This window comes from Pseudomonas sp. FG13 (assembly GCF_057809755.1).
The window spans coordinates 1-113024 of record NZ_JBMDKO010000003.1; the positions used below are offsets into that span (position 1 = coordinate 1).

Sequence of the window (113024 nt, forward strand, 5' to 3'; positions counted from 1 at the left end):
GAAAAAAAGTAAGCCGCCGTAAGGGCGGAACCCTAAGTGGCCGTTACCGCAGCAACGGATATGTACCCAATCAACAGGCCGTCATCGCGAGCAGGCTCGCTCCCACCCCGTTACTCGCCCTTCGCCACCCCCCGCCCCGGATCATTGATCCACTCACTCCACGACCCGGCATACAACCTCCCCAACGGATACCCCGCCAGGCACAAAGCAAACAGGTTATGACACGCCGTCACCCCGGAGCCGCAATAAGCCACCAACTCAGTCGGCGAACGCCCCCCCATTTTTTCGGCAAAACGCTGCCTGAGCCGATCAGCCGGCAGAAAACACCCATCAGCGCCAAGGTTGTCGGTAAATGCCGCACATTGCGCTCCCGGGATGTGTCCGGCCACCGGATCGATCGGCTCGACTTCGCCCTTGAAGCGCGGCAACGCACGCGCATCCAGAAGCGTCATCTCCGCTTGGCCAAGGCGCTGTTGCAGCGCCTCGGCGTCGAGCAACAGGGAATCATCCGGCGAACCGCTGAACGTCCCACGGTTACCCGTCGGCGGATCGAGGCTCAAGGGCAAACCATTGGCGTGCCAAGCCTTGAGTCCGCCATCGAGCAGGTACACACCCTCGCGTTTACCCAACCAGGCCAGCAACCACCAGGCCCGAGCCGCATAGGCACCGGGACCATCGTCGTACAACACGATGTCGCTGTCGTTGTCGATGCCCCAGGTCCGCAAGCGCTCCATCAACGCGCCAGGCTCCGGCAGCGGATGACGCCCGGTCACCCCCTTGATCACCGGGCCACTCAGGTCGCGCTCAAGGTCCGCGAACGACGCACCGGCGATATGCCCCTCGGCGTAGCTGCGCTGGCCATAATCCGGGTCTTCCAGGGCGAAACGGCAATCGAGGATCACCAGCCCGGGCTGCGTCCTCCTCTGCTCGAGGGCTTGAGGGCTGATGAGTTGCGCGATGGGCATGGCGTGCTCCTGTGGCGGAATGAGTGGCCTGTAGGGTTCAGATCCGATTCCTACTGCCCTTCCTCCAGGGTCTGAGGCAGAGGGACGTAATACTCTTTGAACAGTGCATCCACCGCTTCGCGGGCCTGATCGGTCACGAAACCGGCCTCCAGCACCAACACCTGGTATACCCCGCGCTTGATGGCCTGCTCACTCAAATGATTGGAGTTTTCCCGCGTGGTGCAAAGAAACCGCACCCAGGAGGTCAGGATGATCCAGGCATTGAGGGTCAGGGACTCGATCTGCACCCGATCCATTTTCAGGATGCCGGCCGCGACGAAGCCCTCATAGATGGCAGTCCCGTGGATCAGGCAACGCTGGGAAAACCGGCGATAGCGAGCCGCGAGGTCCGGATCGCTGTCGAGCAGATGCTCCAGGTCCCGGTGCAGGAAGCGATAGCTCCACATCGCCGATAGCAGCTCCTGGAGATAGAAGCGCTTGTCCTCCACCGTGGCCGCCCGGCCCTGGGGTGGGCGCAGAAAACTGTCCACCAGGTTTTCGTATTCGCTGAACAGCACGGCGATGATCGCCTGCTTGTTAGGGAAGTGGTAGTAGAGGTTACCCGGGGACATGTCCATGTGGGCAGCAATGTGGTTGGTGCTGACACTGCGCTCGCCCTGTTGGTTGAACAGCTCGAGGCTGTTTTGCACGATGCGCTCGCTGGTTTTCATTCGTGTGACCATGGCTTGGGCTTTAATTCGACGAAAGCATTGCGGCATCTTACGACCTATCGCCCGGAGGACAAACCCATAGCCATCAAGGATGTCATTTGACTTTCTAGAGCATAAGCTCTAGAAAACACCCACAATTAATAAGAACTGGTGCCTGACGATGCCTGCCGACATTGCTTATCTGCACGACTCCCAACGGCAATTGGATGAGCTGCAGTCACTCTTCGAGGCACAGCGCCAGGCCTATGCCGTTCATCCGATGCCTTCGGCCGATCAGCGCCGGCAATGGCTCAAGTCCCTCCGGGAGACGCTGAGCAATGAACGACAGGTCCTGATCGACGCCATCAGCAAGGATTTCAGCCACCGCAGCGCCGACGAAACGTTGTTGGCCGAGCTGATGCCGAGCCTGCACGGCATCCATTACGCCAGCCGACACCTCAAGCGCTGGATGAAACCCTCCCGACGCAAGGTAGGCATGGCCTTCCAGCCGGCTTCGGCCAAGGTGATCTATCAGCCGCTGGGCGTGGTCGGGATCATCGTGCCTTGGAATTATCCCTTGTTCCTGGCCATCGGGCCGTTGGTCGGCGCGTTGTCGGCGGGCAATCGGGTGATGCTCAAGCTCAGCGAAGCCACACCTGCCACCGGGCAGTTGCTCAAGCAATTGCTGGCGCGGATCTTCCCCCAGGACCTGGTGTGCGTGGTGCTCGGTGAAGCGGACGTCGGCGTAGCCTTTTCCAGATTGCCGTTCGATCACCTGTTGTTTACCGGCGCTACCAGTATCGGCAGGCACGTCATGCGGGCCGCCGCCGAAAACCTGACCCCCGTCACCCTCGAACTGGGTGGAAAGTCGCCCGCCATCGTGTCCACCGATGTGCCCCTGAGCGATGCCGCCGAGCGCATCGCCTTCGGCAAAATGCTGAATGCCGGGCAAACCTGTGTCGCGCCTGATTACGTGTTGGTGCCGCAAAACCGCGTCGGTGAATTCGTCGATGCCTATCGCGAGGCGGTTCGCAGGCTTTATCCGAGCCTGGCTGACAACCCGGACTACACCGCAATCATCAACGAACGACAACTGGCACGGCTAAACGGTTACATCAGCGACGCGACCGGCAAGGGCGGTTTGCTGATCGAGTTGTTCGACCAGGGCCAGGGACGCCGCATGCCCCACAGCCTGCTACTCAACGTCAACGACGACATGACCGTCATGCAGGACGAGATCTTCGGCCCGCTGCTGCCTATCGTGCCCTACAACGACCTGGACCAGGCGTTTGCCTACATCAATCAACGGCCTCGTCCGTTGGCGCTCTACTATTTCGGCTACAACAAGGCCGAACAGAACCGCGTACTCCACGAAACCCATTCCGGCGGCGTCTGCTTGAACGACACCTTGCTGCACGTTGCCCAGGACGACTTGCCGTTCGGTGGCATCGGTCCGTCGGGGATGGGGCATTATCACGGGCACGAAGGTTTCCTGACCTTCAGCAAAGCCAAGGGCGTGCTGAGCAAACAGCGCTTCAATGCCGCCAGACTGATTTATCCGCCCTATGGCAAACCGCTCCAGAAGTTGATTCAGAAGCTGTTTGTCCGTTAACCGGTGCCTGCGCGGGAAATAACAATAATGACCCCAAGCCTGACCAATACACCCGTGCTGTCACGGCGCGGACTGCTGAAATTCAGCCTCGGCGCCAGCGCATTCCTGAGCACCGTTGGGCTGGGGGCCAGCCTGAGCGGCTGTTCGCCAAGCCAAGCGGCCAAGGGCCTTGCCGTCCTGCGAGACAGCGACCTGCCGTTTTTACGCGCGCTCATTCCCGTGATGCTGGAGGGCGCCGTGACCGTTGAACAGCGCACCGCGGCTGCTGACGCCACCCTTGTAAGCCTGGATACCGGCCTGGCGCACCTTTCCCCACCCATGCTCAAGCTCACTCGCCAACTGTTCGACGTCCTTGCCCTGGGTATTACCCGCGGGCCGCTGACCGGCGTCTGGGGCTCGTGGGAAAACGCCAGCGCCGATGACATCCGCCAGTTTCTCGATCGCTGGGAAAACAGCTCGCTGAACCTGTTGCGCCAGGGCCACAGCTCATTGCTGCAAATGGTGATGATGGCGTGGTACAGCCGGGCCGAAGCTTGGACACATTGCGGGTATCCAGGGCCGCCCAACATTTGAAGCCCAGCCGAAATCCCTGTGGGAGCGAGCTTGCTGGCGAAGGCGGAGTGTCAGCCAACCTCAATGTTGCTGGTCCACCGCTTTCGCGAGCAGGCTCGCTCCCACAGGAGGTCCATTGCACATCCATAACAACAAGAGAGCCTGAACATGCCCGTACCCGATCCCTTCCGCGAGGGTCTTGCCCGCGGCTGGACCACCTACAACGCTGCGCGATTGACCCAGGACCTGACCCTGGAGGCTGATGTGGCAATCATCGGCAGCGGCGCGGGTGGCGGTACCACGGCAGAGATCCTCAGCACTGCCGGCTACAACGTCTTGCTGATCGAGGAAGGCCCGCTCAAGACCAGCAGCGACTTCAAGCTGCTCGAGGACCAGGCCTACACCAGCCTGTATCAGGAAGGCCTGGGGCGCATGAGCAAGGATGGCGCCATCACCATCCTCCAGGGCCGGGCCGTGGGTGGCACGACCTTGATCAACTGGACCTCGAGCTTCCGCACACCGGACCAGACCCTGGGTCACTGGGCGGCCGAGCACAACGTCAAAGGGCACAGTCCTGCCGAAATGGCGCCCTGGTTCGAACAGATGGAACAACGCCTGGGTGTGGCACCGTGGCTGATTCCACCGAATGCCAACAACGATGTCATCCGCAAAGGCTGTGAGCGATTGGGCTATAGCTGGCACGTCATCCCACGCAACGTGCGCGGCTGCTGGAACCTGGGCTATTGCGGTATGGGCTGCCCGACCAACGCCAAGCAGTCGATGCTGGTCACCACCATCCCGACCTTGCTCGACAAGGGCGGCGCGCTGCTTTACCTGGCGCGGGCCGAGCGCCTGACCCTCAAGAACGATGCGGTCATCGACCTGCAATGCCTGGCCATGGACGAGCGCTGTGTGGCCCCCACCGGACGGCGCATTACCGTCAAGGCGCGCCACTACGTACTGGCCGGCGGCGGCATCAACAGCCCGGCATTGTTACTGCGCTCCGATGCACCAGACCCGCACGAACGCCTGGGCAAACGGACCTTTCTGCATCTGGTGAACATGTCGGCCGCGCAGTTCGAAGAGGTCATCAACCCGTTCTACGGCGCGCCACAGTCGATCTATTCGGATCACTTCCAATGGCAGGACGGCGCTACCGGCAAAATGTCCTACAAGCTCGAAGTACCACCCTTGCACCCAGCCCTCGCCGCCACGCTGCTGGGCGGCTTCGGCACACAGAACGCCGCTCACATGGCGCAACTGCCCCATACCCATGCCATGCTGGCGTTGCTGCGCGACGGCTTTCACCCGGACAGCCCTGGCGGCAGTGTCGAGTTACGCAGCGATGGCACCCCGGCGCTCGACTACCCTGTTTCACCCTACGCCTGGGACGGCTTGCGCCGCGCATTCCACAGCATGGCCGAGATCCAGTTCGCCGGCGGTGCCAAGGCAGTCATGCCGCTGCACAGCGATGCCCGCTACGTGAAAACCCTGGCCGAAGCGCGAACCCTGATCGACGGGCTGGACCTGGCCTTGTATCGCACACGCCTGGGCAGCGCCCATGTGATGGGCGGTTGCGCGATGGGCGAAACGCCGCAAACCGCCGTCGTCGACAGCCTCGGCCGCCATCATCAACTCAGCAACCTTTCGATCCACGACGGTTCGCTGTTCCCCACGAGCATCGGTGCCAACCCGCAATTGTCGGTGTATGGGCTGACCGCGAAACTGGCGACATTTCTGGCCGAACGTCTGAGAAACTCATGAATATCCAGATCATTCGCAGCGTCTATAGTGCTTTCTTATCCCACAGCCGACTTGGCCGACCGAGAAGGCTGCGATACCATCCGACTCCCCAACGGACTCCCGCCAGGACGACGCGATGAACCGAGTGTTGTACCCAGGTACCTTCGACCCTATTACCAAGGGCCATGGCGATCTGGTCGAACGCGCCGCGCGCCTGTTCGATCATGTGATCATCGCCGTTGCCGCCAGCCCGAAGAAAAACCCGCTGTTCCCGTTGGAACAACGCGTGGAGCTGGCCCGTGAAGTCACCAAGCATCTGCCCAACGTAGAAGTGGTCGGCTTCTCCACGCTGCTGGCGCACTTTGCCAAGGAACAGAACGCCAATGTGTTCCTGCGCGGTCTGCGAGCGGTTTCGGACTTCGAATACGAGTTCCAGCTGGCCAACATGAACCGCCAGTTGGCCCCGGACGTCGAAAGTCTTTTCCTGACGCCGTCGGAGCGCTACTCGTTCATCTCATCGACCCTGGTGCGTGAGATTGCGGCCCTGGGCGGCGACATCACCAAGTTCGTCCACCCGGCCGTGGCCGATGCGCTGACCCTGCGCTTCAAGAAATAATCCCGCTTGCTGCGAGCCACTTCGCGGCAGAGCGAGCGCAGTCCATCGCACCCGCGTGCACTGCGCTCGCCAATGCGGCACAATTGCGCATATTCGTTTTCAGATGCCCGGGCCCAACGCCTCGGCAGGAGCCTGCATGTCCCTGATCATCACCGACGACTGCATCAATTGCGACGTCTGCGAACCCGAATGCCCGAATGAAGCCATTTCACAAGGCGAAGAGATCTACGTCATCGACCCGAACCTGTGCACCCAGTGCGTCGGCCATTACGACGAGCCCCAGTGCCAGCAGGTCTGCCCGGTGGATTGCATTCCGCTGGACGAAGCCCATCCGGAAACCGAAGAACAGTTGATGGCGAAATATCGCAAGATCACTGGCAAGGCTTGAGCCAGAAGGTTTTGTAGCGCCAGCACCGACCTCATCGCGAGCAGGCTCGCTCCCATAGGGGATCTGCCGTGTTCATACCATGTGTGCCTGGTCCAAATCCCTTGTGGGAGCGAGCCTGCTCGCGATGAGGCCATCAGCACCACCACAACTCATTCCTGCTGCTCAAACCCCTCCCCAACACACCCCAGGCACCGCACAAAGGTGGCCTTCGCCGGGTCCACCACCAGCGCCTTCCCGGCATCACCGACCCCACCGCCCAGCGCGGTAAAGGGCAACGACACCACGAATGCCCCCGCACCGATCACGGTGGCGGCGAGCAGCAGCGGCCGGGCGATCAACAAGTCGCCGATCATGGCGAAGGCGGGCGGATTCTGGATGGTGTAGCGCGGATCGCCACTGCCGCTGTTCGCCAGGACGGGCAGCCCCAGGGTCAGCAGCAGCGTTAGAACAACAGGTCGAAGCAGTCTCATGGGATCGATCCTTCGGCTGATCAGTATGACTACTGACTATAGACCGTAGGACGAATCAGCTTTGGCAACGTGGACACCAGACACTCGCACGCTGTCCCAGGCGAATTTCCCGCAAGCCCGTGCCGCAGACCTTACACAACTCCCCACCCCGGCCGTACACGAACAGTTCCTGCTGGAAATACCCGGGCTGGCCATCGCCGCCAATGAAATCCCGCAGCGTGGTACCGCCGCGCTCGATGGCATGGGTAAGGATGCGTTTGATCTCGACGGCCAGTTTCAGGTACCGGGCCCGGGAAATGCCTCCGGCCGGCCGACGCGGGTCGATGCCGGCAGCAAACAGCGCTTCGGTCGCATAGATATTGCCCACGCCCACCACCACCGCGTTGTCCATGATGAACGGTTTGACCGCCATGGAGCGCCCACGGGAGAACTGGAACAGGCGCTCACCGTCAAACAGATCGGTCAATGGCTCCGGTCCGAGGCGAACCAGCAATTCATGGTTGAGCGGGTCGAGGCTCCAGAGCATCGCGCCAAAGCGTCGCGGGTCGGTGTAGCGCAAGGCCAGGCCAGACTCCAGCTCGATGTCCACATGCTCGTGCCTGGCGGCAGGCATGCCCACCTCCACCAGCCGCAGGTTGCCGGACATGCCCAAGTGGCTGATCAAGGTGCCGACCTCGGCATTGATCAGCAGGTACTTGGCTCGCCGTTCCACCTGCACGATGCGCTGGCCCGAAAGCCGCACATCGAGGTCTTCCGGAATCGGCCAGCGCAGACGACGGTCGCGCACGATTACACGGCTGACCCGCTGCCCCTCAAGGTGTGGCGCGATTCCGCGGCGGGTGGTTTCGACTTCCGGCAGTTCTGGCATGAGGCTCTCGAGTCAGGCGAACCGGGCACTCAACGAGAGGCCAGGTCGCGGATTTCCTGTTTCTGGGTCTGGAAGTCGTATTCCGACAAACCGATGTAATCGAGCACCAGGGCACCGACGCAATCCCACTCATGGTCTTCGGCCTGATTGCCCAGCACCCGGTGAGACGCACAGATGTTCTCGGACATTTTCAGGATCGCCAACAGGTTCTTCAGCGGACTGTTGTTGCGTGAAGACTCGTCGCTGAAAACCGCCAGGGCGTTGTGGTGATTGGCGATGGCCTGGCTGACGTGATCCGGCAGGCGCCAGGATTTGGAGGTGTAGTAACCGACGACGGCGTGGTTGGTATTGAACACGCGGTTTTCCGTGTCCACCACCCGGCATTCGGCGCTCGCGTTGGCATAGGCCTCCTCGAGCACGCCCATGTAGTTGGGGAACTGCTTGAGCATCAGCGGCACGCCGCAATCGTGGAACAGCCCCAAGGCATAGGCTTCGTCGCCATTCTCCAGGCCAACCCGCTTGGCCAGGGTCAGACAAGTCATGGCCACGTCCTGGGCCGTATCCCAGAAGCGGTTCAAGGTGACGATGGCATCGTCGTGCAACTCACCCTTGATCGACTGCGCGTTGATCAGGTTGATGATCGAACGGCTGCCCAGCAGGTTCACCGCGCGCTGGATCGAGGTGATCTTGTTGCGCAGGCCGTAATACGGCGAGTTGACGATTTTCAGCAAGGCCCCCGAAAGCCCCGGGTCCTGGGAGATCAACTTGGCGATGGTCTCCAGGTCCGGATCGGGCATGTACTGCTCCATCTGCAGATCCACCATGATCTGCGGCTGGGGCGGCACACTGATGCCTTGCAGGGACTGTTGGATCTGTTCGGTGGAGAGCTCTTTGGACATGGGCACACACTCTGGGGCAGACAGGGATTCTAACCCTGAAAAACGGGTCCGACACACCGCCTGGGTAGATCGGCGAAACTTTCATGGAGACTCAGGCCTGAATCGGCAGCGACTCCATTGAGCTTGAACTGTTTTTTTGTGCCGACGATCCGGTGCCACATATCGACCTCCAGGCCCGCCGACCACCTCAACACGGTATACTCCCGCTCTTTTTTTCGGAGCGACGTCATGTCCCTGCCCAGCCTGCGCCTCAAAGCCAACGCCGACCGTCGCCTGCGCGCCGGCCACCTGTGGGTCTACAGTAACGAAATCGATGTGGGCGCCACGCCGCTGCATGGTTTCAAGGCCGGCGACCAGGCGATCCTCGAAGCCGCTGGTGGCAAGCCGCTGGGCATCGTCGCGATGAGCCCCAACAACCTGATCTGCGCCCGCCTGCTGTCCCGTGACGCGAAGCTGCCGCTGGACAAATCCCTGTTGGTCCATCGCCTCAACGTCGCGTTGTCCCTACGTGAGCGGCTGTTCGACAAGCCGTTCTATCGCCTGGTCTATGGCGACTCCGACCTGTTGCCGGGCCTGGTGGTCGACCGCTTCGGCGACATCCTGGTGGTGCAGATCGCTTCCGCCACCATGGAAGCCCACAAGGATGACGTGATCGCAGCCCTGACCCAGGTGCTCAAGCCCAGCGGCATTCTGTTCAAGAACGATTCCGCGGCCCGCGACGCCGAAGGCCTCGAACGTTACGTCGACACCGTGTTCGGCCTGGTGCCGGAATGGGTTGCCCTGGAAGAGAACGGCGTGAAATTCGAAGCGCCAGTCATGGAAGGCCAGAAGACCGGCTGGTTCTACGATCACCGCATGAACCGCGCACGCCTGGCCCCCTACGCCAAGGGCAAGCGCGTACTGGACCTGTTCAGCTACATCGGCGGCTGGGGCGTACAAGCCGCGGCATTCGGCGCCAGCGAAGTCTTCTGCGTCGACGCCTCGGCCTTCGCCCTCGATGGTGTCGAACGCAACGCAGCGCTGAACGGCTTTGCCGAAAAACTGACCTGCATCGAAGGCGACGTGTTCGAGGCCCTGAAGGAACTCAAGGCCAGCGAAGAGCGTTTCGACGTGATCGTGGCCGACCCACCTGCCTTCATCAAGCGCAAGAAAGACCTCAAGAATGGTGAAGGCGCTTATCGTCGTCTCAATGAACAAGCCATGCGCCTGCTCACCAAGGACGGCATCCTGGTCAGCGCTTCGTGCTCGATGCACTTGCCTGAAGACGACCTGCAGAACATCCTGCTGACCAGTGCCCGTCACCTGGACCGCAATATTCAATTGCTTGAACGCGGCGGCCAGGGCCCGGACCATCCGGTTCACCCGGCCATCCCCGAAACCCGCTACATCAAGAGCATCACCTGCCGGCTGTTGCCTAACAGCTAAAGGATGGCCCCCGCCCCTCTGCGTCCTGCGCATCGGTAGCCAGCCAACACCCCAATCGCAGCTTCGGCTGCGATTGTTTTTTATGTACGAAAAGTTACCGCTCATTGAAGTTAATAGCACCGCCTGCATTATTTGTAAGAAGACTCTCACATTATTACTGGAGCCTTCCTACTCAATCTCCTCTTGCCAAGCACTCATTAAAAACTATGATTGAACTGTCACTGCGCAAGTGACAACTATTAAAAACACAACACTTATTCAACGCAAAGGAGCTGCATCATGAAAGCAATCAATCTGGAAGCTGAAAAAATCGCAAACCTGGCAGGCCTGATTGTTCCAAAGTGCCGCTAAGCCAGTAAACGCTTGAAGTAAACGATGGGCTGAGGAGTGCCGGCACCTCAGCCTCATCTGAACGTTTTGCCCCAGCGGAAACCATTTGCATGCATATAAATCCGTGCCTTTTCATTCTTGCGCGCCCGCCGCACCAAATTGTATGGAACTACGAGCGCCATACCCAGTTCGAACTCGACCAGCATTATTCGACACGACTGGCGCAACTTATCGCCAACCCGCTGCAATTCGACATCAACAACTTTATCGACGCCGACTTCCTGAAGGCGGACATACTTATCGAAACACCAAGAAGATCCATTGAGTGGCGCTGGGATGAGTTGTCCAGGATATTCCACATCGGTACAAAGAATATTCCTTGTGCACAGGTTCCCAGGAATGTGAATGAATGGGCGACCGAGTACCTGCAACATTGCAATGAAGTGCTGTCGTCACCGGCACCTCCCGCCCGGACAAGAACGTATTCCGCCGAACGGATCGTCCTGGCTCCCTGTGCGTTGATCGACATGCCGGACGTTTCACTGTCCCAGACTCTGGTCGGTCGAAGCACTTCCCGCTCATTCGACGAACGAGCCATCTCGATCGAACAGGTCGGCACGCTCCTGTACCTGAGCCTGGGCTACCTGAGCGAACGCCGGGGCGGCCAGGAGGCCACCTGTCCCGATGCGCTGGGGGCAAGACGCAGCAGCCCTTCGGGGGGCGGCCTGAATGCCTGCGAAGGTTACCTGTATGTGCGCAACGTGACGGGCCTGGCACCCGGCATCTACGCCTATCATCCGGACGCACATGCCTTGAGCCCGATCCGCCCCCTGCCCGATGAGCCCCTGGGGAATCTGTTGTGCAGTCAGCACTTCATCAATCCCCTGCCGTTCGGGCTGTTCCTCACGTCACGCTTCGACAAGCTCTGGTGGAAATACCCGCACTCTCGCGCCTACCGGATGGCTTTCGTCGAAACCGGTCATGTGTCCCAGACCTTCCTGATGGTTGCGACTGCGTTGGGCCTGGATACCTGGCTGACCGGCGCATTGGCCGACCGTGAAGTCGAACACCTGCTCGACCTTGAAGGCACTTGCGAGCAACCGTTGTTTTTTGTCGGCTGCGGCCATGGCGACGGGCAGGTGCACTGCAAGGAATTGATGGCGTTGATCGACCGGCAGGAGATCGTGTCATGACCGGCTCAGTCTCCAGCCGGGCGCCTCATTACACATTGGGCGATTGGAATCACAAGGCCGCCGTGCGCACGGGTAAAGGCGACTATCGTCTGCCGGAGAACCTGGAACAGCAGCTCCGTAGTCGAGACTGGTTTCCGTCAGCCTTCATTCCTTATACCGAACATCCGTTGATCCAGGAGGCGGGCCGCTCCATTGCCCAGCGTCTTGCGGCCAACCACCTGGTGCATTTTCTCGACTACACCACACTGCTTGAACACCGGGTCGTCAATCGCGCCGTGGAAACCATCGTCCATGGCGAGTTGGCCTTGCCGATTCCCCAGCCGATGAAAACCGCCGCCCTGCAGCTCTATACCGATGAGGGCTACCACGCACTTTTTTCCAATGACGTGGCCGAACAGGTCGCAGCCCTCTACGGCATCAGCGACCGACCATCCCCCAGGCGTATCCAGCGCCTGCTGGGCCTGATCGATGCCGTCACCCCCGGGGATCGGCCTCTGGCGTGGTTTCTGCTGGGGTTCGTCTCCGAGACGATCATCGCCAAGGAATTACTGGCCATTACTCGCGACACCCTGGTCTGCACCGTATACCAGATGCTCAGGAGCCATCTCGAGGACGAGGCACGCCACAGCCGCTACTTCAGCGAAGTGTTCCAGTACCTGTGGTCCGCCCTGGATCCCACGCAACGCGACCTGGCCGCGAGCATGCTGCTGCAGATCATCGGCCTCTATTTCGAACCGGACCTGCCCTGGCTGAAGCGCAGCCTCGCCAGTGTCGGTTTCAACGAGCGGTCGGCCCTCCAGATCGTTGCCGATGTCCTGCTGCCGGACGCCCATGGCCGACGAGTACGCTCGGGAGCGGTGTCGACCTTCGCGGCCATGCGCAAGGCAGGGTTCTTCGACAACGAACACCACCGGCGGCTTTTCGCCCAGGCAGGGTTTATCGATGGTTGAGCGCAAAGAACTTCCAGCCCCCCGTAAACCCGCCGCCGTCGGCTTATTGCTGACGATGACCTTGCTCGGCGTGTTCCCGATCGACGTTGTGTTGCCCTCGTTCCCGGCTTTGTCCGAACATTTCGGGCGTCCCTCATCCGACATCGCCCTGTCGGTCAGCCTGTTCGCGATAGGTATCGCCCTTTCGCAACTGCTGGTCGGCCCGCTCTCCGACACCATGGGGCGAAAGAGCCTGCTGTTGATCGGGATCACCGTTTCAGCCATCGGCGCCACGGGCTGCGTACTCACCGACGACTACGGGGCCTTCCTGTTCTTCCGTGTCGTGCAGGCGCTGGGATGCGGTTGTTTCGTACTGTCCCAGGCACTGATCCAGGACCTGTTCAGCGGCCTGGAGCAGCAACGGCTGCGGATCTTCCTGGTCACTTGCGGCGGTATTTTCATCTCCGTTTCTCCCCTGGCCGGTACCGGGTTGCAGCACTGGATGGGGTGGCGCGGCAGCTTCGTGGTGTTTGTTGCCCTGGCAGCAGGTGTATTCGTGGGCGCCTGGCGTTTACTGAGCCGTACCGCGGTGAGTAGCCATGCCAGGCCCCTGGATTTCATCGGTGCCTATCGAACGGTATGCGGCGATTTCCGCTTCATGGCTTACTGGCTGACCTCGGCGTTGGCTTTTTCCTGTCACTTTTCATTCATCGTCATTTCGCCGCTGGTGTTCATCGACCAGCTACAGCTCTCGCCCGAGACATTTTCCCTGGCGCTGCTGGGCTACGGACTGGCCTACATCGGCGGCGGCGCGCTGGCGACGGTGCTGAGCAACCGGATCGACCCACAGACGCAGATCATCACCGGCCTGAGCCTGATCCTGCTGGCGGGCGTCTTGATGTTCGGGCTTTCCAGCCAACTCGGGTTGTCGGTCACCACCGTATTGCTGCCCATGATCGTCTGTACCGCCGGAACCACCATTGCCCGTGCGGCGGCCCACACCCGGGCCATGAACCTGTTTCCTGAGCAAGCCGGTACGTCCGCTTCGGCCGGCAGCGTGCTCATCTTCATCGTCGGCGGGCTGACCAGTGCCGCGATCAGCCTCACTCCGCTTGCCCTGCAAACCACCCTGGCGTTATGCCTGGTGCTGCTCAGCCTCCTGGGATTGGCTCTCAATGGCCTGATCCGGCATCGTCACCGGGGGTTGTTGACCGGTTGAGCGCCGCCAGTCGTCATTCCGAGCGCGACATTGGCGTCCGATCAGCGCTTTGCGTCATTTCATCCTGGCGCCAGCGGTGTAGAATCGCGACATTCATCGCCATTCATCCCCCGGCGGGTTTATGAGCTCATGCTGAGGCGCGCAGCGATCCTGCACAGTCATCGGCCACTTCCGGACACACGGCCAACCCCGAGTGCTCCAGACGTCAATAGAAGCTCACTTTCCCCTTGATATCTGATTAGCCGCCCGGAGTGTTCCATGCCTGATTACCGCTCGAAAACATCCACCCACGGCCGCAACATGGCCGGCGCCCGCGCATTGTGGCGCGCCACGGGGATGAAGGATGACGACTTCAAGAAGCCGATCATCGCCGTTGCCAACTCCTTCACCCAGTTCGTACCCGGTCACGTCCACCTCAAGGACCTGGGCCAACTGGTTGCCCGCGAGATCGAACGCGCAGGCGGTGTTGCCAAGGAATTCAACACCATTGCCGTGGATGACGGCATCGCCATGGGCCACGACGGCATGCTTTATTCGCTGCCGAGCCGGGAGATCATCGCCGACTCCGTCGAATACATGGTCAACGCCCACTGCGCCGACGCTATCGTGTGCATCTCCAACTGCGACAAGATCACCCCCGGCATGCTCATGGCGGCCCTGCGCCTCAACATCCCGGTGATCTTCGTATCCGGCGGCCCGATGGAAGCCGGCAAGACCAAGCTCGCCAGCCACGGCCTGGACCTGGTGGATGCCATGGTCATCGCTGCCGACTCCAGCGCCTCTGACGAGAAGGTCGCCGAATACGAGCGCAGTGCTTGCCCGACCTGCGGCTCGTGCTCCGGCATGTTTACCGCCAACTCGATGAACTGCCTGACCGAAGCCCTGGGCCTGGCCCTGCCGGGCAACGGTTCGACCCTGGCCACCCACAGCGATCGCGAACAACTGTTCCTGCAAGCCGGGCGGACCATCGTCGAGCTGTGCAAGCGCTACTACGGCGAGAACGACGAGTCGGTGTTGCCGCGCAACATCGCCAACTTCAAGGCGTTCGAAAATGCCATGACCCTGGACATCGCCATGGGCGGTTCCACCAATACCATCCTGCACCTGCTGGCCGCCGCCCAGGAAGCCGAGATCGATTTCGACCTGCGCGACATCGACCGCCTGTCCCGGAACGTGCCACAACTGTGCAAGGTTGCGCCGAATATCCAGAAGTACCACATGGAAGATGTGCACCGTGCCGGCGGGATCATCAGCATCCTCGGTTCCCTGGCCCGTGGCGGCCTGCTGCACACCGACCTGCCGACCGTGCACAGCAGGACCATGGCCGATGCCATCGCCAAGTGGGACATCACCCAGACCACCGACGAAGCCGTGCATCACTTCTTCAAAGCCGGCCCGGCGGGCATTCCGACGCAAACCGCGTTCAGCCAGTCGACTCGCTGGGAAACCCTGGACGACGACCGTGAAAATGGCTGCATCCGCAGCGTTGAACACGCCTATTCCAAGGAGGGCGGCCTGGCCGTGCTCTACGGCAACATCGCCCTGGACGGCTGCGTGGTGAAAACCGCGGGTGTCGACGAGTCGATCCACGTGTTCGAAGGCAACGCCAAGATCTTCGAAAGCCAGGACAGCGCCGTGCGCGGGATCCTTGCCGATGAAGTGAAGGCCGGCGATATCGTGATCATCCGTTACGAAGGTCCGAAAGGTGGTCCGGGCATGCAGGAAATGCTCTACCCCACCTCCTACCTCAAGTCCAAGGGCCTGGGCAAAGCCTGCGCCCTGCTGACTGACGGCCGTTTCTCCGGCGGCACCTCGGGCCTGTCCATCGGCCACGCTTCGCCTGAAGCGGCCGCTGGCGGCGCCATCGGCCTGGTGCGTGACGGCGACAAAGTGCTGATCGATATTCCGAACCGCTCGATCAACCTGTTGATCAGCGACGAAGAACTGGCCGCGCGTCGCGTCGAACAGGACAAGAAAGGTTGGAAGCCGGTGGAAGTGCGTCCACGTAAAGTGACCACCGCACTCAAGGCCTATGCCCTGCTCGCCACCAGCGCCGACAAGGGCGCGGTGCGCAACAAGGCGATGCTGGACGGGCTGTAAGCGTTTAGCGCCGCAATAAAAAAAGCCCCGCAAGTGCGGGGCTTTTTTATTGCCTGTGGCAAATGGTGATCAACTGTGGGAGCGAGCCTGCTCGCGATGGCGGTGGATCAGCTGCATCGATGTGCCTGACACACCGTTATCGCGAGCAGGCTCGCTCCCACAAGGGTTACTGGGCTTACTGAATGTCCTCAGGCTTCACGATCACCCAGTTCTTGTCCGCCGTAACCGTCAGCCCTTCCTTGGCCTGGGCGGCAGCGTGCTTGGCCATCATGCCGTTGATCTGGGTCATGTACTTGTCCTTGCGGTTGACCCACAGGTGGATGCCGCCCTTGGCCACATCCACATCGTGGAACAGCATGTAGCCGTCGCTGCTCGGCGTATCGCCACCCACCAGGACCGGTTTCTTCCACTCATCGATGTACGTCAGGATCGCCGCATGCTTGCCGGCCATCCAGGTCGCCGGGGTCCACAGGTAAGGTGTGTATTCCAGGTCCAAGTTGGCCTTCTCGTCATACTTGCCGGCGGTGATCTGCTTGCGAGCGGTGGTCAGCTCGCCGGTCTTGCGATCCTTGAGCAGCGTGGTCACGCCGATGACGTTCTGCGGCTTGAGGTTGTAGCCGTATTTCGGATCGGCGGCGACCATGCGCACCAGCTCTTCCGACGCCGCGGTCATGACATAGACCTCGATGCCGTTTTCCATCAGTTTGTTGTACAGCTCGGCCTGGCCAGTGAAGACTTTCGGTGGGTTGACGTTGTAGTTGACCACCTTGTCGCCGTCGTAATACGTGGTCGGTACAGGCTTGCCGGACGCCATCAGCTCGTCGACGTAGCCCTTGAGTTCCTTGAGAGTGAAGCCGGAGAACACCTGGGCTACCCATGGGTAGCAGACCATGTCGTCCACTTCGCAGAGGCGGTAGTAGTAACTGAACAGGCTTTCCTTGTGATCAGCGGTGTCCTTGAACGGAATCAGCTTCAGGGAAGGATCCAGGCTTTCCCGGGTGATGAGGCCCTTGTTCTCCATGAACGGCAGCAACGACTCTTCCAGGTCATAGCGGTAACTGGTGTTGTCCATGTCGAACACCGCAAAGTTACCCTTGTTGGCGTTGGCCGCGATCATCGCCTCCAGCGCCTTGGCCTGTTCCGCAGGCCAGTGCTTGAGTTCGGTGGCAAGTGCCTGGCCGGCGAGACCAAGGCTCAAGGCAACAGCGAGAAAACGAGGTACGAGCTTCATCGGCATTTCTCCCAGGTTCAAAGAACCCGACGCTAACAAATGCTTGTGACAGTCCTCGCCTGTCCACGACCGCTTGCGTCTCGATAACGTCAGCAACGTGTCTGCAAACGCCACGTCCTTATTCCATAAACGACATTCAACATGCTTTTTTAATATTAATTCATTAGTTTTCAGGCTGTTAGGCTTCCCTGCTCGCAGTCGCAGCTTCAGGCGACTGGCAAGTCTTAACGGAGCTCTTTTTGATGAATCTGCCGCTGTTCCTCAATCTGCTGGTGTTCCTCGCCTTGCTGTTCGGCCTGGCGCAAACCCGTCACCGCAACTGGAGCCTGGCGAAAAAGGTGCTGCTGGCGCTGGTGCTCGGGGTGGGGTTCGGGATAGCCCTGCACACGGTCCATGGCGCTGGCAGCCCGGTGCTCAAAGCCTCCATCGGCTGGTTCGACCTGGTGGGCAACGGTTACGTACAGTTGCTGCAAATGATCGTGATCCCGCTGGTCTTCGCCTCGATTCTCAGCGCCGTGGCCCGGCTGCATAACGCCTCGTCCCTGGGCAAGATCAGCTTCCTGACCATCGGCACCCTGCTGTTCACCACCGCCATCGCGGCCCTGATCGGTATCGGTCTGACCAACCTGTTCGGTCTCACTGCCGAAGGCCTTGTGGCTGGCACCCAGGAATTGGCACGACTGCAAGTGATCCAGAGCGATTACGCCGGCAAGGTCGCCGACTTGAACGTCCCGCAATTGCTGCTCTCGTTCATTCCGCAGAATCCCTTCGCCGACCTGACCCGGGCCAAGCCAACCTCGATCATCAGCGTGGTGATCTTCGCGGCATTCCTGGGTATCGCGGCACTGCAACTGCTCAAGGATGATGTCGAGAAAGGTCAGAAAGTGATCAATGCCATCGACACCCTGCAAAGCTGGGTCACGCGCCTGGTGCGTCTGGTGATGAAGCTGACTCCGTATGGTGTGCTGGCGTTGATGACCAAGGTGGTGGCCGGCTCCAACCTGCAGGACATCATCAAGTTGGGCAGTTTCGTGGTGGTATCCTACCTGGGCCTGGGCCTGATGTTCGTGGTCCATGGCCTGCTGGTGTCCGCCGCCGGGATCAACCCCCTGCGCTTCTTCCGCAAGATCTGGCCGGTGCTGACCTTTGCCTTCACCAGCCGCTCCAGCGCCGCGACCATCCCCCTGAGCATCGAAGCCCAGACCCGTCGCCTTGGCATTCCTCGAGCCATTGCCAGCTTCAGCGCATCATTCGGTGCCACCATCGGCCAGAACGGTTGCGCCGGCCTCTACCCCGCCATGCTCGCTGTGATGGTTGCGCCAACGGTGGGCATCAACCCGTTGGATCCGGTGTGGATCGCAACCCTGGTTGCCGTCGTGACCTTGAGCTCGGCCGGTGTGGCCGGCGTCGGTGGTGGTGCGACGTTCGCCGCGTTGATCGTGTTGCCGGCCATGGGCTTACCGGTTTCGCTGGTGGCGTTGCTGATTTCCGTCGAGCCTCTGATCGACATGGGCCGTACGGCATTGAACGTCAGCGGCTCAATCACCGCAGGGGCGATTACCAGCCAGGTGATGCAGCAGACCGACAAGGCGCTGCTGGATGCCGATGAACATGGGGAGTTGGTACACGCTTGATGCCTGATGCCTGATACCTGATACCTGATACCTGTGGGAGCAAAGCTTGCTCGCGATGACGGTTATGCGGTTTGACCAATAGACCGCATCGCCTGACTCGCGGGCAAGCCTTGCTCCCACAACCAGCTCGGCACTTTGCTTGGAGCCTGAACTTTAAAGCTTCTCCCACACCTCAAAACTGTACGCCGGCTTATCCCCCTCTGCCGGGTTCGGCAGGTTCGAAACCAGTTCCCACCGGCTCGAATCAAACTCCGGAAACCACGCATCCCCTTCCGGGCTTAACGCCACGCGGGTCAGGTACAGCCGATCCGCTTGCTCCAAGGCCTGGGCATACAACTGGGCACCGCCGATCAACATCAGCTCATCGACGCCTTGCGCCAGCGCCCACGCCTCGGCCCGCTCCACCGCTGCCTCCAGCGAGGGGAAGACTTCCGCGCCTTCGAGCGTCAGGCCCGGCTGACGACTGACCACGATGTTCAAGCGCCCCGGCAGCGGTCGGCCGAGGGAGTCCCAGGTTTTGCGACCCATGATGATCGGCTTGCCCAGGGTGGTGGCCTTGAAATATTTGAAATCCCCCGGCAAGTGCCAGGGCATGCTGTTGTCGATGCCGATCACACGGTTTTCACCGAGGGCTGCGATCAGGCTTAAGGGGAGAGTTTTTTTCATGGTGCCGAGGATAGCAGAGGCTCAACGTACCCCGACAGGCGCTCCAGCGGTTATCCTCAACCCTCATTTGCGACGGAAGCGCCTGTGACTGCTCCCCTGACTGAACTGCAGACCCTCTGGCTGACCGAGACGGTACGCCTGCGTGAAGAACACGCAGGTCCGCTCCAAGACCAGGAAGCCAATCGCCAGGCCCGCGCGGCAGGCGGCGATCTCTCGACCCGCATTCACCATCGTGCCCACCGGTTGGCCGAGCGCGACGGTCTCACCAAAGCCCTGCGCCACTGGCTACAAGGGGCACGCCTGGCGCTGATCGTCTTGGCAGTCTTCGCCATCATCAGCGGCGCCGGCCTGGGGTTTGCCGCGCTTGGCGACGGTCGAACCCCCGTCAACGTATTCTGGGCCCTTGGCAGCCTGTTGGGGCTGAACCTGATCCTGCTCATCGGCTGGGCCCTGGGCCTGATGTTCGCCGGGGACCAAGGCGCGGCCCTGGGACGCCTGTGGCTGTGGCTCAGCGAAAAACTCGCCCGCGATGCCAAGGCTGCCCAACTGGCGCCGGCCTTGCTGCTCTTGCTGCAACGACACAAGCTCAATCGCTGGGCCCTCGGCATGCTGGTCAACGGCCTGTGGCTGCTGGCGATGCTCAGTGCGCTGGCCATCGTATTGCTGCTGATGGCGACCCGACGCTATGGTTTTGTCTGGGAAACCACCATTCTCGGTGGCGAAACCTTCGTCACCCTGACCCGCACCCTTGGTGCCTTGCCGGCGCTGTTGGGTTTCAGTGTCCCGACCGTCGAGATGATCCGCGCCAGCGGTGATGGCGCCCTGAACATCGAAAGCGCCCGTCAGGCCTGGGCTGCGTGGCTGGTGGGCGTGGTGCTGGTGTATGGCGTGCTGCCGCGCCTGGGCCTGGCACTGCTGTGCCTGTGGCGTTGGCGCCGCGGCCGCGTCTCCCTGCGCCTGGATTTGAACCTGCCGGGCTACGCACAATTGCGCGAACACTTGATGCCCAGCAGTGAACGGCTGGGGATCAACGACGCCGCGCCCGGACAATTGCATCAGATTGAGCGCTCTGTCGGCACGATGGACAGCGCAGGGGCGCTGCTGGTGGCGATTGAACTGGACGAGCGGCCCTGGCCGCCGAAGCTGCCGGATTCAGTGAAAAACGCCGGCGTCCTCGACAGCCGCGAGTCACGTCACAAACTCCTCGAACAGCTGTCGCGTTTTCCTCCGGCGCGCCTGGCGATTGCCTGCGACCCACGGCGCTCTCCCGACCGCGGCAGCCTGGCGTTGATCGCCGAACTGGCCCGCAGCGCCAGTGCGACCCGTGTCTGGCTGTTGCAGGCGCCCCCCGGCGAGGCCCTGGACGCCGAGCGCCTGGGCGACTGGCACAACGCATTGCAACAGTTGCAGTTGCCCTTCGCCGACTGTGCGCCCTTGAACTGGCTGGAGACCGGCCATGACTGAGCCCATGAAACCGCTGAAGCTGGCCGTGGTCGGCCACACCAACGTCGGCAAGACCTCACTGCTGCGCACCCTGACCCGGGATGTCGGCTTTGGCGAAGTGTCCCATCGCCCGAGCACCACCCGGCACGTCGAGGGGGCGCGCCTGTCGGTGGACGGCGAAGCACTGCTGGAGCTGTACGACACGCCGGGCCTGGAGGACGCCATTGCCTTGCTCGATTACCTTGAGCGCCTGGAACGTCCCGGTGAACGCCTCGACGGCCCGGCGCGTCTGGCCCGTTTCCTGGAGGGCAGCGAGGCGCGACAACGTTTCGAGCAGGAAGCCAAGGTGCTGCGGCAACTGCTGGCCAGCGATGCCGGGCTCTATGTGATCGATGCCCGGGAGCCGGTGCTGGCGAAATACCGCGATGAACTGGAAGTCCTCGCCAGCTGCGGAAAACCGCTGCTGCCGGTGCTGAATTTCGTCAGCAGTACCCACCACCGCGAACCCGATTGGCGCGAGGCCCTGGCCCGGCTGGGGCTGCACGCCCTCGTGCGTTTCGACAGCGTGGCCCCGCCCGAAGATGGCGAGCGGCGCCTGTATGAAAGCCTTGCGCTGTTGTTGGAAAACGCTCGCGGCCAGCTGGAACGGTTGATCGCCGACCAGCAAGCCCAACGTCTGGCTCGCCAGCAGAGCGCGGCGCGCTTGATCGCCGAGTTGCTGATCGATTGCGCCGCCTGCCGACGCAGCGTGACCAGCGACACCGAGCTGGAGCGCCAGGCCATCAGCGAGCTGCGTCATGCGGTGCGCCAACGGGAACAGCGCTGCGTCGAGGCCCTGCTCAAGCTCTACGCCTTCCGTCCCCAGGACGCCGCGGCCAGTGACCTACCGCTGCTCGATGGACGCTGGGGCGATGACTTGTTCAACCCGGCCACCCTCAAGCAACTGGGCGTACGGGTCGGCGGCGGAATCGCCGCCGGTGCTGCCGCCGGTGCCGGTGTGGATTTGCTGGTGGGTGGCCTGACCCTCGGCGCTGCCGCCCTGGCCGGCGCCATTGCCGGCGGCGCCCTGCAAACCGCCCGCGGCTATGGCAACCGATTGATAGGCAAGCTGAAGGGGCAGCGGGAACTGACTGTGGACGACAGCGTGCTGCGCCTGCTGGCCCTGCGCCAACGGCAACTGCTGCAAGCGCTGAGCCAACGCGGCCATGCGGCGCTGGACAGCATCAGGATCGACACGTCCCAGGACAAGAGCTGGCGCGAAGGCAAACTGCCCGAAGCCTTGAACAAGGCTCGGGCGTATCCGCAGTGGTCATCGCTCAATGCCCATCCAAGGTTGAGCCAGGCCGAGCGGCAGGAGCAGATCGAGCAGCTTGCCGCGCAGTTATAGGCGATCCGGTCCCTGTGGCGAGGGGATTTATCCCCGCTGGGGTGCGAAGCGCCCCCAAAAGGATTGACGCGGTCTACCTGACGCACCGTGGCGCCTGTTTTTAGGGGCGCTGCGCACCCCAGCGGGGCGGTGCGACGGTTCGCTAAATCCCCTCGCCACAAAAAGCGGTTGTGTCAGGTAGGGATTCTGCCATCGAGCAAGATTTCGAGCGCCGCCGCGGCCTCAGCCAATTCCAACTCGCTGAACACCCGCACCCCGTGACGCTTGAGCAACGCCGCCGTCACGCCTTCACCAGGGACCTTCACGCCGCCGAACGTCCCATCATAAGTCAGCAGATTGCCGCAGGAGGGGCTGTTGGCCTTGAGCACGGCGATCCGGATACCGTGTTCACGCACCAGCTCCAGGGCCTGGTACGCACCCGACAGGAACTGCGCACTCACGTCCTCACCCTCGATGGTCATCACCGCCGCCTGGCCATCGAGCACCTGTGCGCCCTGCCCGCCGGGAATTTCCGCCGCCGCCCGAGGCGTGGGCAAGCCCCCCGCGACTTCCGGGCACAGCGGCACGACACGGCCCTCATCGACCCACGACTGAAGTTGTTCGAACGGCCCGCTCGCACCTGCGTCGTAACGCACGCGGTGTCCGAGCAGGCAACGACTGACCAGGATCTTTTCCATGCTCAGAACAACTCGTTGCCACGACGTCGGAACCAGCCGGTCAAGGACAAGCGATCCCGGGTGGCCGGCAGGACTTCATGGGGGATGTTCCCCGACAGGAATACCACCAGGCAGCCGCCAGTGGGCACCACGTCCTGCTCCCTCCCTTCATCCAGGTACATGCGCAACTGGCCGCCATGCTCCGGCAACCAGGCGTCATTGAGGTAGAGCACCGCGGACACCATACGCCGGTCATCATCGCGAAAGCGATCGACGTGCTTGAGGTAGAACGCGCCGGGCGGGTACAGGGCGAAGTGGCTTTCGAAATCCTCAAGGCCCAGGAAGAGACCACGGTTCAGCGCCTCGCGCAGGCTGTCCATCAGCTTCAGGTAACGGTCGCAGGCCTCGGCCTGGCCGGGTTCGATCCACTGGATGCGATCACCCCTTATGCCTTCGCGGATCTCCGAAGACAAGCCGCGCCCGACCGCAGCCGGGGCCAGTTCGCCTTCGGCGGCACGCTGGCGACACTCGGCCGCCAGGGCACGGGTCAGCGCATCCGGCAGGAAGATGTTCTGCTGCGACCAGCCGCGCTCGGCCAGGTCGTCGACGATACGTAACAGCAACGGGTGATCAGAAGGTATTTGCATGGCGCGCATAGTATGCCTGTACCTGCAAAACCGACAGCGCCACGCAGCGGGTTTGCGGCGCCAGGTGGCACCGCAGTACGAACTTGATACGAATTCTCGACAAGTCCCCACACCCCACGGAGAATAGTCGGCTGCTGACAGGAGTCCCTATGCGCCGTTTGCTTTTCTCACTGTTGATGTTCTGCGTTTTGCCCGCCTGGGCAGACAGCTACGACCAGTTGTACAAGGTCGCCGGCTGGCCGGAACAGCGGGCGCATTTCAACGATGCCTTGAGCGCCGCGCAGCAGCGTTACCAGAACAGCCTGCCGCCGGCGGTGTTCCAGGCCCTGGTGAACAACAGCAATCAGCGTTTCGCCCCCCAGGCCATGGACCAGCGGGCCGAGGCGCAGATGCGCAGGAATCTTCGTGATCCGAACCCGGCCCTGACGTTCTTCCAGTCGCCGCTGGGACGCAAGGTCGTGGCCGCCGAGCTGTTGGCGACCCGTCGCGACCAATTGGCAAAGAACGCCAAGGGCCTGCCCAAGATGCAGGCCAGCGATAACCGCCTGCTGATCATCGGCCACCTGGCCCAGGCCCTGCCCGCCCGCGAGGCTGGCGCCGAAGTCAGCCTGGCCATCGCTGGCGTGGCGGCCGACAGCCTCAGCTCGATGATCCCCGGCCTGCTGGGCGGTGGCCAGGCCCAGGGCATGCTGAACGGCCAGCGCCAGCGGTTGATGGATCAGATCGGCGCCGACCTGAACAACACCCTGCTGTACGTCTACCGTGACCTGACCGATACCGAGCTGGAGGAGTTTTCCACGTTTGCCGAATCGGCCGAGGGCCAAGCCTATTACCAGGCGGCCCTGGCGGCGATCCGAGCGGGGTTGGCGGTGGGGCAGAACCTCGGGCAGTAGACACTGCAGCGCCTGAAATTCCGCCATCGCGAGCAGGCTCGCTCCCACAGGGGATCGGCTGTGTACACGGATTTTGTGACCCGCCGAGATTCATTGTGGGAGCGAGCCTGCTCGCGATAGGGCCCTTGAAGTCACCGCCGGACCCGGCTCATCCGCTTGGTCAGGAACCCAAACATCTCCTGCCGCATCGCCAGCACTTCATTGGCCAGGTGATGCCGGCCCTCGGGCAGCATCAACACTTGGGGCCGGTCGAATTTGCCGCGCAGCACTTGCAGATTGTGTTTCCAATCCACCGTCATGTCCGCCTGCCCCTGCACGATCAGCGGCTGGCGCGGGCTGCTCGGAGCGGCTTCGATACGCTTGATCCAGCGCCCCAGTGCGCCCACCCAGGCGGTAGGCAGGCGTAGCGGTTGCAGCGGATCGGCTTGCAGGAACGGCAGGAACTGCGGATCGGTGGAGTTTTCGCTGAAGCGCCGGGCGATGCCGGTCACGAAGGGCTTGAGCAGGTAATAACTCAGCCGTGACCAGCCCCAGGCCCGAGGGCGCACCAGGGGCGACAACAGGATGACCTGGCCCTGGGCCGGGCTGCTCGCCCCTTGGTTGAGCACATGATCGACCACGATGGCGCCGCCGGTGCTTTGTCCGCAGAGGTGCCAGGGCTGTGGCAGGTCCAGCGTCCCGGCCTCAGCCAGCAGCTTCTGCAGCGTGGTCTGGTACTCGGCGAAATCACCGATGCTGGCGCGTTCGCCGCTGGACAACCCATGGCCCGGAAGGTCGCAGGCGATCACCGCGAACTGCTGCTCCAGCGCCCACTCGATCAGGTGCCGGTAAAGCCCCATGTGATCGTAGTAACCGTGGAACAGGAATAACGTCGCCACGGCTTTTTCCGGCCACCAGACCTGGCCGACCAACTCATACCCCTCGATTTCGAAACGCCCAAGGCCCTTGCGCAAGGTCCGCTGGGGGAAATCCAATCCGTAGAAACGCTGATAGGCCTGCGCCTGCGCAGACAACGGTTGCCACTGGGCCAACGGTTGCAAGCTGGCACGCAGGCGATCGGGGTCGAAAGTGGCAGGCATCGATATTTCCAGGCAAATGCGCAAGGCGCGAAACAGACTTTGTAGACCTGCGATATTCATCTGTCGCGACAGGCATGGCAAGCTAGGCGGCTTCAGAGGATGAATCCATGCGCCCGTCCCACCGCACAACGCTGCTTGCCGGTCTGCTTGCCCTTGGGTGCGCCGCCGTATTGTGGATCGCCTACGACTGGTTCCAGGGACGTTTCCTGCGCGCTTTCAGCCAACACACGGCGGTATTTTCCGGCGACCCTCTGCGCCTGCCGCCCGAGCTGGCAGGGCCCGGCCCGATCCGCCTGGTGCACTTCTGGGATCCGGCCTGTCCGTGCAACGTCGGCAATCAGCAGCACCTGTCCGAACTGGTCGACAAATATGCCCCACAAGGTGTCGAGTTTTATGCGATACAGAAAAGCGGCACTCAAGGCCAGCTACCGGCCACACTGAGCAGCCTCAAGCCGCTTCCGGCATTGCCCGGCTCGGAGCAGATTCCCGCCAGCCCCGCCGTGGCGATCTGGAATCGCACCGGCGAACTGGCTTACTTCGGTCCCTACAGCGAAGGCTTGACCTGTAATTCGAGCAACAGCTTCATCGAACCGATTCTGGAGGCCTTGAACGTCGGACGCGCAGTCAATGCCACCCACACACTGGCGGTAGGCTGTTATTGTCCGTGGGGCAAGGATGCATCATCCAAATAAGGGAACACCATGAAACGCAGCTTCATTGCCTTTCTGTCATTGGTCGTCACCGCCATCATCGTCACCGGCGGTTATCTCTACAGCAAGCAGCCCACCCGCCAGGGCACAGTGCAGTTGCAGGGGCTGCAAGGCTCGGTGACCGTGCGCTACGACGAACGCGGCGTGCCCCATATCCGCGCCGAGAACGAAACCGACCTGTACCGTGCGCTGGGTTATGTCCATGCCCAGGACCGGTTGTTCCAGATGGAGATCATGCGTCGCCTCGCCCGTGGTGAGCTCGCCGAGGTGCTGGGGCCGAAACTGCTCGACACCGATAAACTGATGCGCAGCCTGCGTATCCGCGAGCGCGCCGCCCGCTACGTGGCGGAACAGGACCCACAATCTCCGGCCTGGATCGCGATGCAGGCTTATCTCGACGGCATCAACCGTTACCAGGACAGCCACGCCCGACCAGTGGAATTCGATGTCCTGGGCATCCCCAAGCGTCCGTTCACCGCTGAAGACACGGTGAGCATTACCGGTTACATGGCCTACAGCTTCGCCGCCGCCTTTCGTACCGAACCGCTGCTGACCTACGTGCGCGATCAACTGGGCGCTGATTACTTGAACATATTCGACCTCGACTGGCAGCCCAAGGGTGTGCTGGGCGAGCACCACAAGACCGCCCTGCCCCTGGCCGACGCCGATTGGAAAGGCCTCGACGCCCTGGCCCGTTTGAGCGAACAGGCCCTGGTCGGGAGCGGCCTGCCACAATTCGAAGGCAGCAACGCCTGGGCCGTTGCCGGCAGTCATACCCGCAGCGGCAAACCTTTGTTGGCGGGGGATCCGCACATCCGCTTTTCCGCCCCCTCGGTGTGGTACGAGGCCCACCTTTCGGCACCGGGCTTCGAACTCTACGGGCACTACCAGGCATTGTTGCCGTTTGCGACGCTGGGCATGAACAAGGATTTCGGCTGGAGCATCACCATGTTCCAGAACGACGACCTGGACCTGATTGCCGAGAAGATCAACCCGGACAACCCCGAACAGGTCTGGTATCGCGACCAATGGGTGGACATGACCCGCAGCGAACAGCAGATCGCGGTAAAGGGCCAGGCACCGGTAACGCTGGTACTGCGCCAGTCACCCCATGGCCCGATCGTCAACGATGTGCTCGGCGCCAATGCCGGTCACACGCCGATTGCCATGTGGTGGGGCTTCCTGGAAAGCCGTAATCCGATCCTCGAGGCCTTCTACCAGCTCAACCGTGCCGACACACTGGCCAAGGCGCGCGGAGCGTCAGCCAAGATCCACGCACCGGGGCTGAATATCGTCTGGGCCAATGCCAAGGGTGATATCGGCTGGTGGGCGGCCGCCCAACTGCCCAAGCGGCCGGCGGGAGTGAAGCCCGGCTTCCTGCTCGATGGCAGCAGCTCAGAGGCAGAGAAGGAAGGCTTTTACCCTTTCAGCAACAATCCCCAGGAAGAGAACCCTGCCCGCGGCTATATCGTTTCGGCGAATGTCCAGCCGGTTTCACCCGGTGGTATCGAGATTCCGGGCTACTACAACCTCCCCGACCGTGGGCAGCAACTCAATCTCCAGCTCAGCGACAAACAGGCAAAGTGGGACATCGAAACCGCCCGCAAGCTGCAACTGGGCACCACCACCGCCTATGGCCCGCGCTTGCTGGCACCTTTGCTGCCGGTGTTGAGGAACGTGGTCAGCGACCCGCAGGAACGCAAGTGGGTGGAACAACTGGCGCAGTGGCAGGGTGATTACCCTCTGGATTCCGTCAGCGCCACGCTGTTCAACCAGTTCCTGTTCAACCTGGCGGATGCCGCCCTGCACGATGAACTGGGGGACGGTTTTTTCGACACCGCCCTGTCCACCCGAGTGATCGACGCCGCACTGCCGCGCCTGGCCGCCTCGGCGGATTCGCCCTGGTGGGACGATCGCACAACCCTGAGCAAGGAAACCCGTAGCGACATCGTCAAAACAGCCTGGAACAAGAGCCTGGCGCACCTGAAGACCACCTTCGGTGAGGATGCCACGCAGTGGCAATGGGGCAATGCCCATACCCTCACACACGGGCACCCATTGGGCATGCAAAAACCGTTGGACCGGATCTTCAATGTCGGCCCGTTCGCCGCACCCGGCACCCATGAAGTGCCCAACAATCTTTCCGCCAGGATCGGCCCGGCTCCCTGGCCGGTCACCTACGGCCCGTCCACCCGGCGCATCATCGATTTCGCCGACCCGACCCACAGCGTCACCATCAACCCGGTCGGCCAGAGCGGCGTGCCGTTCGACAAGTATTACGCTGACCAGGCCGAGGCCTACATCGAGGGCTTGTATCACCAGGCGCACCTGGCCGAGGAAGAAGTGACCGCCAACACCCATGACACCCTGAAGCTGTTGCCGGCCAGGGCAGCGCCCTGAGTCGGCCGGCCTTCACTTTTTTTCGTCACCGACAGGCTTGATCGGCATTGTTGGTCAAGACTACAGAGGGTTCCTCTCCGTCCACCCCCAATGGAGTCATCGCGATGTTCAATAACTGGTCCGAACTGCTGCCCACCATCAAGAGCGCCTTTGGTGCCCTGGGCAAGAGCAACCCGAAAATGGTCAAGGCCTACATGGCCCTGGATGAAGCCGCGGCCGAGAACGACGTGCTCGATGCCAAGACTCGGGAGCTGATTTCCATCGCCGTGGCGATCACGACCCGCTGCGACGGTTGCATCGGCGTGCACACCGACGCCGCCATCAAGGCCGGTGCCACCCGCGAAGAAATCGCCGCGACCCTGGCTACCGCAGTGTCCTTGAATGCCGGCGCGGCCTACATCTACTCGCTGCGAGCGCTGGAAGCCCATGACACGCTGAAGAAATGACCTAGGCCATTGCTGCGAAATTGAGTCTGAACTGTTGCGGCGTCACGCCCAGCCTGCGATTAAAGACATTGCGCATGTGTTGAGCATCGCGAAAGCCGCATTGCCAAGCCACGGTCTTGAGCGGGGCCCGGGTGCTTTCCAGTATTACGCGCGCTGCGTCTACCCGGGCCCGCTCGACGAATTCCGCCGGGGTGACCTTGGCCTCCCGAGTGAACACCCGGGAAAAGTTGCGCTGGCTCATGTTCGCGGCATTGGCCAGATCGGCGAGTCCCAAGTCACCGTTCAGGTTCGCCAGCACATAGGCCTGGACCCGGGCCACGGCAGACGTCGGCGCGGCATGGGGCGCAAGAAAAGGACTGAACTGCGATTGCCCGCCTGAACGCTGGGTAAATACCACCAGCCGCTTGGCTACGCTCAACGCCACGTCCGCCCCATGATCCTGCGCCAGCAGGAACAACGACAGATCGATCCCTGCGGTGACACCGGCCGAGGTATAAAGCGCGCCGTCCTGCATGTACAGGCGATCCGCTTCGACCCGGGTCGAAGGACACAATTGCGCCAGCGCCCCGGCATCGCCCCAATGGGTGGTGACGGTCCGCCCCTCCAGCAAACCGGCCCGGGCGAGCATGAACGCGCCGTTGCAGATCGAGCCAAAGCGCCGCGCCCGCCCACAGGCCCCACGTAACCAGGCATCGAACGTCGCGCCGAAATCCATGAACGGCAAATGCGGCCCGCCCGCCACCAACAGCAGGTCATACGCCTGTGTAGCTTCACTGAATTGACGATGGGCATTGAGGGACAGACCGTTGGAACAGGGAACCGCCCCCGGCTCGATCCCGATGACCTCAAGCCGATAGTGATCCTCCGGCGCCAGGAACCGATTGGCCTCACAGAACACGTCCATGGGACCGCTCACGTCCAGCGACTGGACGCCAGCGAATACCACGACCGCAACTGTTTTTTCCATGGGTGCCTGCTTGCCTTCGAGTTGAACGGGATCACAGCCTACGCTAGCCAATCCATCAGCAGGACGCCACCTGGCACGAAACCGAGGTTCATTGGCATGGATCGCAGCCAGGGGGAGATTGTTGCCGTGTATCCCGGCGACCAGACTTGTACCCTCGGCGCCGCCCTGGCGCATCGTCAAGAGGAGAGCAGCATGAACAGCATCGCCGGCGTCAAGATCCCCGACAGCACCCTTGCCCGCGCCACTACCGAATACATCCGCGACGTTGAGTCCGATCTGCTGTACCACCATTCCCGGCGGGTATTTCTGTTCGGCGCCTTGAGCGGCCAGCGTCGGCAATTGGCCTACGAGCCGGAGTTGCTGTACGTCGGTGCGATGTTCCATGACATTGGCTTGGTGGAAGGCCATCGCAGCGACGATGAGCGCTTTGAAGTGGATGGTGCAAATGCTGCCGCAGCGTTTCTCAAACCCTATGGGCTGAGTGATGACGATATCGAACAGGTGTGGCTGTCCATCGCCCTGCATACCACGCCAGGCATACCGAAACACCTGCGTCCTACGGTCGCCCTGGTGACCGCCGGGGTGGAGATGGATGTATTGGGCATGGACTACGCCGCCTTCCCGGCAGCGCATCGCGAAGCCGTGGTGCATGCCCATCCACGTGGGGAGGGGTTCAAGGAGTGCATCATCTGCACATTCGCCAACGGCTTGCGGCATCGCCCGCAGACGACCTTCGGCAATGTGAAGACCGATGTCCTGATGGATCAGGAGCCGGGGTTCAAACCGACGAACTTCGTGGAAATCATCCGCACATCCCCTTGGAACTCATGAGCCCTGTGGGAGCGAGCCTGCTCGCGATGACGGATGGACAATCGACATTTTCGTCGACTGTCACACCGCCTTCGTGAGCAGGCTCGCTCCCATAAGGCCTGCGTGCGGTCAGACTGGCTCAGCCACCGCCCGGCGGACTTCCGGCTGCTTCCAGGAGTCGGCGGCGCTTTCTTCGATAGCTTGCTGGATCGCCCGCTTGCGGTTTTCTTCAGCGCGGCGGCTGAAGTACCAGACCAGGAAGGTGACCAGCGACACCGCCAGCAGGATCAGGCTCGCCACGGCGTTGATCTCCGGCTTCACGCCCAGGCGCACCGCCGAGAACACTTCCATCGGCAAGGTCGTCGACCCGGGGCCCGACACGAAGCTCGCCAGTACCAGGTCATCCAGCGACAGCGCGAACGACATCATGCCCCCCGCCGCCAGCGATGGCGCGATCATCGGGATGGTGATCAGGATGAACACCTTCCACGGCCGTGCACCGAGGTCCATGGCCGCTTCTTCGATGGACAGGTCCAGCTCACGCAAGCGTGACGAGACCACCACCGCCACATAGGCCGCGCAGAACGTGGTGTGGGCAATCCAGATCGTGACGATGCCACGCTCCTGAGGCCAACCGATCATCTGCGCCATGGCCACGAACAGCAGCAACAGCGACAGGCCAGTGATCACTTCCGGCATCACCAGCGGCGCGGTGACCAGGCCACCAAACAGCGTGCGACCCTTGAAGCGGGTGATGCGGGTCAGCACGAAGGCCGCCAGCGTACCCAGGGCCACCGCGGCCACCGCCGTGTAGCAGGCGATTTCCAGCGAACGCACCACCGAGCCCATCAATTGGGTGTTGTCCAACAGGCCGACGTACCACTTGATCGACCAGCCGCCCCACACCGTCACCAGTTTCGAGGCGTTGAACGAATAGATCACCAGGATCACCATCGGCGCATAGATGAACAGCAATCCCAGCACCAGCATCAGGCTTGAAAAACTGAAGCGCTTCATTCCTTGCCCTCCATTTCTTTGGCCTGACTACGGTTGAACAGGATGATCGGCACGATCAGGATCGCCAGCATCACCACCGCCAGGGCGGACGCCACCGGCCAGTCACGGTTATTGAAGAATTCCTGCCACAGCACTTTACCGATCATCAGGGTTTCCGGGCCGCCCAGCAGTTCCGGGATCACGAACTCGCCCACCACCGGGATGAACACCAGCATGCAGCCGGCGATGATGCCGTTCTTGGACAACGGCACGGTGATTTTCCAGAAGCTGTTGAAGGTGCTCGAACCCAGGTCGGAGGCAGCCTCCAGCAGGCTGGGGTCATGTTTGACCAGGTTGGCGTACAGCGGCAGGATCATGAATGGCAGGTACGAATAGACCACGCCGATATAGACCGCCAGGTTGGTGTTGAGGATCTGCAGCGGTTCGCTGATCCAGCCCATGCTCATCAGGAAGCCGTTGAGCAGGCCGTTGTTGCTGAGGATGCCCATCCACGCGTAGACGCGGATCAGGATCGCGGTCCAGGTCGGCATCATGATCAGCAGCACCAGTACCGTCTGCGTCTCTTTGCGCGCATTGGCGATGGCGTAGGCCATCGGGTAGCCGATCAGCAGGCACAAGGCGGTGCTGATCAGGGCCATTTTCAGCGAGCCCAGGTACGCGGCGATGTACAGCTCGTCCTCGCTGAGCATCGCGTAGTTGGCGAGATTGAGCAGGATTTGCAGCTTCTGGTCGACGTAGCTATAGATCTCGGTGTACGGCGGAATGGCCACGTCGGCTTCGGCAAAGCTGATCTTCAGGACGATGAAGAACGGCAGCATGAAGAACAGGAACAGCCAGATGAAGGGCACCCCGATGACCAGTTGACGGCCACCGGGCGTTATTCGATCCAGTCGGCGTTTGAATTTGCGCATGTTCATGAGCGAAGCACCACGCCGCTGTCATCTTCCCACCAGACGAACACCTGGTCGCCCCAGGTCGGACGCTGGCCACGGCGCTCGGCGTTGGCGACGAACGACTGCACCAGCTTGCCGCTCGGCAGTTCGACGTAGAACACCGAGTGTCCACCCAGGTAGGCGATGTCATGGACCTTGCCGCTGGACCAGTTGTGCTCGCAGGTCGGTTGTTCGGCGGTCACCAGCAATTTTTCCGGGCGAATGGCGTAGGTCACCGACTTGTCCTGCACCGAAGTGCTGATGCCGTGGCCCACGTAGATGTTGCGGTCCAGGTCCTTGCAGGTCAGTACCGCGTGGCCCTCGGCGTCGTCCACCACTTCGGTTTCGAAGATGTTGACGTTGCCGATGAACTCGCAGACCAGGCGGCTGGTCGGGGTTTCGTAGATATCGATCGGGCTGCCGATCTGGGCGATCCAGCCCAGGTGCATGATCGCGATACGCTCGGCCATGGTCATGGCCTCTTCCTGGTCGTGGGTCACCATGACGCAGGTCACGCCGACTCGCTCGATGATCTCGACAAGCTCAAGCTGCATCTGCGAGCGCAGCTTCTTGTCCAGAGCACCCATCGGTTCGTCGAGCAGCAACAGCTTCGGACGCTTGGCCAGGGAACGGGCCAGGGCCACGCGCTGACGCTGGCCGCCGGAGAGCTGGTGCGGCTTGCGCTTGGCGTACTGGCTCATCTGTACCAGCTTGAGCATTTCGGCCACACGGGCGTCGATGTCGGCCTTCGGGATCTTGTCCTGTTGCAGGCCGAAGGCGATGTTCTGCGCCACGGTCATGTGCGGGAACAAGGCATAGGACTGGAACATCATGTTGATCGGCCGCTCATAGGGCGGCATGTCGGTGATGTCCTCACCGTCGAGAAAAATCCGCCCCTCCGTGGGCCGCTCGAAGCCGGCAAGCATGCGCAGCAAGGTGGATTTGCCCGAACCCGAACCGCCGAGCAAGGCGAAGATTTCGCCTTTCTTGATTTCCAGGGACACATCGTCCACGGCAATCGTCTCGTCGAACTTCTTCGTGACCCGGTCGATTTTGACCAGCACCTGCTTGGGTGTCTGGTCGCCCTCGAGGGCTTTCTTATAGGCGCCGGAGGCAACAGCCATTTACGAAACTCCCACAGAATTTACAGTTCGCCCCATGCGGGCGAACCTTGGTTAGAGCGGTTATTTACCCGACTTGACCTTGGTCCAGCTGCGGGTCATCAATCGTTGAATCTTGGGCGGCAACTCGGAGTTGACGTAGAGCTTGTCGACGACCGCTTGCGGTGGGTAAACCGCCTCGTCGGTACGGACTTTCTGATCCATCAGCTCGCCAGCCTTTGGGTTCGGGTTGGCATAACCGACGGTGTCGCTGACCTGGGCGATCACCTCAGGCTTGAGCAGATAGTTGATGAATGCATGGGCTTGCTTGACGTTGGTGGCGTCGCGCGGGATCGCCAGCATGTCGAACCAGAGGTTGCCGCCCTCCTTGGGAATCACGTAGGCAATCTCGACACCCTTGCCGGCCTCGCTGGCACGCGAACGGGCCTGGAAGATATCGCCGGAGAAACCGGCTGCCACGCAGATCTCGCCGTTGGCCAGATCGGAGATGTACTTGGAGGAGTTGAAGTAGGTCACGTAAGGCCGGATCTTGAGGAGCTGGGCCTCGGCCTTCTTGTAATCTTCAGGGTCTTCGCTGTTGGGATTCAGGCCCAGGTAATTGAGCATCGCCGGGATCATCTCGTCTCCCGAGTCGAGGAACGAGACGCCGCAACTGGAGAGTTTCTTGATGTTCTCCGGCTCGAACAGCATGGCCCACGAATCGATCTTGTCGACACCCAGGACCGCCTTGATCTTCTCGACGTTGTAGCCGATACCGTTGGTGCCCCACAGGTAGGGCACCGCGTACTGGTTGCCTGGATCGTTACGCTCCAGGCGCTTGAGCAGCGCAGGGTCGAGATTGGCATAGTTGGACAACTGCGCCTTGTCGAGCTTCTGGAAGGCCCCGGCCTTGATCTGCTTGCCCAGGAAGTGGTTGGACGGCACCACTACGTCGTAGCCAGTACGACCGGCCAGCAACTTGCCCTCCAGGGTTTCATTGGAATCGAACACGTCGTAGACCGGCTTGATCCCAGTGGCTTTTTCGAAATCCGCCAGGGTGGTCTCACCGATATAGTCCGACCAGTTATAAATATGCACGGTGGAAGCAGCCTGGACGCTGACCGCGAGCGTCAGGCCTGCACCGACCAGCAAGGCGTTGCGTAACAAAGAAAAGACTGGCACGTGGAGGTCCTCTTAAATAGTCGGGCCCAAGTTGCCCCCGTTACCTGGCCGCGCTGGGCCCTGCAACAAAACCGGCGCGCAACTTACCCTCGATAAACCGATCCAGCAAAACTTTTAGTTATTTAATTGTTCCTGTTGCCGCCGCCGCGATGACCGCGACAACAGGAAGATGCCTCAGGCCGGTTTATTTACCGGATTTGATCTTGGTCCAGCTGCGGGTCAGGAGCCGCTGCGTGGCCGGCGGCAAGTCGCTGATCGCGTAGAGCTTGGCTTTCACGGCGTCCGACGGATAGATGTTCGGGTCACCGGAGATTTCCTTGTCCACCAACGGCGTCGCCGCCTTGTTGCCGTTCGGGAAGCGCACGTTGTCAGTGATCTCAGCCATGATTTCCGGCTGCATCAGGAAGTTCATGTACTTGTAGGCAGCCTCGACGTTCTCGGCATCCTTTGGAATAGCGACCATGTCGTAGAACGAACCGGCGCCTTCTTTTGGAATGGCGTAGGCCACCTTGACCTTGCCACCCGCTTCGGCCGCACGGGACTTCGACTGCTCGATATCACCCGAGTAACCCACGGCCACGCAGATGTTGCCGTTGGCCAGGTCGGAGATGTACTTGGACGAATGGAAATAGCTGATCGAAGGACGGATCTTGAGGAACAGCGCCTCGGCGTCAGCCAATTGTTTCTTGTCCTGGCTGTCGGTCGGGTAGCCCAGGTAATGCAACGCCACCGGGATCATTTCGGTCGGCGAATCGAGGAAGCTCACGCCGCAGCCCTTGAGCTTGGCGATGTTTTCCGGCTTGAGCAGGGTGTCCCACGAGTCGATCTTGTCGACGCCCAATGCCGCCTTGACCTTCTCGGGGTTGTAGCCGATGCCGATGGTGCCCCACATGTAAGGGAAGGCATGCTGGTTACCCTTGTCGCTGGCATCGCCCACGGCCTTGAGCAGGTCGGTGTCGAGGTTTTTCCAGTTCGGCAACTTGGACTTGTCCAGTGGCTGGTAGACGCCGGCCTTGATCTGCTTGGCCAGGAAGTTGTTCGACGGTACCACGATGTCATAGCCCGACTTGCCGGCCAGCAACTTGGCTTCCAGCGTCTCGTTGCTGTCGAACACGTCGTAGACCACTTTGATCCCCGACTCTTTCTCGAACTTGGCGACCGTGTCCGGTGCGATGTAGTCGGACCAGTTATAGACGTGCAGCACTTTATCGTCCGCCTGAACGGCACTCGCCATCACGCCCATCAGGGACATGGCGAGGAGGGTCTTGCCAGCTATCTTCATACCTATTGCCTTCATGGATGATGCTCCAGTTATTCTTTTTAGCCACAGTTCAGCAGCCGGCTCGCGGGCAACTTGAACAACGGTAGTCTGGCAAGTTACAGGGCTGGCTTTCAACACAAGCCCGACCTTTTGTTCAGACTGGGCGAGGCCCTTGGAAGTGCCTCGCACAGAGCCTAGCACTTAGCCTTGCAACGCACTGAGGGTCAGGTCCAGGCACTGCCGTGCCTTGGTCACCAGCTCATCCACCTCGGCCTTGCTGATCACCAGCGGCGGCGCAATGATCATGGTGTCGCCGACGGCACGCATGATCAGCCCGTTATCGAAGCAGAACTGTCGGCAGATCATGCCTACGCCCTTGCCTTCGTAGCGCTGGCGCGTGGCCTTGTCCCGGACCAGCTCGATTGCCCCCAGCAGACCGACACCGCGCACCTCACCCACCAGCGGGTGGTCGTTCAGTTCCCTCAGACGTTTCTGCAAATAGGGTGCCGTTTCGCTGCGGACCCGCTCGATAATCTTTTCTTCCCGCAGGATACGGATGTTTTCCAGGGCCACCGCGGCGGCCACCGGGTGACCGGAATAGGTGAAACCGTGGTTGAAGTCACCGCCTTCGTTGAGCACCTCGACCACGTCATCACGCACGATCAGGCCGCCCATGGGGATGTAGCCAGACGTCAGGCCCTTGGCGATGGTCATCAGGTGCGGCTTCAACCCGTAGAAGTCGGTACCGAACCACTCACCGGTGCGACCGAAGCCGCAGATCACCTCGTCGGCCACGAACAGGATGTCGTACTTGGCGAGGATCTCCTTCATGCGGGGCCAGTAGCTGTCCGGTGGCACGATCACGCCGCCCGCACCCTGGATCGGTTCGGCGATGAAAGCACCGACGTTGTCCACGCCGATCTCCAGGATCTTCTCTTCCAGTTGATTGGCCGCCCACACGCCGAACTCCTCCGGGCTCATGTTGCCGCCTTCGCCGTACCAGTAAGGCTGGGCGATGTGGACGATGCCCGGGATCGGCAGGTCGCCCTGCTCGTGCATATAAGTCATGCCACCCAGGCTCGCGCCGGCCACGGTGGAGCCGTGGTAACCGTTCTTGCGGCTGATGATGACCTTCTTGTTCGGCTGGCCCTTGATCGCCCAGTAGTGGCGGACCATGCGCAGCATGGTGTCGTTGCCTTCAGAGCCGGAACCGGTGAAGAACACATGGTTCATGCCTTCAGGGGCAATGTCGGCGATGGCTTTGGACAACTCCAGCGCCGGCGGGTGGGCGGTCTGGAAGAACAGGTTGTAGTACGGCAACTCACGCATCTGCTTGCTGGCGGCGTCGGCCAGCTCATCGCGGCCGTAGCCGACGGCCACGCACCAGAGGCCGGCCATGCCATCGAGAATCTTGTTGCCTTCACTGTCCCAGAGATAGACGCCCTTGGCGTGGGTGATGATGCGCGGGCCTTTCTCTTTGAGCTGCTTGAAATCGCTGAACGGGGCCAGGTGATGATCGCTGCTCAGGGCCTGCCATTCACGGGTTTGCGGGTTGTTGCCGGTCATGCGAATTCTCCTTTATATCGATGGGGGCGAGGCTGCCGGAGGCAACCCCGCCCGGCGCCTCAGACGGCAAAGAGCAGGAATTCCCGCTCCCATGAACTGATGACGCGCTTGAAGTTTTCATGCTCGGCCCGCTTGACTGCGACGTAGCCCGTGATGAATTTCTTGCCCAGGTACTTCTCGATGGTGCTGCTGTTTTCCATGCGTTCCAGGGCGTCTTCGATGGTCAGCGGCAAGCGCAGGTTGCGACGCTCGTAACCACGCCCTACCACCGGTGCGCTCGGATTGATGCCTTCGACCATGCCGATGAAGCCGCACAACAGGCTGGCGGCAATCGCCAGGTATGGGTTGGCGTCGGCACCCGGCAAGCGGTTTTCCACCCGGCGGTTCTGTGGCCCGGCATCCGGCACCCGCAGGCCCACGGTACGGTTCTCCTCACCCCACTCCACGTTCACCGGCGCCGACGTGTCCGGCAGGAAGCGACGGAACGAGTTGACGTTGGGGGCGAACAGCGGCAGCAGCTCGGGAATGAATTTCTGCAGGCCACCGATGTGATGCAGGAACAGCTCGCTCATGGTCCCGTCTTCATTGGAGAAAACGTTCTTGCCGGTCTCCTTGTCGATGATGCTCTGGTGCAGGTGCATCGCACTGCCGGGCTCGCCGGTCATGGGCTTGGCCATGAAGGTCGCGGCTACGTTGTGCTTGAGCGCCGCCTCGCGCATGGTGCGCTTGAACACCAGGATCTGGTCAGCCAGGGACAGCGCATCACCGTGACGGAAATTGATTTCCATCTGCGCCGTGCCGTCCTCGTGGATCAGGGTGTCGAGGTCGAGCTCCTGCAACTCGCACCAGTCGTAGACGTCTTCGAACAGCGGGTCGAATTCGTTGGCCGCTTCAATAGAGAAAGACTGGCGCCCGGTTTCCGGACGGCCGGAACGGCCTACGGGCGGTTGCAGCGGGAAGTCCGGGTCGTCGCTGCGCTTGGTCAGGTAGAACTCCATTTCCGGCGCGACAATCGGCTGCCAGCCCTTGTCGGCATAGAGCTTGAGCACCTTCTTGAGCACGTTGCGCGGCGACAGCTCGATGGGGTTGCCCTGCTTGTCGTAGGAGTCGTGGATCACCTGGGCGGTGGGCTCGATGGCCCAGGGCACGAGGAACACTGCGTTTTCGTCCGGGCGGCACATCATGTCGATGTCGGCAGGGTCAAGCAGTTCGTAATAGATGTCGTCTTCGACATAGTCGCCCGTAACGGTCTGGAGCAGGACGCTCTCGGGCAGGCGCATGCCTTTTTCGGCAATGAACTTGTTGGTCGGCGAGATCTTGCCCCGGGTAATGCCGGTCAGGTCGCCAATCATGCATTCGACTTCTGTGATCTTATGGTTTTTCAACCAATCGGTGAGCTGGTCGAGGTTGTTACTCATAAATGCCTCTAGGCGTGAGTTTCCTGGCTGCTTTCAGTAGCCAGGCGTTGTTTGACGCATCGGCGTCGCGTTGTGTTGCCCTTGCCCAACCATCGGCCGGAAAAAGGTTCTAAAGTTGAAGGAGAGCCGCTAAAGGGAAATTCGTCCAGGGCGTCCAGAATATTGGACGAAGATGACGACTGATCCGCCGGGAGCGACATCAGCATGGACAGGCACTTGGCGGCCCTCGTCATGGCCGGGGAGCAGATGTCGCCACTGATGCGATGAGCATTGCGACGAGCATGCCAACCGATCTGCCGGAACAGTTGGTGAGGCCGTTGGTACGGCAGGCGAGACATGAAGCACCCCGGTATTATTGCTGTTATGGGTTTGAATCGAGCTTAGCCTTGTTCATTTTTTTACACAACACCCCCGTAAAAAATACAACACGGCCCGCTCAAGCTTGCGGGCGCCAGGTACCTCAAAGGGAAAAAAACGCCCCAAACTGCCTCAAAAAAGCCCCCCAGGTGCTTTTTTAGGGCAAAAAAGGCCCTGCTTGACTTCGGCATGCCGTTCGGGTTGACTGGCTTTCGAAGAGATCAATGATTGATATTTTTAACAACAAAGGTGTTGCATCATGTCGGTACCCCCGCGTGCCGTTCAGCTTAACGAAGCGAACGCGTTCCTTAAGGAACATCCTGAGGTTCTGTACGTTGACCTTCTGATTGCGGATATGAATGGTGTGGTGCGCGGAAAGCGCATCGAACGCACCAGCCTCCACAAGGTTTACGAGAAAGGCATCAACCTGCCGGCCTCCCTGTTTGCCCTGGATATCAACGGTTCGACGGTGGAAAGCACCGGCCTGGGCCTGGACATCGGCGATGCCGATCGGATCTGCTATCCAATCCCGGGCACCCTTTCCAACGAACCCTGGCAGAAGCGCCCTACCGCGCAACTGCTGATGACCATGCACGAACTGGAAGGCGAGCCTTTCTTCGCCGACCCTCGCGAAGTCCTGCGCCAGGTCGTGACCAAGTTCGACGAGCTGGGCCTGACCATCTGCGCGGCATTCGAGCTGGAGTTCTACCTGATCGACCAGGAGAACGTGAATGGGCGTCCACAACCGCCCCGCTCGCCGATCTCCGGTAAACGCCCGCACTCGACTCAGGTCTACCTGATCGACGACCTGGATGAATACGTCGACTGCCTCCAGGACATCCTGGAAGGTGCCAAGGAGCAAGGCATTCCCGCCGACGCCATCGTCAAGGAAAGTGCCCCGGCGCAGTTCGAAGTGAACCTGCACCACGTGGCCGATCCGATCAAGGCTTGCGACTATGCGGTATTGCTCAAGCGCCTGATCAAGAACATCGCCTACGACCATGAAATGGACACCACCTTCATGGCCAAGCCGTATCCGGGCCAGGCAGGCAATGGTCTGCACGTTCACATTTCGATTCTGGACAAGGATGGCAAGAATATCTTTGCCAGCGAGGATCCCGAGCAGAACGCCGCGCTGCGTCACGCGATCGGCGGTGTGCTCGAGACCCTGCCCGCGCAGATGGCGTTCCTCTGCCCGAACGTGAACTCCTACCGTCGTTTCGGCGCACAGTTCTATGTGCCGAACTCGCCGACCTGGGGCCTGGACAACCGCACCGTGGCCCTGCGCGTACCCACCGGCTCCGCCGACGCCGTACGCCTGGAACACCGCGTGGCGGGTGCCGATGCCAACCCATATCTGCTGATGGCCGCCGTACTGGCGGGCGTGCATCATGGCCTGGTCAACAAGATCGAGCCGGGCGCACCGGTGGAAGGCAACAGCTACGAGCAGAACGAGCAAAGCCTGCCGAACAACCTGCGCGATGCCCTGCGCGAGCTGGACGACAGCGAAGTCATGGCCAAGTACATCGATCCGAAGTACATCGATATCTTCGTGGCCTGCAAGGAAAGCGAGCTGGAAGAGTTCGAACACTCCATCTCCGACCTTGAGTACAACTGGTACCTGCATACCGTTTAAGCGGTTGCAGTAAAAAGAAACGCCGCCGCCCTCAGGGCCGCGGCGTTTTTTTATGGCCGCCTCCGGCGGATCGCGAGCAGGCTCGCTCCCACAGGGTATTGAGTGCTTCGCCAAAGATCCCTTGTGGGAGCGAGCCTGCTCGCGATGGCGGCCGGGCAGACAACCCACGTCCCTGCTCGTACAATGCCCGGCAGTCCCGCAGGAGCCACCCATGACACGCACCGCCACCCCTCGCAAACCTCGCGCACGCAGCCAGGCCCGGATCGACTCGATCCTCGATGCCGCCCGCACGCTGCTGGCGACGGAAGGCGTGGCCAGCCTGTCGATCTACAGCGTGGCCGAGCGCGCCGAGATCCCGCCCTCCTCCGTGTATCACTTTTTCGCCAGCGTTCCAGCCCTGCTCGAAGCGCTCACCGCCGATGTCCACGCCGCCTTCCGCGCCTGCCTCCAGGCACCGATCGATCACGACGCGCTGCACCATTGGCACGATCTGTCGCGGTTGGTGGAACAGCGCATGCTGACGATCTACGACCAGGACGCCGCCGCCCGCCAGTTGATCCTGGCCCAGCATGGGCTGACCGAAGTCACCCAGGCCGACCGCCAGCACGACCTCGAACTCAGTGACCTGATGCACAAAGTCTTCTCCCGGCATTTCGAGCTGCCGACACTGCCCAATGACGTCGACGTCTTCGCCCTCGCCATGGAGCTGGGCGACCGGGTCTACGCCCGCTCGGTGCAACAACACGGCCAGATCACCCCGCGCATGGCCGAAGAAGGCATGCGGGTGTTCGATGCGTACCTGGGGTTGTACCTGCCTCCGTATCTGCCCAAGCGCGAAGCGGTCTGATCTTCAGCCTTTAAGGTGAGCCCCAAAAGGCCAATGCCATTCGGGGCATCGGGTGCACACCGTTCACAATTTGGCGATGGACACCTCCGTGGATTTGACGAAGGCGATCACTTCGCTGCCGATCGCCAGTTCCAGCTCCTTGACCGAACGGGTGGTGATGACCGAGGTGACGATGCCGGAGGCGGTCTGGACGTCGATTTCCGAGAGTACGTCGCCTTCGACGATTTCCTTGATGATGCCTTTGAACTGGTTACGCACGTTGATGGCTTTGATGGTCATGGTGTCGATTCCTATCTGGGTGGTGTTATTGCGCCCAACGCAGTTGCGTGGGCAAGGGTGAAACGGGTTCGGGTTCCGGCGGTTGGCCGGGCAGGGACAGCACGCGGTTGAGGACTTCGGTCTCCAGGGTCGCCAGGCGATGGGAGCCGCGAACCCGCGGGCGTGGCAGGTCGATGGGCAAGTCGAGACCGATCCGGCCGTCTTCGATCAGGATCACCCGGTCGGCGATTGCCACCGCTTCGCTGACGTCGTGGGTCACCAGCAGCACGGTAAAGCCGTGTTGCTGCCACAGACGTTCGATCAGTTGCTGCATCTCGATGCGGGTGAGGGCGTCGAGCGCTCCCAGGGGTTCGTCGAGTAGCAACAGGCGCGGCCGATGAATCAACGCGCGGGCCAGGGCCACCCGCTGTTTCTGGCCGCCGGACAACGCCGCCGGCCACTCATCGGCACGGTCGGCCAGACCGACGGCGTCCAGCGCCTGTAACGCCTGGACTCGCCAGTTGCCTTTGAGCCCCAGGCCGACGTTGTCGATGACCTTTTTCCAAGGCAACAGGCGCGCCTCCTGGAACATCAAGCGGGTGTCCTGTTGCGCAGCGCTCAACGGCGCCGAGCCTGCCAGCAGTTGACCATCCGAGGGCTGATCGAGACCGGCCAACAAGCGCAACAAGGTGCTTTTGCCGCAGCCGCTGCGACCGACCACCGCCACGAATTGTCCAGCGGGGATGTGCAAGTCGATGTCCCGCAGCACCTGGCGCGAGCCGAAGGTTCTCTGCAGTTTGCGCACCGCCAGCGGAATGCCTCGCAACAGGCGCGGGGGTTGTTGGGCGGTCATGGGGCATTCCCCTTGTTCACCTGATACGCCGGATGCCAGCGTAGCCAGACTCGCTCAAGCCCGCGGGCCGCAAGGTCGGCCAGCTTGCCGAGTACGGCGTACAACAGAATCGCCAACACCACCACGTCAGTCTGCAGGAACTCCCGGGCGTTCATCGCCAGGTAGCCGATGCCGGAGCTGGCGGAGATGGTTTCCGCAACGATGAGCGTCAACCACATGAAACCCAACGCAAACCGTACCCCCACCAGGATCGAAGGCAACGCGCCGGGCAGGATCACCTGGCGAAACAGACTGAAGCCGGACAAACCGTAGCTGCGGGACATCTCCACCAGCGCCGGATCGACATTGCGGATGCCGTGGTAGGTGTTGAGGTAGATCGGAAATAGCGTGCCAAGCGCCACCAGGAAAATCTTCGCCGACTCATCGATGCCGAACCACAAGATCACTAACGGAATCAACGCCAGGTGCGGCACGTTTCGCACCATCTGCACCGAACTGTCCAGCAGGCGTTCGCCCCATTTCGACAGACCGGTGATAAAGCCCAGCACCAGCCCGATACTCCCGCCGAGCAGGAAACCAACCGTCGCCCGCCAACCGCTGATCGCCAGGTGGGTCCAGATCTCACCGCTGCGCACCAGGCTGACCCCGGCCTCGATCACGGCCACCGGGGCAGGCAGGATTCGCGTGGACAACCATCCCGCCGATACCGACAGTTGCCACACGGCCAGCAATAGCAGCGGCAGTGCCCAGGGTGTCAGGTTGTGGATAAGTTTCTTCATGGCCGCCTCAGCTCTGGGATGCGGCTTTGGGGAGGATGTCATTGGCGACCATTTCCCCGAACGGGCTCACATAGCCCTGGCTTTTCGGCTGCTCCGGGCGCTCCACGTCCAGGTGTGGAAACAACAGCTCCGCCACGCGATACGACTCTTCGAGGTGTGGATAACCGGAGAAAATAAAGGTGTCGATCCCTAGTTCAGCGTATTCCTTGACCCGCGCCGCCACCGTCGGGCCATCGCCCACCAGCGCTGTACCGGCACCGCCACGCACCAGCCCGACGCCGGCCCAGAGGTTGGGGCTGACTTCCAGCTTGTCACGCCGCCCCCCATGCAGCGCGGCCATGCGTTGCTGGCCCACCGAGTCGAAGCGCGCCAAGGAAGCCTGGGCGCGGGCGATGGTGTCGTCGTCCAGATGGGAGATCAACCGATTGGCGGCCTGCCAGGCCTCGGCATTGGTTTCGCGCACGATCACGTGCAGGCGAATGCCGAAGCGCACGGTACGACCGAGCTTCGCGGCCTTGGCACGCACCTGTTGGATTTTCTCTGCCACGGCGGCGGGTGGCTCGCCCCAGGTCAGCACCATTTCCACCTGCTCGGCAGCGAGGTCCTGGGCCGCCTCCGATGAGCCGCCGAAATACAGTGGCGGACGCGGCTGCTGGATGGGCGGATAGAGCAGTTTGGCGCCCTTCACACTGATGTGTTCGCCGTCGTAATCCACGGTCTCGCCTTCCAGCACACGACGCCAGATGCGGGTGAATTCAACCGACGCCTGGTAGCGCGCCTCGTGATCCAGGAACAGGCCATCACCGGCCAGTTCTTCTGGATCACCGCCGGTCACCAGGTTGAACAGCGCCCGTCCGCCGGACAACCGATCCAGGGTCGCGGCCTGACGCGCCGCGACCGTTGGAGAAATAATCCCGGGGCGCAAGGCAACGAGGAACTTCAGGCGTTGGGTCACCGGAATCAACGAAGCGGCCACCAGCCAGGAGTCTTCGCAGGAACGGCCGGTTGGGATCAGCACGCCGCCGAAACCCAGCCGATCCGCCGCCTGGGCGACCTGTTGCAAGTATCCGTGATCGACGGCACGGGCGCCTTCGGCGGTGCCCAGATAATGGCCATCGCCATGGGTGGGCAGGAACCAGAAAATATTGAGGCTCATGGAGTGGTCTCCTAAGGGGTCGGATTACTGCGCGTTCGCAACGGTTGCTGGCGGCGTCCAGATCACGTCCCGGATGCTCAAGGGCTTGGGGATCAGCTTGAGTTGATAGAAGGTGTCGGCAATTTTCTGCTGCGCCGCGACCACCTCAGGCGTGAGGAACGAGGCTCCGAAACCCTGGCGCTTCATTGACGTCAGGGTGACCGGCTCAGGTAGACCGAGCAGCGGCGACACCTGACGGGTCACGTCTTCGGGGTTGGCCTTGGACCACTCCCCCACTGCGCGAACTTCCTCCACCAGCGCGGCGATGACCTGCGGATTTTTTTGCGCATAGGGTCGGGTGGCGAGGTAGAACTGATGGTTGTCGACGATGCCTTTGCCATCGCGCAGGGTGCGCGCCTGCAATTGTTGTTCGGCGGCAGCCTGGTACGGATCCCAGATGACCCAGGCATCGACGCTGCCCCGCTCGAACGCGGCACGGGCATCGGCCGGCGGCAGGAACACGGTGTGGATATCGGTATATGCGAGGCCGGCATCCTCCAGCGCCCGCACCAGCAGGTAATGGACATTGGAGCCTTTGTTCAGCACGACTTTCTTGCCCTTGAGGTCCTGCACCGAGTGGATCGGCGAGTCCTTGGGTACCAGGATGGCCTCACTGTTGGGGGCCGGCGGTTCGTAGGCGACATAGAGCAGATCGGCACCTGCAGCCTGGGCGAACACCGGAGGGGTTTCACCCGTCACGCCAAAATCGATGGAGCCAACGTTCAGGCCCTCAAGCAATTGCGGGCCGCCGGGGAACTCGGTCCATTGCACGTCCACGCCTTGGGCAGCGAGGCGCTTTTCCAGCGTGCCTTTGGCTTTGAGCAACACCAAGGTGCCGTATTTCTGATAACCGATCCGCAAGGTCTCGGCTTGAACCTGGGTAATGACGCCGAAGGACACAGCCGCAGCAAACAGAGCGACCAGCCCGCGACGCAAAATGACAGAGCGCATGGCGCTTCTCCTTTTTGCTGTGGGGTTTGGCTGCACCTGCTGGGCCGTTGGCGGCTGAGTAAGGTGAGTTGAATCAGGGTATGGGGGGTTCAGATGCTCCAGCGAGCACTCAACAGACGTTCGTTCAACACGCTGGGCTCCAACGGCTTGGGTCGACGGGCCATGGCGCTGAAAAACTGCTCCAGCGCCTCATTCAGCCGCTGCTGCAGGGCCGGCACCAACTGCGCCTGGGCGCCACCTTCGCCATAGGCGATCTGGCTGTCTTCGGCAAAAATCCCCTGGAGCATTTCCTGGGCCTTGAGCGCCGACAGCACCGGTTTGAGGGCGTAATCCACCGCCAGCATGTGGGCGATACTGCCGCCAGTCGCCATGGGCAATACGACCTTATGGCTCAGTGCACGCTCGGGCAGCAGGTCCAGCACAGTCTTCAACGCACCGGAAAAAGACGCCTTGTAGACAGGTGTGGCGATCAGCAGGCCATCGGCATTCTCGATCTGCTGGAGCAGGTCGATGACCTTTGGGCTGTCGAAGCGGGCATGGAGCAGATCTTCGGCTGGAAAATCGCGCACCTGATAGCTCACCACTTCCACACCCTGTTGCTGCAACCAGCGTTGCGAGCGTTCCAGCAGTACCCCGGAGCGGGAGCGCTGGCTGGGACTGCCACCGAGTGAGACGACCAACATGCCTGCCATTCCTTTAACGTTCTGTGCGATTCGCAGTAGGCGATCTCGCTGGATGGGTCAAACCATAGCAGGGGCTTTCATATATCCATAAATCATATTTATTCATTTGGTTATTCAATATGGAAATATGCAGACATCTCTTTTTCAAAGCATAAAAAAAGGCCGTCGAAACGGCCAAAACCCTTGGTGCATGGAGAACCTGTGGGAGCGAGCCTGCTCGCGATAGCGGCGTGTCAGTCAGCATGAATATGGCTGATCTATGGCTATCGCGAGCAGGCTCGCTCCCACAAAGGTTTTGCGTCAGCGATTGGGCTGCGGAGTAAGGCGCAAATACGGCTTCACGGCGCGATAACCTTTGGGGAAGCGCTGCTTGAGTTCTTCCTCATCCTTGAGCGACGGCACGATCACCACCTCATCACCGTCCTGCCAGTTGGCCGGCGTGGCAACCTTGTAGTTGTCGGTCAGTTGCAAGGAATCGATCACCCGCAGGATTTCATTGAAGTTGCGCCCGGTACTGGCCGGATAGGTGATAGTCAGGCGAATCTTTTTGTTCGGGTCGATCACGAACAGTGAACGCACGGTCAAGGTATCGCTGGCATTGGGGTGGATCAGGTCGTACAGGTCGGACACCTTGCGATCGGCGTCAGCCAGGATCGGGAAGTTGACGACGGTATTCTGGGTTTCGTTGATGTCGTCGATCCATTTGTGGTGCGAATCCACCGGGTCGACCGAGAGGGCAATAGCCTTGACGCCGCGCTTGGCGAATTCATCCTTGAGCTTGGCGGTGAGGCCCAGCTCAGTGGTGCAGACCGGCGTAAAGTCCGCCGGGTGAGAAAACAGCACGCCCCAGCTGTTGCCAAGCCATTCGTGGAAGCGGATTTTGCCGGCGCTGGACTCCTGTTCGAAGTCGGGGGCGATGTCGCCCAGTCTGAGGCTCATGGTGTGGCTCCTGGATGAGATCTTGTGGAGCCTGACTGTGCCTCGGTTCTGGCGGTTTTAAAAAGAATGAATACTGATCTGTCTAGACTTTTTGTGAATATAAAAAACTGTTCACTGGCCCTGATGTACCTATGGGCTCAACATCCTCGATGAGGTTCGAGAAGGCCTCGAGTTGCTGTAAAGAGGAGAAGCTTCGAGGAGGGCTACAGGGGTGGGCCTGACTCGAAAACGCAAAGCCCCGTCCGATGTGTTGTCGGGCGGGGCTTTTTTTGTTTTGTATCCACATTACGGAAATTATTGACGCGATTTCAGGACGAACAGCTAGGATAGGCAGCATGAACATTCAAGCCTTGCTGACGTATCTGCAAAACCATCTACCTGATTTACTGGCAGTGTACCTGTTCGGCAGCCATGCACAGGGAACCGCTGGACCTGATAGCGATGTCGATATCGCTGTGCTCGTACCCGGTCATGTCGACCCGGTGTTTTTATGGCAGCTTGCGGGAGACCTGGCGGATATCGCCGGGAGCCCGGTCGATCTGATCGATCTGCGCGCGGCAACCACCGTGATGCAATACCAGATCGTAACCCGAGGTCAGCGCTTGTGGGCCAAAGATGTACAGGCGGGGTTGTTCGAGAGTTTCATTCTCAGCGAAAAAACCGCTTTCGACACAGCCCGGGCGGGCCTACTCAAGGATATTCACGAAGAAGGCACCGTGTATGGTCGATGATGTATTGATCAACAAAGCGGCAAGCATCGAGCGTTGCGTCGCCAGGGTACGAGAGGAGTACGAGAAAGATCCCTCCACCTTCGCCACTGATTTCACCCGTCAGGATTCGGCCGTTCTGAATATTCAGCGTGCCTGTGAAGCGGCGCTGGATATGGGACAACATTTGATTCGCCGCGAGCGTCTAGGAGTCCCGCAAAGCGCTCGGGACGTGTTCGAGCTACTTTTTCAAGGTGGCTGGGTGGTGGAAGACCTGGTGAAAAATCTGAAAAACATGGTGGGTTTCAGAAATATCGCCGTGCATGACTATCAAGCTCTGCAACTGCCTATCATGGTCGCAATCATTACCCAGCACCTGGATGATTTTCTGGCGTTCAGCGCATTCATCCTGCGTAAGGACTCTACAGACGCCTGACCCGAAAACGCAAAAGCCCCGCCCGGCGCGTGCCGGACGGGGCTTTTTTACGGCTCTACGTCTTACATGAAGTTGTAAGTGTAGTTGAAGATCAGACGGGTCTGATCCTGGCTGTCGCCCACGCCGCTGCTGCGGTAGGTACCCTGACGCAGGGTAGTGCCGAAGCCTTTCAAAGCGCCTTGCTGGATGACGTAATCCACACGCATGTCGCGTTCCCACTCGGAGTAATCGCTTCCGCCAGCAGTGGCGGATTTGACATCGTCACCACGCAGGTAGGAAATCGACGCTTTCAGACCCGGAACGCCAGCCGAGGCGAAGTCATACGAGTACTGGCCGAACGTGGTGTTTTCACCGGCGCGGACAAAACCGTTGATCATGCTGTCGGTGAACAGGTAGAAGCTCGAGCCGCCGGCGCCTTCAGGACGACCGTTGCTGTTTACCACGTTGCCCTGGTTCAGGTAGACGAAGCCACCGTCATCACCGACTTGCTGGTGACCCAACAGGAAGGCACTGCCACCCAGGGTGTAGGTGAACATGGCGCTCCAGGTCTTGTTATCGACCTCGCCAGGTTTTTTGGCATAGCCACCGTTGTTGTTGAAGCGATAGCCGGCGTCGCCATTACGGCCATCCGAACTGCTGTCGAAGTAACGCAGGTCAGTCTTGAACGATTGGCCTTCGCTGATCGGGAAAACGTGTACCGCACCCAGGAAATGCTGCTTGTAGTAATCCTGCAGGTTGGCGTAGTAGTACTGCAAAGTCAGGTCTTTGGTGACCTTCCAGTCGGCACCGCCAAAGCGGAACTGGTTGCTGTCCTCGGTACCACCTGCGATCGCCAGACCGGTGCTGTTGCTCGATGCACGACCGGTAGCGTGTTCCAGCTGACCGGCGTTGAAGGTCACATTGTCGATTTCCTTGGAGGTGATGGTGCCACCTTCAAAGGTCTGCGGCAGCAGACGGCTGTCGTTGGCGACCAGGATCGGCAGGTTTGGTGCCAGTGCGCCACCTACATGAGCCTCGGTCTTGGAGAACAGCGCCTTGACGTTGCCCGACAAACGGCTCCAATCGTGTACTGCCGAACCATCAGTATCGCTTGGCATATAGGAACCAGCGTTACGGCCCCGGCCCCCATCGAGACGAATACCCACCAGCGCCTGAGCATCGATACCGAAACCAACAACGCCTTGCGTGAAGCCAGACTTATAGTCGAACTTGAGGCCGGTGCCCGTTTCGCGCAGATCCTCATTACCATCATGGTTATCGTTATTGAAGTACAGCGTACGAGAACTGACAGACGCCTTGCTGTCTTCGATAAAACCGGCGGCGCCTGCCTGCTGCGCCAAAACCCCAACGGCCACAGCCAGGGCCAAGGTGGACTTGTTCATGCTTCGCTCCTCTCGTTTTCTAATTCTTGTGTTTCTTTGGTTCTGGATCGAACGTCCGGAATCCGCGGATGCGCGATTAGCGCCAGACCGTGACCGACAAGTCAATCGTAACCATTTGTGACTACGACCAAGGTCTAACCCCACGACACCGGGCGGAAGAATAATGGATTATTTATAATTCCAAAAAGAATTGTTTCATAAGTTTTCAGTCAATTTGGACATATAGATGTCATCAGCGCATCTTCACTCCAGACCTGGCATATCGGCCAGCCTGCGAATTACTGAACGGCTATTTTTGTGCACTTTTTCAGGGCAAAAGACGTGGATATCGAGGCTCGGAGTGCAAGCCTCGCTGTCTGTCTCAATGCGTCCGAAGCAGCATAGACCAGGATTGTGAAGTTTTTGAGACAAAAATCTTATTGTTTGAAATCAAGAAAAGTGCAATCCATCGCCCCAAATGGGGCGCATGGTTGACTGGACCTATAGGGCCTTCTCGAAGATCTTCGAGTTGCGTTGATAGTTGTACAGTGATGCCCGGGCCGCCGGCAGACGCTCAACGCTGCTGGGTTCGAAGCCCCTTTCACGGAACCAGTGAGCGGTACGGGTGGTGAGCACGAACAGGGTCTTGAGCCCTTTGGCACGAGCACGGGTCTCGATCCGCTCCAGCAGTTCGTCGCCCCGGCCACCGTGGCGGTACTCAGGATTTACCGCCAGGCAGGCCAGCTCCCCAGCGTCCGAATCGGCGATCTGGTAGAGCGCCGCGCAAGCGATGATCATGCCTTCGCGCTCGACCACGCTGAACTGCTCGATTTCCCGCTCCAGCACTTCGCGGGAGCGACGCACCAGAATGCCCTGCTCCTCCAGCGGACTGATCAGGTCCAGCAAGCCACCGACGTCTTCGATGGCCGCTTCGCGCACCACTTCGAATTGCTCCTGGGCGACCAACGTACCGCTGCCATCGCGGGTGAACAGCTCGGCCAGCAGCGCACCGTCTTCGGCGTAGCTGACAATGTGACTGCGAGCCACGCCGCCACGGCAGGCCTGGGCTGCAGCATCCAACAGTTCGGCCTGATAGTCGCTGCCCAGGCGCTGCATATGGGACGGGACCTGTTGTGGGCGCAACTCACGCACCAGACGCCCGTCTTCGCCGATCAAGCCCTGCTCGGCACCGAACAGCAACAGCTTGTCGGCCGCCAGGTCAATGGCAGCCCTGGTGGCGACATCTTCACAGGCGAGGTTGAAGATTTCTCCGGTAGGCGAATAGCCCAATGGTGACAGAAGAACTATGGAGCGCTCGTCCAGCAGACGGTTGATACCCTTGCGGTCGACCCGGCGCACTTCGCCGGTGTGGTGATAGTCCACGCCTTCCAGTACGCCGATGGGCCTTGCGGTGACCAGGTTGCCGCTGGCGACCCGCAACCGCGAACCCTGCATCGGCGAAGAAGCCATGTCCATCGACAGGCGTGCCTCGATGGCAATGCGCAACTGGCCAACCGCATCGATCACGCACTCCAGGGTCGCGGCATCGGTGATGCGCATGCCGTGGTGATAATGCGGGGTCAGCCCTCGCGCGGCGAGACGGGTTTCGATCTGCGGGCGCGAACCATGGACCAGCACCAGCCGCACACCGAGACTGTGCAACAGCACCAGGTCATGGACGATGTTGCCGAAATTGGGGTGCTCCACCCCGTCGCCGGGCAGCATGACGATGAAGGTGCAGTCGCGGTGGGCATTGATATAGGGCGAAGCGTGACGAAGCCAATTGACGTATTCGGGCATGAACCTGGACCTGTAATAAATAACAGCCGAAAAAAGACGAAACGGAACGCACAGCAGGCTGCTGGTTATCGTCGGAACAGGCTTGGCGACACGCGCGCTCTCCTTATGAATACGGGCCCGGATAAAGGCAAACTAGTAGCCGGCGGTGGCCGGTGTCAGGCAATAGTGCTCGATCAGCTGCCGCAACAATTGCACGGTAGGTTGCAGACGTGACATTTCAAGGTGCTCGCCCGGCTGGTGGGCACAGGCGATATCGCCAGGGCCCAACACCAGGGTTTCGCAACCGAGGCGCTGAAGATAAGGCGCTTCGGTGCCGAACGCCACTGCTTCGGCACGATGGCCGGTGAGCCGCTCGGCCACGCGCACCAGTTCGGCGTCCTCGGGCTGTTCGAACGGCGGCACTTCAGGGAACAGCGGCGCATAGTCGATCTTGACCTTGTGCCGCTCGGCGATAGGGTTGAGCTTTTGCAGGATGGCCGCCCGCAACACCTGCGGATCCATGCCCGGCAAGGGACGCAAGTCGAACTCCATGGAGCATTGGCCGCAGATCCGGTTGGGGTTGTCTCCGCCGTGGATACACCCGAAGTTCAGGGTCGGTTGCGGCACCGTGAACTGCGGGTTACGGAATTCACGCTGCCATTGCAGGCGCAGGCCGCGCAGCTCGCCCATGGCGTCGTGCATGGCTTCAAGCGCGCTATGCCCCAGGCTCGGATCGGAGGAATGACCGCTGCGCCCGAGAATGTCGATGCGCTCCATCATCACGCCTTTGTGCAGGCGAATCGGTCGCAGGCCGGTCGGCTCGCCGATGACGGCGGCGCGCCCCAAGGGACGTCCGGCCTCGGCCAGCGCACGGGCGCCAGCCATGGAGCTTTCCTCGTCGCAGGTGGCGAGAATCAGCAACGGTTGCTTGAACGGCTGGTCCAGCAATGGCTTGAGCGCTTCGATGGCCAGGGCGAAAAAGCCTTTCATGTCGCAACTGCCCAGTCCGACCCAGCGCCCATCGACTTCGGTGAGCTTCAACGGATCGGTCTGCCACAATGCGCCGTCAAACGGCACCGTATCGCTGTGCCCGGCCAGCACCAGGCCGCCGGGGCCACTGCCGAAACTCGCCAGGAGGTTGAACTTGCCGGGGCTGACCTGTTGGATATCACAGGAGAACCCGAGGTCGCCGAGCCAGCCCGCCAGCAGCTCGATCACCGCGCTGTTGGACTGGTCCAGCCCAGGCTGCGTGCAACTGACCGAAGGCGCGGCGATCAGGGCAGCGAACTGATCTTTCATGGACGGCAAAGGCATCGCTGGCTCCGGACTCACAAATTGACACCCATCATAGAACCATCCGGTGCCAGGAATAAACCGTCGCGGCGCGTAGGACGGAGGACTCCTGTACACTGCACGGCCTTGGCAGCCACACCTTCCCCCGGCTGCGCACCCGATCCCTGGATTTTCCGGCCATGCAGAAAGAAACCGAAATCAAACTCCGCGTCAGCCGCGAGACCCTGGCAGCCTTGCGCGAGCATCCGCTGCTGAAAAAACGCAACAAAGGCGGCTGGGAACGCCGTGAACTGATGAACCAGTATTTCGACACCCCCGAGCGAGACCTGGCCCGGGCCAAGGTCGCCCTGCGCCTGCGCCGCGACGGTGAAGAGGTGATCCAGACCCTCAAGACCCGTGGCCAGAGCATCGCCGGCCTGTCCGAGCGCAATGAATACGACTGGCACCTGCCCAAAGCCAAGTTGGACCTGAAGAAGCTCGACGGCGAATGCTGGCCCGAGGCCTTGGCCGAACTGGACAAGAAAACCCTCAAGGCCATCTTCACCACCGATTTCGTCCGCGAGCGCGCCGAAATCGCCTGGGGTCGCGGCAAAAGCAAAGTGGTCATCGAAGCCGCACTGGACCTGGGTCATGTCGTGGTCGGCAAGCAGAAGGAAGAAATCTGCGAGCTGGAGCTGGAACTGCGCGAAGGCGAGCCCGCCGCGCTGCTGGAGCTGGCCGCCGAACTGGCCGCGACCCTGCCCTTGATGCCCTGCGACATCAGCAAGGCCGAACGTGGCTACCGCCTGTACGATGCAAACAGCTACGCCCTGAGCCTGCCCGCCCCGCAATTGACCGCCGAGATGCCGCTGGACGACGCCTTCGCCGCGCTGAGCTGGCATTTGCTGGGCAGCAGCCAGCGCCTGGCCGAGCAGTACCGCTTCAATGGCCACTGGCGCCTGCTGTTGGATTGGGTAGAGAACCTCGCCGAACTGCGAGCCTTGCTCAGCAGCCTTGGCCAGGCCGCACCGCGTCAATCGACCCACGACTTGCGCGTCGCCCTGGACGCCCTGCTGGAAGACTGGCGTCCACTGGTCCAGGCCGGCCTGGACGACGAAGACGTGCGCAAGGCGGCACCGGAGCAGTTCCTTGAGGAGCTGCAGGACCCGCGTTGGGGCCTGTTCTCCCTGAACGCTTCGCGCTGGCTGCTGGCCCGCGGCTGGACGACCGAGCGCAATACCCGTGGCAATCGCCAGGGCGCGGCGCAACTCAATAGCTGGCTGCCTCGACTGCTGGGCGAGGAAGCCTCGTCCCTGCAACTGCAACGCTACCAGCAGCAACCGGAAGACCTGGCTGAACAACTGCCTCGCATCGAGCGAATCCAGGTCTGGCTGCACCATGCCCGTGCGGTGCTGGAGATACCGGAGATGGACCGCCTCTACGGCGAGCTGAACAAACTGGCGCAACTGGCGAACGAGCCCATTACCGACGAAGCCCTGGATGCACGCAAGCATCAGGCGATTGCGGTGTACCAGAATCGGGCCTGGAAGATGTTGTTGCGTCTGTAATACCGCCATCGCGAGCAGGCTCGCTCCCACACCGGATCTTCAGCGGACACAATTGATGTGTACGAACATGGCATCAATGTGGGAGCGAGCCTGCTCGCGATGGGGCCGGAGCAGACACAGCAGACGTCAGCGCATCACCGGTAAACTCGTCGTGGACTTGATCTCCGAAAGCGCCACGATCGAGTTCACTTCCTGTATCCCCGGCACCAGCGACAGCTTCTCGAAAAAGAATCGCTCATACGCCTCGATGTCCGCCGTGACGATGCGCAGCAGGAAATCCACCGACCCCATCAGCACATAACACTCCAGGACTTCGGGAAAGCCGCGAATCGCCTCGGTGAATTCGGTGAAGTTCGAACGCCCGTGGGCGTTGAGTTTGATTTCGGCGAAGATCTGCGTGTTAAGTCCGATTTTCTTGCGGTCGAGCAGCGTCACCTGACCGCGAATGATCCCCTCCTCCTTCATCCGCTGGATCCGTCGCCAGCACGGCGACTGCGACAGGCCCACCTGTTCGGCGATCTGCGCGCTGGACAGCGAGGCATCCTCTTGCAGAAGCGCCAGTATCCTGCGGTCGTAGCCATCCAGCTCACTGTGCATAAATAAACCCATAAAGAATCAAATATAGAATTGGATAATTCATTGAACCGCCATTTCCATTCATCTTAGATAAGAAATACCCCTTCGCGCATGTAAACATTTCTCTCCAGCCCAGGAGACCGTCCATGCCCGTATTCGAAGCCCTCGCCCCCCGTGCCGATGTCTGGCATACCGCCAACGCCCATTGCCGTGTGCAATACCGGTTGCTGGCCGAAGCCGAAGCCGATTTGCTCTGCCGGGCCCTGAATCTGTTCGCCTTGCAGGGCTTGATGCCAGAGCAGGTCCACGTCGAGCGCCAGGACGAGCTGCTGACAATGGAAATCCTCATCGAAGGGCTGAGCTGGCACCGTGCCCAGGTGCTTGCGGAAAAATTACGCAACCTGATCAGCGTTTGCTCGGTGGACCTGCGCAACACTGACGATGAGTGGTTCGAGCCAGTCCAGGCGACCGCTTGAAAGGCGAAATGCAAGAATTCGAAACGCATTGGTCGGGTAGTGGCCCAACGGTTCATAGGGTCGGGACTATTCTTTTGCAGACCGACTCAGGACGCGCAAGCGTCTGTATCGCGGCTTTGCTGCAATTGTCCAATAGGAACCCGCATGTCCACCAAACACGCCACTCAGGACCGCTGGCTGGACCTCAATGAGCTGCTGCGCCAACTGGTCGCCCAAGGCTTCATCAGCCAGGATTCGGCCGAAACCGCGCTCAATGCCCGGCGACGCCACAACACCAATAGCCAGTTGCACCCGTTGGAGTTCATCGCCAACCAGCATCTTGACGACCTCAGCCGCCCCGGCAAGCGCCTGGACCTGGAGAGCCTGACCCTGTGGCTGTCACAGCAGGCCGGCCAGCCGTACATGCGCATCGACCCGCTGAAGATCAATGTCGCGGCCGTCACACCATTGATGTCCTATGCCTTTGCCCAGCGCCACAAGATCCTCGCGGTGGCCGTCGATCGCGACGCCGTTACCGTCGCCAGCGCCCAACCGTACGTCAGCAGTTGGGAATCGGACCTGACCCATGTACTCAAGCTGCCGATCAAGCGGGTAGTCGCCAACCCCGTGGATATCCAGCGCCTGAGCGTGGAGTTCTATCGCCTCGCCAAATCGGTCAGTGGTGCCACCACCACCGACCAGCAACCGAGCAACCTCAGCAACTTCGAACAACTGCTCAACCTGGGCGCCAGCGACCAGGAGCCGGACGCCAACGACGCGCATATCGTCAACATCGTCGATTGGCTGTTCCAGTACGCCTTCCAGCAGCGCGCCAGCGATATCCACATCGAGCCGCGTCGCGAACAGGGCACGGTGCGGTTTCGCATCGACGGGGTGCTGCATACCGTCTATCAGTTTCCGCCCCAGGTGACGATGGCGATCATCAGTCGCCTGAAGAACCTGGGACGGATGAACGTCGCAGAAAAACGCAAACCCCAGGACGGCCGGGTCAAGACCAAGACTCCGGACGGAAACGAAGTGGAGTTGCGCCTGTCGACATTGCCCACGGCGTTCGGCGAAAAAATGGTCATGCGGATCTTCGACCCCGAAGTCCTGCTCAAGGACTTCGACCAACTCGGCTTCTCCGCCGACGACCTGCGCCGCTGGCAGGACATGACGCGCCAGCCCAACGGCATCATCCTGGTGACCGGTCCTACCGGCTCCGGCAAGACCACCACCCTCTACACCACCCTGAAGAAACTGGCGACGCCGGAGGTGAACCTCTGCACCATCGAGGACCCGATCGAGATGGTCGAGTCGTCCTTCAACCAGATGCAGGTGCAACATAACATCGACCTGAGTTTCGCCGCCGGCGTACGCGCACTCATGCGGCAAGACCCGGACATCATCATGATCGGCGAAATCCGTGACCTGGAAACCGCCGAGATGGCGATCCAGGCGGCACTCACCGGACACCTTGTGCTCTCGACATTGCATACCAACGATGCACCGAGCGCCATCAGTCGCCTGCTTGAACTCGGTGTGCCCCACTATCTGATCAAGGCCACGGTCCTCGGGATCATGGCCCAGCGCCTGGTGCGCACGCTGTGTCCTCATTGCAAGGCGCCCCTGACCCTGGACGAGGACGATTGGCAAACCCTGACCCGGCCCTGGCAGGCCCCGCTGCCGAGCAATGCCCAACAAGCTGTCGGTTGCCTGGAATGCCGTGATACCGGTTATCGCGGACGCGCCGGGGTGTACGAAATACTTCAACTGAGTGACAGCATCAAAGGACTGATCCATGCCGATACCGACCTGCTGGCAGTACGCCGCCAGGCCTTCAAGGAAGGCATGCGCAGCTTGCGGCTGTCCGGTGCGCAGAAAATCGCCGCAGGGCTGACGACCGTAGAGGAGGTGCTGCGGGTGACACCGCAAAGCGAGCACAAGTAGGCCCGATGACGCTTGGGCGGCAGGTCACGGAACTGAATACAGGCGCAGGTAATCCAAATTCATAGTTAACCCAGTGGAGTCACCATCATGCGTCTCAAACTTGCTGTCGCTACCCTAGCCTTGCTGTCTCTTCCTGTTGGCTCGGCAATGGCCGACACGTTTTGGCGTAACGTCATCTCTTCCGGTGCAACCACCGGTTCCACCTATCTGACTTTCAAGGACCACAAACTGATCGTCGCCGCTCAGGACGATGCCGGTAGCTTTGTCGCCAGTGACGGCAACATCCGCGGCCCATACCTGGAAGCCGCGATGCAGAAGGTCCGTGCCGATAACCCAGGCCTGCAGGCTACCGACATGGAACTGGCCAACGCGATCCTGGCGAAAAACGCCGTCGCCCAGGACTGATACAGCCCCATGAAAAATGCCGCTCGATCGAGCGGCATTTTTTTTGCCCTGCAAGTCATCTCTTGTGGGAGCGAGCCTCCTCGCGATAGCGGTAGGTCAGCAATATTCATGCTGACTGACACACCGCCATCGCGAGCAGGCTCGCTCCCACATTAGCGGTTCATCATTCGCCGATGGCAGCCTTGTAGCCAGCCGCATCAAGCAGCTTGCCGAGATCAACAGCCGCATTGGAAGGCTTGAGCTTGAAGATCCAGGCGTCGTACGGCTCGGAGTTCAACAGCTCCGGCGAACCGGCCAGCTCTTCGTTGACAGCGATCACTTCGCCGCCGACCGGGGCATAGATGTCCGAAGCAGCCTTGACCGACTCCACCACGCCCGCCGCTTCAGAGGCCTCAAAAACCTTACCGATTTCCGGCAGTTCGACGAACACCACGTCACCCAGCGCTTCCTGTGCATGGTCGGAAATGCCCACGATGACGTTACCGTCAGTGTCCAGACGCGCCCACTCATGACTTTCGGCAAAACGCAGTTCGGCAGGGATATCACTCATATTCTGTGTCCTCAAGAGAAAGTGTCAGCGGCCAGCGGCCCGCCGTGAAAGGTTAAATCAGGGTCTTGCCATGGCGGACGAAGGTCGGCTTGACCACCCGTACCGGGTACCACTTACCACGAATTTCCACCTCGGCACGGTCGGCGGTAACCATCGGAACGCGTGCCAGGGCGATTGACTTGCTAAGCGTAGGAGAAAAACTGCCACTGGTGATCTCACCTTCGCCCACATCGGCAATGCGAACCACCTGATGGGCGCGCAAGACGCCGCGCTCTTCCAGCACCAGGCCAACCAGTTTGTGCTGCACGCCCCCCGCCAATTCGGCTTCCAGCGCACGGCGCCCGATGAACTGGCGGCTCGCCGGCTCCCAGGCAATGGTCCAGGCCATGTTCGAGGCCAATGGGGAAATGTCCTGGTGGATGTCCTGGCCGTAGAGGTTCATGCCAGCCTCCAGACGCAAGGTATCGCGAGCACCGAGACCAATGGGCGAAATGCCCGCCCCCACCAGATCATTGAAAAAGCTTGGTGCTTCGTGGGCAGGCAGGACAATCTCCAGGCCGTCTTCACCGGTGTAGCCCGTGCGCGCGATGAACCAGTCACCGTCGGCGCGGCCTTCGAAGGGCTTGAGTTGCTGGATCAATTGACCGCGCGATTGGGAGACCAGTTCGGCAATCTTGTGCCGGGCCTGGGGCCCCTGGATGGCCAGCATCGCCAGTTCGGGACGTTCGCGCAGTTGCACGGAGTATTCCCCGAGCTGCGCCTGCATCCAGGCCAGATCCTGGTCACGGGTCGAGGCGTTGAAAACCAGCCGGTAGCCCTCGTCGACACGGTAGACAATCATGTCGTCGACGATGCCGCCCCGCTCGTTGAGCATGGCGCTGTAGAGAGCACTACCCGTGTCCTGCAAGCGATCGACGTCGTTGGCGAGCAAGCGCTGCAGCCAGGCCTTGGCCTGGGTACCGGCAACATCGATCACCGTCATGTGGGATACATCGAACACACCGCAGTCGCGACGCACCTGGTGGTGCTCCTCGACTTGCGAGCCGTAATGCAGAGGCATATCCCAACCGCCAAAATCGACCATCTTCGCGCCAAGGGCGAGATGAAGGTCATACAGAGGCGTACGCTGTCCCATGGGTTTCTCCTTCCGGGCTTGGCGAAGGTGCGGACTGTCCGACAGACGGAGCACACCGAATGCCGCGCATTGTAGCCGCATGATCCGGTGTCCTGTATCACCAATCCTGTTCTTTTTTGATGGTGGCCGTTGCCGTCAGAAAAGGAACGTATTGGCGAAACAGGACACTCGTACTGACACCTGGGGACTCGCTCTATCAGCTCCGATGAGCCGAACGTCGTATCAATCCGATGACCGGCAACAATCCCACCAGTACCAGGGTCAGCGCCGGCAGCGCGGCCCTGGCCCACTCCCCTTCGCTGGTCATTTCGAAGATCCGCACCGCCAGGGTGTCCCAACCGAACGGACGCATGAGCAGGGTCGCGGGCATTTCCTTGAGCACATCCACGAACACCAGCAACGCGGCACTCAGGGTGCCGGGCAACAGCAGCGGCAGATACACGTTGAAAAACAATCGCGGCCCGCTGACACCGAGACTGCGTGCGGCTTCTGGCAACGACGAATGGATTCGTCCAAGACTGCTTTCCAGAGGCCCGTACGCCACGGCCAGGAAACGCACCAGATAGGCCAGCAACAGGGCTGACAGGCTACCCAGCAGCAGGGGCTTGCCCGCGCCGCCGAGCAAGGTCGACAGCGGGATAACCAGTTCACGGTCCAGGTAGCTGAATGCAAGCATGATCGAGACTGCCAGCACCGAACCCGGCAAGGCGTACCCCAGGTTCGCCAGCCCCACGCCGGCGCGAATAGCCCGGGTCGGGGCCAGGCGCCTGGCGAAGGCCAGCAACAAGGCCACGCAAACGGTGACCAACGCCGCCAGCCCCCCCAGGTAAAGGGTATGGATAATCAACCCGGCATAGCGCTCGTCCAGATCGAAACGGCCCCGCTGCCAGAACCACACCACCAGTTGCAGGACCGGGACGACAAATGCGCAGGCGAATACCAGCAGGCACCAACCGCTGGCTGCCGCGGCCTTGAGGCCATGCAAGGTGTACAAGGCCTTGACCCTGGGCCGTTCGTTACTCGCCCGCTGGGCGCCCCGGGCCCGGCGTTCGCCGTAGAGCACCAGCATCACCGCCAGCAACAACAGGCTGGCCAGTTGGGCAGCACTGGATAGGCTGAAGAAGCCGTACCAGGTCTTGTAGATGGCCGTGGTGAAGGTGTCGAAGTTGAACACCGACACCGCTCCGAAATCCGCCAGGGTTTCCATCAACGCCAGCGCTACGCCCGCCCCGATGGCCGGCCGGGCCATCGGCAATGCCACGCGCCAGAAAGCCTGCCACGGCGACTGCCCGAGCACCCGCGCCGCCTCCATCAAACCCTTGCCCTGGGCCAGGAATGCACTGCGCGCCAGCAGGTACACGTAAGGGTAAAAGACCAGGACCAGCACCAGGATGACCCCGCCGGTGGAGCGGACCCGGGGCATGCGCAGGCCGCTGCCGAACCAGTCACGCAACAGGGTTTGCACCGGACCGGCAAAGTCCAGCAGGCCCACGAAGACAAACGCCAGCACGTAGGCAGGAATCGCGAACGGCAGCATCAATGCCCAGTCGAGCCAACGTCGGCCCGGGAACTCACACAGACTGGTGAGCCAGGCAAGGCTGACGCCCAGCACAGTCACACCGACCCCCACGCCCACTATCAGCATCAGGGTGTTGCCCAACAAGCGCGGCATCTGGGTTTCCCATAGGTGGGACCAGATCTGCGGGTCGATGCTTTGCCAGGACAGCAGCAGCACACTCAAGGGCAACAGGACCAGCGCGGCGATGACGAAGACCAGGAGATACCAGCGGCGTTGGGCGGGGTGGGTCAAGGAAGGTGCTCGTTCAAATGATGCATGGGCAGGCTCACACAGAACCTGTGGCGAGGGGAATTATCCCCGCTGGCTTGCGAAGCAAGCCCATGGAAAACGACTCAGTCCGCCTGACACACAGCATGGCTTCCATCAGGGTCGCTCCGCGACCCTGCGGGGATGAATCCCCTCGCCACAGGGGACCTCGTCCCGTATATCAGTTCCAGCCCGCCCGATCCATCATGCGAATGGCTTCGGCCTGGCGCTTGCCCGCGACCTCCACCGGCAGCGTGTCGGCCTTGAACTTGCCCCAGGCCGCGACTTCCTTGGACGGCTGCACTTGCGGATTGGCTGGAAACTCCTGGTTCACGTCGGCAAAGATACTTTGGGCCTCTGGCGTAGTCATCCACTCCACCAGTTTCTTGGCCGCCTCGGGGTGCGGTGCGTGCCGGGTCAGACCGATGCCCGACAGGTTGATGTGCACACCCCGGTCGGCCTGGTTCGGCCAGAACAGTTTCACTTTCAGATCCGGCTTCTGCTGGTGCAGGCGACCGTAATAATAGGTGTTGACGATGCCGACGTCGCACTGCCCGGCGTTGATTGCCTCAAGCAATGCGGTGTCGTCGGAAAACACATCGGTGGACAGGTTCCTGACCCAGCCCTTGAGGATCTGTTCGGTTTTTTCGGCACCGTGGGTTTCGATCAGGGTGGCGGTCAGGGACTGGTTGTAGACCTTCTTCGAAGTGCGCAGGCACAGGCGACCTTCCCATTGATCGTCCGCCAGGGCTTCGTAGGTGGTCAGCTCGTCGGGTTTGACCCGCTCGGTGGAGTAGGCAATGGTCCGTGCCCGCAGGCTCAAGCCGGTCCAGGCATGGGAAGAAGCACGATATTGAGATGGGATGTTGGCGTCGATCACCGGGGAGGTGAATGGCTGGAGAATGCCCATCTGCTCGGCCTGCCAGAGATTGCCGGCGTCGACGGTGAGCAGCAGGTCTGCGGTGGCATTTTCACCTTCAGCCTTGATGCGCTGCATCAACGGCGCTTCCTTGTCGGTGATGAACTTCACCGATACACCGGTCTTTTTGGTGTAGGCATCGAAGACCGGCTTGATCAGCTCATCGATGCGTGAGGAGTAGACCACCACCTCATCGGCGGCCTGCACGGCAGTGGAGCCGATCAGGGTCAGGGCGAGGGCGGACAGCAGGCGCTTGGGTGCCAACATGGAAGCGGTCTCTCGGTGGGTGAACGAGCGCAAATGATAAAGACTCACATTTGGCAGCTCAATCAAACAGTGGGTGGAGACATTTCCAAATGTTGCCGTACTGGTAGGCTAGCCATGCAACCGTCATCGCGGGCAAGCCTTGCTCCCACAAGGACAGCTCACTTTCACAGATCCAGGCCAACCTGCTCTGTGGGAGCAAGGCTTGCCCGCGATAGGGCCATCTGCCCCACCATAACGCTCAGGCCTTGGCCAGATCCGGCAGATCCCCGATCAACCCCAGTGCTTCGCGCACGAACAGCGCTTTGGCCTCGGGCAGGCGGTCCACCAGCTTCAACCCGGTATTGCGCAACCAGCGTACCGGCAATGGATCGGCCTGGAACAGCCGCTCAAAACCTTCCATCGCCGCCATCAGCGCCAGGTTATGGGGCATGCGCCGGCGCTCGTAGCGGCTCAACACCTTGACGTCGGCCAGCCGCTCGCCTCGTGCGGCGGCCTGCAGCAGCACTTCGGCCAGCACAGCCGCGTCGAGGAAACCCAGGTTCACGCCCTGCCCGGCCAGCGGGTGAATGGTGTGGGCCGCATCACCGATCAAGGCCAGGCCTTCGGCCACATAGCGCTTGGCGTGACGCTGGCGCAGCGGTACGCACAGGCGCGGGTCGGCGCCGAGTACCTGGCCGAGTCGACCTTCGAAGGCCCGCTCCAGCTCGTTGCAGAAACCGGCGTCATCCAGTGCCATCAGGCGCTGTGCCTCGCCAGGGGTCGTGGACCAGACAATCGAACACCAATCGTGTCGGCCGTCGCGTTCCAAGGGCAGGAAAGCCAGCGGGCCGTTGTCGGTGAAGCGCTGCCATGCCGTCATTCGATGAGGCCGGGCGCTGCGAACGCTGGTGACGATGGCATGGTGCAGGTAATCCCACTCCCGGGTGGCAACCCCCGTCAGGCGGCGCACGGCGGAATTCGCGCCGTCGGCGGCGATGACCAGCGGTGCCCGCAGGGTGCGGCCATCAGCCAGGGTCAGCAGCCAGTCATCGCCGGAGCGACGCATCTGTTCGAGTCGCGCATTGGCGAGCAAGCCCAGATCGCAATCATGCAGCCGGTCCAGCAATGCGTCCTGTACCACACGGTTTTCAACGATATGCCCCAGGGTGTCGGCATGCAGGCTCTCAGCGGAAAAATGAATCTGCCCGGTGCCACTGCCGTCCCATACGTGCATGTCGGTGTAGGGACTGGCGCGGCGCGCAACGATGCCGTCCCAGACGCCAAGGCGCTCGAGGATGCGCTGGCTGGCCGTCGACAGCGCACTGACCCGGGGCTCGAATGCCGCCTGTGGATCGAAGGGTTTGACGCTCATCGGGCTGCCGTCGAGCAACAACACCTGCAAGCCGCTACCCTGCAACGCCAGCGCCAGGGCGCTACCCACCATACCGGCGCCGACAATCAGCAGATCTGCACGCAATTCCATGCTTTAAGCCTGTTTTGCGGGCGACAAGAGCCGCCCATGAAAAGAATGTTCAACCCCATGCCTATACATCGGGCCGGGTCCCAAGGCCCATGGCCTGACGGGCGAACCAGCGCTTGGCGGGGGGCAACGCGTCGAGACCGAGCAGGCCGAGGTTACGGGCCACCGACACCAGTGGCAGGCGACTGCTGAACAGCCGCGTGACCTGGTCAGAGAAACCCACCGTCAAGGCCTGATCCATCCGCTGGCGCTCGCGATAGGCCTGCAGCACGGCAAAATCCCCCGGTGCGCTTTCACTGTCCAGCAAGGCGTCCGCCAAGGCCTGGGCGTCGCGCAGCGACAGGTTGAAGCCCTGCCCGGCAATCGGATGCAAGCTGTGGGCGGCGTTGCCGAGGATCGCCAGATGCGGGCGCACCTGCTCTTCGGCCTCCACCAGCGCCAATGGGTACAGATGTCGCACGCCCACCTGCTTCAACGTCCCCAGGCGATAACCGAACACGCTCTGCAATTCACTGAGGAAACTGCGCTCGTCGAGGTCCGCCAGCCGTTGCGCATCCATGCCCTGGCGGGTCCAGACCAGGGCACAGCGATTCTCCGGCAGCGGCAACAAGGCCATCGGACCGTCATCGGTGAAGCGCTCGAAGGCCATGCCATCGTGGGCTTCGCTGGGGGTGATGTTGGCGATCAACGCGCTCTGGTCATACGGGCGCTTGCGTACACCGACGCCCAGCTGCTCCCGAAGACCGGAACGACCGCCGTCGGCCAACACCGCGAGGTCGCATTCCAGGAGCGTTTCGTCATCCAGGGTCAGGCGATAACCGTCAACCAGTGGCTCCATTCGAGTGACTTGCGCCGGGCAACGCCAACTGACCACGTCCTTGTCCAGGCCTTGCCACAGGCACTGGCCAAGCCAGGCGTTTTCCACCACGTAGCCCAAGGCCGGGACGCCTTCCTCGGCGGCCGACAGCCGAGCCGTGGAAAACCGTCCGCGATCGGACACATGGATCTGTTTGATGGGCTCGGCACGCTGGGAAATCTCCTGCCATAGCCCCAGGCGCTGATAGATCTGCCGGGAGCCGAAGGACAATGCCGAGGAGCGGGCATCGTAGCTCGGTTGCCAGGCATGACCGGGGGCGAAGGGCTCGATCAGGACGATCTTCCAGCCCCGGGCCTTGGCCCCCGCCTGCAGGGCCAGGGCCAGGCTCGCACCGACCAGGCCACCGCCGATGATCGCCAGATTGACCCGACTCATGCCACTTGATCCCGAGCGTTGGCCATCAGGGCCTCGATTTCGGCAACGGTCTTGGGTACGCCTCGGGTCAGGATTTCACAACCGCTTCTGGTCACCACTACGTCATCCTCGATGCGCACGCCAATGCCGCGCCATTTTTTCGCTACGCTGCGGTTGCCCGGCGCAATGTAGATGCCCGGTTCCACGGTCAGCGTCATGCCGACTTCCAATACCCGCCATTCACCGCCGACCCGGTATTCACCCACATCATGCACATCCATGCCCAGCCAGTGACCGGCGCGGTGCATGTAGAACGCACGGTAGGCTTCGCTGGCGATCAACTCGTCAACCTCCCCCTCCAGCAGCCCCAGGCGCACCAGCCCCTCGGTAATGACCTGGACCGTCGCCTCATGGGCCTGGTTCCAGTGTTTGTCCGGCGCGATCTCGGCAAACGCCGCTTCCTGGGCCGCCAACACCAACTCGTAGATCGCCTTCTGTTCGGGGGAAAACCTACCGTTGACCGGCCACGTACGCGTGATATCGCTGGCGTAGCAGTCGATTTCACAACCGGCGTCGATCAGCACCAGGTCGCCATCCTTGAGCAGCGCGTCGTTCTGCTGGTAATGCAGGATGCAGCTATTGCGGCCCGCCGCGACAATCGAGCCATAGGCCGGCATTTTCGCCCCACCCTTGCGGAACTCGTAATCCAGCTCGGCTTCCAGGCTGTATTCGTAGAGCCCGGGACGCGCCGCCTGCATCGCCCGGATATGCGCCTGGGCGGAGATCCGCGCCGCTTCACGCATGACCTTCACTTCCGCCGCCGATTTATACAGGCGCATGTCGTGCAGCAAGTGATCCAGGGCAACGAATTCGTTCGGCGGCTGGGCGCCGAGGTTGGCCTTGGAGCGAATCACGTTGATCCACTCCATCAGGTGCCGGTCGAATTCCGGGTTGCTGCCCATGGCCGAATACACCCGGTCGCGGCCTTCGATCAGGCCCGGCAGGATGTCGTCGATGTCGGTGATGGGGAATGCATCGTCGGCACCATAATCACGGATCGCGCCTTCCTGACCGGCGCGCAGGCCATCCCACAACTCACGCTCGGCGTTGCGCTCGCGGCAGAACAGGATGTATTCGCCATGGGCCCGGCCGGGCATCAGCACGATCACCGCCTGCGGCTCGGGGAAGCCGCTGAGGTATTGGAAGTCGCTGTCCTGGCGGTAGACATGCTCGACGTCGCGGTTGCGGATCGCAACGGCGGCGGCGGGCAGGATTGCGATGCTGTTGGGTTCCATCTGCGCCATCAGGGCCTTGCGGCGACGGCTGTATTCCGATTTCGGGATATGAATCATGGGCAGACGGTGTTCCCTTTCAAGCAATCAGTGCAAGGACGGTTTGGCGGCCGGCTCAGCGGTTTTCTTCGTCTCGGTGAACAGCAGCAGTGGCGCGACTCGCAGGTATTCCATCACTTCCATATAGTCGCTTTCGCCGTCATCGGACTCTTCCAGGGCATCCTGGACCTGCGAGATCGCGGCCAGATCCTGCAACACCTCATTGGCCTCGGCGCTCAGCGCATAGGCACGGCGGGTCAGGCCAAAGCCGGCGAGGAAGCCCTGACACCACTGGCCCAGGGCCGCGGCACGCTCGGCCAGCGGCGCATCGTCGGTGGGTAGCAGCAGGACGACGGTCATGTCATCGCTGGTCAGCTCGCCCTTGACCATTTCCTGCAGGCCAATGAGAGCATTGCGGACATTGTCCGCCGGCTCGCCTTCGAGCAGCTCGGCGGCATCGGCCAGCCAGCCTTCGGCGTCGAAGCCGGCACCCGCGCAGCTACGGCCGAGCAACAGGCCGTGCAGTTCGGCAGGCGATACGGGGTGGCCGCTGGTGCTCAGCAGGGTGGCGAACGCTTGATACGGGGAATTCTGAATGGGCATGGGCAGCTAGGCGCCAGACGGCGCTATGTCTAGAATGGAGGCCTTGTATCCTACATCGACAGACTCGCCAAGACTATCAGAGGCTGTGCGACACACCTCCCCATCAGACACAATCTTCAGTGGACACAATGGAAGACACCGACCTGCAAGCGCTGATGGCCAGACTCGAATTGCTAATTGACCGGGTCGAGCAACTAAAGAGCCAAAACGGACTCTTATTAGCTCAGGAAAAAACCTGGCGCGAGGAACGCGCTCACCTCATTGAAAAAAACGAAATCGCCCGGCGTAAGGTCGAATCGATGATTTCGCGCCTCAAGGCCCTGGAGCAAGACTCATGAGTTCAAGCAATAGCGTTACCGTGCAGATCCTCGACAAAGAATATTCGATCATCTGCCCCCAGGAAGAGCGCAGCAACCTGGTGAGCGCTGCCCGTTACCTGGATGGCAAGATGCGCGAGATCCGCAGCAGCGGCAAAGTCATCGGCGCCGACCGCATCGCCGTAATGGCCGCCTTGAACATCACCCACGACCTGCTGCATCGCCAGGATACACCTGATGTGCAGGTCAGCGGATCGACCCGTGAACAGGTGCGCGACCTGCTGGAACGGGTGGATCTGGTACTGGCCACCGATCCAGACGTCAGCAAGGGCTGATTCGCGAAGCTGCCTGGGGTATACTTGCGTCACTCCCTGGGGTGCTTGCCAGTTGGTGATGTCCCTGAGCCGATACGCACAACCACGGGGGTTGCACGTTGGGGCCGGTGTGCATGTCCGCTTGACGGAAAGCCTTAACGCCTCCTGCAACTTCCACCTTGAACTCTCGGGTTCAAGGGCTAAGCCGGCAGCGGTTCATCCGGGGAGCCTGATTTTCCAGACAATGCCAGTCTTCAAGACTGGCATTGTCGTGTCTGGCGCAGGCATTTCTGGGCGGTTACGCTGTGTCATCCAAGCCAGACTCGAAGCATCGACCATGTCCGAACCCGCGTTGCTGCCCCGCCCCCAACTTCGACGCCTGCTGCGCCAGGCACGTCGCGCCCTGACGCCCGCCCAACAACGACAAGCCGCCCAAGGGCTCTACCGGCAACTGGCCCAGCATCCAATGTTTCGCCGCGCCAGGCACGTCGCCCTGTACCTGCCCAACGATGGCGAGATTGACCCGCGCCTGCTGCTGCGCGCCGCCCAGCGCCGGGGCAAGGCCACTTACCTGCCGGTGCTCAGCCCATGGCCGCGGACCAAGATGGTTTTCCAGCGCATCCGCCCCGGTGAGCAACTGCACCCCAATCGTTTTCGTATTCTCGAACCACGGATCGATGTCGCCCGGCAACGCAAGGTCTGGACACTGGACCTGGTATTGCTGCCACTGGTGGGGTTCGACGATGTAGGCGGCCGACTGGGCATGGGGGGCGGGTTTTATGACCGCAGCCTGGCGTACCTGGCGCGACGCAAGTCATGGCGCAAGCCAACGTTGCTGGGACTGGCCCATGAATGCCAGAAAGTCGAAAGACTCGCGCAGGCGAGCTGGGATGTACCGCTGCAAGGAACGGTCAGTGACAGGCATTGGTATATCGCAGGATAGGCGCCGCGCAACTCAGCGGCGCCTGGGAAACAGACTCAGCGTTTAAGCGGTGGCGCAGGTTGGGTGATGTCCATCGGCGCCTCGGTCTTGTTCGCCCACAGGCTTTGAGCATAACCCGTGGTCACGACACCCAGGCCGAACAGAATGACCAGAATCCACAACAAATCCGGTTTGCGTTTCATCGATTGCCCCCCTCAAGGCATATCACACACGATGACAGCAGCGGTTTTCTTATTTGGCCGTGCAGCAGCGTCAAGCTTGGAAGGCCGGCATTTTGCGACAACCTCGACCGCCACGCAAACTCTGGCGTCAACCGACTGTCGGTTTGTCATAAAATCGCTGAACTATTTTTAGCACACCGCCCAGGAGTAGACGTCATGGCCTATTGGCTGATGAAATCCGAGCCCGACGAATTGTCCATCCAGGACCTGGAAAAGCTCGGCCAGGCCCGCTGGGACGGGGTTCGCAACTACCAGGCACGCAATTTCCTGCGGGCCATGGCGCAAGGCGATTCCTTCTTTTTCTACCACTCCAGCTGCCCGGAGCCAGGCATTGCCGGAATCGGGCAGATCGTCCGGACGGCCTACCCGGACCCCACGGCGCTCGAGCCCGACAGCCACTACTTTGATCCGAAAGCCAGTCCGGATAAAAACCCCTGGACCGCGATCGACGTCGCCCATGTCGAAACCTTTTCCCGCGTGCTGAAACTCGACTACCTCAAGCAGCAAACCGCCCTGGCCGAAATGCCGCTGGTACAGAAGGGCTCACGCCTGTCGGTGATGCCGGTGACGGCAGAGCAGTGGGCAGCGGTGATGGCGTTGAACCCCTAGCGCTACGGCGCCCTTGGTCCGCCATCGCGAGCAGGCTCGCTCCCACAGGGGATCTTCATCGATTCAATGTGGGAGCTAGCCTGCTCGCGATGAGGCACGCTCGGACAGCAGGCGACTTACTGAATGATCAGGTTGTTGAACAACAAATCATCCACCATCGGCTTGCCGGTCTCGTCGTTCATCACTTGCTGGGTCTGCTTCAACGCTTCCTGGCGCAACTTTTCCTTGGCTTCAAGGCTGTTCATGGTCTCGCTGGTCTGCTGGGCGAACAGCGCAACCAATTGGTTACGAATCAGTGGTTCATTGGCCTTCACCGCGGCTACAGCGGCATCGCCGGTGACGCGCAGGGCCACGTCGGCCTTGTAGACCTTCAGTTTCGCCGTGCCATCCAGACCGTAGTTGCCCACGAAGGGCGGGCTCAGGGTGATGTAGCTGACCTTCGGCGCCTCACCTTCTTTTGCTTCCTTGGCCTCTTCGGCCATGACTGCCGCAGGCAACGACAGGGCTAGCATCAACACGATCCACGCTTTCACATTCGACTCCTCATCCGGTTTGCGGCCCAGCATACCGACCCGCCGTTCAAGCACAAGCTTATGGCCGGCTATCAGGGCGGGGCATGCTCGTTGACCCGTTGTCTCTCACACCTACACTTATCGGCCATCACTCCCAAAGGAATAGCCCTGATGAAAGCCGTGCTGTGCAAAGAATTCGGCCCTGCCGAATCGCTGGTGCTGGAAGAGGTCGCCAGCCCCGTCGCGAAGAAGAACGAAGTGCTGCTGGACGTGCACGCCGCCGGGGTGAACTTCCCTGACACGCTGATCATCGAGGGCAAATATCAATTCAAACCGCCCTTCCCGTTTTCTCCCGGCGGCGAAGCGGCGGGGGTCGTCAGGGAAGTGGGTGAAAAGGTCAGTCACCTCAAGATCGGTGACCGAGTGATGGCGCTGACCGGCTGGGGCAGCTTTGCCGAACAGGTCGCGGTGCCGGGCTACAACGTATTGCCGATCCCGGCGTCCATGGACTTCAACACCGCGGCAGCCTTCAGCATGACCTACGGCACCTCGATGCATGCCCTCAAGCAGCGGGCCAACCTGCAGCCCGGTGAAACCCTGCTGGTGCTCGGTGCCTCCGGCGGCGTAGGCCTGGCGGCGGTGGAGATCGGCAAGGCCATGGGGGCCCGGGTGATCGCCGCCGCCAGCAACGCGGAAAAACTCGCCGTAGCCAAGGCCGCCGGCGCCGACGAATTGATCAATTACAGCGAAACCAGCCTCAAGGACGAGATCAAACGCCTCACCGACGGCCAGGGCGCCGATGTCATCTACGATCCGGTGGGCGGCGATCTGTTCGACCAGGCCATCCGCTCCATTGCCTGGAATGGCCGGCTACTGGTGGTCGGCTTCGCCAGTGGACGCATTCCCGAATTGCCAGTGAACCTGGCCCTGCTCAAAGGCGCTGCCGTGGTGGGTGTATTCTGGGGCTCCTTTGCCCAGCGCCAGCCCCAGGACAACGCCACCAACTTCCAACAATTGTTCGGCTGGTTCGCCGAGGGCAGGCTCAAGCCGCTGGTCTCGCAGCTGTATCCACTGGACAACGCCGCCCAGGCGATCAACGACCTCGCCCAGCGCAAGGCTGTGGGAAAGGTGGTTGTGCAGGTGCGTTGACTGCATCGATGCGGCCCCGAAGCCTACGGCATCGGGCCGCGACTCCGTAATATCCAAGCGCTTGCAGCACCAAGGCCCACAACGTCGCCCGCTTGTGCCTGGGCGACGCGTTCGTTTATGAACATCCCTCCGGCAATATTTCCACTGTGCAGTGCAAAACAAGCGATGCTATTTTCGGTAATGAAACTGTAACATTCGCATTCGCAGTCATAACAAGAATCCGGAGTCCTTGAATGTTTGCTTTCTTTCGCCCTGCCGCACACCAGGCACCCCTGCCTGAAGAAAAAATAGACAGCACCTACCGACGCCTTCGTTGGCAGATTTTTGCCGGGATTTTCATTGGGTATGCGGGTTACTACCTGCTGCGCAAGAACTTCACCCTGGCATTTCCTGACCTGATCGCCCAAGGCTATACAAAAGGCCAGCTTGGCGTGGCGGTGTCGGCGATTGCGATCGCCTACGGTCTTTCCAAGTTTCTGATGGGCATCGTGTCCGACCGTTCCAACCCTCGCTACTTCCTGCCGTTTGGCCTGGTGATGTCCGCCGCGGTGATGTTCGTGTTCGGTTTCGCACCGTGGGCGACGTCCAGCGTGACCATGATGTTCATCCTGTTGTTCATCAACGGCTGGGCGCAAGGCATGGGTTGGCCACCAAGCGGGCGAACCATGGTGCACTGGTGGTCACAGAAAGAACGTGGCGGTGTGGTTTCGGTATGGAACACCGCACATAACGTCGGTGGCGGCCTGATTGGCCCGTTGGCGATCCTTGGCATGGGATGGTTCAACGACTGGCACAGCAAGTTCTACGTACCGGCTGCCGTGGCCCTGCTGGTGGCTGCATTTGCCTTCATTGTCATGCGCGACACCCCGCAGTCAACTGGCTTGCCGCCCATCGAGAAGTACAAGAACGATTACCCGGAAGGGTACGACGCCAGCCACGAGAACGAATTCAGCGCCAAGGACATCTTCGTCAAATACGTGCTGCGCAACAAAATGCTCTGGTTCATCGCACTGGCCAACGTCTTCGTCTATTTGCTGCGCTACGGCATCCTGGACTGGGCGCCGACTTATCTTAAAGAGGTCAAGCACTTCGACTTCGACAAGACGTCCTGGGCTTACTTCCTGTACGAATGGGCAGGGATTCCCGGCACGCTGCTGTGCGGCTGGATGTCGGACAAGATCTTCCGGGGCAACCGTGGCCTGACGGGCATGGTGTTCATGGCGCTGGTGACCGTAGCGACCCTGGTGTATTGGCTCAATCCACCGGGCAACCCGATGATCGACATGATCTCGTTGTTCGCGATCGGCTTCCTGATCTATGGCCCGGTGATGCTGGTGGGTCTGCAGGCGCTGGAATTGGTACCCAAGAAAGCGGCCGGTACGGCTGCCGGTTTTACCGGCCTGTTCGGTTACCTGGGCGGCTCAGTCGCGGCCAGTGCCCTGATGGGTTACACGGTGGACTATTTCGGCTGGAACGGCGGTTTCATCCTGCTGATCGCCGCGTGCCTGCTGGCCATGGCGTTCCTCGCGCCAACCCTTGGGCACAAGCAAGTCAGCAGTCAGAGCCGCGAGGCGGTGGCCTGATCGAGGGTTGATCTGCAACGCTTGAGCCGCGCCTCCAGATTCCGATCCGGCATGGCGTGGCTACGCAGGGCGTGGATGGTCTGCTCGACATAATCGCGAGTCGTGCCGAAACGCCCGCAGGCACTTTCGAACACCTGGCTCAGCACATGGTCCGGCAGGTTGCCGGCATAGCTGGGCAGGTGTCGCTCCAGCACAAAGCCCAGGGCCTGCACACGGTCGCCGTTCTCGAGGCGGCAACTGAGCCAGTGCGGGCGATAGGACGGAACCGGCATTTCCCGCTGCCACAAGGCAAACAACGAGTCCTCGAGATTCTCCTCCGGCAATCTGTAGGCGAAACCGCTGCATGAGCCGCCGCGATCCAGCCCGAACACCAGCCCCGGCAATTCCGGCGTACCGCGATGCTCGTGGGACCACAGGTACAAGCCGCGATGATAACCGTGGATCCGTCCGCGCATCCGCTCCACTGCCGTGCATTCAGGCCGCCAGATCAATGAACCGTAAGCGAACAACCAGACCGGGCCACCCTGGTGAAGGCTCATGGTCGATTGCATCGAAGCGAGCAATTGTTCTCGGGTCAGTTGCGCGCCCAAGTCGAGCCGTGGCGGGTAGAGGGCGCAGGTAATGGCGGTTTCGATAGCGGTCATGGCCGGTAGCGGAAGGCTCCTCGCAAGGATGAGAAATGGATGGCGCGCGCGTCATGGGGCTGACGCTTGTCAGAACCCACGCAAGTTGGATGCCACTGACACCCATGGCACTGGAAAATACCTGTGGCGAGGGGATTTATCCCCGTTGGGCTGCGTAGCAGCCCTAAAACCTGAGCGCTCGGTGGGTCAGATAAATTGATGGGGGCTGCTACGCAGCCCAGCGGGGATAAATCCCCTCGCCACAAAAAAGCATCATCTAGAATCGTTCAAGATCAAGGCTCAGGCGCGTGGTGCGTAGGCAAACACGTCGGCGCGCATCTGGTGGGCATCCATCCCGGCTTCCACCAGCGCGTCGAGGGTGGCATAGATCATGGCCGGCGAGCCGCTGGCATAGACGTGCACGCCCGACAGGTCGCTGATGTCCTCGCACACCGCTTCGTGGAGCATGCCACAGCGCCCTTCCCAACCACACAGGTCGCTGACGACCTTGTGCAGGAACAGGTTTGGTAGCTTCTTCCATTCGTCCCAATGTTCGATTTCATAGAAATCGTCCGGGCGCCGCACGCCCCAATAGAGATGCACTGGATGCTTGAAGCCTTCTGCCCGACAGTGCTCGATCAGGCTGTGCATCTGCGCCATGCCGGTGCCGGCGGCGATCAATACCAAGGGGCCGTTCGGCAACTCGGACAAGTGAGTGTCGCCAAAAGGCATTTCGACATGAACGTTGGGGTTGCGCTGTAGCTGCTCCAGCAGAGCCTTTGCACTGTTTTCGCGCACCAGCACGTGCAATTGCAGATCGCGCCCCGAATGCGGTGCCGAGGCCAGGGAGAAAGCCGACTTGTCGCCATTTTCCCGCTCGATCATCAGATACTGTCCCGCGTGATAGCGCGGCGGCTTCCCCGCCGGCGCGCGCAGGCTGACCCGCCAGACATCGCCGCCCACATCGACGCACCCGGTGACCTGGCATGCCAAGCGACGCACCGGCAACTCGCCCGGCGCCAACACCCCGTCCCACAACACCACGCAGTCCTCCAGGGGCTCGGCGATGCAGGTGAAGATCTCTCCGTGATCACGCACGTCGCCAGCCTGCTGGACGCGCCCCTCCACCAGCAACGCGCCACAGACATGGCAGTTGCCGTTGCGGCAGCTTTGCGGGCACTCATAGCCCAGGCGCCGCGCACCATCGAGAATCCGCTCGGCGGGCCGTATCTCCAGCACCGCGCCGGACGGCTGCAAGGTCACACGCATCAATCTATTCCTAACTGATTCCAAATGGCATCGATCCGTTGGGTAACGGCTTCATCCTTGACGATAACCCGGCCCCACTCACGGGTGGTTTCACCGGGCCATTTATGCGTGGCATCGAGCCCCATCTTCGACCCCAGGCCGGATACCGGCGAAGCGAAGTCGAGGTAGTCGATGGGCGTGTTCTCGATCATCACCGTGTCGCGCTTGGGGTCCATGCGCGTGGTGATGGCCCAGATCACGTCGTTCCAGTCCCGTGCATTGATATCGTCGTCAGTGACGATAACGAACTTGGTGTACATGAACTGTCGCAGAAACGACCAGACACCCAGCATCACCCGCTTGGCATGCCCTGGATACGACTTCTTCATGGTCACCACGGCCATGCGGTACGAGCAGCCTTCCGGCGGCAGGTAGAAGTCAGTGATCTCCGGGAATTGCTTTTGCAGGATCGGCACGAATACTTCGTTCAGCGCAACACCGAGGATGGCCGGCTCATCGGGCGGACGACCGGTGTAGGTGCTGTGGTAGATCGGTTTGATCCGATGGGTGATGCGCTCGACGGTGAACACCGGGAAGCTGTCGACTTCGTTGTAGTAGCCGGTGTGATCGCCGTACGGACCTTCATCGGCCATTTCGCCGGGATGGATCACGCCTTCGAGGATGATCTCGGCGGTGGCCGGGACCTGCAGGTCGTTGCCGCGGCATTTCACCAGTTCGGTACGGTTGCCGCGCAGCAGGCCGGCGAAGGCGTATTCAGAGAGGCTGTCCGGCACTGGCGTGACGGCCCCGAGAATGGTCGCCGGGTCCGCGCCCAGCGCCACGGACACCGGGAAGGGCTGGCCGGGGTGTTTTTCGCACCACTCGCGATAGTCCAGCGCACCGCCACGATGGCTCAGCCAACGCATGATGACCTTGTTACGACCAATCACCTGCTGGCGATAGATACCCAGGTTCTGGCGATCCTTGTTCGGGCCTTTGGTGACGGTCAGGCCCCAGGTGATCAGCGGCCCTACATCGCCCGGCCAGCAGGTCTGTACCGGCAGCATCGCCAGGTCGACGTCATCCCCCTCGATCACCACTTCCTGGCAGATCGCGTCCTTGACGACTTTCGGCGCCATGGAAATGATCTTGCGGAAAATCGGCAGCTTGGACCAGACGTCCTTCAGGCCCTTGGGTGGCTCGGGCTCCTTGAGAAACGCCAGCAGCTTGCCGATCTCGCGCAGCTCGTCGACCGACTCGGCGCCCATGCCCATGGCCACGCGCTCAGGCGTGCCGAACAGGTTGCCCAGTACCGGTATGTCGTAGCCTGTTGGGTTCTCGAACATCAACGCCGGGCCTTTGGCCCGCAGCGTGCGGTCGCAGACTTCCGTCATCTCCAGCACCGGAGAGATGGGAACCTGGATGCGTTTCAACTCGCCGCGCTGCTCAAGCTGCTGCACGAAATCCCGAAGATCCTTGAATTTCATTGAGATGCCACCCCGAAAATAGGCGTACATCCTACCTTCTCCAGCGCCCGAACAGCAGCCCGCACGTGCGCAGAGCGGTCAATTATCGGCAGTACCCAGCAGCAGTGGAGCAAACAACGGTCCCAGGCGAGCACTACCGACGTCCGACAAATGATCCTCATCCCGGTATTGCGAGTAACCATTGGCCTCGATTGGGCAGACACGATCCGAGCACATCAACGGCGTAGGGTCGATGACATGTACCCCAGGGTCGGCAGCCTTCATCGAGTCGAACAAGGCGCTCAGGAAGCGCTGGCGCGCCATGTGCTCCGAGAGTGGGCGGCCCAGCCCCTCGGCTGAACGCCCTATCCGCGCCAGACTCGTCAGTCGACCAATGGCACCCTTACGCTGCAATGGCACCTCCTTGAACAACCAGACCTGCGCACCCGTCGCCCTGATCGCTGCGACCCGTGCCTTGAGCCCTGCGGCCATGCGCGCCTCGGCTTCGGCGGTATTGTCACGAGGATCGAGCAGCACCTTCTTGTCGCCGTCCTCACGACCGTAGACATAAAGGCTCCAGTTGGATGCCAGTACTACGTCCCTGATCTTCAGGCGACGAACCTGATCCATGGTCCGCTCGTTGAAATCCTTGCAACGCGGCCTCGGGTCATCGCTGAGAATTGGCGGGCAGGCGCTCATGCTGTAAAGCCAGACCGGGCCACCACCGTGCGCGGCGCTACTTTCAATTGCCGGCAACAGCGCCGCAGCGTGACTGTCGCCCCAGAACAGCCGGGTCACCGGGGCATCCTTTTGCCCGCCCAGCAGGCATGCCTTGTCCGGACGTTTGTCTGAAGTCACCAGCATGCATTTCATCTGCCCCGCTCGCCATTCCCGCGCCTGCGCGTACTCCATGGCTTTCCCGGTAAGGCGTTGGGGAAAGCCGTCCGCCGACCGCACCACCGACCCGGTTACAGCCAGGACAGCCATGGCCAGCAGCCCTCCCACCAACACGGGTTTACGTCCAGCCAGCAGGCGCTTTTCACGGAACGGAAGCTCAACGAAACGCCAGCTCAGCCAGGCAAAAACCAGCGCCAGCAGAATCCAGCCCGCGGCCTCCCAGGGCTGGACTCCGTCGATGGAGATGGCGTTGGCATAGACGTAGACCGGCCAATGCCACAGGTAAAAGGAATAGGAAAGCAAACCAACCCAGACCAGAGCCCTGGTACTTAACACCTGAGCGACCCAGGTTGAACACCGGGCGCCTGACCAGATCAACGCCGTGGTACCGAGCACCGGGAATAAAGCGGACCAGCCCGGAAACACCGTTGTTTCGTCGAAAGTGAAAACCGCCGCCAGCACCGCCACCAATCCAGCCACGGCGGCGAACTGGCAGACCCACGGCCGAACTGCGTGCCTGGGCGCAGGCAAGACCGCCAGCATCGCCCCGCACAAAAGCTCCCAGGCACGGGTCGGCAGCGAGAAGAAAGCGACGTCAGGCTTGCGGTCGATGTAAGCGATATTCAGCCCGAAAGAAATCAGCAGCAGGGCAAACAGCATCCAACGCCAATGGCGAACGTGGCGCATCAACAGCACCATCAGCAGAGGAAAGAAGATGTAGTACTGCTCTTCAACAGCCAGGGACCAAGTGTGAAGCAGCGGCTTCAAATCCGAGGCAGGCGCGAAATAGCCATCTTCACGCATGAACAGGATGTTTGAGATAAACAGCGACTGATAACGAACCGTCCTGCCAAGCTCTGAAAAGTCCTTGGCCGTCAGTAGCAACCAGCCCACGGCCAACGTTGCCAGCAGCACCATGCTCAAGGCCGGGAGGATACGTCGCGCCCGACGCGCCCAGAAATCAGCGAAGCTGAAACGCTGCGCACTGATCTCGCGGAACAGGATACTGGTGATCAGGAACCCGGAAATAACGAAAAAGACGTCGACGCCGACAAAACCACCGCTGAATGTGCCGAAACCGAAGTGAAACAAAACAACCGGAATAACGGCCAGCGCCCTCAAGCCATCAATGTCACGGCGGTTGCCAAACGTATGCATAACGCTCCTTGTCGCTTTGAAGACCCATAATGAACACGGACACCAGCCGGCCCACGGAAGTTGTCCATTTTGATACAAAACTTTGCAAAAAAAAGAGCGCCTCATCTGAGGCGCCCTTTTTTCTACAACCTGACTTCGTGTTACTTGCGCTTCATCGACAGGAAGAACTCATCGTTGGTCTTGGTCGTCTTCAACTTGTCGACCAGGAACTCGATGGCAGCCACTTCGTCCATCGGGTGCAGCAGCTTGCGCAGGATCCACATGCGCTGCAACTCGTCATCGGCGGTCAGCAACTCTTCGCGGCGAGTGCCGGAGCGGTTGATGTTGATGGCCGGGAACACGCGCTTCTCGGCGATGCGACGATCCAGGGGCAGCTCCATGTTGCCGGTGCCCTTGAATTCCTCGTAGATCACTTCGTCCATCTTCGAACCGGTTTCAACCAGTGCGGTGGCGATGATGGTCAGCGAGCCGCCTTCTTCGATGTTGCGCGCGGCGCCGAAGAAACGCTTCGGTTTTTCCAGGGCGTGGGCATCGACACCACCGGTCAGCACCTTGCCGGAGCTCGGGATCACGGTGTTGTAGGCACGGGCCAGACGGGTGATGGAGTCCAGCAGGATGACCACGTCCTTCTTGTGCTCGACCAGGCGCTTGGCCTTCTCGATCACCATTTCGGCGACTTGCACGTGACGGGTCGGCGGCTCGTCGAACGTCGAGGCAACCACTTCGCCGCGCACGGTACGCTGCATCTCGGTCACTTCTTCCGGACGCTCGTCGATCAGCAGCACGATCAGATGAACTTCAGGGTTGTTACGGGCGATGTTGGCCGCGATGTTCTGCAGCATGATCGTCTTGCCCGCTTTCGGCGGCGCCACGATCAGACCACGCTGACCTTTGCCGATGGGTGCGCACAGGTCGATGACACGACCGGTGAGGTCTTCGGTGGAGCCGTTGCCAGCTTCCATCTTCATGCGCACAGTCGGGAACAGCGGGGTCAGGTTTTCGAAAAGAATCTTGTTCTTCGCGTTTTCCGGACGGTCGAAGTTGATCGTGTCGACCTTGAGCAGCGCGAAGTAACGCTCGCCTTCCTTCGGAGGGCGGATCTTGCCAACGATGGTGTCACCGGTGCGCAAGTTGAAGCGACGGATCTGGCTCGGCGAGACGTAGATATCGTCCGGGCCGGCGAGGTAGGAAGCGTCCGCGGAACGGAGGAAGCCGAAGCCGTCCTGGAGAATCTCCAGCACGCCATCACCGGAGATTTCCTCGCCGCTCTTCGCGTGCTTCTTGAGCAGGGAGAAAATCACGTCCTGCTTGCGCGAACGGGCCATATTTTCTATGCCCATCTGTTCGGCCAATTCGAGCAGTTCGGTAATCGGCTTTTGCTTGAGTTCAGTCAGATTCATATAGGAATGACGTAATCATTTATGGAGGGGAAATTAAGCTTTTGGCTTAATGAGGCCGCGCCGCGGAGAAGGCGACAGGATCGCGTACTTATTCGAAAGGAGTGCGTCGGCGACGGCTTGCAGGGGGCAATGGAGAAACCAGTGCGGGGCCGAATGTACCACCTGGATTTGCGAGCGTCTAGCCCCGAATAACGAAAAAGCCCCGCGATTGGCGGGGCTTTTTCAATGGCATTCGGCGCTTAGATGTTGGCGTCGAGGAAAGCAGCCAGTTGCGATTTCGACAGCGCACCGACCTTGGTGGCTTCGACGTTGCCGTTCTTGAACAGCATCAGCGTCGGGATACCACGCACGCCGTGCTTGGCCGGGGTTTCCTGGTTTTCGTCGATGTTCAGCTTGGCGACGGTCAGCTTGCCCTTGTAGGTCTCGGCAATCTCGTCCAGAACCGGAGCGATCATCTTGCAGGGACCGCACCACTCAGCCCAATAGTCGACCAGTACCGCGCCTTCGGACTTGAGTACTTCGTCGTCGAAGCTAGCGTCGGTAACGTGTTTGATCAGATCGCTGCTCATGGAAATCTCCGGGGTTGTCAGCAAAAAAACGTGGCCCATCATAGCTGCCCTTCCCGGGTTCAGGAAGTCACTGTTGATTGAGTCTCGCTATGGCGCCAGACGCATTTTGACATGAGCCAGGTCATCAGGCGGCCGGGGCGACGAAGCAGATTCCGGTGCGTAGCGCAGCGTTGCGGACATGCTCCTGCATGGCTTTCTGGGCAGAGCCCGAGGAGCGCCGGGACAGTGCCCGCAGGATTTTTCGGTGCTCCTGCCAGGTTTCCATGGCCCGTTCCGCCCTGATGAACGGCAACTTCTGGCTCTCCAGGAAGATCTCGGCGCTGGCGGTGAGGATGTTCAGCATCGCCTGGTTGCCGCCGGCCTGCAGGATTCGCCGATGAAATTCGAAATCCAGCCGCGCCGCCGCGTCGAAATCCCCTGATTTCAGCTCCCGGCGCATGGCCTCGACGTTGTCACCCAGCACGTCGAGCTCATCGGGGCTCAGCGTCGCCGCCGCCATTCCGGCTGCGAAACCCTCCAGGGCATAGCGCAACTGGAAGATATCCAGTGGCGAGACCTGGGCCGCGAATGGCCAACCCGCTGTCGACTCACCGTGAGAAACCTCCACCGACGATTGTACGAACACCCCTTTGCCGGGCTGCACGCTGATCATCCCCAGCGCACTCAACGACGACAGGGCCTCGCGCAAGGACGCCCGACTCACGCCCAGTTGCAGTGCCAGATCCCGTTGCGACGGCAACGCATCCCCCGGACCGAAGCCTTCATCGGCGATCAGTTTGCGGATGCCTTGCAAGGCCACTTCGGGAACTGCACGGGAGATGGAATTCATGTTTTTTCGGGTATATCCGGCCAGTGAGCGACTAGTTGTAAAGCTATTCGCCGCGCCCGGCAAGTCGTGCCCCAGCAGGGTTCGACGGCCGATACCGACGCTCGATAAAGGTGCGAAACGCGGCCCAACTGTTCAGACCAGTCAGACCGAGCCGCGCCAGCAAATCCGCGGCCTTGGCGGGTTTGAAATCGCGTTGGCATGGCCTGTGCTCTGTCCGAACGCAGAAATCACATCACCGACCGCGGAGATTCACCATGATCCAGCGTTGCAGCGCCCTGCTCACCGTCCTGTTTGCCAGCCTGATGCTCTGCCAGTTGCCCGCCCACGCCGACGGACTGGAGGACGTGGTCAAGCGCGGCACCCTCAAAGTCGCGGTGCCCCAGGATTTCCCGCCGTTCGGCTCGGTAGGCCCGGATATGAAACCCCGCGGCCTGGACATCGATACCGCGAAGCTGCTGGCCGACCAGCTCAAGGTCAAGCTTGAGCTTACGCCGGTCAACAGCACCAATCGCATTCCGTTCCTGACCACCGGCAAGGTCGACCTGGTGATCTCCAGCCTGGGCAAGAACCCGGAACGCGAGAAGGTCATCGACTTTTCCAGCGCCTACGCGCCGTTCTATCTCGCCGTATTCGGCCCGCCCGAGGCCGCCATCAATGGCCTGGACGATCTCAAGGGCAAGACCATCAGCGTCACCCGGGGCGCCATCGAAGACATCGAACTGACCAAGGTCGCCCCGGAAGGCACCACCATCAAGCGCTTCGAAGACAATAATTCGACCATCGCAGCCTACCTCGCCGGCCAGGTGGACCTGATCGCCAGCGGCAACGTGGTGATGGTCGCCATCAGTGAGCGCAACCCCAAGCGTGTCCCGGCGCTGAAAGTGAAACTCAAGGACTCGCCGGTGTACGTCGGCGTGAACAAGAACGAGCCCGCGCTGCTGGACAAGGTCAACCAGATCCTCGCCACGGCCAAGACCGATGGCAGCCTGGAGAAAAACGCTCAGACCTGGCTCAAGCAGCCGCTGCCGGCCGATCTCTGATCGTCATTCGAGAGGCTGAGCATGGCTTATCAGTTCGATTTTCTGCCGGTGATGCAAAACACCGAGCTACTGTTGCGCGGTGCACTGTTCACCCTGGAACTGACGGCCATCGGCGCGGTGCTCGGGGTTGGCCTGGGCATCGTCGGTGCCGTGGTGCGGGCCTGGAAGATCCGCCCGTTCGCGGCGATATTCGGGGTGTATGTGGAGCTGATCCGCAATACGCCGTTCCTGGTGCAGCTGTTTTTCATCTTCTTCGGCCTGCCGTCCCTGGGCGTGCAGATTTCCGAATGGCAGGCGGCGGTACTGGCCATGGTGATCAACCTCGGCGCCTACTCCACCGAAATCATTCGTGCCGGCATCCAGGCTGTCCCCCACGGGCAGCTGGAAGCCGCCGCAGCCCTGGCGATGAGTCGCTTCGAGGCCTTTCGCCACGTGGTGCTGCTGCCGGCGCTGGGCAAGGTCTGGCCGGCCCTGAGCAGCCAGATCATCATCGTGATGCTCGGCTCGGCGGTCTGCTCGCAGATTGCCACCGAAGAATTGAGCTTTGCCGCGAACTTCATCCAGTCGCGCAACTTCCGCGCCTTTGAAACCTATGCACTGACCACGCTGATCTATCTGTGCATGGCGCTGTTGATCCGCCAGTTACTGAACTGGGTGGGTCGTCGCTGCCTGTACAAGAGCAGCGCCAGGAGCGACCGATGAGTGACTTCACTTTCTGGGACGTGGTGCGCAACCTGCTCACGGGCCTGCAATGGACCCTGGCACTGTCGCTGGTGGCGTTTATCGGTGGCGGCGTGATCGGCTTGCTGGTCATGGTGATGCGCATCGCCAAAGGCCCCCTGCCCCGCCATGTCGCCCGTACCTACATCGAGCTGTTCCAGGGCACGCCGCTGTTGATGCAGCTTTTCCTGGTGTTCTTTGGGGTGGCCCTGGCCGGGGTGGAGATTTCGCCGTGGATGGCCGCAGCCATCGCCCTGACGCTGTTTACCAGCGCCTATCTGGCGGAGATCTGGCGCGGTTGCGTCGAAGCGATCCCCAATGGCCAATGGGAGGCATCCTCGAGCCTGGCGCTGAACCGGCTGGAGCAGTTGCGCTACGTAATCCTGCCCCAAGCCCTGCGCATCGCCGTGGCACCCACCGTGGGCTTCTCGGTGCAAGTGGTCAAAGGCACCGCCGTCACGTCGATCATCGGCTTTACCGAGCTGACCAAGACCGGCGGCATGCTTGCCAACGCCACGTTCGAACCCTTCATGGTCTATGGCCTGGTTGCCCTGGGCTACTTCCTCCTCTGCTACCCCCTGTCCCTCAGTGCGCGCTACCTGGAAAGGAGACTGCATGCCTCTGCTTAGAATTTCCGCCCTGCATAAATACTACGGCGATCATCACGTGCTCAAAGGCATCGACCTCACCGTCGAAGAAGGCCAGGTGGTCGCGATCATCGGCCGCAGCGGCTCGGGCAAGTCCACCTTGCTGCGCACGCTCAATGGCCTGGAGTCGATCAACGATGGCGTGATCGAAGTGGACGGCGAGTACCTCGATGCCGCTCGCGCCGATCTGCGCAGCCTGCGGCAGAAAGTCGGGATGGTGTTCCAGCAGTTCAACCTCTTCCCACACCTGACCGTTGGCGAAAACGTGATGCTCGCGCCTCAGGTTGTACAAAAAGTATCCAAGGCTAAAGCGATCGAACTGGCGCGACAGATGCTGGAGCGGGTCGGGCTCGGTGAAAAATTCGACGCCTTCCCGGACCGTCTGTCCGGCGGTCAGCAGCAACGTGTGGCGATTGCCCGGGCCCTGGCGATGTCTCCCAAGGTATTGCTCTGCGACGAGATCACCTCGGCCCTGGACCCGGAGCTGGTCAATGAAGTGCTCGGCGTGGTGCGGCAACTGGCCAAGGAAGGCATGACGCTGATCATGGTCACCCACGAAATGCGTTTCGCCCGCGAGGTGGGGGACAAACTGGTGTTCATGCACCAGGGCAAGGTGCATGAGGTGGGGGATCCCAAGGTGTTGTTCGCCGCTCCGAAGACGGCCGAACTGGCGAATTTTATCGGAATGGTCGAGCCTGCCTGATCCACGCTGCCAAGGGCGCTTCCTCGCCACGAGGACCCGCGCGGGCTCAAGGGTTTGGTTCAGGCGCGTTGGCGTAAGCGGTTGATCGTGGCAGGATGGCAGGGTTATCGACCGAGACTTTCCGACATGCCGCCATCCCAAGCCAAGAATCTGTCCCTGATCGCTGCCATTGACCTGGGCTCCAACAGCTTCCACATGGTTGTCGCCAAGGCCCAGAACGGGGAAATCCGCATTCTTGAGCGACTCGGTGAAAAGGTCCAGCTGGCCGCCGGCATCGATGAAGAGCGCAAACTGAGCGAAGAGTCCATCCAACGCGGGCTCGATTGCCTCAAGCGATTCGCCCAACTGATCAACGGCATGCCTCTGGGCGCCGTACGGATTGTCGGCACCAACGCCCTGCGCGAGGCGCGCAACCGTGGCGAGTTCATCCGCCGCGCCGAAGAGATCCTCGGCCATCCGGTGGAAGTCATCTCCGGCCGGGAAGAGGCCCGCCTGATCTATCTCGGCGTCTCCCACACCCTGGCCGATACACCCGGCAAGCGGCTGGTGGCGGACATCGGCGGCGGCAGTACCGAATTCATCATCGGCCAGCGCTTCGAGCCGCTGTTGCGCGAAAGCCTGCAGATGGGCTGCGTCAGCTACACCCAGCGCTATTTCCGCGACGGCAAGATCACGCCGGCCCGTTACGCCCAGGCCTATACCGCGGCGCGGCTGGAAATCATGAGCATCGAGCATGCCTTGCACCGCCTGACCTGGGATGAAGCCATCGGCTCCTCAGGCACCATTCGCGCCATCGGCCTGGCCCTCAAGGCCGGCGGCTATGGCAGTGGCGAGGTCAACGCCGAGGGTCTGGCCTGGCTCAAGCGCAAGGTGTTCAAACTCGGCGAATCGGACAAGATCGATTTCGAAGGCATCAAACCTGACCGTCGGGCGATTTTCCCGGCGGGCCTGGCGATTCTCGAAGCCATTTTCGACGCCCTCGAGCTGCAACGCATGGATCACTGCGAAGGCGCCCTGCGCGAAGGTGTGCTGTACGACCTGCTGGGACGCCATCATCACGAAGACGTTCGCGAACGCACCCTGGGCTCGCTCATGGAGCGCTATCACGTCGATCAGGAACAGGCCGTGCGGGTCGAGCGCAAGGCGCTGCATGCCTTCGACCAGGTGGCCGACGACTGGGACCTCAACGACGGGGTCTGGCGCGAATTGCTCGGCTGGGCCGCCAAGGTCCATGAAGTGGGCCTGGACATCGCCCACTATCACTACCACAAGCACGGCGCCTACCTGATCGAGCATTCGGACCTGGCGGGCTTCTCCCGGGAAGACCAGCAGATGCTCGCGCTGTTGGTGCGCGGCCACCGACGCAACATCCCCAAGGATAAGTTTGCCGAATTCGGCGACGAAGGCATCAAGCTGATTCGCCTGTGCGTGCTGCTACGGTTCGCGATCCTGTTCCACCACATCCGCGGCACCCAGCAAATGCCCCAGGTGGCCTTGCACGCCGACGGCGATCAACTTGACGTGATATTTCCCGACGGCTGGCTGGAAGAAAACCAACTGACCCAGGCCGACTTTGCCCAGGAAGCGGAATGGCTGACCCGGGTCGGGATTGTGCTGAACATCCACTGATCGGACAGCAACAGAGATCTTTTGTGGTGAGGGGATTTATCCCCTCGCCACAAAAAGCTGAGCTCGCCGTTCCTTAATTGACCGCCAACACCGGACTGCTCAGGCGATCCAGCAACGTCGCCTGGGCGCTGCGCGGGTTCTGGTTGCCGGTCGGCGTGTTGCGGATGTAACGGCCGTCCGACTGCAAGCTCCAGCTGTGAGTGTTGTCGGTCAGATAGCTTTCCAACTCCTTCTTCACCCGCAGGATCAGCTTCTTGCCCTCCACCGGGAAGCAGGTCTCGACGCGCTTGTCGAGGTTGCGCTCCATCCAGTCCGCGCTGGACAGGAACATCTGCTCTTCGCCACCGTTGAGGAAGTAGAACACCCGCGTGTGCTCCAGGAAGCGTCCGATGATCGAGCGCACGTGGATGTTATGGGAAACCCCTGGGATACCCGGCCGCAGGCAGCACATGCCCCGGACCACCAGGTCGATGCGCACGCCTGATTGGCTGGCCTTGTACAGCGCGCGGATGATCTTCGGATCGGTCAGCGAGTTGAATTTGGCAATGATGTGCGCCGGCTTGCCATCCAGGGCGAACTGGGTCTCCCGGGCGATCATGTCGAGCATGCCTTTTTTCAGGGTGAACGGTGCATGCAGCAGTTTCTTCATACGCAGCGTCTTGCCCATGCCGATCAACTGGCTGAACAGCTTGCCGACGTCTTCGCACAAGGCATCGTCGGAAGTCAGGAGGCTGTAGTCGGTATACAGGCGGGCGTTGGCAGCGTGGTAGTTGCCCGTGCCCAGATGAGCATAACGTACGATCTCGCCGGCCTCACGCCGCAGGATGAGCATCATCTTGGCGTGGGTCTTGAAGCCGACCACACCATAGATCACCACCGCACCGGCCGCTTGCAGACGGCTTGCCAGTTGCAGGTTGGACTCCTCATCGAAACGCGCGCGCAACTCGATCACCGCCGTGACTTCCTTGCCGTTTCGCGCCGCATCCACCAGGGCGTCGACGATTTCCGAGTTGGCGCCGCTGCGGTACAGGGTCTGGCGCACCGCCAGGACGTGAGGGTCCTTGGCGGCCTGGCGCAGCAGGTCGACCACCGGCGTGAACGACTCGAACGGGTGCAGCAACAGGATGTCCTGCTTGCTGATTACGTTGAAAATGTTCTCGCTGTTCTGGAGCAGCTTCGGGATCTGCGGCGTGAACGGCGAATATTGCAGCTCCGGATGACTGTCCAGGCCGGTAATGCTGAAGAGCCGGGTCAGGTTGACCGGACCATTGACCTGATACAGCTCGGTCTCATGCAGGTTGAACTGCTTGAGCAGGTAATCGGACAGGTGTTTCGGGCAAGTGTCGGCCACTTCCAGGCGCACCGCGTCGCCGTAGCGACGGGAGAACAGCTCGCCGCGAAGGGCGCGGGCCAGGTCTTCAACGTCCTCGGTGTCCACCGACAAATCGGCGTTACGCGTCAGGCGGAACTGGTAGCACCCCTTCACCTTCATGCCCTGGAACAGGTCATCGGCGTGAGCGTGGATCATCGACGACAGGAACACATAGTTGTCGCCAGGGCCGCCAACGTCTTCCGGCACACGGATGATGCGCGGCAACAGGCGTGGCGCGGGGATGATCGCCAGACCGGAATCGCGGCCGAAGGCGTCGATGCCTTCCAGCTCGACGATGAAGTTCAGGCTCTTGTTGACCAGCAGCGGGAACGGGTGCGTCGGGTCGAGGCCGATCGGCGTGATGATCGGCGCGATCTCGTCGCGGAAATAGCGGCGCACCCAGGTCTTGAGTTTGGTGGTCCAGTAGCGGCGACGGATGAAGCGGACCTGATGCTTTTCCAGTTCCGGCAACAGGATGTCGTTGAGGATCGCGTATTGGCGGTCGACGTGACCGTGGACCAGCTCGCTGATGCGCGCCAGGGCCTGGTGGGGTTGCAGGCCATCGGCACCGGCTTGTTCACGGGCGAAGGTGATCTGTTTCTTCAGGCCGGCGACGCGAATTTCGAAGAACTCATCCAGGTTGCTGGAGAAGATCAGCAGGAACTTCAACCGCTCCAACAAAGGGTAGGACTCATCCAGCGCCTGCTCCAGCACGCGGATGTTGAACTGCAGTTGCGAAAGCTCGCGATGGATGTACAGGCTGCTGTCATCCAGGTTGGGAATCGCAATCGCCGGGGCCGGGGCGGGCTCGGCGGCAGCCACCGGGGGAGCGGGCTCCAGCTCCGGTGGTGTTTCAGCGATTTGCTCGACCACGGGTTGAGCGTCTTTTACGGCAACTTCAGAGAGTCCTTCGGTATTCATCGCAAGTTCCTGGGAGGCTATTTCTGCTCTCGTAACAATTGGGCGGCGCGCACGGCAAAGTAAGTCAGGATCCCATCAGCGCCCGCGCGCTTGAAAGCGGTGAGGGACTCGAGAATGACCCCTTCGCTCAACCAGCCGTTCTGGATCGCCGCCATGTGCATGGCGTACTCGCCGCTGACCTGATAAACAAAGGTCGGCACTTTGAATTCGTCTTTGACCCGGCAAAGGATGTCGAGATAAGGCATGCCCGGCTTGACCATGACCATATCTGCCCCTTCTGACAAGTCGGCCGCCACTTCGTGCAAGGCTTCCTGACTGTTGGCCGGGTCCATCTGATAAGAGGCCTTGTTGGCCTTGCCCAGGTTCAGGGCCGAGCCGACCGCATCGCGGAACGGGCCGTAATAGGCACTGGCGTATTTTGCCGAGTAGGCCATGATCCGTACGTTGACGTGTCCGGCCACCTCGAGGGCTTCGCGGATCGCCTGGATACGACCGTCCATCATGTCCGACGGCGCCACTACCTGGGCACCGGCCTCGGCATGGGACAGCGCTTGCTTGACCAAGGCGTCGACGGTGATGTCGTTCTGCACATAGCCGTCTTCGTCGAGGATGCCATCCTGCCCGTGGGTGGTGAACGGATCCAGCGCCACGTCGGTGATCACCCCCAAATCCGGGAAGCGTGCCCGCAGGGCGCGGGTCGCGCGCTGGGCAATGCCATCCGGGTTCCAGGCTTCGGCAGCGTCCAGGGACTTGAGCCCCGGCGGCGTCACCGGGAACAGCGCCAGCGCCGGAATGCCCAGTTCCACCCATTGGGCGGCTTCTTCGAGCAGCAGGTCGATGGTCAGGCGTTCCACCCCGGGCATCGATGCCACCGCTTCGCGCCGGTTCTCACCGTCGAGCACGAACACCGGCAGGATCAGGTCGTCGGTGGTCAACACGTTCTCACGCACTAGCCGACGAGAGAACTCATCACGGCGATTGCGACGCAGACGGGTAGCAGGGAACAGACGATTGGCGGGGGTAAAGCTCACGGCAGACTCCTGAGCCCACTAACGGGCGAGCGTGACAGTTATAAGCGGCCATTATGACCAACATATGACAGTTATGTGCACCTGTGACCTGTCGTCGCAGTTATTGTGGTTGTAGGAAATGTTCACGTCGAGACACATTTCGACACTTTCCTGAATGTGCCCGAAGGGTTAGGCTGCGCGTTCATTTCGCCAGCACCCAGACAATGCTCCAGCAATTTCTACATGACTTCGGCTATCTGGCCCTTTTTATCGGCACGTTCTTCGAAGGCGAAACCATCCTCGTGCTCGCAGGTTTCCTGGCGTTCCGTGGCTACATGGACATCAATCTCGTAGTGGTCGTGGCATTCTGCGGCAGCTACGCAGGTGATCAGCTGTGGTATTTCCTGGGACGCAAGCACGGGCGCAAGCTGCTGGCGCGCAAGCCTCGCTGGCAACTGATGGGCGATCGCGCGCTGGAGCACATCCGCAAGCATCCGGACATCTGGGTCCTGAGCTTTCGCTTCGTCTATGGCTTGCGTACGGTGATGCCGGTGGCGATCGGCCTGTCAGGCTATCCGCCGGGGCGTTACCTGCTGCTCAACGGCATTGGCGCGGCGATCTGGGCGACCGCACTGGCCGCCGCCGCCTATCACTTCGGCGCCGTGCTCGAAGGCATGCTGGGCAGTATCAAGAAATATGAATTGTGGGTACTCGGCGCGTTGCTGTTGCTGGGCTTGTGCCTGTGGTTGCGTCGACGCATCAAGAATGCGCGACTGGCGAAAAAAGTCCTCGAAGCCGAACGGCTTGAGCGCGCCACCGCTGGCAAACCTACGACACCAACCGAGCAAACCGGTTGCGACAGTAATAGAGTCCCATGAGGCTGAGCAGGCTGTAGCTGAGCAAGCCGACCCAGGCCACGGGGCCGTCCGGCCACAATCCGGCCAGCGGCGCCAGCCATACCAGCGGCAGGTTCGAGGCCAGCCGCAACAGCTCCAGCCTCAGCGCCCACGGGCGATTCTCCAGGGCCACGCCCAATACGAACAGACCGAACGCCACCGCGCCCCATCCCAGCAACAAGGCGGCGATGGGCAGGCTGTTCTCCAGGTTCATCAAATAACTGCCCAACGCGATGTAGAAGCAGAACTGCAGCGCCACGTAGCCCTGCTGGCGTCCGTCCAGCGGCACTTCGAATTTGCGGAAACGGCTCAGGTCCGGTTTGTTCAGTGGGTATCTCACCGCCACGTCTGCCGGTCGCCACCCCGTGGGCATGAACCAGATCCGCACCTTGTCCCACCAGTGTCCGGCCCGTCGGGCATCCGTCCACAACTGCACATAGAACTGCACGTTGGCCCACAACGGATTCCAACTCGCCAGCGGCGTGGTGACGCCAAAAATCACCGGCTCGCGGTCGTCTTCCTCCTGGAAGGTGCCGAACAGACGGTCCCAAATAATGAACACCCCGCCATAGTTGCGATCCATGTAGAGAGGGTTCTGCGCATGGTGAGCACGATGATTGGACGGCGTGACGAAGCACCACTCCAGCCAGCCCAGCTTGGGAATGTGCTGGGTGTGTACCCAGAACTGGTACAGCAGGTTCAGCGCCGCAACGCTGACGAACACCGTCAGCGGCACGCCCAGCACCGCCAGCGGCAGGTAGAACACCCAACTCAACAGGAACCCGGTACTGGTCTGGCGCAGCGCCGTGGAGAGGTTGTAGTCCTCGCTCTGGTGATGCACCGAATGAGCCGCCCAGAGGATGTTGCGCTCATGGCCCATGCGATGCAGCCAGTAGTAGCAGAAGTCATAGAACACGAAGGCAAACGCCCAGACCCAGGCCTGGTCGGCAGGCAACCGGACAAGAGCAAGGTGTTCCAAGGCAAAGGCGTAACTCACCAGCCCCACACCCTTGGTCAGCAGGCCCGTGGTGGTCGACAGCACACCAGTACTCAGGCTGTTGATCGCATCGGCCAGGCGGTAATGACTCTCACCGCGCCGGCGATCGGCCAGCAGCTCGACAGCGATCAGCACGAAGAAGAACGGCACGGCATACAAAATGAAATTCATGCTGCGATCCGGGCAGGAGATAGTCGGCAGATTAGGTTTAGCCGCCGGATAACCCTATGGCAACGAGTGACAAATTAGTGGACATTTAACGCCATGAATCTGGAGAAAAACCCATGAGCAAAAAAGTTGCAGTGATCCTTTCCGGCTGTGGCGTGTACGACGGCGCCGAGATCCACGAAAGCGTGATCACCCTGCTGCGCCTGGACCAACGCGGCGCGCAGGTCCAGTGCTTCGCCCCCAACATTGCCCAACTGCATGTGATCAATCACCTGACCGGTGAAGAAATGCCCGAAAGCCGCAACGTGCTGGTGGAGTCGGCGCGGATCGCCCGCGGTAACGTGAAGGACTTGCGCGACGCCAGGGTCGAGGATTTCGACGCCCTGATCGTACCTGGCGGTTTCGGTTCGGCGAAGAACCTCTCCAACTTCGCCGTCGAAGGCGCGGATTGCACCGTCCAACCCGAACTCCTGGCGCTGACCGAAGCCTTCGCCGAGGCCGGCAAGCCGGTGGGCCTGATCTGTATTTCCCCGGCCCTGGCGGCGAAAATCTATGGCCCTGGCGTGACCTGCACCATCGGCACGGATGTCGATACCGCTGCCGCCGTGACCAAAATGGGCGGCACTCACGAAGATTGCGCCGTCACCGACATCGTTGAAGACCGCGCGCGCAGGTTGGTCAGCACCCCGGCCTACATGCTGGCGCAGAACATCAGCGAAGCGGCCTCGGGGATCAACAAACTGGTGGATCGGATACTCGAGCTGACCCACGAAAACGATGCCTGAGCAACACCCAGCCAATGTGGGAGCGAGCCTGCTCGCGATAGCGTCGGTTCAGTTGATACTTTGGTTAGCTGACACACCGCCATCGCGAGCAGGCTCGCTCCCACAAATGAACAGTGTCAGGCTCCAGACATCCGGCTCAAGCGCGTGAGGATCCGATCCAACGCATTGGCGAACCCTTGCTTGTCCCGCTCGCTATAGGCCGCAGGACCGCCACCCATCTGGCCCTGCTCACGCAAATCGGTGAACAGGTTGCGCACCGCCAGCCGGTCCCCCATGTTCTGCGCGTTGAACTCCTTGCCGCGCGGGTCCAGGGCGGCGACCCCCTTCTTCACCAACCGGTCGGCCAGGGGGACGTCGCTGCAGATCACCAGCTCACCCGGGCCCGCGTGCTCCACCAGATAGTCGTCCGCCGCGTCAGGGCCGCTGGGGACCACGATCAACTTGACGCAGGCCAGGCTTGGCTTGATCTGCGGTTGCCCGGCTACCAGCACCACCTCGAACTGGCGCTTCAAGGCGAACTTGACCACCAGCTCCTTCGCTGCCTTGGGACAGGCGTCGGCGTCGATCCAGACACGCATCAGGACACCTGCACCCTGCGCTTCTCCGCCACCCAACTGCGACCATACAGCACGACAATCGCCAGGATCGCGATCACTTGAGCAGTCAGCGAATAAGCATCGGCGTGAATACCCAGCCAATCGAAATCGAAGAACGCCACCGGACGGGTGCCAAAGATCCCGGCTTCCTGCAGGGCCTTCACGCCATGTCCGGCGAAGACCACCGACAGCGCGCACAACAACGCGGCGTTGATGCTGAAGAACAGCGCCAATGGCAGTCGTGCCGAACCGCGCAGAATCACCCAGGCCAGTCCTACCAGCAGCACCAGCGCTGTAGCGCCACCGGCCAGCACGGCGTTATGCCCGGCGGGACCGGCTTGCAGCCACAGGGTTTCGTAGAACAGGATCACTTCGAACAGTTCGCGATAGACCGAGAAGAACGCCAGGACGGCGAAGCCGAAACGGCCACCACCACCGACCAGGCTGCTCTTGATGTAATCCTGCCAGGCCGCCGCGTGACGGCGGTCGTGCATCCACACCCCCAACCACAACACCATCACACTGGCGAACAACGCTGTCGCACCTTCAAGCAATTCACGCTGGGAACCGCTCACGTCGATCACATAGGCAGCCAGACCCCAGGTCGCCAGACCGGCCAGCAGCGCCAGGCCCCAACCCGCGTTGACGCTGCGAACCGCCGACTCCTGGCCGGTGTTGCGCAGGAAGGCCAGGATCGCCGCCAGCACCAGGATCGCTTCCAGTCCTTCGCGCAACAGGATCAGTAACCCCGAGATGTAACTCAGCGACCAGCTCAGACCATCCCCGCCCAGCAGCCCCGCCGACGCCTTCAGCTTGGCCTTGGCCGCATTCAGACGCTGTTCGGCCTGCTCCACCGGCAAGCCGTCCTGCAGGGACTGACGGTAAGCCATCAGGGCCTTTTCAGTGTCCTTGCGCACAACGGCATCGACGTTATCCAACGAGCTTTCCACCAGCTCGAAGCCTTCCAGGTAAGCCGCTACCGACAAGTCATAGGCCTGGTCGTGATCACCGGCACGATAGGCCGCGATGCTCTTGTCCAGGGTGGCGGCGGTGTAGTCGAGCAACTGCGCCGGGCCACGCTGTACCTGCGGCGGCTGGGCACGCTGGGCGCGGAACGTTGCGGCCGTAGCGGGGCCCTGGGCCGCCAGCACTTCAGCCGGGGTCTGGCGGGCCAGATCGGCAAGGTTGAAGGTCTGTTCGCTTTTGGCCGCTGCCGGGTCGACACTGAAACCGGCGATGTAGGTGGCCAGGTCCCACCGCTGACGCTCATCGAGCTGATCGGCGAAGGCCGGCATGTCGGTCCCTTCGATGCCCATGCCGAGGGTGTTGTAGATCGCGTAGAGGCTCAGGTGATCGAGACGTTGACCGTCGCGCAGATTGGAAGGCGCCGGCACCAGACCGACACCGGCAGGGCCGTCGCCGGCGCCGCTGTCACCGTGGCACACCGAACAGTTCTGGGCATACAGCGGCGCACCGCGGGTCGGGTCCGGAGTAATGACCGGCGCCTGGCTGACTTCATAGGCCACCGCCAGCTTCGCCCCCAATTGGCGCGCCAGGCGGGCGACATCACCGCCGTCCTGATGCTGGGTGATCGCTTGGCGCAAGGCAGCGATGCCCTGTGTGAGCTCAGCCTTTTCCGGCTTGGCCGGCAGCGCAACGATCAGCCCTTCCAGCACCTGGGTGAATTCCAACTGCTCGCGATACTCGGACTCGTCGATGACCTTGCCCGCTTCGACGGTCTCCGGGTAATCCGCCCCGATGTAATCCAGCAAGTGCAGCGCCTGGGGAGCGCCTTCAACGGTGTTGGCCAGCAATGGATTGCTGCACAGGGCAAGCAGCGGCAGTGCAAGCCAGGCCAGAAAACGAAGCGAGGCAATCATGAATGACTCTCAATTGGAAATAAGAAGTAACACATTGTTCACTTACACGGACTTTGGCTCAAGAGCGAATGTGCTGTGGTCGCGCATTTTCATCGGATTTTCATGCTTTGGAAGTGATGTCACAAAAACAGCGCTTCGAGATTAAAAAGCCATTACATAGCGAACGGCCATGTCTATAATCGCGCCGCCTTCTTATAAGAACTTGGCATAAAAGCTCCTCCGGTTATGAGGAACCGATAGCGTCCCGACGCCGTCCGTGGATCGACCCAGCCCGACCCGCTCACCTGGCTGTTACTCAGGGAAGAAATGTTCATGGCCTCCCGTGCCGTTTTTTCGATCGCCCTCGGTGCGATCACCTTGCTGTCCGGCTGCTCGGTTTTTCGCAACTACGACAGTGAACTGACCCAGACCAATCAACAGCTGGCGTCCGGCAACGTCGACGCTGCATTGACCCTGCTGGACAAGAACAACACCAGTCAAGACCGGGATCTGCTGTATTACTTTGAAAAAGGTGAGCTGCTACGGGCCAAAGGCGATCTGTCCGGCAGCCAGGCGGCCTGGACCAGCGCCGACCGGCAAGTCGGCCAGTGGGAAGATGCGGTCAAGCTCGATACCGCCAAGTACGTGGCGCAGTTCGGCAGTTTCCTGGTCAACGATAAGGTCCGGCGCTACGAGGGCTACGATTACGAAAAGGTCATGCTGACCACGCAGATGGCCCTGAATCTGCTGGCCGTAAATGACTTCGACGGTGCCCGGACCCAGATCAAGAAGACCCACGAGCGCGAAGCGGTGATTGCCGATCTGCGGGACAAGGAATACCTCAAGCGCGAGGAAGAGGCTGAGCAGCAAGGGGTCAAGACCGAGTACAAAGACCTCCAGGGTTACCCGGTGGCCAGCCTCGACGCTCCGGAAGTGGTGGGTCTGAAAAACAGCTACCAGAGCGCGTTCAGCCACTATCTGGCCGGTTTCGTCTACGAAGCCCTGGGGGAAAAAGACCTGGCCGCACCGGGTTATCGCAAGGCTGCCGAGCTGCGTCCCAACACCCCCTTGTTGGAACAGGCACTGCTCAACCTGGACAAGCCTGCCGCCAAGGACGATGACAGCGACATCCTGATCGTGGTGCAAAGCGGCCTGGCGCCATCCCGTGACTCGATCCGCATCCCCCTGCCCTTGCCTATCAGCGGCCACCTCGTGATCACGCCGCTGTCGTTCCCGGTGATCAAGCCCGACACCTCCACCGCCACCTTCGCCCAGATCGGCGTCGATGGCCGCCAGATGGATCTGACTCAGCTCAACAGCATCACTGCCATGTCCCGCCGCGCCCTTCGCGACGACATGCCCGGCATCATCCTGCGCACCACCGTGCGAGCCGTCACCCGTGGCGTGGCGCAAAAGCAAATCAACGATACCAATCCGTTGGCCGGCCTGGCCGTGGGCCTCACCTCGGCCGTGCTCGAAGGCGCCGATACCCGGACCTGGCGCACCCTGCCGGATTACACCCAGGTGGTGCGCCTGCGCCTGAAGAAAGGTGAGCACCAGGTCACCCTGCCCAACGCGGTAGGCGGCTCGGTGGTCAAGGTGGTCGTCGACCAGCGCTACCAGGTGGTGACTCTGCGGGCAGTGGGCAATCAGGTCTTTACCGGTGGCCTGGCCGCCCGAGTGACGCCGAATGCCAATCCGACCGCCGTCGCCAGCCTCAAACAACCTTAAGAACGGAGTCTTGTTCACATGCGTTTAAAACTGATCGCCGTCGGCGCCCTGGCCTTGCTGGCCGGCTGCGCCACCCCGCCTCCCCCTGCGCCGGGCAGCGCCGCGAGCAAGGTCGTGGCGATGGGCAAGACAAAGAATATCGTGGTCGGTGCCATGCGCGTGGCCCGGGAAAACGGCTACATGACCGTCAATGTGCAGTTGAGCAACACCAGCTACAACAACAAGACGATGTACTACCGCTTTGCCTGGCTGGGGCCTGAAGGCTTTCCGATTGCCGAAGAGGAAACCTGGAAAAGCCTGACACTGTATGGCGAACAAACCAGCTTCCTGCCGGCCATCGCGCCGACACCCAAGGCCGTGGACTTCCGGTTGGAAATCAATACGCCTTGAGCCTGATGACCGACATCTCGCGTTAACCCTTTTTCAGCTTTAGAGAGCGCTTCCATGTCCACACGCGTTGCATTCATCACCCTCGCCGTCCTGCTGGTCAGCGGCTGCGCCAACAACTCCCCGGTACTGGGCAACAAGAACATTACCTACGGCGACACCAAGGCCGTGGAAACCGTGACCAACGAGTTCGGCTCAACCGACCTGCAGATGATCGCCGAGTCCATGACCCGCTCCCTGGCCCAGTCCGGCATCCTGCACGGTCGCCCGGTGGTTCAGGTCTACGACGTGAAGAACAAGACCAGCGAGTACATCGACACCCGCGAAATCACCACCAGCATCAAGACCCAACTGATGAAAACCGGCGCGGCACGTTTTGCCAGCGACAACAATGCCATGGACAGCCAGGTCGACCAGCTCAAGCTGCAGAACCAGAGCGGCCTGTACAAGAAGAGCACCGTGGCCAAGACCGGCAACATGATCGCCGCCAAATACCGCCTCGAGGGCTCTATCAGCTCGATCGTCAAGCGCAGCAGCGACTATAAGGACGTCTTCTACAAATTCAGCTTGCAATTGATCGACGTCGAAAGCGGTCTGGCCGAGTGGATGGACGAAAAAGAAATCCGCAAGACCACGGAGCGCTAAGCCATGCGCACATGGATAGGCATCATGGCCCTGGCCTGCGCGTTCGGTGCGCAGGCGGCCCCGAAAGTCGCCGTTACCGACCTGGCTTACCAGCAACGGGTGGAGGAATACATCCACACCGTTTCGGCCCAGAGCAACTTCCAGGCAAACACCTACAGCGCCAGCGCGTCGTCGAGCTACGACGAGATGGAAGCCACCAGCAGCTACATCGAGCAGGGCGAACTGCGCAAGTTCACCGGAGACATCAAGGGTGAAATCCTGCGCAGCGGCATGTTCCAGCTGGTACAGGGCACGCCTCACACCGAGTCCTCCACCGGCGACGTCTACGATGTGATCAAGCGCATCAAGGCCGGACGTTTCAAGGGCGCCGACTACGTGTTGTTCGGTACGGTATCGGACATCGACTTCACCCGCGACATCAATGAGCTGGCCAACACCGACAGCTACTCGGCAGTGCTTGGGCTGACCCTGGTGGCCGACTTCAGCCTGATCAATACCCGCACCTTCGAAATCACTTCGGCGTTCACCGCCATGGGTGAAGGCCAGGACACCAAATTGCTGAACCACCGAGACGCGCGCATCAGCCTCAACCGCCCCCGTGTGGTACGCGACGTGTCCAAGGTCCTGGGTGAAGACGTGGCGCGACAACTGAGCGAACAGCTCGGCGGTCCAAGCCATGAGTTACCCGGCGAGCCCGTACCACGCAATAACCTGCCACGGGACACCGCGCCGGTGATCCTGCGCTAAGCATCAGGGCCCCTGTTCTCCAGATCGGGAACAGGGGCCCTGATGGCGTCATCAAGCGTTTGCCTGAGCCGCCCCAACCAGCCACTCTCAGGCTTTCTCGCCGATTGTTCGTGCAGCGATGCTGACGACGACCAGGCCTGTGCCAGCTTCAAGACATTTGCGACTTGCCGCGTGTAGGCACGAACCTCATCGAGCCCTTCGACCAACGGCAGGGCGATGCCGGTGGCGCTATCAAAGGCCTCGATCGTCGGAGCGACGCCGAGCTTGCCACGGAACAACGGGATACCGAGCCCCGGCATCAACAGGCCCACCAACAGCCGTGGATCGCGGCGGCTGACACTCAGGCCGACACTGGCGAGCGCCACGGCCACGCCGATGACCTGGCCGGCCGTCGCCAACAGCGACAGGCGTTTATTGGACTCGTCATCGAAAAAAATCGCCCGATATCGAAAGTAATCACTGAACACTTCCCGCTCGTCCAGCGCCGCATTCATGAACCAGGCGCGAGAGTCGTGGACATGTTCATCGAACAACCGCACCAGCTCCCTCGCGTCTTCATCGCGAGGCGCCAGATCTTCACCGAACCAGCGCATGACCTCCCGATTGCCGGCCCGGCGCAGGTCACGGTATTCCTCGGCCTCATCCTGCTCGTTGAGCAGGTATACCAAGCCGCCTACCGACGCATTAATGAGACGACCTTGGCTCAGGCCCGAACCGAAGGGACTCAGGCTCCACTCAGGTATGTAGTCGCGGCGAAAATCCAGCATGGCGTCGTGTAGCTGTCGCTGATCCAGGCTCGGCTCGAACGTCTTTGCCGGATTGAGCGCGATCTCGTGCGCACCAGTCCGTTGTTCATAAGCACGCTTCAGGGCCAAGTGTCTTTCATGCTCAACGGAGGCAGCGGGCGGCTCCTTACCGGCACGCAGGGCAGTATCTTCCTCCCGTTGTCGCAGGTGCAGCGCGGTGAAGGCCGAACGTTCCTCTTCGCTCATGTCCTTGCCCTGCACATGGGCCCAGGCCGAAGTCGTGCGAAAGAGAAAATTGGCATAGCGACTGATGCGCCAACCAGTGATCAATCCGGCTTCCCGGGCCATCACCTCTTCGAGCGGCCCATTGTCCTGGGCATCGAGCCAGATGTTGAAGCGACGGGTCAGTGTTGGGGAGATGTCGAAAGCCTCGTACGTCGCGCCATCCATGACCAACCACGGCCAGCGCTCTTTCTGCTCATCGCTGAGGGCATCGGCAGGGGCCTGCAAGGGGGCACCGACCTGATAGGCCTCATGAAACATGTGTTGCAGGGGCAATTGGGACAGCAGCTCGTGATTGCCTCCCAATGCCTTACCCTGGTCTCCCGGCGGATACCCCCCGCCAACATCCGAATGTACACCCGGATAGAGGTATTCAAACGTACCCGCGCGATAGGTGGAGGGACAATCGGGATCGTCGGGGTTGGCTTTTCGACGGATCGAATCCAGGGGAAAACTACCCCGCTGCTCATGGGCTGCGACCAGGTGCACACAACGCTCCAGGAATACCGGCGACTCGGGCAAGCGTAGCGAACCGTCCGCCCAGCCCATGTGACCGCTGACAAAGGGCGCCAGATACGCCATGCCCACCGATGCCACCGTGTCGAACAGACCGAGGAAACCGACGCTGATGGGCACACCGGCGAACAGGTAGCAGGTTTCGCCGTTCGCCTCGACTTCGGTCAGTTGTTGTAACCACTGGGTAAACGTCCGGGCCTGGGCGGCGCCACGGGAGAAACCATAGACATACAGGCGCAGAGCCTTGATCCGGGGGATCGAGCGACTGGCGTGCAAGCGCTCGACGGTCTCGCCCAAGACGGTCAATGGCTCTTGCAGCACGGCCCGCCGGCGCTGTTGTCCGCGGTCGAGTACATCGCCGAAGCCACTGCTCATCTGCCGGACCCAGGCAACGGCTTGCACCGGTTCCAGGTGTGACTCGCCACAGTGTCGACGCAAAGCATCGATCAGCCGCGTCAGGCCCCAGTTGATACGATTTTCTCCACCGCGAGCCGCCACCAGCCCCATGGCGTCAGGTTCAGATTCGCCGATTTCCGGGAACTCGGTGCCGACACCCTGCATGTAATAGGCATAGAAACCTGCCTCATTGGCCCGGCTTTGCCCCGGACCGGCCCCCCTACCCAGGCTGGCGTGATACAGCCGCGCCACGTTGCTGGTGGTCGGCGGGTGGTTCAGTTTGTCTGTGGGTTCGTGGTTATTGGTGCCGTCAAAACACAACGTGATATGCAACACGTCCATGCAGGGTGGGCCGGAATAGGGAACATTCGCCTCCCTGCAAGCCGCCCTGGAAATGTCTGCAGCTTCAATCAGGGTTCTCTGCTGTTCGACCTGATTGCGCGCCACGTCTTCAGGCGTTCGCGGCAACATGCCCTCATTCGTGAAGAATGGCGTGGCGGCCAGGGCCTGCGGCCCGCTTTTCAATGTACCGGGCATGGCGACGGCGCCTCCATTCTGGAGGGGAAACCGAAGGGATAACCGGGCTTGCCCGGCAACATCACCCCCGCGGACACGGCGACTTGATCGCAAGGCAGGAAGTGCACATCGACCACACCGAGCCGCTCGTAGGACGCCACTTCTGCCCAGACCCTGTGCCGGCTGTAGCCGGCCCGATGTGCGTTCATCCGTGCCCGCCATTCATCGGTGTGCCGTTGCTCCGGCCAACGGCCATAAGCGTGGGGCGCCGGATCCTTCTCCCACTCCACCAACACCTTCAGCCCCGGACGCCACTGGGCAGGCATTGCGACGCAACAGTTCTGCTTGCCTCCGCCGCCATAAGGCCCGATGTCCGGCCCACCGTTGCGGTTGACGCTGAAGTGATGGATGGCCGCCGCCGTGTGGTTATAGCCTTCGATGGGTGTACCGATCAGGGTAGTTTGCGCAGGCATGCAACCGCAAAGAACACCGAAGACCGACAGCCCCCATGTCCTCATGCACGTCATGGGTCGATACCTCGCTCACCCTTCGCTTGCGCGGCGCATTTCGCGAGCCAGCCCTGGAGAAACTGCTCCCGCGCCATGCCTATCAGTTGCTGGCGGTCTGCATCGACATGAACGCGAAAGGCCTGGTAGGTGAACATCTCGAACGAATCGAAACCGTATGTACTCGGAAGGATTTCCTGGCGAATACACCATTGTTGCGTATCGCTGAGGGCGCCCACCTCAGTGACTTGCGCATCGCTCAATCGCAACGCCAACGCGCCCCGCCCTGCCGCCCTCTGCCGGACATCGAACCCCGCCATCTGACAGGCCTTGCCATCGCGGTCGATCCATTGCCAATTGATAACACCCTCATGGAGCATCTTGAGCTGGTCGGGATCGAGCAGTTCACACACGAGCCTGAACAAGCGGGTGTCGTAGTAGCGCAGCACACCGCTTTTGTGGCCCTGCTCCCATTCGGCCTGGGTGCACCACCCCAGACGTTCGCCAAGGGCATCGAACGACCAGCGGCTGAACAGCGCCAGCACCCGCGAACGGCGGTAGCACACCTGGAGAAAGCCCGACAGCCAGTCCCGCTGCGCGGTATTGAACAGCAGAACCCGCACCAGCACGGGCCCCTGGTCGGCGAAGGCACGCTCGGGGGAGTCCTGAAACAGAAGCCGGTAGCGCGGCGACGGTATGAGTTCGTTCAACCGTCGCAACAGCGGATAGTCGAACAGCGCGCAGTCGATCAGCAGATCCACATGAGCGAGGCCGCAGGCCTTGGCCTGGGCGCATAGATGTTGCAGCCATTGCAGGGCAGTTGGAGACATGATCATCCTTGAAAGTTGAACCGCTCAGAGGCGGGGGGCCAGGCCTTTGGCCCGAGCTTGGGCCTGTTGAAAGCAGCGCTTGCACAGCACGCCGATCGACAAGGGCGAGCGACCTGCCGGCGGCCCGGTCGCGGCTTCGCTTATCGCGACGACACCCGTCGAAGTGCCTGCGTGTCCAGCCTCAGGCTCATCGGTTTCGCCCGGTCGGCGGGCCGGTTTGTACCGCAGAGCCGCTCCGGGACCCGGACCACCTCCCTGCTCGACGGCAATGCTGCTGAAAATGCCGTCAGCACCAATGCGCAGGAAATGCCCACCGCCCTCCAGGGTCAACTGCGATCCGGACTTGACTGTCAGGGCACCTGCGCATTCGAGCTGCAGGACCTGCCCGGCGCGGATTACCAGGGTCTCGCCAGCCTGTGCATGGAAGCTGCCGTTGATGTTGAGAAAGTCGTCGGCATCCAGTTGCGTCACGCGATGCCCTCCGACGGTGTGGTGCTCCTCGCCCCGCACTTCGCTGTAACGCTGACCGGCCAGGGTAATGCGCTGGTCACGACCGATCTCCAGCGTGTGGTCATTGCGCACGTTGGCGAACAGGTCGCGTTCGGCCCGCAAATAGATCCGTTCAGCCCCCTTTCGGTCTTCGATGTGCAATTCGTTGCTGCCACCCCCTCCCGGTGAACTCCGGCTCTTGAAGACACTGCGGGTGTCGTTGAGGGGTAACCCATGGGGAACCGGGTTGGCCTGGTTCGGCACGCAACCGGTGATCAGCGGTTGATCGGGGTCGCCTGCAAGGAAGGTGACCACGACTTCCATGCCGACCCGGGGGATCAACTGGGTGCCGAAGCCATCCCCTGCCCACCCCGTGGCAACCCGTACCCAACAACTGCTCCGTTCCGGGTTACCTTCGGCGCGATCCCAATGGAATCGGACCTTGACCCGGCCATACTCGTCGCAATGAATCTCGCTGCCTTGCGGGCCGCTGACCGTGGCCGTCTCACTGACCAGCAGCGGTCGCCGATGCCTCACGGACGGGCGATAGAACACGTCCCACGGAATCGCCTTGAACCGGTTGCCATAGCCCTGCTCCGGATTCCCCTCCCCCACATCGCCAATGGCATCTTCAAGGACTTGGGGTTGCGAACCTTCATGCCTGAGCCAGGTGAGCAACCAACGCTGGTTCCAGCAAGCCCGGCCGTGGTTCTCCAGCCTCATGAAATGCCCGCTCACCAGGGCTGGCTGGTTGCTGCCACCTTCGGCAACGCAGGTGTCTCTTTGCCGGCGTTGCAGGGCCCGCAGGGCCGCCTGTCGGCCTTGGGCCAATGTCAGGAAACGCCCTGGCGCGTAGGCATAGTCCTCGCGATCCGGCTGCGCGCCCTCTTCGCCAAACGGCTTGTGTCGAGAGGCACCTTCCAGGGTCAGGCGAGGCTTTTCGAAATCATGGTCACGCCGGGTGACCCGGCTGGTGGCGCCTCGTACCCGAACGGAGAAGGTCCTGATCGTGGGTTCGTCGGCGACCATCGCGCTGTCAGGCACGAACGGTGTAGGTGGAAGACTCCTGAACCGGGACTGGTCATCACCAAATACTAGGACATGCCGCTGCGGCCCATGCTCGAAGTGGTAATGCCAACCTTCTTCTTCGCACAGACGCTGGATAAAGGCCAGGTCGCTTTCTTCGTACTGGGTGCAATAGTCCCGGGGCGGGTATTCCGTGGGGCCCAGTTGAAAACGAAAGGCATCTTCCAGCAGACCCTGCAGCTTGAGCACCTCGGTGATGATCTGGCGAACGGTCTGCCGCTGGAAGATTCGCCGATTGAAAGCCAGGTCGAGACTGCTCAGGCGCGGCACCAGCGTCGCGTGATAATGGGTCAGCCGCTGCCCGGACTCACCCACGGCGAAATCCGCGATTTGCCCATGGATGCCATTGCCCAGGGTATCGAAAGCCAGGAAGGCGGGACGATGCAGAAACCGCTCAAGCGCCAGGCCGGCGAGCTCGCTGACGAGCCTGATCCTGAATTGAAAAGGTCGACTGATGGCCTCCGTGCCCTCGAAGGCGAGCACACCGAACTCATGGGGCACGCTGTCGATCGTGAACCTGAACTGCGCTGTGGAGGGAGCGGGCATTGGCGGTCACCGGATGAACGAGAGAACCCCCATGATCGAAAAATCGACGCGGGCCGTATGCCGCCTCAATCCGAACACCGCATAAGTAAATTCCCCGCTTACCCCCAGTTCGGTCTGTCAGAAAAGGTGGATTTGTAGGCTGATACCTACCCGCAAGACAAAAAAATGTGGGAGCGAGTCTGCTCGCTCCCACAGGTTTCAAGCCGTAGCAAAAAAGCTTTACACGGCGGCTTTGCGAATCGTCGCCAGTAGACCCGCCGCGCCAATGAACAACCCGGCGAAGGTCCGGTTCATCCGCCTTTGCTGCTTGGGAGTGCGCAACAGGCGCAGGACTTTGGAGGCCAGCCCGGTGTAGCCGGCCATGACGATGAGGTCGACGCCAATCATGGTCACGCCCAGGATCAGGTACTGTTTGAGCAGAGGGGCATGGGGATCGATGAACTGCGGCAGTACCGCCAGCATGAACACCAATGCCTTGGGGTTGCTGATGTTCACCAGAAAGCCACGGAACATCAGCGCCAAGGGCTTGCCGATGGGCCGTGGAGTGGCGTCATCGCTGATCTCGCCGGGGATGGCTCGCCACTGCTTGATGCCCAGGAACACCAGGTAGGCAACCCCGAACCATTTGATTGCATAGAACGCCGTGGCTGAGGTGGAGAGGATCGCGCCGACACCCGCAGCGACAATCACGATCTGCAATGCCAGGCCCAATTGCAGGCCCAGGGCATTCCAGTAGCCACGCCAGAAACCGTACTGCAGACCGCTGGACATCGATGCAATGGCACCCGCGCCCGGCGAAAGACTGATCACCCAACAAGCGGCGAAAAACGCCAGCCATGTTTCCAGCACCATTGCACACCTCGGCCAAGATTCGTCTAGACGACTAAACTAATGCGCCGCCGAGCAACTGACCATCGTTATTTTTCAAAAACCCGTGGCGTGCCAAGGGCTGGCTATTCGACGAAACCACCCACCGGAAAAGCCTCGCTGCCGCGCCAACGCCGCACCGAACGCTGGAAGAACAAGCTGTTGGGCACTTGCACCATGGAGCTGCCGGTGCCGAGCTCCTCGGGTTCGATCAAGGTGGTGTAAAGCAGGTTGATCGCCACCACTCGCCCTTTGATGCCGGGCTTGTCGGTCGCTTCCACCAGCTCGACCACATCGCCCAGGCGAAAGGGTCCGACGGTGTAGATCAGGACGGCGCACAGCAGGTTCGACAACACGCTCCAGATGGCGAAAAACGCCACCGCCGCCACCGCGACGAAGCCGGAAATCGCGGTCCACAATACCGTGGCCGATACCCCCAGGCGCTCGAGCACCACCAGAACCGCACTGCCCATGATCAGCCAGCGCAGCACGCCCCGCAGAACGATCAATAGGTGAGGTGGAAACGGGTAGCGCTCACCGAGTCCCGTCAGCGCACGCGCCACGACACGCTGCATCACGTAACCGACCAGCAGGATCAGCAGGACTTGCACGCCGAGCCAGAGCGGCTCGATCCACATGACCGGGATGGGCAAGGTCAACGCTTCCATCAGGACAGCGCCTCCAGCTCCGCTTGCAGGGTTTCCAGCAATTCCAGGGCTTGCATCCACGCCTCCTCCAGCTCCGCTTCCCGCACCTTCAACCGGGCCTGTTCGGCCAGCAGATCGCGCAGTTCATCCTTGCGCGCCGCCTCGTAGAGACCACTGTCCCCGAGGCGGGTTTCGATTTCATGCAGTTTTTCATGCAGCTTGCCCAGCTCGGATTCGAGCTTGTCGGCCTCGCGCTTGTGCGGTGCCAGCTGCTGTCGCAGGGCAGCGGCGGCCTGGCGCTGGGCTTTCTTGTCGGTCTTGTCCGGGTTCGCCGACGTCGTGCTGACCGGCGCATTGCGCTGGCGGTAGTCCACCAGCCAACGGGCATAGTCTTCGAGGTCGCCGTCGAACTCCTCGACCTTGCCGTCGGCAACCAGGAAGAAATTGTCCGTGGTGCTCTTGAGCAGATGCCGATCGTGAGACACCACCAGCACCGCCCCGCTGAACTCCTGCAAGGCCATGGTGAGGGCCAGACGCATTTCCAGGTCCAGGTGGTTGGTCGGTTCGTCGAGCAAGAGCAGGTTCGGCCTCTCCCACGCGATCAGGGCCAGCGCCAGGCGGGCCTTCTCGCCACCGGAGAAATTCAGCACCGGCTCGTCGATGCGCGCGCCGCGGAAGTCAAAGCCGCCGAGGAAGTCACGCAGGGTCTGTTCGCGTTCGGTCGGCGCCAGGCGCTGCAAGTGCAACAACGGGCTGGCCTTGGCATCGAGTGAATCCAGCTGGTGCTGAGCGAAATAGCCGACCACGGTGTTCTCGCCACGGGTCAGGCGCCCGGCCAGGGGCTGGAGTTCACCGGAGAGGTTCTTGATCAGGGTCGATTTACCGGCACCGTTGGGGCCCAGCAGGCCAATCCGGGCACCGGGCGTCAGCTGCAGCTTGACCTTCTCCAGTACAGTCTTGTCGCCATAGCCCAGTCGCGCATCGGACAGGTCGATCAATGGGCTGGAGATCTTGGTCGACTCGCGGAAGACAAAATCGAACGGCGAATCGACGTGGGCCGCCGACAGCTCCTCCATCCGTTCCAGTGCCTTGATCCGGCTCTGGGCCTGACGGGCCTTGGTGGCCTGGGCCTTGAAGCGGGCGATGTAGCTTTCCATGTGCGCACGCTGCGCCTGCTGCTTTTCGTAGGCCTGCTGTTGCTGGGCCAGGCGCTCGGCACGGGCGCGCTCGAAAGCCGTATAGCCACCGCGATACAGGACGAGCTTGCGCTGATCGACGTGGGCGACGTGGTCCACCACTGCGTCGAGAAAATCACGGTCGTGGGAAATCAGCAGCAGAGTGCCCGGGTAACTCTTGAGCCAGTCCTCGAGCCAGATGATGGCGTCGAGGTCCAAGTGGTTGGTCGGCTCGTCGAGCAGCAGCAGATCCGAGGGGCACATCAAGGCCTGGGCCAGGTTCAGGCGCATCCGCCAGCCGCCGGAAAAATCCCCGACCTGGCGGTCCATCTGTTCGTTGGTAAACCCCAGGCCGGCGAGCAATTTGCGGGCGCGGGCATCGGCGGTATAGCCGTCGGCGCTGTCGAGCTCCGAATGCGACCGGGCCAGGGCGGCGCCGTCGTGAGCCGCTTCGGCGACAGCCAGGTCGCGTTGAACCTGACGCAGGCGTATATCGCCGTCGAGCACGTAGTCCACCGCCAGGCGTTCGAGGGTATCCACCTCCTGGCGCATGTGGGCAATACGCCAGTCAGCGGGCAGCGAGCAATCACCGGAGTCCGGGTGAAGCTCGCCTCGCAACAAGGCGAACAGGCTCGATTTGCCGGCGCCGTTGGCACCGATGAGGCCAGCTTTGTGGCCGGCGTGCAGGGTCAGCTCGGCGTCTTCTAGCAGACGTTGCGGGCCACGCTGTAAAGTCAGGTTCTGAAGTCGGATCATAATGGCGGCGGAGTCTACCAGCTTCGCTCGCAACTGGCGCGAGTAGCACGATGTCCTCTGACCTGTGGAGTTTCTCTCTCGACCTCTATGCCCGGCCCGGCGTGGAGCAGAGCTGCCTGGCCTTGCAGGAGGCTGGCGCGAGTGTCTGCCTGCTGCTTTGCGGCCTGTGGCTGGAACAGCGCGGCGTGGCCTGCGATGCACAAAGACTGCAACAGCTTCGGATGTTGGCAGAACCTTGGGACAAAGAAGTGGTACAGCCATTACGGGCGCTTCGCACCCAATGGAAAGCGGAGGCCGTTCAAGACACGGACCTCACTCACCTACGCGAACAGGTCAAGAAACTGGAGCTGCAAGCCGAGCGGTGTCTGTTGGAGCGATTGGAGGCCGTGGCTGCACATTGGCCTGAGGGCCAACAGGAAGATTCAGGTCGATGGCTGCAAGGGCTGGCGGCGAATGCCGGGCCAGCGAACCACGACGCGCTGCATCAGCTGCGCGTCGCGGTCTCCAGCACTTAGGAAGCGCTGGTTGGGGTGCTGGTGCTCGGTGCAACGGAAGCGGATGGGCTGACCGTCGAAGCCGGAGTGCTGGCGGCTGGAGCAGGGGTCGCTGTCGGGGCCGGCGACGCAGGCTTGGCGGCTGGCGCAGTCGCGGGCTTGGTAGCGGCCGGCTTTTTCACAGCGGGTTTTGCAGCTGGCTTGGCAGCAGCAGGTTTCGCTGCTGGTTTTACAGCCGCAGGCTTGGCGGCAGCTGGCTTGGCGGCGGGTTTGGCCGCAGCCGGTTTGGTCGCAGCCTTGGCTGGTGCCTTGGCAGCGGCTGGCTTGGCAGCGGCGACAGGTTTGGCAGCAGCAGGTTTGGCGGCAGCTGTTTTCGTCGCGGCTGGTTTAGCAGCAGCTGTTTTCGTCGCTGCTGGTTTAGCAGCAGCTGTTTTCGTCGCTGCTGGTTTGGCAGCGGCCGCTTTGGTCGCCGCGGGTTTGGCAGCTGGCTTCGCCGCGACAGCTTTTACAGGCGCTTTGGCAACCGGTTTAGCCGCAGCGGTTTTCGTCGCGGCGGGTTTGGCGGCGGTTGTTTTAGCAGCAGGTTTGCCAGCCGCTTTTGCAGCAGGCTTGGCGGCCGCTGTTTTTGCAACAGGCTTGGCGGTGGCTTTGACAGCGGGTTTTTTGGCCGTCGGTTTAGCAGCGCTGGCAGCGACCGGTTTAGCCGCAGGCTTGCTTGCCGCTTTGGCCGATGCTTTCGCGGCAGGCTTGGCAGCTGCCTTGGCCGGTGTTTTTGCCGCGACAGGTTTAGCAACCGGTTTCTTGGCCGATACAGCGGCAGGCTTGGCCGCACGAAGCGTCAGCGCCTTGCCGGCAGCTTCTTGCACGCGACCAACACCCTGGGCCAGCTTCAGGCTTTCCTGGGCATCACGCTTGAGTTGCAGAATGTAGCCGCGGGTTTCGGACTGACGATCCTTCAGGGCATCGAGCAGGTCTTCGAGTTCTTTCACGACGTCCTTGGCCTTGGCTTGTGCCTTGGCCTTGCCGGCGGTGGCTGCGTCTTGCAGTTTGGTGCGCGACTTGTGCAGTTTTTCCTGCGCCTTGCCGCGTTGTTTTTCCAGTTTGGCGAGCAATTTTTCAGCATCAGCCAGGGCTTGGGAGCAGGCATTTTCCAAATGATCGAGCAAGGCGCCCGAGAGTTGTTGGAGCAAGTGCAACGGAGTGTTTACAGGCTTCTTGGGGGCCGACATGGTTTACCTCCTGACTGACGTGAGTGCGGCTCATACTAGACCTCTGCTGCAACCGCCGCTAGGGCATGTTGACAGTACACAGGACGTTGCGTTGCAAGAGACAAAAAATCTTCTGCGCCATTGCCGGAGCAATCTCACTTCGCAGCGATCGGCGCTGGCATAATTCCTCCATTCGAGCTCGGAGAGCACACATGTCGCGTCACCTGTTTTTCCTCCTGTGCATGGTTTGCTCCATGGTCCAGGCGGTTGAAAAAACCAGCGCAAACGATGCCCATGACCTGGCCTACAGCCTGGGTGCGAGCCTGGGTGAGCGCCTGCGCCAGGACGTGCCCGACCTGCAGATACAAGCATTGCTGGAGGGCCTGCAACAGGCCTACCTGGGCAAGCCGCTGGCGCTCAAGGATGAACGCATCGAACAGATCCTGGCCAAGCATCAGGCACAGCTGACAGCGCAATCGACGACCCCACAGATTGAAGTGGCGCTGAAGACAGAGCAGAAATTTCTCAACGAGGAAAGAAACCGGCCAGGTGTAAAACAGTTGGAGGACGGCATCCTGCTGACTGAACTCAAGCCTGGCAACGGGGTGAAAGCCGGCCCCCACGGCAAGGTCCAGGTGCTGTATACCGGTCGATTGCCCGACGGCACCGTGTTCGACTCCAACCACCAGGCGCAGTGGTTCAGTCTCGACAGCGTGATCGATGGCTGGCGCAGCGCGTTGCCGCAGATGCCCGTAGGCGCGAAATGGCGACTGGTGATTCCTTCGACCCAGGCCTATGGCGCCGAAGGTGCCGGGGATGTGATTCCACCGTTCACGCCACTGGTGTTCGAGATCGAGTTGCTGGGTGCGACGAGCTGACATTGCCCAAACGAAAAACGGTGCGCAATGCGCACCGTTTTTTTTGCAGCAGAACCGTCAAGCCTGGACCGCCGCCTCTTCCTTATGGGCGTTATGCAGCACTTCGATCAGACAGTCTTCCAGCTCGAAGCGCTCGTGCAGCAGGCCACCCAGCTCCTTGAATTTTTCCGCTACGCATTTGCCTTCATCGCACAGGTCATTGAACGCCAGCAGCTTTTCGGTGATGACGTCGATGCGCGGGTAGATCTGTTCGGCGAGTTCCAGACCACGCTTGTCGTTGAAGGCCTTGGCCTCGCCGGTGAGCTGCTCGTAGATCTCGAAATGCCCGGCAGAGACATAGTCCACCAACACACCGCAGAACTCCTGCAACGGTTTACGGCTTTCACCCAACGCTTCAGGTTTATCACCGAGAGCATCATAGGCCCGAACCAGTTCGTGACGCTCCTGCAACCAGCGGTCGATCAGCAGATGCACCCCACCCCAGCGTTCCTGAGCATTCTGACAACTTTCGAGCATGGCGATTTCTTCCCTTGTGAGTCATGCCCCTCGCAGCCTGCATACACCTTGATGATTCATGGCAAGCCGGACACAACATGATCGAGCGGCATAATTCCAATGATACGTGCGGGCCAGATTATGCCCGCACGACAGCCGCTTCAAGGTACGCAGGCGACAAAGTTCATACAAGTGTTTAATCCGCGACTCGGATGAATTGCGACGTCTTGTCGCCCAGCGGTCGGATCAGAGCGTTCCAGACCAGGCGAAGCAGCAGGTAGGTCATTGCAATGGAGACGGCGAGGAAAAACAGCAGGCTCCATTCCGGGATGCTCAGATCGAACAGTGTCCAAGTGACGCCCGCACAGTCGACCGCGCCGTCGAGGGCTCGCTCCATGGCACTCCACCATGAACCCACGCCCTTCATTTGGGCCAGGCAATCGGGCATTGGCTCGAGCGAATGGCTTTGCAACAGAACCTGACGCCATGCCAGGGCCATTCCTCCCGACACGAAAACCAGTCCCGTCACCCCATAGAGAATGCTGCCCCTTCGACCCGGGCCATGCATGCAGGCCGCGAGACCGTTCACCAGAAACAGCACCAGGCACAAGCGCTGCAAGACACACAGGCTGCAAGGCGTCAGACCGACTGCATACTCCAGATAACTGGCGATGCCCAAAGCCAGGGCCGCGGCGGTGGAAGCCATGAAAAACAAGAAGCGAGAGCAAGCCAAAGACATGGCGGTTCCGTAACAGAAGAGACAAGCAGTTACGGTAGAGGAAAGCCCTCGGGCCTTTCAAGGCAGGCCCACGCAGACACTTCACCAAGGGTGTAGGGAATTCCCGACAGAGACGAGGGGATTCAGCGCAATCCCCTGTAGGACTTTCCCGAATACGTCATTTGAGCCTTGAGTCAGGCAGCGATCGGCGACCATCCTCCTGGCAAAACCCACTCGAACCGCCAAACGCGATCAGTGTTTCTTAACTGGACAGCGCCTGGGCCGGAACCGGCAAAGGCGCAGCAAGCAAGCGCTCATCCAGCAGTCCCAGGCCCTCCTGGAACAGCTGGTTGCTGCGCTCGGCATCGCCCAGTTGTGCCAGTAATCTCGCCAGTTCGGCACACGCTTCGGGATTGCGCTGGATCTTCAGGCTGCCTTCCAGATAATCCCGCGCCTTGCCCCACAGGCTGTTCTGCAGACACAGGCGACCCAGCGTCAACAGCAGGCTGGAATCGGCCGGATGATCCTTGAGCCAACCTTCGGCCGCTTGCAGCTGTCGCGCTGGATCATTGCCGCGGACCAACCCGTACAGCCGTGCCAGGTGGCTGTCATAGTGACGTTTGAGCGCGGTGCGCAATACTTCCTCGGCGTCGCCCTGTGCCCCCAGTTGCCGCAGTTGTTCGGCATAGGCCAACACCAACGCCGACTCCTGGCGCTGCGCGGAAGTCAGCTGTTGCCAGGCGCGGTTGAGCGACTGCAAGCCGACGCTGCCGTCCTCTTCGCGATGGGCCGCCAGGGAGAGATTTTCACCCCAGGCCCGACGCTCCAGTTCAGCCAGTTCCATCGCCGGCAAGACCTTGTCCTTGCGCAGTTCCGGCAACAGGCGAATCACCGCCGACCAATCACCACGCTGCTGATGCAGTCGTTGCAATTGACGCAGGACCTGAACGTTATGGGGATGACGATCATGCATGGCTTGCAACGTGACCAAGGCGCCGTCGGTGTCGCCCCGGTCCACCTGCAACTGTGCGTGGTTCAATGCAATGGCCAGCTCTGCCTGGGGCTGGCGTTCCAGGGCGCGCTCCAGCAGGTTGTCGCTCTGTTCGTAAAGACCTTGCTCATTAGCCGCACGCGCCGCCCCGAGGTAATACAGCAACGGCTGGCGTTCGGCTTCCGCGGCACGATGCAAATGCCGTTGGGCACTGGCCCAGCGACCTTCGGCCAGGTCCAACTGACCGTGTTCGATCGCTACTTGTATGCGCCGGCTACGATTGCGCCGCGACCACGGGTTGACCACACCGCTGGACGTAGTCACCAGGCCGATCAAGGCGCGCACGCCCCGCCACAACAACCAGAGTACCGCCACCAGCGCCAGGGTGACCCACAGGCCGGCTTCGTAGCGAAAGCTCTTG

107 protein-coding genes and 1 other RNA gene (1 of these 108 running past the window's edge) are annotated in these 113024 nt (G+C 61.2%); 46 read left to right on the top strand and 62 right to left on the bottom strand.

Annotated elements, in window-relative coordinates:
* Positions 1–110: 110 nt before the first annotated feature.
* Positions 111–965 (bottom strand): sulfurtransferase, encoded by an 855-nt coding sequence (locus ACODTO_RS03915; RefSeq protein WP_489105998.1) that lies wholly within the window; start codon positions 963–965, stop codon positions 111–113.
* Positions 966–1015: 50 nt separating this feature from the next.
* A complete protein-coding gene (locus ACODTO_RS03920; RefSeq protein WP_024780447.1) occupies positions 1016–1687 on the bottom strand; it encodes a TetR/AcrR family transcriptional regulator in 672 nt (223 codons plus the stop codon).
* Between the two features lie 148 nt (positions 1688–1835).
* Between ACODTO_RS03920 and ACODTO_RS03925 the strand changes: the two genes are divergently transcribed.
* The 5 genes from ACODTO_RS03925 (at position 1836) to ACODTO_RS03945 (ending at position 6565) form a co-directional block, all read left to right on the top strand.
* Positions 1836–3266: a coniferyl aldehyde dehydrogenase gene (locus ACODTO_RS03925; RefSeq protein WP_139640914.1), complete on the top strand. Its 1431-nt coding sequence runs from the start codon at positions 1836–1838 to the stop codon at positions 3264–3266.
* A gap of 27 nt (positions 3267–3293) precedes the next feature.
* Positions 3294–3839: a twin-arginine translocation pathway signal protein gene (locus tag ACODTO_RS03930; protein ID WP_489105999.1), complete on the top strand. Its 546-nt coding sequence runs from the start codon at positions 3294–3296 to the stop codon at positions 3837–3839.
* 147 nt (positions 3840–3986) lie between these two features.
* Positions 3987–5582 carry a GMC family oxidoreductase gene (locus ACODTO_RS03935; protein WP_489106000.1) on the top strand — a complete coding sequence of 532 codons (1596 nt, stop codon included), beginning with the start codon at positions 3987–3989 and terminating at the stop codon, positions 5580–5582.
* 115 nt (positions 5583–5697) lie between these two features.
* Complete coding sequence (coaD, locus tag ACODTO_RS03940) at positions 5698–6177, top strand: pantetheine-phosphate adenylyltransferase (protein ID WP_040071510.1); 480 nt, start codon at positions 5698–5700, stop codon at positions 6175–6177.
* A gap of 136 nt (positions 6178–6313) precedes the next feature.
* Entirely contained in the window at positions 6314–6565 is a 252-nt protein-coding gene (locus ACODTO_RS03945; RefSeq protein WP_003206534.1) for a YfhL family 4Fe-4S dicluster ferredoxin, read from the top strand.
* Between the two features lie 149 nt (positions 6566–6714).
* Here ACODTO_RS03945 and ACODTO_RS03950 read toward each other — a convergent pair whose 3' ends face one another.
* The 3 genes from ACODTO_RS03950 to ACODTO_RS03960 are packed head-to-tail and all read right to left on the bottom strand — an operon-like array spanning position 6715 to position 8748.
* Positions 6715–7035, bottom strand: coding sequence for a hypothetical protein (locus ACODTO_RS03950; protein WP_047702469.1), 321 nt, complete (start codon positions 7033–7035; stop codon positions 6715–6717).
* A 55-nt stretch (positions 7036–7090) separates the two neighbouring features.
* Positions 7091–7903, bottom strand: coding sequence for a bifunctional DNA-formamidopyrimidine glycosylase/DNA-(apurinic or apyrimidinic site) lyase (gene mutM / locus ACODTO_RS03955; RefSeq protein WP_489106001.1), 813 nt, complete (start codon positions 7901–7903; stop codon positions 7091–7093).
* A 29-nt stretch (positions 7904–7932) separates the two neighbouring features.
* The gene (locus ACODTO_RS03960; protein WP_175362818.1) at positions 7933–8748 is read right to left on the bottom strand and encodes an HDOD domain-containing protein; all 816 of its coding nucleotides are present in this window, start codon (positions 8746–8748) and stop codon (positions 7933–7935) included.
* Between the two features lie 282 nt (positions 8749–9030).
* Between ACODTO_RS03960 and ACODTO_RS03965 the strand changes: the two genes are divergently transcribed.
* The 5 genes from ACODTO_RS03965 (at position 9031) to ilvD (ending at position 15998) form a co-directional block, all read left to right on the top strand.
* Positions 9031–10227: a class I SAM-dependent rRNA methyltransferase gene (locus ACODTO_RS03965; protein WP_139640925.1), complete on the top strand. Its 1197-nt coding sequence runs from the start codon at positions 9031–9033 to the stop codon at positions 10225–10227.
* A 440-nt stretch (positions 10228–10667) separates the two neighbouring features.
* The gene (locus ACODTO_RS03970; protein WP_489106002.1) at positions 10668–11750 is read left to right on the top strand and encodes a SagB family peptide dehydrogenase; all 1083 of its coding nucleotides are present in this window, start codon (positions 10668–10670) and stop codon (positions 11748–11750) included.
* The gene (locus tag ACODTO_RS03975; protein WP_489106003.1) at positions 11747–12700 is read left to right on the top strand and encodes a diiron oxygenase; all 954 of its coding nucleotides are present in this window, start codon (positions 11747–11749) and stop codon (positions 12698–12700) included. The genes ACODTO_RS03970 and ACODTO_RS03975 overlap by 4 nt, the downstream gene beginning before the upstream one ends.
* Positions 12693–13898: an MFS transporter gene (locus tag ACODTO_RS03980; RefSeq protein WP_139640932.1), complete on the top strand. Its 1206-nt coding sequence runs from the start codon at positions 12693–12695 to the stop codon at positions 13896–13898. Before ACODTO_RS03975 ends, ACODTO_RS03980 begins: the two co-directional genes overlap by 8 nt.
* A 258-nt stretch (positions 13899–14156) precedes the next feature.
* Entirely contained in the window at positions 14157–15998 is a 1842-nt protein-coding gene (gene ilvD / locus ACODTO_RS03985) for a dihydroxy-acid dehydratase (protein WP_139640934.1), read from the top strand.
* Between the two features lie 175 nt (positions 15999–16173).
* Here the strand turns inward: ilvD and ACODTO_RS03990 are convergent, their stop codons facing one another.
* Positions 16174–17229, bottom strand: coding sequence for an HAD family hydrolase (locus tag ACODTO_RS03990; RefSeq protein ID WP_139640936.1), 1056 nt, complete (start codon positions 17227–17229; stop codon positions 16174–16176).
* Positions 17230–17471: 242 nt separating this feature from the next.
* Here ACODTO_RS03990 and ACODTO_RS03995 point away from each other — a divergent pair, with 242 nt between their 5' ends.
* Complete coding sequence (locus ACODTO_RS03995) at positions 17472–18863, top strand: L-cystine transporter (protein WP_489106004.1); 1392 nt, start codon at positions 17472–17474, stop codon at positions 18861–18863.
* A 153-nt stretch (positions 18864–19016) separates the two neighbouring features.
* Here ACODTO_RS03995 and ACODTO_RS04000 read toward each other — a convergent pair whose 3' ends face one another.
* A complete protein-coding gene (locus ACODTO_RS04000) occupies positions 19017–19529 on the bottom strand; it encodes a dihydrofolate reductase (protein WP_139640940.1) in 513 nt (170 codons plus the stop codon).
* A 96-nt stretch (positions 19530–19625) separates the two neighbouring features.
* On the opposite strand from ACODTO_RS04000, the gene ACODTO_RS04005 reads away from it, so the two are divergent.
* On the top strand, positions 19626–20993 hold the full coding sequence (locus ACODTO_RS04005; RefSeq protein ID WP_217510074.1) for a DUF2868 domain-containing protein: 1368 nt from the start codon (positions 19626–19628) through the stop codon (positions 20991–20993).
* The gene (locus ACODTO_RS04010) at positions 20986–22359 is read left to right on the top strand and encodes a GTPase/DUF3482 domain-containing protein (protein ID WP_489106005.1); all 1374 of its coding nucleotides are present in this window, start codon (positions 20986–20988) and stop codon (positions 22357–22359) included. The genes ACODTO_RS04005 and ACODTO_RS04010 overlap by 8 nt, the downstream gene beginning before the upstream one ends.
* Before the next feature lie 173 nt (positions 22360–22532).
* Here ACODTO_RS04010 and ACODTO_RS04015 read toward each other — a convergent pair whose 3' ends face one another.
* Together ACODTO_RS04015 and ACODTO_RS04020 are read right to left on the bottom strand one after the other, a co-directional pair.
* Complete coding sequence (locus ACODTO_RS04015) at positions 22533–23036, bottom strand: 2-thiouracil desulfurase family protein (RefSeq protein WP_489106006.1); 504 nt, start codon at positions 23034–23036, stop codon at positions 22533–22535.
* 2 nt (positions 23037–23038) lie between these two features.
* Entirely contained in the window at positions 23039–23671 is a 633-nt protein-coding gene (locus ACODTO_RS04020) for a 2OG-Fe(II) oxygenase (protein ID WP_139640948.1), read from the bottom strand.
* Between the two features lie 140 nt (positions 23672–23811).
* On the opposite strand from ACODTO_RS04020, the gene ACODTO_RS04025 reads away from it, so the two are divergent.
* Complete coding sequence (locus ACODTO_RS04025; protein WP_024780467.1) at positions 23812–24555, top strand: DUF2059 domain-containing protein; 744 nt, start codon at positions 23812–23814, stop codon at positions 24553–24555.
* A gap of 131 nt (positions 24556–24686) precedes the next feature.
* Here the strand turns inward: ACODTO_RS04025 and bipL are convergent, their stop codons facing one another.
* Positions 24687–25634 (bottom strand): phospholipase BipL, encoded by a 948-nt coding sequence (gene bipL, locus ACODTO_RS04030; RefSeq protein ID WP_489106007.1) that lies wholly within the window; start codon positions 25632–25634, stop codon positions 24687–24689.
* 107 nt (positions 25635–25741) lie between these two features.
* Between bipL and ACODTO_RS04035 the strand changes: the two genes are divergently transcribed.
* The 3 genes from ACODTO_RS04035 to ACODTO_RS04045 all read left to right on the top strand — a co-directional run bounded on the left by ACODTO_RS04035 (position 25742) and on the right by ACODTO_RS04045 (position 29190).
* A complete protein-coding gene (locus ACODTO_RS04035; protein WP_175362758.1) occupies positions 25742–26326 on the top strand; it encodes a DUF6436 domain-containing protein in 585 nt (194 codons plus the stop codon).
* A gap of 9 nt (positions 26327–26335) precedes the next feature.
* Positions 26336–28744 (top strand): penicillin acylase family protein, encoded by a 2409-nt coding sequence (locus ACODTO_RS04040; protein WP_489106008.1) that lies wholly within the window; start codon positions 26336–26338, stop codon positions 28742–28744.
* A 104-nt stretch (positions 28745–28848) separates the two neighbouring features.
* Entirely contained in the window at positions 28849–29190 is a 342-nt protein-coding gene (locus tag ACODTO_RS04045) for a carboxymuconolactone decarboxylase family protein (RefSeq protein WP_139640956.1), read from the top strand.
* A gap of 1 nt (position 29191) precedes the next feature.
* Here ACODTO_RS04045 and ACODTO_RS04050 read toward each other — a convergent pair whose 3' ends face one another.
* Positions 29192–30157: a GlxA family transcriptional regulator gene (locus ACODTO_RS04050; protein ID WP_139640958.1), complete on the bottom strand. Its 966-nt coding sequence runs from the start codon at positions 30155–30157 to the stop codon at positions 29192–29194.
* 192 nt (positions 30158–30349) lie between these two features.
* Between ACODTO_RS04050 and ACODTO_RS04055 the strand changes: the two genes are divergently transcribed.
* Positions 30350–30988 (top strand): HD domain-containing protein, encoded by a 639-nt coding sequence (locus ACODTO_RS04055; RefSeq protein WP_489106056.1) that lies wholly within the window; start codon positions 30350–30352, stop codon positions 30986–30988.
* Between the two features lie 108 nt (positions 30989–31096).
* On the opposite strand, the gene ACODTO_RS04060 is transcribed toward ACODTO_RS04055, so the two are convergent.
* The 7 genes from ACODTO_RS04060 to ACODTO_RS04090 form a co-directional block, all read right to left on the bottom strand.
* Complete coding sequence (locus ACODTO_RS04060; protein ID WP_139640959.1) at positions 31097–31984, bottom strand: ABC transporter permease subunit; 888 nt, start codon at positions 31982–31984, stop codon at positions 31097–31099.
* Positions 31981–32901 (bottom strand): ABC transporter permease subunit, encoded by a 921-nt coding sequence (locus tag ACODTO_RS04065; protein WP_139640961.1) that lies wholly within the window; start codon positions 32899–32901, stop codon positions 31981–31983. The genes ACODTO_RS04060 and ACODTO_RS04065 overlap by 4 nt, the downstream gene beginning before the upstream one ends.
* On the bottom strand, positions 32898–34040 hold the full coding sequence (locus ACODTO_RS04070) for an ABC transporter ATP-binding protein (protein ID WP_489106009.1): 1143 nt from the start codon (positions 34038–34040) through the stop codon (positions 32898–32900). Before ACODTO_RS04070 ends, ACODTO_RS04065 begins: the two co-directional genes overlap by 4 nt.
* Before the next feature lie 60 nt (positions 34041–34100).
* Positions 34101–35198, bottom strand: coding sequence for a polyamine ABC transporter substrate-binding protein (locus ACODTO_RS04075; RefSeq protein WP_175362762.1), 1098 nt, complete (start codon positions 35196–35198; stop codon positions 34101–34103).
* A 184-nt stretch (positions 35199–35382) separates the two neighbouring features.
* Entirely contained in the window at positions 35383–36480 is a 1098-nt protein-coding gene (locus ACODTO_RS04080; RefSeq protein WP_139641643.1) for a polyamine ABC transporter substrate-binding protein, read from the bottom strand.
* 180 nt (positions 36481–36660) lie between these two features.
* Positions 36661–38025, bottom strand: coding sequence for an aspartate aminotransferase family protein (locus ACODTO_RS04085; RefSeq protein WP_139640967.1), 1365 nt, complete (start codon positions 38023–38025; stop codon positions 36661–36663).
* A gap of 59 nt (positions 38026–38084) precedes the next feature.
* Positions 38085–39443, bottom strand: coding sequence for a glutamine synthetase family protein (locus ACODTO_RS04090; RefSeq protein ID WP_024780478.1), 1359 nt, complete (start codon positions 39441–39443; stop codon positions 38085–38087).
* A 616-nt stretch (positions 39444–40059) separates the two neighbouring features.
* Here ACODTO_RS04090 and ACODTO_RS04095 point away from each other — a divergent pair.
* Together ACODTO_RS04095 and ACODTO_RS04100 are read left to right on the top strand one after the other, a co-directional pair.
* Complete coding sequence (locus tag ACODTO_RS04095; protein ID WP_024780479.1) at positions 40060–41436, top strand: glutamine synthetase family protein; 1377 nt, start codon at positions 40060–40062, stop codon at positions 41434–41436.
* 211 nt (positions 41437–41647) lie between these two features.
* Complete coding sequence (locus tag ACODTO_RS04100) at positions 41648–42283, top strand: TetR/AcrR family transcriptional regulator (protein ID WP_175362763.1); 636 nt, start codon at positions 41648–41650, stop codon at positions 42281–42283.
* 63 nt (positions 42284–42346) lie between these two features.
* Here the strand turns inward: ACODTO_RS04100 and ACODTO_RS04105 are convergent, their stop codons facing one another.
* From ACODTO_RS04105 to ACODTO_RS04135, 7 genes are all read right to left on the bottom strand, one after another.
* On the bottom strand, positions 42347–42562 hold the full coding sequence (locus ACODTO_RS04105; RefSeq protein ID WP_024780485.1) for a TOBE domain-containing protein: 216 nt from the start codon (positions 42560–42562) through the stop codon (positions 42347–42349).
* A 25-nt stretch (positions 42563–42587) separates the two neighbouring features.
* Complete coding sequence (gene ssuB / locus ACODTO_RS04110) at positions 42588–43394, bottom strand: aliphatic sulfonates ABC transporter ATP-binding protein (RefSeq protein WP_139640971.1); 807 nt, start codon at positions 43392–43394, stop codon at positions 42588–42590.
* Positions 43391–44173 carry an aliphatic sulfonate ABC transporter permease SsuC gene (gene ssuC, locus ACODTO_RS04115; RefSeq protein ID WP_139640972.1) on the bottom strand — a complete coding sequence of 261 codons (783 nt, stop codon included), beginning with the start codon at positions 44171–44173 and terminating at the stop codon, positions 43391–43393. The genes ssuB and ssuC overlap by 4 nt, the downstream gene beginning before the upstream one ends.
* A 7-nt stretch (positions 44174–44180) precedes the next feature.
* Positions 44181–45329, bottom strand: a complete 1149-nt coding sequence (gene ssuD / locus ACODTO_RS04120; RefSeq protein ID WP_139640974.1) for an FMNH2-dependent alkanesulfonate monooxygenase — start codon at positions 45327–45329, stop codon at positions 44181–44183.
* 24 nt (positions 45330–45353) lie between these two features.
* Complete coding sequence (locus tag ACODTO_RS04125) at positions 45354–46319, bottom strand: sulfonate ABC transporter substrate-binding protein (RefSeq protein WP_175385248.1); 966 nt, start codon at positions 46317–46319, stop codon at positions 45354–45356.
* 89 nt (positions 46320–46408) lie between these two features.
* Positions 46409–47002, bottom strand: a complete 594-nt coding sequence (gene ssuE / locus ACODTO_RS04130; RefSeq protein WP_489106010.1) for an NADPH-dependent FMN reductase — start codon at positions 47000–47002, stop codon at positions 46409–46411.
* A gap of 300 nt (positions 47003–47302) precedes the next feature.
* Positions 47303–47941, bottom strand: coding sequence for a peroxiredoxin (locus tag ACODTO_RS04135; RefSeq protein WP_024780487.1), 639 nt, complete (start codon positions 47939–47941; stop codon positions 47303–47305).
* Positions 47942–48276: 335 nt separating this feature from the next.
* Here ACODTO_RS04135 and mntA point away from each other — a divergent pair, with 335 nt between their 5' ends.
* Together mntA and hepT are read left to right on the top strand one after the other, a co-directional pair.
* Positions 48277–48672: a type VII toxin-antitoxin system MntA family adenylyltransferase antitoxin gene (gene mntA, locus ACODTO_RS04140; protein ID WP_489106011.1), complete on the top strand. Its 396-nt coding sequence runs from the start codon at positions 48277–48279 to the stop codon at positions 48670–48672.
* Complete coding sequence (hepT, locus tag ACODTO_RS04145; protein WP_489106012.1) at positions 48662–49084, top strand: type VII toxin-antitoxin system HepT family RNase toxin; 423 nt, start codon at positions 48662–48664, stop codon at positions 49082–49084. The genes mntA and hepT overlap by 11 nt, the downstream gene beginning before the upstream one ends.
* A 62-nt stretch (positions 49085–49146) precedes the next feature.
* Here hepT and ACODTO_RS04150 read toward each other — a convergent pair whose 3' ends face one another.
* From ACODTO_RS04150 to argE, 3 genes are all read right to left on the bottom strand, one after another.
* Entirely contained in the window at positions 49147–50466 is a 1320-nt protein-coding gene (locus ACODTO_RS04150) for an OprD family porin (RefSeq protein WP_489106013.1), read from the bottom strand.
* 480 nt (positions 50467–50946) lie between these two features.
* Complete coding sequence (gene argA / locus ACODTO_RS04155) at positions 50947–52245, bottom strand: amino-acid N-acetyltransferase (protein ID WP_139640988.1); 1299 nt, start codon at positions 52243–52245, stop codon at positions 50947–50949.
* 132 nt (positions 52246–52377) lie between these two features.
* Positions 52378–53538 (bottom strand): acetylornithine deacetylase, encoded by a 1161-nt coding sequence (argE, locus tag ACODTO_RS04160; RefSeq protein WP_139640990.1) that lies wholly within the window; start codon positions 53536–53538, stop codon positions 52378–52380.
* A gap of 158 nt (positions 53539–53696) precedes the next feature.
* Here argE and ACODTO_RS04165 point away from each other — a divergent pair, with 158 nt between their 5' ends.
* On the top strand, positions 53697–55064 hold the full coding sequence (locus ACODTO_RS04165) for a CYTH domain-containing protein (protein ID WP_175362772.1): 1368 nt from the start codon (positions 53697–53699) through the stop codon (positions 55062–55064).
* A gap of 126 nt (positions 55065–55190) precedes the next feature.
* Here ACODTO_RS04165 and ACODTO_RS04170 read toward each other — a convergent pair whose 3' ends face one another.
* Positions 55191–55661 (bottom strand): Lrp/AsnC family transcriptional regulator, encoded by a 471-nt coding sequence (locus ACODTO_RS04170; protein WP_024780492.1) that lies wholly within the window; start codon positions 55659–55661, stop codon positions 55191–55193.
* Between the two features lie 125 nt (positions 55662–55786).
* Between ACODTO_RS04170 and ACODTO_RS04175 the strand changes: the two genes are divergently transcribed.
* The 3 genes from ACODTO_RS04175 (at position 55787) to ACODTO_RS04185 (ending at position 58450) form a co-directional block, all read left to right on the top strand.
* Entirely contained in the window at positions 55787–56116 is a 330-nt protein-coding gene (locus ACODTO_RS04175) for a hypothetical protein (protein WP_139640993.1), read from the top strand.
* Positions 56117–56260: 144 nt separating this feature from the next.
* Positions 56261–58045 carry a type IV pilus assembly ATPase TfpB gene (gene tfpB / locus ACODTO_RS04180; protein ID WP_139640995.1) on the top strand — a complete coding sequence of 595 codons (1785 nt, stop codon included), beginning with the start codon at positions 56261–56263 and terminating at the stop codon, positions 58043–58045.
* A gap of 84 nt (positions 58046–58129) precedes the next feature.
* The gene (locus tag ACODTO_RS04185) at positions 58130–58450 is read left to right on the top strand and encodes a DUF2388 domain-containing protein (protein WP_173668678.1); all 321 of its coding nucleotides are present in this window, start codon (positions 58130–58132) and stop codon (positions 58448–58450) included.
* A 163-nt stretch (positions 58451–58613) separates the two neighbouring features.
* On the opposite strand, the gene gcvH is transcribed toward ACODTO_RS04185, so the two are convergent.
* The 8 genes from gcvH to ACODTO_RS04225 form a co-directional block, all read right to left on the bottom strand.
* Positions 58614–59000 carry a glycine cleavage system protein GcvH gene (gene gcvH, locus ACODTO_RS04190; protein WP_139640997.1) on the bottom strand — a complete coding sequence of 129 codons (387 nt, stop codon included), beginning with the start codon at positions 58998–59000 and terminating at the stop codon, positions 58614–58616.
* A 52-nt stretch (positions 59001–59052) separates the two neighbouring features.
* A complete protein-coding gene (gene gcvT / locus ACODTO_RS04195; protein WP_489106014.1) occupies positions 59053–60135 on the bottom strand; it encodes a glycine cleavage system aminomethyltransferase GcvT in 1083 nt (360 codons plus the stop codon).
* A gap of 196 nt (positions 60136–60331) precedes the next feature.
* The gene (locus ACODTO_RS04200) at positions 60332–61945 is read right to left on the bottom strand and encodes an ABC transporter permease (protein WP_489106015.1); all 1614 of its coding nucleotides are present in this window, start codon (positions 61943–61945) and stop codon (positions 60332–60334) included.
* Positions 61946–62141: 196 nt separating this feature from the next.
* On the bottom strand, positions 62142–63146 hold the full coding sequence (locus ACODTO_RS04205; protein ID WP_139641003.1) for an extracellular solute-binding protein: 1005 nt from the start codon (positions 63144–63146) through the stop codon (positions 62142–62144).
* A gap of 238 nt (positions 63147–63384) precedes the next feature.
* Complete coding sequence (locus ACODTO_RS04210) at positions 63385–64602, bottom strand: 2-octaprenyl-3-methyl-6-methoxy-1,4-benzoquinol hydroxylase (RefSeq protein WP_464712007.1); 1218 nt, start codon at positions 64600–64602, stop codon at positions 63385–63387.
* Between the two features lie 67 nt (positions 64603–64669).
* Positions 64670–65857, bottom strand: coding sequence for a 2-octaprenyl-6-methoxyphenyl hydroxylase (ubiH, locus tag ACODTO_RS04215; protein WP_139641008.1), 1188 nt, complete (start codon positions 65855–65857; stop codon positions 64670–64672).
* Positions 65854–67188: a Xaa-Pro aminopeptidase gene (gene pepP / locus ACODTO_RS04220; RefSeq protein ID WP_175362778.1), complete on the bottom strand. Its 1335-nt coding sequence runs from the start codon at positions 67186–67188 to the stop codon at positions 65854–65856. Before pepP ends, ubiH begins: the two co-directional genes overlap by 4 nt.
* Positions 67189–67215: 27 nt before the next feature.
* A complete protein-coding gene (locus ACODTO_RS04225; RefSeq protein ID WP_041024470.1) occupies positions 67216–67770 on the bottom strand; it encodes a YecA/YgfB family protein in 555 nt (184 codons plus the stop codon).
* A gap of 128 nt (positions 67771–67898) precedes the next feature.
* On the opposite strand from ACODTO_RS04225, the gene ACODTO_RS04230 reads away from it, so the two are divergent.
* The 4 genes from ACODTO_RS04230 (at position 67899) to ACODTO_RS04245 (ending at position 69344) form a co-directional block, all read left to right on the top strand.
* Positions 67899–68108 (top strand): TIGR02449 family protein, encoded by a 210-nt coding sequence (locus ACODTO_RS04230; protein ID WP_003177365.1) that lies wholly within the window; start codon positions 67899–67901, stop codon positions 68106–68108.
* Positions 68105–68422, top strand: a complete 318-nt coding sequence (locus ACODTO_RS04235; protein WP_024780504.1) for a cell division protein ZapA — start codon at positions 68105–68107, stop codon at positions 68420–68422. Before ACODTO_RS04230 ends, ACODTO_RS04235 begins: the two co-directional genes overlap by 4 nt.
* Before the next feature lie 30 nt (positions 68423–68452).
* Positions 68453–68632: non-coding RNA, 6S RNA (gene ssrS, locus ACODTO_RS04240), on the top strand.
* Between the two features lie 106 nt (positions 68633–68738).
* The gene (locus tag ACODTO_RS04245) at positions 68739–69344 is read left to right on the top strand and encodes a 5-formyltetrahydrofolate cyclo-ligase (protein ID WP_139641012.1); all 606 of its coding nucleotides are present in this window, start codon (positions 68739–68741) and stop codon (positions 69342–69344) included.
* A gap of 35 nt (positions 69345–69379) precedes the next feature.
* On the opposite strand, the gene ACODTO_RS04250 is transcribed toward ACODTO_RS04245, so the two are convergent.
* Positions 69380–69526: a hypothetical protein gene (locus ACODTO_RS04250; RefSeq protein WP_175362779.1), complete on the bottom strand. Its 147-nt coding sequence runs from the start codon at positions 69524–69526 to the stop codon at positions 69380–69382.
* Between the two features lie 195 nt (positions 69527–69721).
* Between ACODTO_RS04250 and ACODTO_RS04255 the strand changes: the two genes are divergently transcribed.
* Entirely contained in the window at positions 69722–70174 is a 453-nt protein-coding gene (locus ACODTO_RS04255; protein WP_489106016.1) for an EVE domain-containing protein, read from the top strand.
* Positions 70175–70290: 116 nt separating this feature from the next.
* Here ACODTO_RS04255 and ACODTO_RS04260 read toward each other — a convergent pair whose 3' ends face one another.
* Positions 70291–70707 (bottom strand): flagellar basal body-associated protein FliL, encoded by a 417-nt coding sequence (locus tag ACODTO_RS04260; RefSeq protein WP_041024473.1) that lies wholly within the window; start codon positions 70705–70707, stop codon positions 70291–70293.
* Positions 70708–70857: 150 nt separating this feature from the next.
* Between ACODTO_RS04260 and ACODTO_RS04265 the strand changes: the two genes are divergently transcribed.
* Together ACODTO_RS04265 and glpT are read left to right on the top strand one after the other, a co-directional pair.
* Entirely contained in the window at positions 70858–71835 is a 978-nt protein-coding gene (locus ACODTO_RS04265; protein WP_489106017.1) for an NADPH:quinone oxidoreductase family protein, read from the top strand.
* Between the two features lie 233 nt (positions 71836–72068).
* Positions 72069–73418: a glycerol-3-phosphate transporter gene (gene glpT, locus ACODTO_RS04270; protein WP_139641018.1), complete on the top strand. Its 1350-nt coding sequence runs from the start codon at positions 72069–72071 to the stop codon at positions 73416–73418.
* Here the strand turns inward: glpT and ACODTO_RS04275 are convergent.
* From ACODTO_RS04275 to ACODTO_RS04305, 7 genes are all read right to left on the bottom strand, one after another.
* On the bottom strand, positions 73394–74062 hold the full coding sequence (locus ACODTO_RS04275; protein ID WP_139641020.1) for a gamma-glutamylcyclotransferase: 669 nt from the start codon (positions 74060–74062) through the stop codon (positions 73394–73396). The two genes, glpT and ACODTO_RS04275, sit on opposite strands and share 25 nt — an antisense overlap.
* A gap of 279 nt (positions 74063–74341) precedes the next feature.
* Entirely contained in the window at positions 74342–75310 is a 969-nt protein-coding gene (locus ACODTO_RS04280) for a CDP-6-deoxy-delta-3,4-glucoseen reductase (protein WP_489106018.1), read from the bottom strand.
* Positions 75310–76776 carry a 4-hydroxy-3-polyprenylbenzoate decarboxylase gene (gene ubiD / locus ACODTO_RS04285; RefSeq protein WP_139641025.1) on the bottom strand — a complete coding sequence of 489 codons (1467 nt, stop codon included), beginning with the start codon at positions 76774–76776 and terminating at the stop codon, positions 75310–75312. Before ubiD ends, ACODTO_RS04280 begins: the two co-directional genes overlap by 1 nt.
* A gap of 78 nt (positions 76777–76854) precedes the next feature.
* Positions 76855–78810 carry an acyltransferase family protein gene (locus ACODTO_RS04290; RefSeq protein ID WP_489106019.1) on the bottom strand — a complete coding sequence of 652 codons (1956 nt, stop codon included), beginning with the start codon at positions 78808–78810 and terminating at the stop codon, positions 76855–76857.
* Positions 78811–78950: 140 nt separating this feature from the next.
* Complete coding sequence (gene rho / locus ACODTO_RS04295; protein WP_003206716.1) at positions 78951–80210, bottom strand: transcription termination factor Rho; 1260 nt, start codon at positions 80208–80210, stop codon at positions 78951–78953.
* Between the two features lie 239 nt (positions 80211–80449).
* Complete coding sequence (gene trxA, locus ACODTO_RS04300; RefSeq protein ID WP_024780513.1) at positions 80450–80779, bottom strand: thioredoxin TrxA; 330 nt, start codon at positions 80777–80779, stop codon at positions 80450–80452.
* A gap of 124 nt (positions 80780–80903) precedes the next feature.
* Complete coding sequence (locus ACODTO_RS04305) at positions 80904–81608, bottom strand: FadR/GntR family transcriptional regulator (RefSeq protein WP_139641029.1); 705 nt, start codon at positions 81606–81608, stop codon at positions 80904–80906.
* A 254-nt stretch (positions 81609–81862) separates the two neighbouring features.
* Here ACODTO_RS04305 and ACODTO_RS04310 point away from each other — a divergent pair, with 254 nt between their 5' ends.
* The 5 genes from ACODTO_RS04310 (at position 81863) to ppx (ending at position 86347) form a co-directional block, all read left to right on the top strand.
* Positions 81863–82648 carry a transporter substrate-binding domain-containing protein gene (locus ACODTO_RS04310; RefSeq protein WP_053190600.1) on the top strand — a complete coding sequence of 262 codons (786 nt, stop codon included), beginning with the start codon at positions 81863–81865 and terminating at the stop codon, positions 82646–82648.
* A gap of 21 nt (positions 82649–82669) precedes the next feature.
* Positions 82670–83350, top strand: coding sequence for an amino acid ABC transporter permease (locus tag ACODTO_RS04315; protein ID WP_175362784.1), 681 nt, complete (start codon positions 82670–82672; stop codon positions 83348–83350).
* Positions 83347–83997, top strand: coding sequence for an amino acid ABC transporter permease (locus ACODTO_RS04320; protein WP_139641034.1), 651 nt, complete (start codon positions 83347–83349; stop codon positions 83995–83997). Before ACODTO_RS04315 ends, ACODTO_RS04320 begins: the two co-directional genes overlap by 4 nt.
* A complete protein-coding gene (locus ACODTO_RS04325) occupies positions 83984–84718 on the top strand; it encodes an amino acid ABC transporter ATP-binding protein (protein ID WP_139641036.1) in 735 nt (244 codons plus the stop codon). Before ACODTO_RS04320 ends, ACODTO_RS04325 begins: the two co-directional genes overlap by 14 nt.
* Positions 84719–84844: 126 nt before the next feature.
* A complete protein-coding gene (ppx, locus tag ACODTO_RS04330) occupies positions 84845–86347 on the top strand; it encodes an exopolyphosphatase (protein ID WP_139641038.1) in 1503 nt (500 codons plus the stop codon).
* Between the two features lie 73 nt (positions 86348–86420).
* On the opposite strand, the gene ppk1 is transcribed toward ppx, so the two are convergent.
* A complete protein-coding gene (gene ppk1 / locus ACODTO_RS04335) occupies positions 86421–88640 on the bottom strand; it encodes a polyphosphate kinase 1 (protein ID WP_139641040.1) in 2220 nt (739 codons plus the stop codon).
* A gap of 17 nt (positions 88641–88657) precedes the next feature.
* Positions 88658–89671 (bottom strand): porphobilinogen synthase, encoded by a 1014-nt coding sequence (hemB, locus tag ACODTO_RS04340; protein WP_139641042.1) that lies wholly within the window; start codon positions 89669–89671, stop codon positions 88658–88660.
* A 203-nt stretch (positions 89672–89874) separates the two neighbouring features.
* On the opposite strand from hemB, the gene ACODTO_RS04345 reads away from it, so the two are divergent.
* Positions 89875–90528 (top strand): DedA family protein, encoded by a 654-nt coding sequence (locus ACODTO_RS04345; RefSeq protein WP_139641045.1) that lies wholly within the window; start codon positions 89875–89877, stop codon positions 90526–90528.
* Here the strand turns inward: ACODTO_RS04345 and ACODTO_RS04350 are convergent.
* Positions 90479–91714, bottom strand: a complete 1236-nt coding sequence (locus tag ACODTO_RS04350) for a sterol desaturase family protein (RefSeq protein ID WP_175362788.1) — start codon at positions 91712–91714, stop codon at positions 90479–90481. The two genes, ACODTO_RS04345 and ACODTO_RS04350, sit on opposite strands and share 50 nt — an antisense overlap.
* Before the next feature lie 113 nt (positions 91715–91827).
* On the opposite strand from ACODTO_RS04350, the gene elbB reads away from it, so the two are divergent.
* Positions 91828–92496, top strand: a complete 669-nt coding sequence (elbB, locus tag ACODTO_RS04355) for an isoprenoid biosynthesis glyoxalase ElbB (protein WP_139641049.1) — start codon at positions 91828–91830, stop codon at positions 92494–92496.
* Between the two features lie 116 nt (positions 92497–92612).
* Here elbB and ACODTO_RS04360 read toward each other — a convergent pair whose 3' ends face one another.
* Together ACODTO_RS04360 and ACODTO_RS04365 are read right to left on the bottom strand one after the other, a co-directional pair.
* Positions 92613–93074, bottom strand: coding sequence for a YaiI/YqxD family protein (locus ACODTO_RS04360; protein WP_139641051.1), 462 nt, complete (start codon positions 93072–93074; stop codon positions 92613–92615).
* Positions 93074–94972 carry an FTR1 family protein gene (locus tag ACODTO_RS04365; RefSeq protein ID WP_139641053.1) on the bottom strand — a complete coding sequence of 633 codons (1899 nt, stop codon included), beginning with the start codon at positions 94970–94972 and terminating at the stop codon, positions 93074–93076. Before ACODTO_RS04365 ends, ACODTO_RS04360 begins: the two co-directional genes overlap by 1 nt.
* Before the next feature lie 312 nt (positions 94973–95284).
* Here ACODTO_RS04365 and ACODTO_RS04370 point away from each other — a divergent pair, with 312 nt between their 5' ends.
* Genes ACODTO_RS04370 through ACODTO_RS04385 form a run of 4 tightly spaced genes read left to right on the top strand, consistent with a single transcriptional unit; the run spans position 95285 to position 98461 of the window.
* Positions 95285–96682, top strand: coding sequence for a COG3014 family protein (locus ACODTO_RS04370; RefSeq protein ID WP_139641055.1), 1398 nt, complete (start codon positions 95285–95287; stop codon positions 96680–96682).
* 18 nt (positions 96683–96700) lie between these two features.
* A complete protein-coding gene (locus tag ACODTO_RS04375) occupies positions 96701–97072 on the top strand; it encodes a YcfL family putative periplasmic lipoprotein (RefSeq protein WP_175362790.1) in 372 nt (123 codons plus the stop codon).
* 54 nt (positions 97073–97126) lie between these two features.
* A complete protein-coding gene (lpoB, locus tag ACODTO_RS04380) occupies positions 97127–97714 on the top strand; it encodes a penicillin-binding protein activator LpoB (RefSeq protein ID WP_489106020.1) in 588 nt (195 codons plus the stop codon).
* Positions 97715–97717: 3 nt separating this feature from the next.
* Positions 97718–98461, top strand: a complete 744-nt coding sequence (locus ACODTO_RS04385; protein WP_489106021.1) for a penicillin-binding protein activator LpoB — start codon at positions 97718–97720, stop codon at positions 98459–98461.
* On the opposite strand, the gene ACODTO_RS04390 is transcribed toward ACODTO_RS04385, so the two are convergent.
* The 7 genes from ACODTO_RS04390 to ACODTO_RS04420 form a co-directional block, all read right to left on the bottom strand.
* On the bottom strand, positions 98458–100938 hold the full coding sequence (locus ACODTO_RS04390) for a T6SS phospholipase effector Tle1-like catalytic domain-containing protein (protein ID WP_489106022.1): 2481 nt from the start codon (positions 100936–100938) through the stop codon (positions 98458–98460). The two genes, ACODTO_RS04385 and ACODTO_RS04390, sit on opposite strands and share 4 nt — an antisense overlap.
* A complete protein-coding gene (gene tli1a / locus ACODTO_RS04395) occupies positions 100923–101390 on the bottom strand; it encodes a Tli1a family immunity protein (protein ID WP_257225555.1) in 468 nt (155 codons plus the stop codon). The genes ACODTO_RS04390 and tli1a overlap by 16 nt, the downstream gene beginning before the upstream one ends.
* Positions 101391–101440: 50 nt before the next feature.
* The gene (gene tla1 / locus ACODTO_RS04400) at positions 101441–102253 is read right to left on the bottom strand and encodes a toxin Tle1 chaperone Tla1 (protein WP_489106023.1); all 813 of its coding nucleotides are present in this window, start codon (positions 102251–102253) and stop codon (positions 101441–101443) included.
* A 24-nt stretch (positions 102254–102277) separates the two neighbouring features.
* Positions 102278–104374, bottom strand: a complete 2097-nt coding sequence (gene tssI, locus ACODTO_RS04405) for a type VI secretion system tip protein TssI/VgrG (protein ID WP_489106024.1) — start codon at positions 104372–104374, stop codon at positions 102278–102280.
* 219 nt (positions 104375–104593) lie between these two features.
* Positions 104594–105226 (bottom strand): homoserine/homoserine lactone efflux protein, encoded by a 633-nt coding sequence (rhtB, locus tag ACODTO_RS04410; RefSeq protein ID WP_489106025.1) that lies wholly within the window; start codon positions 105224–105226, stop codon positions 104594–104596.
* A 101-nt stretch (positions 105227–105327) separates the two neighbouring features.
* The gene (locus tag ACODTO_RS04415) at positions 105328–105909 is read right to left on the bottom strand and encodes a mechanosensitive ion channel family protein (protein ID WP_041022638.1); all 582 of its coding nucleotides are present in this window, start codon (positions 105907–105909) and stop codon (positions 105328–105330) included.
* Entirely contained in the window at positions 105909–107819 is a 1911-nt protein-coding gene (locus ACODTO_RS04420) for an ATP-binding cassette domain-containing protein (RefSeq protein ID WP_489106026.1), read from the bottom strand. The genes ACODTO_RS04415 and ACODTO_RS04420 overlap by 1 nt, the downstream gene beginning before the upstream one ends.
* Before the next feature lie 50 nt (positions 107820–107869).
* On the opposite strand from ACODTO_RS04420, the gene ACODTO_RS04425 reads away from it, so the two are divergent.
* Positions 107870–108334, top strand: coding sequence for a TIGR02444 family protein (locus tag ACODTO_RS04425; RefSeq protein ID WP_489106027.1), 465 nt, complete (start codon positions 107870–107872; stop codon positions 108332–108334).
* Here ACODTO_RS04425 and ACODTO_RS04430 read toward each other — a convergent pair.
* Positions 108331–109542, bottom strand: coding sequence for an AlgP family protein (locus tag ACODTO_RS04430; RefSeq protein ID WP_489106028.1), 1212 nt, complete (start codon positions 109540–109542; stop codon positions 108331–108333). The two genes, ACODTO_RS04425 and ACODTO_RS04430, sit on opposite strands and share 4 nt — an antisense overlap.
* A 191-nt stretch (positions 109543–109733) precedes the next feature.
* On the opposite strand from ACODTO_RS04430, the gene ACODTO_RS04435 reads away from it, so the two are divergent.
* Complete coding sequence (locus tag ACODTO_RS04435) at positions 109734–110399, top strand: FKBP-type peptidyl-prolyl cis-trans isomerase (RefSeq protein WP_139641074.1); 666 nt, start codon at positions 109734–109736, stop codon at positions 110397–110399.
* Positions 110400–110456: 57 nt separating this feature from the next.
* Here the strand turns inward: ACODTO_RS04435 and ACODTO_RS04440 are convergent, their stop codons facing one another.
* The 3 genes from ACODTO_RS04440 to ACODTO_RS04450 all read right to left on the bottom strand — a co-directional run.
* Entirely contained in the window at positions 110457–110915 is a 459-nt protein-coding gene (locus ACODTO_RS04440) for an Rsd/AlgQ family anti-sigma factor (protein ID WP_041022643.1), read from the bottom strand.
* A gap of 175 nt (positions 110916–111090) precedes the next feature.
* Positions 111091–111633, bottom strand: a complete 543-nt coding sequence (locus ACODTO_RS04445; protein ID WP_139641076.1) for a disulfide bond formation protein B — start codon at positions 111631–111633, stop codon at positions 111091–111093.
* 241 nt (positions 111634–111874) lie between these two features.
* Positions 111875–113024, bottom strand: partial view of a heme biosynthesis HemY N-terminal domain-containing protein gene (locus ACODTO_RS04450; RefSeq protein WP_139641078.1) — the 3' portion only. The gene runs 98 nt beyond the window's last position; only the last 1150 of its 1248 coding nucleotides appear in the window; the start codon falls outside the window, past its right edge; it ends in the stop codon at positions 111875–111877.

What these genes read in the sequence shown, in the direction of transcription:
- ACODTO_RS03915 (WP_489105998.1), bottom strand. Translation starts at nt 965, where the DNA reads ATGCCCATCGCGCAACTCATCAGCCCTCAAGCCCTCGAGCAGAGGAGG.
- ACODTO_RS03920 (WP_024780447.1), bottom strand. Translation starts at nt 1,687, where the DNA reads ATGGTCACACGAATGAAAACCAGCGAGCGCATCGTGCAAAACAGCCTC.
- ACODTO_RS03925 (WP_139640914.1), top strand. Translation starts at nt 1,836, where the DNA reads ATGCCTGCCGACATTGCTTATCTGCACGACTCCCAACGGCAATTGGAT.
- ACODTO_RS03930 (WP_489105999.1), top strand. Translation starts at nt 3,294, where the DNA reads ATGACCCCAAGCCTGACCAATACACCCGTGCTGTCACGGCGCGGACTG.
- ACODTO_RS03935 (WP_489106000.1), top strand. Translation starts at nt 3,987, where the DNA reads ATGCCCGTACCCGATCCCTTCCGCGAGGGTCTTGCCCGCGGCTGGACC.
- coaD (WP_040071510.1), top strand. Translation starts at nt 5,698, where the DNA reads ATGAACCGAGTGTTGTACCCAGGTACCTTCGACCCTATTACCAAGGGC.
- ACODTO_RS03945 (WP_003206534.1), top strand. Translation starts at nt 6,314, where the DNA reads ATGTCCCTGATCATCACCGACGACTGCATCAATTGCGACGTCTGCGAA.
- ACODTO_RS03950 (WP_047702469.1), bottom strand. Translation starts at nt 7,035, where the DNA reads ATGAGACTGCTTCGACCTGTTGTTCTAACGCTGCTGCTGACCCTGGGG.
- mutM (WP_489106001.1), bottom strand. Translation starts at nt 7,903, where the DNA reads ATGCCAGAACTGCCGGAAGTCGAAACCACCCGCCGCGGAATCGCGCCA.
- ACODTO_RS03965 (WP_139640925.1), top strand. Translation starts at nt 9,031, where the DNA reads ATGTCCCTGCCCAGCCTGCGCCTCAAAGCCAACGCCGACCGTCGCCTG.
- ACODTO_RS03970 (WP_489106002.1), top strand. Translation starts at nt 10,668, where the DNA reads ATGCATATAAATCCGTGCCTTTTCATTCTTGCGCGCCCGCCGCACCAA.
- ACODTO_RS03975 (WP_489106003.1), top strand. Translation starts at nt 11,747, where the DNA reads ATGACCGGCTCAGTCTCCAGCCGGGCGCCTCATTACACATTGGGCGAT.
- ACODTO_RS03980 (WP_139640932.1), top strand. Translation starts at nt 12,693, where the DNA reads ATGGTTGAGCGCAAAGAACTTCCAGCCCCCCGTAAACCCGCCGCCGTC.
- ilvD (WP_139640934.1), top strand. Translation starts at nt 14,157, where the DNA reads ATGCCTGATTACCGCTCGAAAACATCCACCCACGGCCGCAACATGGCC.
- ACODTO_RS03990 (WP_139640936.1), bottom strand. Translation starts at nt 17,229, where the DNA reads ATGAAGCTCGTACCTCGTTTTCTCGCTGTTGCCTTGAGCCTTGGTCTC.
- ACODTO_RS03995 (WP_489106004.1), top strand. Translation starts at nt 17,472, where the DNA reads ATGAATCTGCCGCTGTTCCTCAATCTGCTGGTGTTCCTCGCCTTGCTG.
- ACODTO_RS04000 (WP_139640940.1), bottom strand. Translation starts at nt 19,529, where the DNA reads ATGAAAAAAACTCTCCCCTTAAGCCTGATCGCAGCCCTCGGTGAAAAC.
- ACODTO_RS04010 (WP_489106005.1), top strand. Translation starts at nt 20,986, where the DNA reads ATGACTGAGCCCATGAAACCGCTGAAGCTGGCCGTGGTCGGCCACACC.
- ACODTO_RS04015 (WP_489106006.1), bottom strand. Translation starts at nt 23,036, where the DNA reads ATGGAAAAGATCCTGGTCAGTCGTTGCCTGCTCGGACACCGCGTGCGT.
- ACODTO_RS04020 (WP_139640948.1), bottom strand. Translation starts at nt 23,671, where the DNA reads ATGCGCGCCATGCAAATACCTTCTGATCACCCGTTGCTGTTACGTATC.
- ACODTO_RS04025 (WP_024780467.1), top strand. Translation starts at nt 23,812, where the DNA reads ATGCGCCGTTTGCTTTTCTCACTGTTGATGTTCTGCGTTTTGCCCGCC.
- bipL (WP_489106007.1), bottom strand. Translation starts at nt 25,634, where the DNA reads ATGCCTGCCACTTTCGACCCCGATCGCCTGCGTGCCAGCTTGCAACCG.
- ACODTO_RS04035 (WP_175362758.1), top strand. Translation starts at nt 25,742, where the DNA reads ATGCGCCCGTCCCACCGCACAACGCTGCTTGCCGGTCTGCTTGCCCTT.
- ACODTO_RS04040 (WP_489106008.1), top strand. Translation starts at nt 26,336, where the DNA reads ATGAAACGCAGCTTCATTGCCTTTCTGTCATTGGTCGTCACCGCCATC.
- ACODTO_RS04045 (WP_139640956.1), top strand. Translation starts at nt 28,849, where the DNA reads ATGTTCAATAACTGGTCCGAACTGCTGCCCACCATCAAGAGCGCCTTT.
- ACODTO_RS04050 (WP_139640958.1), bottom strand. Translation starts at nt 30,157, where the DNA reads ATGGAAAAAACAGTTGCGGTCGTGGTATTCGCTGGCGTCCAGTCGCTG.
- ACODTO_RS04055 (WP_489106056.1), top strand. Translation starts at nt 30,350, where the DNA reads ATGAACAGCATCGCCGGCGTCAAGATCCCCGACAGCACCCTTGCCCGC.
- ACODTO_RS04060 (WP_139640959.1), bottom strand. Translation starts at nt 31,984, where the DNA reads ATGAAGCGCTTCAGTTTTTCAAGCCTGATGCTGGTGCTGGGATTGCTG.
- ACODTO_RS04065 (WP_139640961.1), bottom strand. Translation starts at nt 32,901, where the DNA reads ATGAACATGCGCAAATTCAAACGCCGACTGGATCGAATAACGCCCGGT.
- ACODTO_RS04070 (WP_489106009.1), bottom strand. Translation starts at nt 34,040, where the DNA reads ATGGCTGTTGCCTCCGGCGCCTATAAGAAAGCCCTCGAGGGCGACCAG.
- ACODTO_RS04080 (WP_139641643.1), bottom strand. Translation starts at nt 36,480, where the DNA reads ATGAAGATAGCTGGCAAGACCCTCCTCGCCATGTCCCTGATGGGCGTG.
- ACODTO_RS04085 (WP_139640967.1), bottom strand. Translation starts at nt 38,025, where the DNA reads ATGACCGGCAACAACCCGCAAACCCGTGAATGGCAGGCCCTGAGCAGC.
- ACODTO_RS04090 (WP_024780478.1), bottom strand. Translation starts at nt 39,443, where the DNA reads ATGAGTAACAACCTCGACCAGCTCACCGATTGGTTGAAAAACCATAAG.
- ACODTO_RS04095 (WP_024780479.1), top strand. Translation starts at nt 40,060, where the DNA reads ATGTCGGTACCCCCGCGTGCCGTTCAGCTTAACGAAGCGAACGCGTTC.
- ACODTO_RS04100 (WP_175362763.1), top strand. Translation starts at nt 41,648, where the DNA reads ATGACACGCACCGCCACCCCTCGCAAACCTCGCGCACGCAGCCAGGCC.
- ACODTO_RS04105 (WP_024780485.1), bottom strand. Translation starts at nt 42,562, where the DNA reads ATGACCATCAAAGCCATCAACGTGCGTAACCAGTTCAAAGGCATCATC.
- ssuB (WP_139640971.1), bottom strand. Translation starts at nt 43,394, where the DNA reads ATGACCGCCCAACAACCCCCGCGCCTGTTGCGAGGCATTCCGCTGGCG.
- ssuC (WP_139640972.1), bottom strand. Translation starts at nt 44,173, where the DNA reads ATGAAGAAACTTATCCACAACCTGACACCCTGGGCACTGCCGCTGCTA.
- ssuD (WP_139640974.1), bottom strand. Translation starts at nt 45,329, where the DNA reads ATGAGCCTCAATATTTTCTGGTTCCTGCCCACCCATGGCGATGGCCAT.
- ACODTO_RS04125 (WP_175385248.1), bottom strand. Translation starts at nt 46,319, where the DNA reads ATGCGCTCTGTCATTTTGCGTCGCGGGCTGGTCGCTCTGTTTGCTGCG.
- ssuE (WP_489106010.1), bottom strand. Translation starts at nt 47,002, where the DNA reads ATGTTGGTCGTCTCACTCGGTGGCAGTCCCAGCCAGCGCTCCCGCTCC.
- ACODTO_RS04135 (WP_024780487.1), bottom strand. Translation starts at nt 47,941, where the DNA reads ATGAGCCTCAGACTGGGCGACATCGCCCCCGACTTCGAACAGGAGTCC.
- mntA (WP_489106011.1), top strand. Translation starts at nt 48,277, where the DNA reads ATGAACATTCAAGCCTTGCTGACGTATCTGCAAAACCATCTACCTGAT.
- hepT (WP_489106012.1), top strand. Translation starts at nt 48,662, where the DNA reads ATGGTCGATGATGTATTGATCAACAAAGCGGCAAGCATCGAGCGTTGC.
- ACODTO_RS04150 (WP_489106013.1), bottom strand. Translation starts at nt 50,466, where the DNA reads ATGAACAAGTCCACCTTGGCCCTGGCTGTGGCCGTTGGGGTTTTGGCG.
- argA (WP_139640988.1), bottom strand. Translation starts at nt 52,245, where the DNA reads ATGCCCGAATACGTCAATTGGCTTCGTCACGCTTCGCCCTATATCAAT.
- argE (WP_139640990.1), bottom strand. Translation starts at nt 53,538, where the DNA reads ATGCCTTTGCCGTCCATGAAAGATCAGTTCGCTGCCCTGATCGCCGCG.
- ACODTO_RS04165 (WP_175362772.1), top strand. Translation starts at nt 53,697, where the DNA reads ATGCAGAAAGAAACCGAAATCAAACTCCGCGTCAGCCGCGAGACCCTG.
- ACODTO_RS04170 (WP_024780492.1), bottom strand. Translation starts at nt 55,661, where the DNA reads ATGCACAGTGAGCTGGATGGCTACGACCGCAGGATACTGGCGCTTCTG.
- ACODTO_RS04175 (WP_139640993.1), top strand. Translation starts at nt 55,787, where the DNA reads ATGCCCGTATTCGAAGCCCTCGCCCCCCGTGCCGATGTCTGGCATACC.
- tfpB (WP_139640995.1), top strand. Translation starts at nt 56,261, where the DNA reads ATGTCCACCAAACACGCCACTCAGGACCGCTGGCTGGACCTCAATGAG.
- gcvH (WP_139640997.1), bottom strand. Translation starts at nt 59,000, where the DNA reads ATGAGTGATATCCCTGCCGAACTGCGTTTTGCCGAAAGTCATGAGTGG.
- gcvT (WP_489106014.1), bottom strand. Translation starts at nt 60,135, where the DNA reads ATGGGACAGCGTACGCCTCTGTATGACCTTCATCTCGCCCTTGGCGCG.
- ACODTO_RS04205 (WP_139641003.1), bottom strand. Translation starts at nt 63,146, where the DNA reads ATGTTGGCACCCAAGCGCCTGCTGTCCGCCCTCGCCCTGACCCTGATC.
- ubiH (WP_139641008.1), bottom strand. Translation starts at nt 65,857, where the DNA reads ATGAGTCGGGTCAATCTGGCGATCATCGGCGGTGGCCTGGTCGGTGCG.
- pepP (WP_175362778.1), bottom strand. Translation starts at nt 67,188, where the DNA reads ATGATTCATATCCCGAAATCGGAATACAGCCGTCGCCGCAAGGCCCTG.
- ACODTO_RS04225 (WP_041024470.1), bottom strand. Translation starts at nt 67,770, where the DNA reads ATGCCCATTCAGAATTCCCCGTATCAAGCGTTCGCCACCCTGCTGAGC.
- ACODTO_RS04230 (WP_003177365.1), top strand. Translation starts at nt 67,899, where the DNA reads ATGGAAGACACCGACCTGCAAGCGCTGATGGCCAGACTCGAATTGCTA.
- ACODTO_RS04235 (WP_024780504.1), top strand. Translation starts at nt 68,105, where the DNA reads ATGAGTTCAAGCAATAGCGTTACCGTGCAGATCCTCGACAAAGAATAT.
- ACODTO_RS04245 (WP_139641012.1), top strand. Translation starts at nt 68,739, where the DNA reads ATGTCCGAACCCGCGTTGCTGCCCCGCCCCCAACTTCGACGCCTGCTG.
- ACODTO_RS04250 (WP_175362779.1), bottom strand. Translation starts at nt 69,526, where the DNA reads ATGAAACGCAAACCGGATTTGTTGTGGATTCTGGTCATTCTGTTCGGC.
- ACODTO_RS04255 (WP_489106016.1), top strand. Translation starts at nt 69,722, where the DNA reads ATGGCCTATTGGCTGATGAAATCCGAGCCCGACGAATTGTCCATCCAG.
- ACODTO_RS04265 (WP_489106017.1), top strand. Translation starts at nt 70,858, where the DNA reads ATGAAAGCCGTGCTGTGCAAAGAATTCGGCCCTGCCGAATCGCTGGTG.
- glpT (WP_139641018.1), top strand. Translation starts at nt 72,069, where the DNA reads ATGTTTGCTTTCTTTCGCCCTGCCGCACACCAGGCACCCCTGCCTGAA.
- ACODTO_RS04275 (WP_139641020.1), bottom strand. Translation starts at nt 74,062, where the DNA reads ATGACCGCTATCGAAACCGCCATTACCTGCGCCCTCTACCCGCCACGG.
- ACODTO_RS04280 (WP_489106018.1), bottom strand. Translation starts at nt 75,310, where the DNA reads ATGCGTGTGACCTTGCAGCCGTCCGGCGCGGTGCTGGAGATACGGCCC.
- ubiD (WP_139641025.1), bottom strand. Translation starts at nt 76,776, where the DNA reads ATGAAATTCAAGGATCTTCGGGATTTCGTGCAGCAGCTTGAGCAGCGC.
- ACODTO_RS04290 (WP_489106019.1), bottom strand. Translation starts at nt 78,810, where the DNA reads ATGCATACGTTTGGCAACCGCCGTGACATTGATGGCTTGAGGGCGCTG.
- rho (WP_003206716.1), bottom strand. Translation starts at nt 80,210, where the DNA reads ATGAATCTGACTGAACTCAAGCAAAAGCCGATTACCGAACTGCTCGAA.
- trxA (WP_024780513.1), bottom strand. Translation starts at nt 80,779, where the DNA reads ATGAGCAGCGATCTGATCAAACACGTTACCGACGCTAGCTTCGACGAC.
- ACODTO_RS04305 (WP_139641029.1), bottom strand. Translation starts at nt 81,608, where the DNA reads ATGAATTCCATCTCCCGTGCAGTTCCCGAAGTGGCCTTGCAAGGCATC.
- ACODTO_RS04310 (WP_053190600.1), top strand. Translation starts at nt 81,863, where the DNA reads ATGATCCAGCGTTGCAGCGCCCTGCTCACCGTCCTGTTTGCCAGCCTG.
- ACODTO_RS04315 (WP_175362784.1), top strand. Translation starts at nt 82,670, where the DNA reads ATGGCTTATCAGTTCGATTTTCTGCCGGTGATGCAAAACACCGAGCTA.
- ACODTO_RS04320 (WP_139641034.1), top strand. Translation starts at nt 83,347, where the DNA reads ATGAGTGACTTCACTTTCTGGGACGTGGTGCGCAACCTGCTCACGGGC.
- ACODTO_RS04325 (WP_139641036.1), top strand. Translation starts at nt 83,984, where the DNA reads ATGCCTCTGCTTAGAATTTCCGCCCTGCATAAATACTACGGCGATCAT.
- ppx (WP_139641038.1), top strand. Translation starts at nt 84,845, where the DNA reads ATGCCGCCATCCCAAGCCAAGAATCTGTCCCTGATCGCTGCCATTGAC.
- ppk1 (WP_139641040.1), bottom strand. Translation starts at nt 88,640, where the DNA reads ATGAATACCGAAGGACTCTCTGAAGTTGCCGTAAAAGACGCTCAACCC.
- ACODTO_RS04345 (WP_139641045.1), top strand. Translation starts at nt 89,875, where the DNA reads ATGCTCCAGCAATTTCTACATGACTTCGGCTATCTGGCCCTTTTTATC.
- ACODTO_RS04350 (WP_175362788.1), bottom strand. Translation starts at nt 91,714, where the DNA reads ATGAATTTCATTTTGTATGCCGTGCCGTTCTTCTTCGTGCTGATCGCT.
- elbB (WP_139641049.1), top strand. Translation starts at nt 91,828, where the DNA reads ATGAGCAAAAAAGTTGCAGTGATCCTTTCCGGCTGTGGCGTGTACGAC.
- ACODTO_RS04360 (WP_139641051.1), bottom strand. Translation starts at nt 93,074, where the DNA reads ATGCGTGTCTGGATCGACGCCGACGCCTGTCCCAAGGCAGCGAAGGAG.
- ACODTO_RS04365 (WP_139641053.1), bottom strand. Translation starts at nt 94,972, where the DNA reads ATGATTGCCTCGCTTCGTTTTCTGGCCTGGCTTGCACTGCCGCTGCTT.
- ACODTO_RS04370 (WP_139641055.1), top strand. Translation starts at nt 95,285, where the DNA reads ATGGCCTCCCGTGCCGTTTTTTCGATCGCCCTCGGTGCGATCACCTTG.
- ACODTO_RS04375 (WP_175362790.1), top strand. Translation starts at nt 96,701, where the DNA reads ATGCGTTTAAAACTGATCGCCGTCGGCGCCCTGGCCTTGCTGGCCGGC.
- lpoB (WP_489106020.1), top strand. Translation starts at nt 97,127, where the DNA reads ATGTCCACACGCGTTGCATTCATCACCCTCGCCGTCCTGCTGGTCAGC.
- ACODTO_RS04385 (WP_489106021.1), top strand. Translation starts at nt 97,718, where the DNA reads ATGCGCACATGGATAGGCATCATGGCCCTGGCCTGCGCGTTCGGTGCG.
- ACODTO_RS04390 (WP_489106022.1), bottom strand. Translation starts at nt 100,938, where the DNA reads ATGCCCGGTACATTGAAAAGCGGGCCGCAGGCCCTGGCCGCCACGCCA.
- tli1a (WP_257225555.1), bottom strand. Translation starts at nt 101,390, where the DNA reads ATGCCTGCGCAAACTACCCTGATCGGTACACCCATCGAAGGCTATAAC.
- tla1 (WP_489106023.1), bottom strand. Translation starts at nt 102,253, where the DNA reads ATGTCTCCAACTGCCCTGCAATGGCTGCAACATCTATGCGCCCAGGCC.
- tssI (WP_489106024.1), bottom strand. Translation starts at nt 104,374, where the DNA reads ATGCCCGCTCCCTCCACAGCGCAGTTCAGGTTCACGATCGACAGCGTG.
- rhtB (WP_489106025.1), bottom strand. Translation starts at nt 105,226, where the DNA reads ATGGTGCTGGAAACATGGCTGGCGTTTTTCGCCGCTTGTTGGGTGATC.
- ACODTO_RS04415 (WP_041022638.1), bottom strand. Translation starts at nt 105,909, where the DNA reads ATGGAAGCGTTGACCTTGCCCATCCCGGTCATGTGGATCGAGCCGCTC.
- ACODTO_RS04420 (WP_489106026.1), bottom strand. Translation starts at nt 107,819, where the DNA reads ATGATCCGACTTCAGAACCTGACTTTACAGCGTGGCCCGCAACGTCTG.
- ACODTO_RS04425 (WP_489106027.1), top strand. Translation starts at nt 107,870, where the DNA reads ATGTCCTCTGACCTGTGGAGTTTCTCTCTCGACCTCTATGCCCGGCCC.
- ACODTO_RS04430 (WP_489106028.1), bottom strand. Translation starts at nt 109,542, where the DNA reads ATGTCGGCCCCCAAGAAGCCTGTAAACACTCCGTTGCACTTGCTCCAA.
- ACODTO_RS04435 (WP_139641074.1), top strand. Translation starts at nt 109,734, where the DNA reads ATGTCGCGTCACCTGTTTTTCCTCCTGTGCATGGTTTGCTCCATGGTC.
- ACODTO_RS04440 (WP_041022643.1), bottom strand. Translation starts at nt 110,915, where the DNA reads ATGCTCGAAAGTTGTCAGAATGCTCAGGAACGCTGGGGTGGGGTGCAT.
- ACODTO_RS04445 (WP_139641076.1), bottom strand. Translation starts at nt 111,633, where the DNA reads ATGTCTTTGGCTTGCTCTCGCTTCTTGTTTTTCATGGCTTCCACCGCC.